Source organism: Gordonia sp. PDNC005 (genome assembly GCF_016919385.1).
In the GTDB taxonomy this organism is placed as follows: domain Bacteria; phylum Actinomycetota; class Actinomycetes; order Mycobacteriales; family Mycobacteriaceae; genus Gordonia.
On record NZ_CP070351.1, the window covers coordinates 1,715,263 to 1,827,667 of the forward strand.

The window sequence follows — 112,405 nt, forward strand, 5'->3', positions numbered from 1 at the left end:
CGCCGCGCGCTCGTCGTCGGACACACCGACGAAGAGCGAGTGGTGCAGCTGGCCGACACCCTGGTTCACCAGGGTGACGGCGGTGAGAACGAACGCAAACTGCGCCCCGGCGACTCGCTGCTCGTCGACGGCAAGGCGGGGTACGCGCTTGAACGAATCCCCAAGGCCGAGGTGGAAGACCTCGTTCTCGAAGAGGTCCCCGACGTCGACTACGAAGACATCGGCGGTCTCCGGCGTCAGATCGAGCAGATCCGTGATGCGGTGGAGCTCCCGTTCCTGCACAGTGATCTCTTCGCCGAGTACTCGCTGCGGCCGCCGAAGGGTGTGCTGCTCTACGGTCCGCCCGGCAACGGCAAGACTCTCATCGCCAAGGCCGTCGCCAATTCGCTCGCCCGTCAGATCGCTCAAGTCCGGGGCGACGACTCCAGCGAGGCGAAGAGCTACTTCCTCAACATCAAGGGCCCTGAGCTCCTCAACAAGTTCGTCGGCGAGACCGAGCGGCACATCCGCCTGATCTTCCAACGCGCCCGCGAGAAGGCGTCCGAGGGCACCCCGGTCATCGTCTTCTTCGATGAGATGGATTCGATCTTCCGCACCCGCGGCTCGGGTGTCTCATCCGACGTCGAGACGACCGTCGTGCCGCAGCTCCTGAGTGAGATCGACGGCGTCGAGGGCCTCGAGAACGTGATCGTGATCGGCGCGTCCAACCGCGAGGACATGATCGACCCCGCTATTCTCCGGCCCGGTCGCCTGGACGTGAAGATCAAGATCGAGCGCCCCGACGCCGAGTCTGCCGTGGACATCTTCACGAAGTACCTGACGACTGACGTGCCGCTGCATGCGGACGAGGTCGCCGAGTTCGGCGGAGATCCTCAGGCCTGCGTCGACGCGATGATCCAGCGGGTTGTCGAGCGGATGTACGCGGAGACCGACGACAACCGGTTCCTCGAGGTCACCTATGCCAACGGTGACAAGGAGATCATGTACTTCAAGGACTTCAATTCTGGCGCGATGATCCAGAACATCGTCGACCGTGCGAAGAAGTACGCGATCAAAGCGCACCTGGACAGTGGACAACGCGGTCTGCGGATCGGTCACCTTCTCGATTCGATCCTCGACGAGTTCGCCGAGAACGAGGATCTGCCGAACACCACCAACCCCGACGACTGGGCGCGGATCTCGGGCAAGAAGGGCGAGCGGATCGTGTACATCCGGACGCTCGTCACCGGCAAGGGGACAGGCGCGAGTCGCGCTATCGACACCGAGTCGAACACCGGCCAGTACCTCTGACTCGTTCCGGGCCGGGACACGCCGCGTCGTCATTCCGGTGAACGGGGCGCTCGCCATTGACCGGCTAGTCTGATTCGGTGACGAGCACTCCAGGTATCACTCCGCTGCAAGTTCGGGTCGGACAGGGCAAGGCCCAGGTCGTTCGGACGTCGCCTGCCTCGCTCGGTCGGACGCCCGACAACGAGATCGTGGTCAACCATCCGCTCGTGTCGCGCAGGCACCTGTCAGTCGAGTGGTCGGCGTCGGAGGGCTGGCAGGTCATCGACGCGGGCAGCACCAACGGCATGTACTCGAACGGTGTGCGACAGAACGTCGTGACCGTCGGAACCGGCACCCGTGTGCAGCTCGGTGACGGCCAGACCGGACCGACCCTTGAACTGACCCCGCAGGCGCCCGCGCCGAAGACGCTCGTTCCGGAGCAGCGGACCACACCGATCCAGTCCGGGCCACAACGGGCTCAGCAGCCCCCGCAGGCGTCGACCCCTCCGCCGAAGCCGCCGACCCGGCCTCTCGGCGGTCCGGCTTCTGCACCGTTCAGCGGCCAGCATCCCCAGGCATCCCAACATGCCCGGCCATCCCCGTATCCCCAGTCGGCTCCTTTCCAGGCCCAGCCGGGCGAGCGGGGTTGGCGTCCGGCACCGCGTTTCGGTGAGCTCCAGAACGCACCTCACCTTGCTGCGCTTCACCAGAACGCCTCTGCCGTGTTCCAGGTGCCGGGGGAGCTCCGCAACAACGGCCGGGAGACGATCTCGTTGTCCGGCGTCCAGTCGATCGGCCGCACCCCGGACAACGACATCGTGGTCAGCGACGTCCTCGCGTCGCGGCATCACGCGCGGCTCTCGTCCAGTCCGCAGGGGCTGCTCCTCGAAGATCTGGGAAGCGTCAACGGCACCTTCGTCAACGGTCACCGGGTCATGGCTCACCGGCTGAGCGAGAACGACGTCGTCACGATCGGCAACTCCGACTTCGTCATGTCCGGCGGGGCACTCGTCCGCGGTCGGCCGCAGGTCGAGGTCGCCGGCGGTGTCCAGGTCGACTCGGTGAGTCTCACCATCGACGGCAAGACCCTCCTCAACGACATCTCGTTCAACGCCGCGCCGGGCACGCTGACGGCCATCATCGGTCCGTCGGGTGCGGGCAAGTCGACGGTCTCGAAGATCGTCGCCGGACTCGGAAATCCAAGCGTAGGCCTTGTCACGTTCGAGGGGCGCGGCGTGCACACCGAGTACGAGGCGCTCCGCACCCGTATCGGCATGGTCCCGCAGGACGACGTCCTGCACCGCAAGCTCACCCTCCGCCAGGCCCTCCGGTACGCGGCTGAACTACGCCTGCCCGCCGACTTGAGCACGGCCGATCGCGACCAGGTGATCGACGGTGTGCTCAGCGAGCTCCAGCTCACCGAGCACGTGGACACCCGGGTCGACAAGCTCTCCGGCGGTCAGCGCAAGCGTGCGTCTGTCGCGATGGAACTCCTGACCGGCCCGTCACTGCTGATCCTCGACGAGCCGACGTCGGGACTCGACCCCGCGCTCGACCGTCAGGTGATGCAGACACTGCGCCGTCTCGCCGACGCAGGCCGTGTGGTCCTTGTTGTCACTCACTCGCTCACGTACTTGAATTTGTGCGACCAGGTGCTCCTTCTCGCACCGGGCGGCAAGACCGCCTACTGCGGGGCCCCGAAGGAGGTCGGAGCAGAACTCGGCACCACCGACTGGGCGGAGATCTTCGCGTTCACCGCCGATCAGCCCGACGCAGCGTGGGCGCGCTACCGGCAGCGACATCCGCATACGTCGAAGCCGCCTGCAGCGCCACCGAGCGGCCCGCCGATCACTGTGCCGCAGGCCTCCGGTGGACGTCAGGCGAGCACGGTGTTCCGCAGACAGCTCCGTTTGATCCTCGCCGACCGCGGCTATCTGGTGTTCTTGCTGCTGCTGCCGATCGTGCTCGGTCTGCTCACGAAGGTGATCCCGGGCGACCTCGGCTTCGGCAAAGCCGAGGTAGGGCTGCCCGGGCCCGGTGAACTGCCGAAGGTCTCGGTGGAAGCAGTTCAACTTCTTGTCGTCTTGGTGATCGGCGCCGCCTTCATGGGTGCCGCCCTGACTGTTCGCGATCTGGTCGGCGAACGTCCGATCTTCGAACGGGAGCGAGCGGTCGGCCTGCGTCCCGGCGCCTATCTCTTGGCCAAGGTCGTCGTGTTCTTCCTTCTCACCGCCGTGCAGAGTGCAATCATGCTGGGCATCTGCTTCGCCCTCAAAGGCGTTCCGGAGGAAGGCGGAGTGTTCCTCCCTCCGGCGGTGGCGCTGTTCGCGGCGATCACCGCACTCGCATGTGTCAGCACGCTCGTCGGCCTCGCGATCTCGTCGATGGTGAAGTCGAACGAACAGACGATGCCGCCGTTGGTCATCGTCGTGATGGTTCAACTCGTGTTCTGCGGCGGTCTGTTCCCGATCACTGCGGCCGGCGCAGCTCAGCTGGGGTGGGTCTTCCCGGCCTATTGGGGATACACGGCGGCGGCTCAGGCAGTTGACATCCCGGTGATCAATCCTGATGCGGCGCAGGTGAAGACGACCCAGACCGAGAGCATGAAGTACCCGTTGTGGGAGCCGACGGCCGCGCACATGTTGATCTCCTACGGTGTGCTCGCACTGATGGCTACGCTGCTCATCGGGCTGGTGTACTCGCGCCTGCGACTGCATCGACGCTGACCGTTACGCTGAACCCCATGGAGCGCATCATCGGCACGGAGGTCGAGTACGGCATCTCGGCTCCCGGAGATCCCTCGGCGAACCCGATCATGACCTCGACGCAGGCGGTTCTCGCGTATGCGGCGGCGGCGTCGGTCCCGCGACGTGACCGTCGCACGAGGTGGGACTACGAAGAGGAGTCGCCGATGCGCGACGCCCGCGGGTTCGACCTCGGCCGCCATTCGGGCCCCGCGCCGATAATCGACGCCGACGAGATCGGTGCGGCGAACATGATCCTCACCAACGGTGCGCGTCTCTACGTCGACCACGCGCACCCGGAGTACTCCGCGCCCGAGGTGACCGATCCGCTCGACGCTGTGATCTGGGACAAGGCGGGGGAGCGCGTCATGGAGGAGGCCGCGCGATTCGTCGCCAGCGTGCCAGGGGCTCCGCGCCTGCAGTTGTACAAGAACAACATCGACGGCAAGGGTGCCTCGTACGGCACTCACGAGAACTACCTCATGCGACGCGATACGCCGTTCGAAGCCGTCATCACCGGGCTGATGCCGTTCTTCGCGTCACGCCAGGTGATCACCGGCTCGGGCCGTGTCGGTATCGGGCAGCGCGGGGAGGAGCCCGGCTACCAGTTGTCGCAGCGGGCCGACTACATCGAGGTGGAAGTCGGGCTGGAGACGACACTCAAGCGCGGCATCATCAATACGCGGGACGAGCCGCACGCGGATCCGGAGAAGTATCGTCGTCTGCACGTCATCATCGGCGACGCGAACCTCGCCGAGACCGCGACGTACCTCAAGGTCGGCACCACCTCTCTGGTCCTCGACTTGATCGAGGCGGGCGTCGACCTGTCCGATTTGGCACTCGCCTGGCCGGTGGACGCCGTGCACCAGATCAGTCACGATCCGACGCTGCGAGCGACGGTGGCCCTCGCCGACGGTCGTGAACTGACCGGTCTGGCACTACAGCGCGAATACCTCGCGCGGGTGACGGCGTTCCACAACGACCGGAACTCCAGCGACGAACGTGCCGCGCACGTGATCGCGACCTGGGCTGACGTGCTCGACAAGCTCGAACGCGACCCGATGGAATGCGCCGACGTCCTCGACTGGCCTGCGAAGCTCCGCCTGCTGGAGGGATTCCGCCAGCGTGAAGGACTCTCCTGGTCGGCGTCGCGCCTACAGCTCATCGATCTGCAGTACTCGGACGTCCGGCTCGACAAGGGGCTCTACAACCGGCTGGTGGCGCGGGGCTCGATGAAGCGTCTCGTCACCGAAGAGCAGGTGCTGGCCGCGGTCGCGAACCCGCCCGAGTCGACCCGGGCGTACTTCCGCGGTGAGTCCGTCCGGCGATTCGGCGCCGATATCGCGGCCGCGAGCTGGGACTCGGTGATCTTCGACGTCGGGTCGGACAACCTGGTCCGTATCCCGATGCCGGAACCGTTGCGCGGCACCAGAAAGCACGTTGGTGAGCTCCTGGAGTCCGCGACGTCGGCAGCTGCTCTCGTCGAGGAGCTCACAGCGGGCTGAAACCGGCGGTTCGCGGCCTCCGGCCCGGTGCGGCACCGGTAGGGTTGATCACACGACGATCCTTTCCAGGAGGCGAAGATGGCGCAGGAGCAGACCAACCGCGGTGGCGGCGCAGGTGACGACGATGTGATCGGTGGCGGAGCCGCCGGTCAGGAACGCCGCGAGAAGCTCACCGAGGAGACCGACGATCTGCTGGACGAGATCGACGACGTCCTCGAAGAGAATGCCGAAGACTTCGTGAAGGCCTACGTCCAGAAGGGCGGGCAGTGATCGCCGGTCGCGGCGGCCGCCCAGCACACGACATCTCGTCGTTCACCGAGTACTTGCGGGTGACCGCCCCGGATCAGTTGCCGGGCGGCGCGTCCCTCACGGGTGCGCCGATCAATCTCGACCAAGTGCCCCACGGCACGACGATCGTGGCGATCGCCTATCGCGGCGGTGTGATCCTGGCGGGTGACCGCCGCGCGACGATGGGCAATCTGATCGCGACGCGCGACGTTGAGAAGGTGTACGTCACCGACGAGTACTCGGCGGCGGGCATCGCAGGCACTGCCGGTATCGCCATCGAGATGGTGCGTCTGTTCGCCGTTGAACTCGAACACTACGAGAAGATCGAAGGTGTTCCACTCACTCTCGACGGCAAGGCGTCTCGTCTGGCGTCGATGGTGCGAGGCAACCTCGGCGCCGCCCTTCAGGGCCTCGCGGCGATTCCGCTACTCGTCGGTTACGAGCCGTCCGGCGACGATCAACGACGCGGACGGATCTTCTCGTTCGACGTGGCCGGTTCTCGACATGAGGAGCGCGGCGGTTACGAGGCGATTGGCTCGGGAGCGGTGTTCGCCCGCTCGTCGCTGAAGAAGTTGTATCGGTCGGACCTCACGGCCGCCGAGGCGCTCTCCGCGGCAGTCGAGGCTCTCTACGACGCTGCGGACGACGATTCCGCCACGGGTGGACCCGACCTCGTGCGCCGCATCTTCCCGACCGCGGTTCGCATCGACGACGACGGTGCGCTCGCAGTGGACGAGGCGGAGATAGCGACTGCCGCCCAAGCCGTCGTCGACCGACGGTTCCAGCGCAGCCGAGAGGATGACGCATGACGTTTCCGTACTATGCGAGCGCCGAGCAGATCATGCGCGACCGTTCGGAGCTCGCGCGCAAGGGAATCGCACGCGGCCGGAGCGTGATCGCCGTGACGTATGCCGACGGCGTGCTGTTCGTCGCGCACAATCCGTCCAACACCCTGCGCAAGATCAGCGAGATCTACGACCGGATCGGGTTCGCGGCCGTCGGCAAGTACAACGAGTTCGAGAGTCTCCGCAAGGCCGGGATCCAGCTGGCGGATCTGCGTGGGTACTCGTACGACCGTGCCGACGTGACCGGACTATCGCTCGCGAGCGCGTATGCGAACACTCTCGGCACGGTCTTCACCGAACAGGCGAAGCCGTTCGAAGTCGAACTGTGCGTCGCTGAAGTCGCTCGTGCCGGGAGCGCAACTCCCTCGCAGCTGTACCGCATCGGTTACGACGGCTCGATCGTCGACGAACGGTCGTTCCTGGTGATGGGCGGATCCACCGAGCCCGTTGTCGCCGCGATGAAGGACGCCTACCGCACCGACATGCCCCTCGCCGAAGCGTTACGGGTCTCCGCTCTCGCGCTCGCACCCGTGAACGCCGACGGCGAGGGCGCGGCGGCGGCGCCATTGACCGCCGACGACATCGAGGCCGCCGTCCTCGACCGCACCCGACCGAGGAGAGCGTTCCGACGTCTCACCGACGACCGGGTGACTGCACTGCTTCGAGAGGACTGACGTGGAACGCCGCATCATGGGCATCGAGACCGAGTTCGGTGTCACCTGCACCTTTGAGGGGCAGCGTCGACTGAGCCCGGACGAAGTCGCTCGGTACCTGTTCCGTCGTGTCGTCGCGTGGGGCCGGTCGTCGAACGTCTTCTTGGAGAACGGCGCGCGACTCTACCTCGACGTCGGGTCGCATCCCGAGTACGCGACGGCCGAATGCGATTCGGTGGCGCAACTGATCGCTCACGACCGCTCCGGCGAACGGATCCTCGAGGAGTTGATCGTCGACGCCGAGCAGCGGTTGGCCGATGAAGGGATCGGCGGCGACATCTATCTCTTCAAGAACAACACCGACTCGGCGGGCAACTCGTACGGCTGCCACGAGAACTACCTGGTCAATCGGATGGGCGAGTTCGGTCGAGTGTCGGACGTGCTGCTGCCCTTCCTCGTGACGCGCCAGTTGATCTGCGGCGCAGGGAAGGTTCAGACGGTCGGTCAAGAGACCCGGCTGTGCCTCTCGCAGCGCGCGGACCACATCTGGGAGGGCGTGTCGTCGGCCACTACACGTTCGCGTCCCATCATCAACACGCGCGACGAACCGCACGCGGACGCGGAGAAGTACCGGCGGATGCACGTGATCGTCGGCGACTCGAACATGTCCGAGACCACAACGATGCTCAAGGTCGGCTCGGCCCTGCTCGTATTGGAGATGATCGAGTCGGGAATCTCGTTCCACGACTTCGCGCTCGACAACCCGATCCGGGCGATCCGCGACATCAGCCACGACACCACCGGCCGACGGGAGGTGCGCCTGGCAGGGGGACGCACGGCGACCGCCTTGTCGATCCAGCGTGAATACCACGCACGTGCTGTGATCCATCTGGAGAACCGCACCCCTGATCCGGTGATGGACCGGGTCGTCGACCTCTGGGGTCGCACGCTCGATGCCGTGGAGTCGGGAGATTTCAGCGGTGTCGACACCGAGATCGACTGGGTCATCAAGCAGAAGCTGTTCCGTCGCTACCAAGACCGGTACTCGATGGACCTCGGCGACCCGAAGATCGCCCAATTGGACCTCGCCTACCACGACATCCGTCGGGGTCGTGGCGTATTCGACCTTCTGCAGCGCAAAGGGCTCGCCGCACGGGTGGTCACCGACGAGGAGATCGACGCCGCCGTCACGACGCCACCGCAGACCACGCGCGCAAAACTGCGTGGCGACTTCATTGCGGCGGCGACCAAGGCGCAGCGTGACTTCACTGTCGACTGGGTTCACCTCAAACTGAACGATCAGGCACAGCGCACTGTTCTGTGCAAGGATCCGTTCCGAAATGTGGACGAGCGCGTCGATCGGCTCATCTCGTCGCTCTAGCCTCTACGATGGCCGCGTGGCCACCGGAAAGAACGAGCGCCTGCTCAACCTCGTCATCTGCTTGATGTCGGCACGTCAGTACGTGACCGCCGACTATCTGCGGAAGAACGTGATCGGGTACAAGGACGCACCCGACAAGACCGACGACACCTTCAAGCGGATGCTCGAACGGGACAAGAACGAGCTCCGTGAGATGGGGATTCCCGTCGAGACGGGACGCAATCCGTTGTCCGCGGACGACGGTTACCGCATCAAGCCAGCCGACTACGCGCTGCCCGCCGTGTCGTTGGAAGCAGACGAAGCCGCTGCCGTCGCGGCCGCCGCCGCTGTCTGGCGCGATCCGGACGTCAGCGTCGTGTCGCAGACCGCGGTACTGAAACTACGTGCCGCGGGCGTCGAAGTCGCGTCGCCGGACGAGTTGGCTGTCATGTCGGGTGGAGCTACGAAGTCGATGGGGTCGGAGGCGACCATCCGTGGTCTGCTGGGCGCGATCGAGGCGCGACAGTCGGTCACCTTCACACACCGGACCTCGAAGGGACGAGCTGAGCGCAGGCTGGAGCCGTGGGGTGTGGTCGGCAATCGTGGCCGCTGGTACGTCGTCGGGCACGACCTCGACCGCGACGCCACTCGAACCTTCCGGCTCTCCCGAGTGGAGAACGTCGCGTCCGCGTCCGATCGGGGTTCCGTGCACGTGCCGACGGACGTCGATTTGAACGCGCTCGTCGAGGCGGCCGTCTCGGGAGCGAACGGCGCGTCCGGTGCGACGGCGTCGATATGGTTGGCAGCCGACCGCGGCCACGCGCTCCGCCGACTCGCGACCACCACGACTCCTCGCTCGCTGTCCGGCGACGAAGGCGACGTCGTCGATATCGAGTTGCGTTCACCGTCCGCCGTGATCCGCGCTGTGCTCGACGCAGGCGCCGACGCCGTCGTCCTCGAACCCGCGGACCTGCGCGCCGAGGTGATCGCCGAACTCGATCGACTCGTCGCGATGGAGGTGGCCCGATGAACCCTGCAGCAGCACCCACCCGACTGTCCCGGCTCTTGGCAATGGTCCCGTACTTCCTGGCCAGGCCGGGCATCAAACTGTCGGTCGCGGCGGCCGATCTCGGTCTCACCGAACGCCAGCTCACGAAGGACCTCGAGCAGTTGTTCGTGTGCGGACTCCCCGGCTACATGCCCGACGACTTGATCGACATCGAGTTCTCGAGTGGCTGGGTGCATGTCGGTTTCACCGCAGGCATGGACCGTCCGTTGCGCCTGACCGGTGCCGAGGCCAACGTCCTGCTCATCGCCCTGCGCATGCTTCTCGACGCCGGTGCGGTCGACGCGGACGCGGTCCGCCGTGCGATGGCCAAGATCGAAGCCGCCGTCGGGGAGACGCTGCGTCCTTTCGCGGCAGCAGGCGATCCGGGTCCGGTCACCGATGATCCCGTCCACAGGACGATCCGGGCCGCGGTCGCCGCCGGTCGGGCGCTAGCGATCCGGTACTACACGCCGAGCCGCGATGAGGTGTCCGATCGAGTCGTGGATCCCATCATGATCCAGGCGATCGACGGGCAGAGCTACCTCGAGGCATGGTGCCGGACGTCCGGCGGCGTGCGCCTGTTCCGCTTCGATCGCGTGTACTCGGCAGAACAGCTCGACGAGCCGGCCGCACCTCCCGAACGTGCGGCCAATCTCGAACCGATCGGCGGAACGTCGTCGTTGACCGATGATCTGCCGACCGTGCGTGTCGAGATCGAACCGGATGCGCTCTGGCTGCTGGAGTACTACGCCGCAGAGGCCGAGACTGAGCTGAACGGTGAACCCGACGGCCCGATCGTCGCCGTCCTCCATTACGGCTCGGCCCAGTGGCTGGAACGCTTCCTCCGCAGTTTCGGCGGCCGAGTCCGGCTCCTCGCGGGCGAAGCCGATGACGTGGCTGCGGCGGTTCACAAGACGGCGGTCTCGGCTCGCGCCCGATACTGACCGAACAACCCGGTCGGTGCACGTCGGTCCGCGGGAGGTGGAGGACCTTCACGCGTCGACTCGTGACACACATCCGGCGAAATCTCGCGCGGCGGGTAGAGTCGGAGGGGACATCTGTTTATCGTGTGGAGGTTTTGGTCATGGGCGCCCTTTCCTGGTGGCACTGGGCAATCGTTCTGGTGGTTCTCGTTGTGCTCTTCGGCTCGAAGAAGCTGCCGGAGGCTGCACGTGGACTCGGTCGTTCGATGCGCATCTTCAAGTCCGAGATGGCCGAGATGGCCAATGACGGATCAGACAAGAAGCCTGCCGATGACGCTCCTCGTGAGCTGCCCGCGGTGGAGCCGACTGTCGAGGTGAACGTGGACGTCGAGAAGAAGAAGTCGGCCTAGCCGCCATCTGTCACTCGCGTGGGAATCAACCTCCGTCGACTCGATCCGCGCAAGCGGCGCAGTAAGACCAATCCGAACGGCTCGATGCCGCTGGCCGAGCATCTGTACGAGCTCAGGTACCGGCTGCTGCTGTCACTCGCTGCGATCGTGTTGACCACGATCTTCGGGTTCATCTGGTACACGCACGGCCCCGGTCCTATCTCTTCGCTCGGTGAGTTGCTGCGCGGCCCCTACTGCGAACTCGATCCGTCCGTCCGCGCAACGCTTACCCCGGACGGGTCGTGCCGCCTTCTCGCAACCGGTCCGTTCGACCAGTTCATGCTTCGGCTGCAGGTAGCACTGACCGCCGGCATTGTCATCGCCTGTCCGATCTGGTTCTACCAACTGTGGCGTTTCATCACACCCGGCCTGCATTCCAACGAACGCAAGTACGCGGTCAGCTTCGTCTCCGCTGCCGCGGTGCTGTTCGTCGCAGGCGCAGTGCTCGCCTACATCGTCGTCGCGAAGGCGTTCGAGTTCCTCCTGACCGTCGGGCAGGATGTCCAGGTGACGGCCCTGTCCGGCGACCAGTACTTCAGCTTCATGCTGCATCTGCTAATCATCTTCGGCATCAGTTTTGAGCTGCCTCTGCTGATCGTCGCGTTGAACATGGTGGGCATCGTCAGTTACAAGCGGCTCAAAGCGTGGCGGCGCGGCCTGATCTTCACGATGTTCGTCTTCGCCGCGATCGTGACCCCGGGCCAGGACCCGTTCACGATGCTCGCACTCGCGTGCGCGCTCACGGTGCTGCTCGAGTTCGCAATCCAGGTCGCGCGCATCCACGACAAGCGCAAAGCGAAACGGAATCCCGACTGGGCCGACCTCTCCGACGATGAGGCGTCTCCGCTCGACCGTGAGACCGCGTCCGCGGTCCCCGCTCCGACGCAGGTCGCATCATCCGGCCCGATCGGCGCCACGCGGAGTCGGAATTCCGTTCGCGCGGATTCGGCTTTCGATGAGATCCTGTAGGGGATGAGCACCGACGCACCGGCCTCCGGACCAGAACTGATCGCATTCACCTCCCGACTCGACTTCGGGATCGACGACTTCCAGCGTCGGGCGTGCCAGTCCCTCGAAGACGGCCGCGGCGTTCTCGTCTGTGCTCCCACCGGCGCGGGCAAGACGATCGTCGGAGAATTCGCCGTCCATCTGGCGCTCGCCGAGGGTGGCAAGTGTTTCTACACCACACCGATCAAAGCGCTGAGCAATCAGAAGTACCACGATCTCGTCGCGGTGCACGGCGATGAGAACGTCGGCCTGCTGACCGGCGACAACTCGATCAACTCGTCGGCGCCGGTGGTCGTGATGACGACCGAGGTGCTGCGCAACATGATCTATGCCGACTCCACGGCGCTGGGGGGCCTCTCCCACGTCGTGATGGACGAGGTGCACTTCCTGGCGGACCGCTTCCGCGGTGCGGTGTGGGAGGAGGTGATCCTGGGACTCGACCAGAACGTGAGGGTCGTCAGCCTGTCGGCGACGGTCAGCAACGCCGAGGAGTTCGGCGATTGGATCACCACGGTCCGCGGCGACACCGCCGTCATCGTTGATGAGCACCGCCCGGTGCCTCTGCATCAGCACATGCTTGTCGGGAACCGGATGTTCGAACTCTTCGACAGGCGCAGGCGTGGAGCCGACGACAAGGGGAAGAGGCAGGTCAACTCGGAACTGTCGCGATACATCAAACACCGCATGCTCAGTCCGGACGCGGTCGGCGGGTACGAGGATCGCCTGTCTCGGGAACGCAGGCGACGTGGCAACAGGACCGGGGGAGTCAACCGGCCCCGCATGATCGCGAACCTCGAAGCCGAAGGTCTGCTTCCGGCAATCGACTTCATCTTCTCCAGAGCCGGTTGTGAGGGCGCACTTGCGCAGTGTCTGCGCTCGGATCTGCACCTGCTCGAACCAGAAGAGGTAGCGAAAGTCGATGCGGTAGTCGATGCGCATCTGGCCGAACTGGCACCGGGTGACTCCGAGGTGCTCGGCGTAGACGACTGGCGATGGGCACTGAGGCGCGGCTTCGCAGCGCACCACGCGGGTATGCTCCCCACCTTCCGGCAAGCCGTCGAAGAGCTCTTCTCGCTCGGCTTGATCAAGGTGGTGTTCGCGACCGAGACGCTTGCTCTCGGCATCAACATGCCCGCACGCAGTGTGGTCCTCGAGCGCTTGGTGAAGTACAACGGCGAATCGCACGTCGACCTGACGCCAGGGGAGTACACCCAGCTGACCGGACGTGCCGGCCGACGCGGCATCGATGTCGAGGGGCACGCGGTCGTGGTCTGGACGCCCGAGGTGCAGCCCGAACGTGTCGCCGGGCTTGCGGGAGCCCGGACTTTCCCCCTGCGGAGCTCGTTCACTCCCGAATACAACATGGCGATGAATCTGATCGATCGCCTCGGTGTGGACGGCTCACGGGCCCTCCTGCGTCGCTCGTTCGCTCAGTTCCAGACGGACCGGTCGGTGGTGGGCCAGGCGCGTCAGCTCGACAACGCCGACCGGACACTCCGCAAGCTCGACAACGAGATCGATGCTGCGGCGGGACGCAACGGGATCGACCCGGAACGATTCACCGAGTACGTGGGTCTACGTGAAGAGATCCGCCGAAAAGAACGCGCCCAGAAGTTCGTGCGCCGCGTCGACGGTGCACACGCGATCTCCGAGGATCTCTCGGCGTTGACTCGCGGTCAGGTGATCTCGGTCGAGACCGGCCGCCACCGGGGTCTCGCGGTGGTCCTCGAAAGTGCGTGGAAGGGCGCCGACCCGAAGCCGCTCGTCCTGTCCGAAGACGGTTGGGTCGGACGTATCGGGACGTCGGACTTCGTCAACCCGCCGATTGTCCTCGGCGGCATCCGCATTCCGAAGAACGCCGACACCCGCTCACGGCACGCCAGACGCGAGATCGCGGCCACGCTGCAGAAGTCCGGGATCGAGCGGCCCCGCGGCAAGGTCAAGAAGAAGGCCGCCGAGCCCGACTACGAACTGGACGAACTCCGCCGCAGACTGCGAACACATCCCATGCACAAGGCATCCGGCCTCGACGCGCTGTACCGGATGTCCGAGCGACGAGCCCGAGTGCAACGTGAAGTCGCGGCACTTGAGAAAGCCGTCCACGAGCGGACGTCCCAACTGGAGACCGACTTCGACGCTGTTGTCGGTGTACTGGTTGAACTCGACTATCTCGAGGACGACGGCGCGGGTTCGTTGCGGGTGACGCCGACCGGCGCAGTGCTGCGGCGCATCTACAGCGAGAGCGATCTGCTTGTCGCCGAGTGCATCCGGGCCGGCGTGTGGAACGGTCTGTCGCCATCAGACCTCGCCGCCGTCGTGTCGTCGGTTCTGTTCGTCTCAAGACGCGAGTCGTACGGTGCGGGCGTCGATTCGATGCCGGGCAACCCCGCGATGCGGGACGCCCTCACCGGGACGATTCAGGTGTGGGAGGCCACCAATCGGGTCCAGGATCGACACGGAGTCGTTCAAACACGTGAACCGGATACCGGGTTCTGCGCCGCAGTGTCGGCGTGGGCGTCTGGCCGTTCGCTGCGCGAGGCTCTGGGCGCGGCCGGATCGCAAGGGAACCTGTTGTCACCCGGCGACTTCGTCCGGTGGAACCGCCAGGTCATCGACCTGTTAGAACAGATCCGGCTCGGCGTGGATCCCGCAGACCCGCTTGCGGCCACGGCGAAGCGAGCAGTTGCCGGAGTACGCCGCGGGGTGGTCGCGTCGGAGCTCAGCTGACCTGCGCGACACCGTCGTTCGTCCCCGGTGTGGAGTACGCGCTGGGGTAGCCTGACACCCGATAGAGAAACGGGCATTCCCCATCGATGAGGAGAGGTCTGCGATGACCACTGGTAACGAGCCGACCGACGCGGGCGCGAACGCGCCTGAGCCCGACGCGAACAACGACGCGACATCGATCGTCGAGCGCCCCGACACGTCGACGAACGATGAGCATGCAGACGCTACGACGATCTCGCAGCTTCCTGCGACGCCTGCGCCGGCTCAACCGACTGAGCTCAACAAGCCGCTGCCCGCGACCGAGATCAATCAGCCATTGCCGCAGCAGAGCGCACCGACGACCCAGTACACGGCTCCTGGCGCACCCCAGGCACCTGCTCCCGGCTACCAACAGCCGGCCGCGGGACAGGCCCAATACGGTCAGCCTCAATATGGTCAGGCCCAGTACGGTCAGCCGCCGGCGTACGGCCAGGCTCCCGGTTACGCCCAGGCTCCGCAGTACGGAAACCCGGCGCAGCCCCAGTATGGAGCGCCGACTGCTTCGCAGTACGGTGCGCCGGGGCAGACGCCGCAGCCGGCCGCACCCGGGCAGCCGGGATTCGGCCAGCCACAGTACGGAGCGTCCGGGCAGCCCCAGAACAGTGCGCCCCAATACGGTGCTCCGCAATATGGTGCTCCCGCGCACGGTGCACCAGGCCAGCCGCAGTACGGAGCGCCCGCCTACCCCGGTGGCGTCGATCTGAACGCGACTCTGGATCCGAATGCCTCGAACCTCGCCGCGCCCGGCGCACCGGGATCGAAGGGCGGCAAGGGCAAGCTCATCGCCATCATCGGCGGCGGCCTGGTCGTGGTGGCGGCGATCGTTCTGCTGACAGCATTCGTCTGGCCGAAGTGGGCGCAGGGTGGGCTGTCACAGAGTGCCGTCCAAGACGGTGTGCAGAAGATCCTCACGCAGCCCGAACCCGACGGCTACGGGATCTCCGATGTCAAGGACGTCAGCTGCCCGGATGGTCAGAAGGTGGAGTCGGGCACGACGTTCACCTGCTCAGTCAAGGTCAACGGCGAGAACAAGCATGTGACCGTCACGGTCAAGGACTCCGATGGAACATACGAGGTGTCCCGTCCCGTCAACTGACCGGTGACAGACGAATCGGCCCGAACCCGACGTGGGTTCGGGCCGATTCGCGTCTTCGGCACGGGCTGGGAGATCAGCCGAGCTGGACGAGTCCGTGTGGTCGCTTGTTGAGCGGTTCGCAGCCGTCGGCGGTGACGACCACGATGTCTTCGATACGGGCGCCCCAGTCACCGGTCACGTACACGCCGGGCTCCACACTGAACGCCATCCCTTCGCGGAGGACGTCGCTGTTGCCCTCGACGATGTACGGCTCCTCATGCACGGAGAGACCGATCCCATGTCCGGTCCGGTGGATGAAGTGGTCTCCGAGACCGGCGTCGACAAGAACCCGACGGGCGGCAGCGTCGATGGTCTCGGCGGTCACGCCGGGGCGGACCGCCGCGACGGCCGCCGCCTGCGCCCGTTCCAACGCGGCGTACGCGTCGGCGATGTCGGGTCGTGGGGGAGCGAAGCAGTAGGTGCGCGTCGAATCGGAGTTGTAACCCGGTGGCACGGGCCCACCGATGTCGATGACGACGATGTCGTCGACGCTGATCACGCGGTCGGACTGCTCGTGGTGCGGGTCGGCGCCGTTCGGTCCGGATCCGACGATGATGAACTCCGCCTCGGTGTGCCCCTCGGCTCGGATCGCCGCGTCGATGTCGGCGGCGACAGCGGCCTCGGTCCTACCGGGCCGAAGAAACTCGCCCATTCGAGCGTGGACTCGGTCGATCGCGGCACCTGCGCGACGAAGTGCGTCGAGTTCGGCGTCGTCCTTGATCATCCGCAGTTCGCGGAGGATTTCGGTTGCCAGCTCGGGCGGGGTCGACGTCCGCGCAGCTAGCGGGACCAGGTGGAGTGCGGGCAGCGAGTCGGAGACCGCGATTCGCGCGTCGCCCGGAAGGCCGGCCATCGCCAGCTGGTATGGATCCTGGCCGTCGACCCAGTCCACGACCGACAATTCGAGGTCGCCTATGGCGGACTCCCGGAGTGCGGCGAGTTCGAGCCTCGCGGTGACCACGCGCGGATCGCCACCCGCGGGGACGATGAGCGCGGTGAGTCGTTCGAACGTGTCGGCAGTCGATCCGGTGAGGTAGCGGAAGTCGGGTCCGGTGCCGACGATCAACGCGTCGACGTCGGCTTCCGCGGTGAGGTCGGTGGCGCGCCGCAGTCTCTGCCGGTACACGTCCGAGGGGAATCGGTCTGCGGTCTCTGCCATGCCGCCAGGCTACGCGGGTCGACCGAGGGACAGGTTCGGGCGGTCGGATGTCGGCGGAGTGTGGAACAGTTGTCTCCCATGACCGGATCAGTGATGCTGCTCGATGGTGCCAGCCTGTGGTTTCGTTCGTTCTTCGCTCTCCCGGAGAAGATGACGTCGCCGGATGGGAGACCCGTCAACGCCGTCCGCGGGTTCGTGGACACAATCGCCGCGCTGGTCACCGATCATCGTCCCGACAGGCTGGTCGTGTGCCTCGACCTCGACTGGCGCCCGTCGTTCCGTACCGAGTTGATCCCCTCGTACAAAGAACACCGAGTCGCGACCGCCGGCTCCGGGGGCGCGCCGGATGTCGAAGAAGTGCCCGACACGTTGACGCCGCAGGTCGACATGATCATGGACGTTCTCCGGTGTGCGGGCATCACGACGTCGGGAGCGGTCGGGTGTGAGGCCGACGATGTGATCGGAACTCTTGCGTTCGCCGAGGCCGACGACGCCGTGCTCGTCGTGAGCGGCGACCGTGACCTGCTGCAGGTGGTGGCCGACGACCCGGTTCCGGTGCGTGTCCTCTACGTTGGACGCGGATTGCGCAATGCCGAGCTGATGGGTCCGATGGAGGTGGCCGCCAAGTACGCAGTGCCCGCCGAACGCGCAGGTACGGCATACGCTGAGATGTCGATACTGCGTGGCGACCCGTCCGACGGGTTGCCTGGAGTCCCGGGAATCGGGGAGAAGACCGCAGCCAAGCTCATCACGGCGTTCGGCGACCTGGACACCCTTGAGGCGGCTGCATACCAGCCGGAGTCGACGATGGCGGCCCGAGCCCGCAATTCGATCCAGGACTCGAAGGACTATCTGCGAGCGGCGCGCACAGTGGTGGCGGTCCGAACCGATGCCGACACCGTGGAGAGCAGGCCCGACGATCGCCTGCCCACGCAGCCTGATGACGCGGACGGCTTGCGAGCCCTCGTCGAGGAGCTCGGGATCGACGCGAGCATCGGGCGTCTCGCCAAAGCGTTGGAGTGGGACTTCTAGCCGAGTACTACTCGCCGGCGAACATCGACGCCGCACCCATCACTCGTGTCACGGTCACCTCGATGACCACGCGGCGGGGATTGGGGCGTGGCTTGCGGTAGCGCGCCTCGTAGCTGGCCTCTGCGTCGCGCACAGACGTCGGGTCGCGGAGCACGCGGGCGGGTCCCTCGACAGTGAGCCACCGTGCACCGTCGACGTGTGTCAGGGCTGCGTACTCGCCGCGTTCTGCGTTCTTCACCTTCTGGTTGTCGTCGGACGTGATGACCCGGGCGACGCCTGCGTCGCGGTCGATGGTGAATCCGACCGGGCACACGTGCGGAGTGCCGTCCGCGCGGCTCGTCGCAAGGGTGGCGAGGTGATACGCGGCCAGCAACTCATCGGCGGCGGGACTCAGATCGGCGAGAGTACGAGGCATGGATCGAGACTAGTGGCTCTCTCCACCCCACCAGTCCTCGAGCAGGGGGAGGGTGCACTCAAGCGAAGTTCTCCGACCAGACGCCGCCCGATCGTCGAGCAGGGCAGAGACGCTGGAATACTGCAGGAGTGGGAACCATCGTGCTCTTCGGCGGACGCAGTGAGATCGGCGTCGCCACCGCTGCCAGGCTCGCCTCCGGCAAACGTGTGGTCCTCGCGGCCAGACGCCCCGACGACCTGACCGTCGAGAGTCGAATCTTGCTCGCGGCGGGTGCCGACGACGTGCACACGATCGACTTCGACGCCGACGACGTGGCCGGCCATTCCATGCTCGTCGACCGGATCGTTGCTGATCACGGTCCGATTGAAGCAGCGATCATCGCGTTCGGCATCCTCGGTGACGCGGCGCGCGCCGAGACGGACGTCGAACACGCACTGCAGATCGCCCACACCGACTACTACGCGCAGATCAGCGTCATCACACCGTTGGCGGTGGCGCTTCGCCGACAGAAGTCCGGGACGATCATCGTCTACTCGTCGATCGCCGGCGTGCGGGTCCGCAAGGGCAACTACGTCTACGGCTCCACCAAGGCGGGCCTCGACGGGTTCGCGAGTGGACTGTCCGACGCCCTGCACGGGAGTGGTGTGCGAGTGCTGCTCGCCCGTCCGGGGTTTGTGATCGGTGCGATGACAAAGGACCTGATGGAGTCCGGCGTGAAGCCGGCACCGATGTCATTGACGCCCGACGACGTCGCCGACGCGGTGGCAGTCGCATACCGCAGAGGGCGCCGCGAAGTGTGGATTCCACGTAGGCTCAGTCTTGTCGGCTTCGCCACTCGTTTTGTGCCACGCGCGATCTGGCGGCGGATGCCGCGGTGACCGGTCGGTTCGTCGTCGTCGGCATGGGCGCCGACGGCTGGGAGTCGTTGTCGCCGACCGCCCGGCACTCGTTGGAGGCGGCCACTGACGTGTACGGCTCGGCTCGGCAGCTCGACCTGCTGCCGGCCGACCTCCCCGCTGCGCGGACGCCCTGGCGCAGTCCGATGTCCGAGCATCTCGCCTCGCTGGCCGCGTCGATCGGCGGCGCCGACGTCGTCCACGTCCTGGCCAGCGGTGATCCGATGTTCCACGGCGTCGGGGCGTCGCTCGTACGGCTTGTCGGACCCGACCGGGTGACTGTGCATTCGTCGCCGTCGAGCGTGTCACTCGCTGCAGCCAGACTGAGTTGGGACCTCGCATCGACGGTTGTCGTCAGCCTGGTGACGGCGCCCGTCGAGACGCTTGCGCTCCACCTCGCCGACGGTGCCCGTCTGTTCGTCCTCTCACGCGACGGGTCCACGCCTGCGCAGGTCGCCGAACTGCTCCGGTCACTCGGTTTCGGCTCGTCCACGATCACCGTCCTCGGCGATCTCGGCGGGGTCGACGAACAAGTCGTCACCGGCCGCGCCGATGTCTGGAACGACGGGGCGCCTGCGCTCAACGTCGTCGCCGTCGATTGTATCGGTCCGGCGGTCTCCCGGGCACCGGGACTGCCCGACAGCCACTTCGTGAACGATGGACAACTCACGAAGCAACCTGTCCGAGCTCTCACGGTCAGTGCTCTCGCGCCGGCGGAGGGATGCCTCCTGTGGGATGTCGGCGCGGGATCGGGGAGTGTCGGCATCGAATGGCTGCGGCAACTACGCACGGGACGAGTCGTCGCCTTCGAATCGGATGCCGACCGCGCCGACGTCGCCACGTCCAATGCGCGCAGGCACGGGGTCGGTGACCGCTACGAGATTCGCGGCGGCGCCCCCGCCGCTCTCGCCGGCGCTCCAACCCCCGATGCCGTTTTCATCGGCGGGGGGATGACCGCGGAAGTCCTCGACACCGCCTGGTCGGCCCTGCGAACCGGCGGCCGCATCGTCGCCAACGCGGTCACCCTCGAGACCGAACGACTCCTCGTGGAGGCGGTCGGCAAACACGGTGGGGACCTGATCAGGGTCAGCGTCGAACGGGCCGCACCGCTGGGACGGTCGACGGCATGGCGTCCCGCACTCCCGATCGTCCAATGGTCGGCCGTCAAGGAATCAGGAGCCGAACCCTCGTGACCGTCTACTTCATCGGTGCCGGCCCCGGCGCGGCCGACCTGATCACGGTCCGCGGTGCGCAGCGCCTCGCCGAGTGCCAGACCTGCCTCTACGCTGGTTCCCTCGTGCCGAGAGAACTGTTGGATCGCCTGCCCGACGGTGCCGCCACGATCGACACGGCGACGATGCCGTTGGAGCGGATCGTCGCCGAGATCGCGAAGGCTCACGCCGCGGGACACGACGTCGCACGTCTCCATTCGGGCGACCTTTCGCTGTACTCGGCTTTGACTGAACAGCTCAGCCGTCTCCGCGCGCTCGACATCCCGTACGAACTCGTGCCGGGTGTGCCAGCGTTCGCAGCAGCAGCGGCCGCGATCGACGCCGAGTTGACTGTGCCCGGCGTCGGCCAGAGCCTTCTGATCACGCGAGTCTCGACCCTGTCGACCGACATGCCTCCGGGCGAGGACCTGGCGACCCTCGGACGCAGCGGCGTGACGCTCGCCCTCCACCTGGCGGCTCATCGCACCGAGCAGATCGTGGAGGACCTCACCGAGCCCTACGGGGCGGACTGTCCGACGGCGACCGTCGCGTTCGCATCGCGAAACGATCAGAGGGTGGTCCGCGCACCGCTCAACGAGCTCCCCACGGCGCTCGCAGCAGCCGGCATCACCAAGACGGCGGTGATCTTCATCGGACGTGCACTCGACGGCGCCGCACATCCAGACCTCGTGGACAGCTACCTGTACTCGCAGGCACGCATGACCAAGCTGCGCACCGATGGCTGATGTGCTGATCCTCGGCGGAACCGGTGAGGCTCGAGCTCTCGCGAAGGCTCTCGTCGACGACGGTGTCGACGTCCTGAGTTCACTCGCAGGACGCGTCGCATCGCCGCGGCTGCCCGTCGGCGCGGTACGCATCGGCGGCTTCGGTGGGCGGCGTGGCCTCGCGGAGTTCATGCGGGACAACGGCGTTCGTGCCGTGGTCGACGCGACGCACCCGTTCGCTGCGCGGATCACGCCTAACGCGCACGCGGCCGCGGCCGACGAGGGTGTACCCCACCTTCGACTCACCCGACCCGAATGGGTCGAACGGCCGGGCGACGACTGGACGAGGGTCCCGACAATCGACGCCGCCGCCGCTGTCGTGGGCGGGCGCCGCGTCTTCCTCACCACCGGCCGTCAGGACGTGTCGGCGTTCGCCGACGTCGCGGATTCGTGGTTTCTGATTCGGGTGGTCGATCCCCCCGAGCGCACACTGCCGCCACACCATGAGGTGCTGCGCTCGCGCGGGCCTTACTCGCTGGACGGCGAACTCGACCTGATGCGTCGGCATCGGATCGAGGTCGTGGTCACGAAGAACAGCGGCGGATCGTTGACCTCGGCGAAGCTGGCCGCCGCCCGCGAACTCGGATTGCCGGTGATCGTCGTCGATCGCCCCGGAGAATCTGACGGCATCCAGCGCGTCTGTACAGTCGACGAGGCTGTGGAATGGCTGCAGGCTCAGCTGTAGTGACGCGGTGTGAACACCAAGTCGCCGGCTGTTCGAGAGACCGCGGTGGTCGTTGACGAACCGATGATCAACAGAGTGCGCATGTCGACGGTTGACGGGTCGAAACCGGCGGCCGTGGTGACGGTGACCTTCTCGCCGGGTCCGCCGACGTCGCGCCCTTGGATGATCACCCGATCGGCCGGGACTGATTCCGTCAGAAGTTCCTTCAGGCGAAGGATCTGCTCGGTCCGCTTCGACGACGCCGGGTTGTAGATCGCGACCGCGAGATCCGCCGCAATCGCATGCCGCAGCCGGTCTTCGATGACGGCATCCGGTTTGAGTAGGTTCGACAACGAGATCACCGCGAAGTCGTGACCGAGTGGAGCACCGGCGGCGGCGGCGACTGCATGAGCTGCGCTCACTCCCGGCACGACCCGTACTGCGACGTTGTGCCACCGCGGTTCGGCCGCCACTTCGCTGACGGCCGAGGCCATCGCGAACACCCCGGGGTCACCGGACGACACGACGGCCACCCGTGCCCCTCGGGCGGCGAGGTCCAGAGCGAACTCGGCCCGCTCGGCCTCCACCCGGTTGTCGCTGGCGTGCACCCGCTGACCCGGCCGAGGTGCGATCCGACGAAGGTACGTCGTGTACCCCACGAGGTCGGTCGCCGCGGCGATCTCCGCGGCGACCTGCGGCGTCGTCTGCTCGACGGGGCCCGGCCCGAGTCCCACCACAACCACTTCACCGGCACGCGCACCCGACTGTCCCGCGTAGGGGTTGTTGCGTCCACCCGGAACAACGATCAGAGAGAAGTACGGGACGGATTCGGGATCGACGTCGACCGCACGCTCAACACGCTGCCGCTCGGTTGATGCGCGTTCGACATACCAGGCCTCGTCGAGCCTGCCCGCCGACGCGAGGGCGTCACGGACCTTCACGAACGTGCGTCCCAGTTTCATGATCGCCAGCGCCTTGCCCGAGCGCATGTGCGCGATCAATTCGCCGGGCTCGGCGGTGCCCGGGAGCACGGTGAGCGTCTCCTCGCCCTCAACGAGTGGGATACCGACCGCCGCCGACGCCGCGCTCACCGATGTGACACCCGGAATGATCTCCGCGTCGAAGCGCTCGACGAGACGTTTGTGCATGTGCATGTACGAGCTGTAGAAGAGTGGGTCGCCCTCGGCGAGGACAACAACAGTCCGCCCCGCATCCAGATGTTCGGCCAGACGCGCCGCGCTCTCGGTGTAGAAGTCGGCCATCGCGCCGGCGTATCCGCCGGGATGGTCGGTGGTCTCGACCGTGAGCGGGTACATGAGACGCTCGTGGATCTGGCCTTCACGCAAGTACGGCTGCGCGACCGACAGGGCGATCGAATTCCCGTGCCGCGCACAGTGGAACGCGATCACGTCCGCCTCACCGATGATGCGCGCGGCCTTGACCGTGACGAGTTCGGAGTCACCTGGGCCGAGTCCGACACCCCACAGTTTGCCGTTCATTCGACTGTCCTTCATTCGACGGGGCTCGCGAGTGCGTTGAGAGCGGCCGCGGTGATCGCAGATCCGCCGCGTCGGCCGGTCACGGTGATGAATTCGAGATCCGTGCGCGCGGCGAGTGCGGCGCACGATTCGGCGGCGCCGATGAATCCGACGGGTGCGCCGATGATCGCCGCGGGGCGAGGCCAACCGTCGTCGATCAGGTCGAGCAGCGCGAACAGGGCAGTGGGCGCGTTGCCGATCGCCACGACAGACCTCTCGAGGTCGTCGCGCCAGAACTCGAGCGCCGCCGCCGTGCGGGTGTTCCCGATCCGTTCGGCGATGTCAGAGATTCCAGGTTCGCGCAGGTGGCAACGCACATCGTTGTCGGCAGGCAGTCGGAGGCGGGTGACGCCGGACGCGACCATATTCGTATCGCACAGGATCGGTCCGCCTGCTTCGAGTGCGCCTCGTGCGGCGGCGACGACACCGGGGGAGAAGGCCACGTCAGCTGCGAGGTCCGTCTGACCCGACGCATGGATCATGCGCACGACCACCGGTTCGAGGTCGGCCGGGAAGCGGGCCAGATCCGACTCCGCGCGGATCGTTGCGAATGATTGGCGATAGATCTCCGCGCCGTCTCGGATGTAGTCCGTCATAGTGCGTTCGACACTACTGAGTGCCCGTGCACGGACACTGCCGTGGGTACGCGGGCTGCGTGTGGCGGAATCAGGTCGGGCCTGGCGCCGACGCGCGGGGCGCGGTGTCACCTGCATCCACAGCCGTGCCGACTTCGTCGATCGCCTGCCTGATCATTCGGCCGTACCCGTCTGATCCGAGTTCAGACGACGCTGTGCGCGCCGCCGCCAGGTGCTCGCGGGCGGCGTCGAACGCGCCCAGACGCCGGAAGTCGTCGGCCAGATTGAGGTGGAGCGAAGGGTAGAAGCCCGCGACCGTGACACCGTCCGGTCAACACCACCCGACGACACCATCCCCTATTCGGCGACGTCCGCCGCGGGAGCAGTGGCACAGCCAGTCGCAGATTCGGCCAGAAAGCTATTGACCACACCGAAATGTCGGATTAAGATCGAATGTACGTTCGAATCAAGGGGTTGATATGAACACCGCACTTGCCGATCAGGCCGGGGCCACGCTCACCGTCGAAGACGGGATGTTCGTCTTCCGGATGGTGCTGCCGGACCTCGCTGAAGGGTCGGATGCCACTGATGCGGCGTTGATGCTGTTCGCTGCACGGTCTGATCTGTTCCAGGGCATGGTCTTGTGGGATCAGTACGAGGCGATCTACCGCGTGTACCAGCGTCGCCTCGACCAGGTCTGCGGGGCGGCGGGCGCGTTCACCAATCTGTACGACCCGCTGTGTCAGGTCGCCGCGTCGTACGCGACCGTGCGTGGGGTTCGTCAGCGCACCGGGGAGAAGTTCGTCGACGAGGCTGTCTCGTGCATGGAACGTGTCCCGGCGATTGGCGTGCTGCTGCGTGGGGGTCTCCTCACGCCCAAGCAGTTCCGTCTCGCGCTCGATCAGACTGCTGCGGTCATCGACACCGATGTCCTCGCGATGATCGACGCAGAGGCCGCCGACCGACTCCGTGGCGCGGGTAACCTGACCGGGCCACGTGTGACCGAGATCGTTGCTGCTGTTGTCGCCGAACACGATGCCGATGCCGCCCAGGCAGCTCGTGAGGCTGCCAAGCCTCGGAAGAAGGTTGTGGTCGAGCCGGTTGATGGGACTCTGGCCGATCTGCGGGTGACGGGATCGGTTGAGGACGTCCGTCTGGCGCAGGACTCGATCGATGCAATCATCGCGGGCGTGTGCGCCGATGATCCGCGCGGCAAGGCTGTGCGCCGCTCGGACGCGGTGATCGCCCTGCTCACCGGAAAGGTGTTCGCCTGCCAGTGCGACCACGACGACTGCCCGTCGCGTGCGGGCGTCGATGTTGCGGCGCGTCTGGCGACTGTCGTGCTGCATGTGGTGGCTCGGCGGGAGTCTCTGACCGGGGAGTCCGATATCCCCGCCTACCTGGATGGGTTCGGGCCGATCACTGCCGAGCATGCTCGCGACATCGCCGCCGACACCGATACCGTAGTTCGCGATCTCGACGTCACCGATCTGCTCGGCGGAGCGTCGCAAGCGTCGAACGGGTACCGGCCGACCGCGGCGTGCGACGCCCTCGTGCGGGCGGTGCACGGCAGGTGCACCCACCCGGGGTGCGATATGCCCGCCTACCGGTGCGATCTGGATCATGTCGCGGAGTACAACCATGACGACCCGGCCGTGGGTGGTCCGACGTGTCCGTGCAACCTCAATCCGAAGTGCCGGTTCCACCACGGTTTGAAGACGTTTGTCGACGGCTGGCTCGACGATCAGATAGTCGACGCAAACGGAGTCATCTGGACCGAGACCACCACCCCCGAAGGGATCACCGTCCGGTCCCGGGCGTTGAACCACTGGCTGCTGCCCGAACTGGGGCTCCTCCCGTGCGTGCACGACGATGCCCCGACAACCTCGCGGCCGGCTGCCGAGTCGGATCCGGGGCGCCCGCGGACGCCCACCGACGCCAAACACCGGTACCGCATGCGGATGCGGGCCTACAACCGCCGCAAACGGGAACGACTGGCCAGCACGTCGAGCGCAGTCGAGACGCCCCCGTTCTGACCGGACGCGGTTGGGGTTCGGTTCGTCGACGCAGTCTCGACTGCGCTCGACAAACGAGAGCGCTCGGCAAACGACAGGGCGCGACAGGAGGAGCTAGTCGACACGTCGAAGGGTGCCGTCGGCGGTTGCGAGGACACGGACATGGGTCCGAGCCGGAGATCCGCAGCCACGATCACATCCAATCCAGTGTTCGTGCGGCGGTGCGTCGGCGTCCGGGTCGAGGTCCGCGACGTGCTCGCGTACTGCGGCACGGACATCGGCGGCCGACTTCGCACAGCCGGGTGATCCCGTGCATGCGGTGAGCGTGGTCCACGGCGATCGGGAGTCGAATATGAAACCTAGGGGAGCGAGCACTCGAACGACGGTCTCGGCGACGGCCTCGTCGAGGTCGCCGATCAGGATCTCGCGTTCGGTCGTGACCGACACCGGGACGCCGATCGCTGCCGCGTAGCGCGCCTGTTCGGCGGTGAGGCTGCCGAACGGCACAACCGCGCCGAGCATCACGCGGCCGTCGGCCTGGTCGAACCATCCGACACGCGGTTCGGGATGGCGTGGCGCCGGGAGAGACTCCTCGGCCGATGCTCCGAGGGTGGCGAACAACGTGGCGCGACCGTCCTCGTCGAGATCGGAGATCCGCCACGCGCCGTCGGCGACGTCGAGGAACGCCCGAGCCACAGCGACCATCCGATCGGGAAGGTCGTGCAGCGGTACCGGTCCGACGACGTGTGAGCCGCCGATCACGACAAGAGCGTGGTCCGAGTCGACCGCGACACCCGCGACGTCCGTCGTCCTGGCGAGGACGTCGCCGCGGCCGTCGTCTAAGCCGAACCAGAACCGCCCCGACAGCGACGACGACCAGTCGGCGGCCACCAAGGCGTCGACGAGTGCATCCGCGAGAGGCCTCAGGTCCGCGAGCCCGCCGACCCGGCCGCTGAACGGAGAGACGATCACGTTGCGGACTCTGTCGTGGTCGGAGTCCGACGCGAGACCTGCCGCGATCACGGCCTCTGCGAACGCCACGACATCCTTCTCGGCGATGCCCCTGACCTGGAGGTTTCCGCGAACTGTCAGTTCTATGCTGCCGTCTCCGAACTCGTCAGCCGCCAGCGCGACGGCGTCGAGAGCACCGGGAGTGATCACGCCGCCGGGCACCCGGATACGGGCCAGGGCGCCGTCAGCGGCCTGGTGGGTCCGGAAGACGCCGGGGCAGCGGTCTGCGGGAATGCTCACCCGTTCAGCCTAGTGCTCACTTCGGGTGACTACGATGAGCGTCGAACTCGATGTGGAAGCCGGTGCGAAACCGGCGCGGTCGCGCCACTGTGAGGAGCCGGTGTTCAAACGCCGTTCCGAGCCAGACCCACGTCGTCAGGCCGAGAAGCCTCGGCCGTCCCCACGATGCCGGGCGCGTATTCCCGGCGAGGAGTACGCCGTGATCACGCTGTTGTCCACGTCCGACACCGATCTGCGCACCGCCGCGACCTGCGGGGCGGACTACCGAGTCGCGAACCCGAGCCGCATCCTGCTCGACGAGATCCCCGCTCTCATCGACGGCGCCGATCTTGTCGTCGTCAGAATCCTGGGCGGACGCCGTGCATGGGAAGAGGGACTCGACGCGGTCCTCGCTCAGCAGGTGCCGGTGATCGTCCTCTCCGGTGAACTCAACCCCGACCCGGATCTGATGGCGATGTCGACCGTTCCGACAGGCGTCGCCGCCCAGGCCCACAGTTACTTCGTCGCGGGCGGTCACGCGAACCTCGCCGCCGTGCACAACTTCCTGTCCGACACCGTGCTGCTCACCGGCCTCGGATTCGCTCCGCCCGTCGAGACTCCCTCCTGGGGAATCCTGGAACGCACACCGTCCGGCTCATCGAGCGAGTCTTCCGGCTCATCGAGCGCAGTCGAGATGCGGGTCGGCGTCCTGTACTACCGGGCCCAGCATCTCGCTGGAAACACCGAGTACGTCGACACCCTGTGCACGGCGATCCAGAGTCACGGAGCGGACGCGCAAGCTGTCTTCTGCGCGTCCCTGCGGGCAGCCGACGACGATCTGATCGCCCATCTCGGCGCCTTCGACGCGTTGATCGTGACCGTGCTCGCTGCCGGCGGCACGACACCGGCCACCGCGGGCGCAGGCGGCGACGACGAAGCATGGAACGTCGAACGTCTCGCAGCCCTGGACATTCCGATCCTGCAAGGGCTGTGCCTCACGTCGTCCCGCGACGATTGGGCGTCGCAAGACGACGGGGTGTCGCCGCTCGACGTCGCGAGCCAGGTCGCAGTGCCCGAGTTCGACGGCCGCATCATCACAGTGCCGTTCTCGTTCAAAGAGTTCGACGACAATGGACTGCCGTTCTACGCGCCCGACCCCGAGCGCTGCGCACGTGTCGCAGGCATCGCCGTCCGGCACGCTCGGCTGCGTCACCTTCCCGCGTCTGAGCGCCGTATCGCGCTTCTGCTGTCGGCCTACCCGACGAAGCATGCACGAATCGGCAACGCTGTCGGCCTCGACACCCCCCGCAGCCTTGTTCACCTGCTGAGGGCGCTCGGCGACGCCGGTTACCTGGTCGCCGACGACGTGCCGGGTCTCGGTGCGACCCCGGATGCTGACGATCCGGATGCACTTATGCACGCGTTGATCGACGCCGGAGGCCAGGACGCCGACTGGCTGACGGAGGACGCGCTGGCTGCGAATCCGATCCGAGTCGGGGCGGCCGACTACACACGCTGGTTCCAGACCCTGCCAGAAGGTCTCCGCGGAGCGGTCATCGAACACTGGGGTCCGCCGCCCGGCGAGCTCTTCGTCGACAGGTCGGCGAATCCGGAGGGCGACATAGTGATCGCCGCGATGACGTTCGGGAACATCGTCCTGCTGGTGCAGCCGCCCCGCGGCTTCGGCGAGAATCCCGTCGCGATTTACCACGACCCGGACCTGCCGCCGAGTCACCACTACCTGGCGAGCTACCGTTGGCTCGCATCTCGGGCCGACACCGACGGGTGGGGTTTCGGCGCCGACGCCGTTGTCCACGTCGGCAAACACGGCAACCTGGAATGGCTGCCCGGCAAGACCCTCGGCATGTCGGCGGACTGCGGCACCGATGCCGCGCTGGGTGACCTCCCACTGATCTACCCTTTCCTGGTCAACGACCCCGGCGAGGGCACTCAGGCGAAGCGTCGGGCGCACGCCGTGCTCGTCGACCATCTGATTCCGCCGATGGCCCGCGCCGAGTCGTACGGCGACATCTCCCGACTCGAACAGCTCCTCGACGAACACGCGAACATCTCCGCACTCGATCCGGGCAAGCTGCCGGCGATTCGACAGCAGATCTGGACCCTCCTGACCGCCGCGAAGATGGACGCCGACCTCGGCCTCGCGGAGCGCCCGGAGGAAGACGTGTTCGACGACATGCTCCTGCACGTCGACGGATGGCTCTGCGAGATCAAGGACGCCGCGATCCGCGACGGTCTCCACGTGCTCGGTCAGGCGCCTGACGCCGAGACCGAAGTGGACCTCGTCCTCGCCATGCTCCGGGCCCGCCAGCTGTGGGGTGGTTCGCAGAGCCTCCCGGGTCTGCGCGAAGCACTCGGTCTGGTCGAGAACGACTCGTCACGAGGTGACGTCGATCGTGTGGAGCAGATCGCTCGCGACCTCGTGTCGGCATGTGCAGCGGGCGACTGGTCTGTTGAGACCGTCACCGCGGCATCAGTCGGTCATCCGGTCGAGGTTGAGAAGATTCTCACCTTCGCCGCCACCGAAGTGATTCCCCGGCTCCGACAGACGAGTCGCGAGATCGACCAGGTGCTCCATGCGCTCGACGGCGGTTTCATCGAGGCGGGGCCAAGCGGTTCACCGCTCCGCGGCCTGATAAACGTGCTCCCGACTGGCCGGAACTTCTATTCCGTCGACCCCAAGGCGGTTCCCTCCCAGTTGGCCTTCGAGACCGGTCGCGCGATGGCCGACTCCCTCGTGGAGCGTTATCTCGCCGACCACGGTGAGTATCCGGCGTCTGTCGGACTGTCGGTCTGGGGGACCAGCGCGATGCGGACCTCGGGCGACGACGTCGGCGAGATCCTCGCTCTCCTCGGTGTGGCCCCCGTGTGGGACGAGATGTCCCGCCGCATCACGGGCGTCGAACTGGTACCGCTCGCCGAACTCGGACGGCCTCGCATCGACGTCACGATCCGGATCTCGGGGTTCTTCCGCGACGCCTTCTCACATGTGGTCACCATGCTCGACGACGCAGTGCGCCTCGCCGCCGACGCAGACGAGCCCGACTCCGACAACTTCGTGGCAGCACATGCTCGGGCGGCTGTCGCCGAGCACGGCGATGCACGACGCGCGACGACCCGGGTGTTCGGCTCCCGTCCTGGGACGTACGGTGCCGGGCTACTCCAGTTGATCGACTCGAAGCAGTGGCGTACCGACGACGACCTCGCGGCTGTCTACACCGAATGGGGCGGATACGCGTACGGCCGCGACCTCGACGGTGTCGCCGCTGTCGACGACATGCGTGCGGCGTACCGCCGGATCGCCGTCGCCGCGAAGAACACCGACACCCGCGAACACGACATCGCCGACTCGGACGACTACTTCCAGTTCCACGGCGGGATGATCGCCACGGTCCGATCCCTCACCGGGTCGAACCCCGAGGCCTACATCGGCGACTCGACCCGCCCCGACTCCGTACGCACTCGCACACTTCACGAGGAGACCTCACGGGTGTTTCGCGCCCGCGTGGTGAACCCCCGTTGGCTGTCGGCAATGCGACGCCACGGGTACAAGGGCGCTTTCGAGATGGCGGCGACGGTCGACTACCTGTTCGGTTACGACGCCACAACCGACGTCGTCGCCGACTGGATGTACGAACAGCTCACCGAGCAGTACGTTCTGGACGAGACCAACCGCGAGTTCCTGCAGCAGTCCAACCCCTGGGCCCTGCACGGGATCTCCGAGCGGCTCCTCGAAGCCGTGGAGCGCGACATGTGGCATGAGCCTCCCGCCGAACTCCTCGACGAACTCCGCCGCGTGTATCTCGACGCCGAAGGCGACATCGAGGAGCGCACTGAGAGCTGACGTGCCAGAGACGCGGGCTCGCCCTGAGCGAGCGGAGCGAGTCGAAGGGAACTCTTTTGTGGACGCAGGCGTTGTACGTACAGACAAGCGCACGTGACACGACAGTGTCCCAACGACGCACGAGGGAGACACGGACATGATCAGGCTTCTACTCGCGGGCTACGTCGTGGTGGAAATCGCGGCATTCGCAGCGTTGACCTACTTCCTCGGCTTCGGGTGGGCCTTGCTGATCACCCTGGGCGCCGCAGCAGTCGGCTTCTCTGTGCTGGGCCGCCGCGCTCGTGGACTCACCGCTGACCTGCGGCGAGCGTCCCGACGCGAACCGACAGACGGGGAACCTGCGTCCGACACAGCGCTGTTCGCCGGTGCAGCGTTGTTCACGATCCTTCCAGGTGTGGTCTCGACCGTTGTCGGACTTGTTCTTATGACACCACCGGTCCGCCGCATGCTTGCGCCTGCCGTTGAGCGGAGCCTCCTCCGGCGCACCTCGTTCATGGTGGCCGGAGTTCCCGGCGGAATGGGCCGTCGCTATGTGGACGGATCCGTCGAGGGCGACGTCGTCGACCAGACGTCCGATGTGGTCGACGTCACGCCGCGCAATCCAGACGGCAGCGTCTACATCGACCTGCCCCGGCTGCCGAAGTCGCCGGTCACCCAACCCTGACGGCAGGCCCGCCGACCCTTTGACACAATCGAGGGCGTGACCACACAGCTTCTGGTCGGCGGAATGGTCTATTCCTCGCCGGCCGTCCCCGATGCCACTGCATTCGCGATCACCGACGGCGTTGTCGTCTGGGTCGGGACCGACGATGTGGGTAGGGCACTCCACCCTGACGCAGAGGTGATCGACCTCGAAGGTCACTTCGTCGCACCGGCGTTCGTCGACTCGCACGTTCATCTGACTGACATGGGGCTTCGGCTGACCGGTCTAGACCTGACGGACGCCACGAGCCGCACCGACTGTCTCGATCGGCTCGCCGCGCACGTGGCCGACTCTGATCAGGCGATCGTCTGGGGTCTCGGCTGGGACGCGTCCACGTGGTCCGGCGATCAGCCTGACGACGACATGCCGCCCACCACCGCCGACATCGATCGGGTCGCCGGTGGGCGCCCCGTCTACCTGGCGCGTGTCGACGAGCATTCGGCAGCGGCTTCAAGTGCGCTTCGGGAGCTTGTGCACGGTATCGAGGCCGTCACCGGTTTTGATGCGCAAGGACCGCTGGTCGCAGACGCCCACCATCGTGTCCGTGCGGCGGCGCGTGCACTGATCACTCCCGAAGCCCGCCACGACGCGCAGATCAAGGCGCTCGATCACGCCGCGGCGCGCGGCGTCGTCGCCGTTCACGAGAACGGCGGTCCCGACATCAGCGGGGTGGACGACTTCCGCTCGCTCGCCGACCTCGAGCACGGTGTGACAGTCCGCCGGTATTGGGGTCAGCCGGTCAGCACGCTGGAGGAGGCACGCGCCGTGGTCTCCGCGATGGGTGCCGACGGGATCGGCGGTGACCTGTTCGTGGACGGCGCGCTGGGGTCACGCACCGCGTGGCTGAGCACGGAGTACAGCGATGCACCGGGTGAGTTCGGCGTGAGCTACCTCGACGAAGAGTCCGTCGCCAACCATCTGCGCGCGACCACACTCGCAGGTGTGCAGGCCGGGTTCCACGTGATCGGCGACGGCGCCGTCGCGGCTGTCGCGGCCGCGATGACCCTCGTCGCCGACGAACTGGGCACGCCCGCGCTCGCACGATGCGCCCATCGTCTCGAACACGCCGAGATGGTCACTACGGAGCAGGCCGAGGTGTTCGCACGATGCGGAGTGGTCGCGAGCATGCAGCCGCTGTTCGACGACGAATGGGGCGGCGACGACGCCCTGTACGTCAAGCGGCTCGGTGACCGGGCTCCGACGCTCAACAACTTCGCGGGCCTGGCAAAAGCGGGAGTAGCCCTAGCGTTCTCGAGTGACGCACCGGTCTGCGACATCGACCCGTGGGCGACCATTCGTGCCGCGGCGCACCACCACACGCCCACCAACGCGATCTCGCCCCGCGCCGCGTTCGCCGCCTGCACTCGTGGCGGCTGGCGCGCCGGAGGGATCAACGACGGGCTCACCGGCACGCTCGTGCCGGGTGCGCCCGCCCACTACGCGGTATGGGACGTCGACGAACTCGTCGTCGCCGCCTCTCATGCGGGCGTGCAGCGTTGGTCCACCGATCCCAGATCGCGTGTCCCGGCGCTCCCTGACGTCGCTCCCGGCGCGCGGCTGCCCGAATGCGTCCGGACAGTCGCTGCCGGAGTCACCATTTACGAGCGGCCGACTGCGTGAGGCTCCCCGGCTGGGCGTGGCGACTTCTCGGGGCGGCCGCGTCCGGCGGGCTGATGTACGCCGCGTTCCCACCGCGCAACCTGTGGTTCCTAGCTCCGCTGTCGCTCGCAGGGCTGTACGCGGTCCTGCGCGTCGGACGACCGCGGATCCGAATCGGCGCCCTGTCGGGGTTCGTCTTCGGCGTCGCGTTCTTCGTGCCGCTCCTGCCGTGGATCGGGGAATACGTCGGACCGTTGCCATGGCTTGCGTTGGCGGTTGTCATGGCGTTGTATCTCGCCGCATTCGGCGCAGTCGCGACCCTCACGATGCGACTGAGATACGCGCCCGTCTGGTTCGCCGTCGCCTGGGTCGGAGTCGAAGCGATCCGATCCTCTTTTCCCTTCGGTGGGTTTCCGTGGGGCCGGGCTGCATTCAGCCAGACCTCCGGCCTCCTGCTTCCGTTGACGTCTCTCGTCGGGGCGCCGGGGCTCTCATTCCTGGTCGCGATCGTCGGAGCCGGCGCGGGTGCTTGTGTCCTTGCGGTGATCGAGGTGAGGCAGGGGAGCGGCGGACGTCTGCGCCCGGCCGCGGGTGCCGCGGTGGTTGTCGTCTCATTGCTCGCGGGTGCGGTGATGAGCGCGGTCGGCGCACCTGGAACACACGCCACGGGATCGATCGACGTCGCCGCCGTTCAGGGCAATGTTCCGCGGCTGGGCCTCGATTTCAACGAACAGCGCCGAGCTGTGCTCGACAATCACGTCAAACAGACGATGGAACTCGCCCGCCAGGTTCGGGACGGCGGCCGCATTCAACCCGATATCGTGCTGTGGCCGGAGAACGCATCAGACATCCCGCCGTCGCTGAATCCGGACGCCGCCGAGTTGATCCGCTCTGCGGCCACCTCGGTCGGTGTGCCGATCGTGCTCGGTACCCTCGTGCCGAACGATGACGGTCGGCCGTCCAACTCGGTCCTGCTGTGGGGCGTCACGGGCAAGGTCGCCGACTCCGAGCCGTCTGGCCGCTACGACAAGCACATCATCCAACCCTTCGGTGAGTACCTGCCGTGGAGGGGATTCTTCCGGCACTTCTCGTCGTACGCCGACCGCGCAGGCGACTTCCGTCCGGGCACCGGCCCCACGACCCTCACGGCCCGGACGCCCGAGGGCTCGGTGCGTCTCGGCGTCTCGACGTGCTGGGAAGTCGCGTTCGACCGCTCTCCACGTCAGGCGATAGACGACGGTGCGCAGCTCCTGTACGTGCCGACCAACAACGCGACGTTCGGTCTCACCGAGATGAGCAGTCAGCAGCTCGCGATGTCGCGCGTTCGGGCCGTTGAGACCGGCCGCGACGTCGCCGTCGTGTCGACCAGCGGGCTCAGCGCATTGATCCGGTCCGACGGCACGATCATCGACCAGAGTGCACTCTTCGAGCCGGCTCTGCTGCAGAGCCCGCTGGAACTGCGCGACGGACGCACCGTCGCGGTCCGGCTCGGGGCCTGGCCGGAACGCGCGATACTGCTGATCTTGGTGGTCGGGTTTTTGTACGCGCTGATGCGAGCGACTAACCTCGATGTGTTCGCCGGTCGACGCCGACCGGCCGGAGGGATGAAGGAGCACGATGAGCGGTAGCGATCAGGAAGTGATCGGACAGCGGGGCGCGGGGGCGCTCGTCGTCATTCCCACATTCAACGAACGTGAGAATCTGCCCCTGATCGTCGGACGTCTGCTCGAAGCGATGTCCGACGTGCACGTGCTGGTGGTCGACGACTCCAGTCCCGACGGGACCGGCGACGTCGCCGATCAGCTCGCAGTCGACGACACCGCGGGCCGCATCCACGTGATGCACCGCACGGCCAAGGACGGCCTCGGCAAGGCCTACCTCGCGGGTTTCGCGTGGGGCCTGGACCGCGACTACCGCGTGATCGTCGAAATGGACGCCGACGGCAGTCACGCTCCCGAGCAGCTGCACCGGCTGTTCGACGAGATCAACGCGGGCGCGGATCTTGTCATCGGATCGCGCTACGTCCCCGGGGGCGCGCTGGTCAACTGGCCGAAGCGGCGCGAGGTGCTCTCGAAGGGTGCGAACACCTACGCGCGTCTGGCTCTCGGTTCCAAGATCAAGGACATCACCGCCGGCTACCGGGCATTCCGTCGTGAGGTCCTTGAGAAGATCGGTCTCGACCAGGTCGACTCCGCGGGCTACTGCTTCCAGATCGACCTGGCCTGGCGAACGATGCAGGCAGGCTTCGTCATCCGCGAAGTCCCCATCACGTTCACCGAGCGTGCCATCGGCGAGTCGAAGATGGACGGCGGCGTGATCGCCGAGTCGTTCCTGAAGGTGGCCCGCTGGGGCATCGAAGGCCGCACCGCACGATTCCGCCGCTGACCGACCACACATACGAGTGAGGCCCCGTCTTTCGACGGGGCCTCACTCATTCTGTTTCGCGATGCTAGGCGGTACCGCCGCGTCGGCGCTGCTTGAGCAGGTCGAGACGCTCGGCGAGCAGAACTTCCAACTCCTCTTCCGAACGGCGCTCCAGCAGCATGTCCCAGTGGGTGCGTGGCGGCTTGCCCTTCTTCTCCTCCGGCTCCGCGCCTTCGAGGATCGTGCCCTCCATACCGTTTTTGCACGGCCACTTCGACGGGATCTCGGCGTCGTCAGCGAACGGGATGTCGAAGATCTCACCATTGTCGGTGCGGTACTGGACGATCCGCCGCGGTGCGAGGTCGTGGTCGCGGTCGGTCTCGTAGCTCACCGCTCCGAGCCGGCTACCGCGCAGTACTCGATCAGCCATTCATGGGTCCTCTCAAAAGACAGTGGTCCGACTATTCTACGCGTCCCACGCGAGTGGTGCGCGGACCGGTCCGTCTGGACCGGTAACGTAGGCAAGCGTGTCAGAGACGTCGACTCGCAAGCGACCGTACGCCTGCGCCTGGTGCGGCCGGCAAATGGTCGACTCCGAGACCGGTCGACGGCGAAAGTACTGCAAACGATCGTGCCGTCAACGCGCTTACGAACAGAGAACGCTTCTTGAGGGCACTGCTATTCCCGGCGACGCCCTCATCCTGTCGGCGGCCGAGGCCGAAGCCCTCGGCGATCGACTGTTCGAACTCCGATGCGCCGCAGAAGACATCCGTACCGCGCTCGCCGAGAACGCCGATCAGGCGTCGTTGAGCTCGATGGCCGACGAACTCGTGCGAATGGCCGACGAAGCAGAAAGGCTCCGATGACCACCTTCCGGATCTTCGGGGCGTCGATCGCCGTGACTGTTGTCGCGCTGATCGTCGCCTTCCTCTACGGAGGTTGGGCTGGTGTCGCCGTCGCCGGCATCCTCGGCATCCTCGAGATCTCACTGTCGTTCGACAACGCCGTCATCAACGCGACGGTCCTCGAACGGATGAGCCCGATCTGGCAGCGCATCTTTCTGACCATCGGCGTCCTCATCGCGGTGTTCGGCATGCGTCTGGTGTTCCCGCTCGCCATCGTGTGGGCGACGTCGGGGCTCAACCCGGTCGACGCGATGGACCTTGCGCTCAATCCGCCCGCCGACGGAGCATCACACTTCCCCGGCGGGTCGGCGAGCTACGAGACGCTCCTGACCGATGCTCACCCGCAGATCGCCGCGTTCGGCGGAATGTTCCTGCTCATGCTGTTCCTCGACTTCCTGTTCGACGACTCCGGGATCACCTGGCTCTCGCCGATCGAGGACCCGCTGACGAAGGTCGGAAGACTGCCGAACGCCTCGACGATCCTGGCCCTCGGTGCGCTGGTGATCGCGGCACAGTTCGCGGAGTCCGGTCATCTCGTCGGTGTGCTCACCGCAGGGGTGCTCGGCCTGTTCACGTACCTGCTCGTCAACGGACTCACGGGACTGATCGACCAGGGCGATCCGGACGACGGGAGCGTCGGAGCCACCGAAGTCGTCAAGGCGGTCGGCAAGGCAGGGTTCTTCCTCTTCCTCTACCTCGAGGTGCTTGACGCGTCGTTCTCGTTCGACGGGGTGATCGGCGCGTTCGCGATCACCTCCGACCCGATCCTCATCGCGCTTGGACTCGGCTTCATCGGCGCCATGTTCGTGAGGTCCATCACGGTGTACCTGGTGCGGGCTGGAACATTGTCGGAGTACAGGTACCTCGAGCACGGTGCGCACTGGGCGATCGGCGCCCTCGCGGTGATCATGCTGGTCAGCATTCACGTCGAGGTGCCCGAACTCGTCACCGGACTGATCGGAGTCGCCTTCATCGGCGCATCCGCGGTGTCGAGCATTGTCGCAAACCGCCGTGATGCGGCACGCACCGACGACACGGACGATCTGGCCACCGTAGAATCTCGTTCGTGACACCACCGCGCCCGGAGCCGAGTCCAGAGGACACCTCGTGGTCGTCGTTGAACCGGGCGAACAAGTTCCTGAGCCGCACCGATTCGAGCGAGGCGGCGCTGAAGGCCGCTCGTTTCGCACGCAGTCTCGCACCGGGCGAGACGATCGCACCGAAGACCGATCGGACGTCCGACCGAGTGGCCCGCATGATCGGCGACTCGAACGCCGACCGACCGAGCGCCGTCCGCGAGCTCGGACTGGCCTCGGTCGCCGTGTGGCAGAACATCGTTGAACGCCGCAGGCCTGCCCCCGACAGCGCACCGGTGCCCGCGACGATCCTCTTCACCGACATCGTCAGCTTCTCCACCTGGGCGCTGCGCGCGGGCGACGACCATGTGCTCGACCTGATCGGCCAGGTCAACGACGCGTGCGCACGCGTGATCCGACGGCGGGGAGGCCAGGTGGTCAAAACTCTGGGCGACGGAACGATGGCGGTGTTCGTCGACGCCGAACAGGCGATCTCCGCGGCCTACGAGTGCGGCGAAGCCGTCAACGCGATCACCGTCGCAGGGCATCGTCCGACGTTGCGAGCAGGCTTGCACACCGGCGCCCCGCGCGCGGTCGGCGACGATTTCCTCGGCGTCGACGTCAACATCGCGGCCCGCGTCTGCGATGCGGCAGGGGCGAGCGAGGTCTACATCAGTGACGCGACCCTCGCCGCCGTCGATGCCGACAACTATGTGGTCAAGCGGCGTCGATTCCGTGCGAAGGGTGTGCCGAAGGAGATGACGGTGTACCGCGTCCTTCCTCGGTACGACGAGGAGTGACCTGCGATGCCGCTCTTCGACGACGACGAGCTTCGTGAGTACTACCAGCGGATGGAGGACAGGACCGCGGCCGCGCACGCCCGCCCGCGTCGACGCCGCCGTGAAGTCCCGACCGTCACGTTCACCTGCCCGACACCCGAGAAGATCGCGTACGACGACTACCCGGCGGTGATGGGCGCGATTCTCGCCATCAGCCGTGCGTCGCGCGCGCGCCCGTCACTGCGGTGCTACGAATGCCGGTGCGGATTCTGGCACCTGACCAGTGGTATTCCGCGGCCTTCGTAACGCACCCGCCAATGACGAAGGGCCGCGACCTCTGGCGAGGTCGCGGCCCTTCGTGGGTTTTGAGGCGAGTCAGCGGCGGCGCTGCGTGGGTCCGAGCACCGACACCGGCGAGTTGGACAGCTGCAGGTTCGTGCGATCAGCGTGGCTCATGTTCATCGCCCGGTTGATGCGGCGTCCGTAAACGCGAATCGTCGAGCCGATAGTGGGACTGGTGCGGTTGTTGCGCATTGTGGAGTCCTCCTCCGTCGTCTTCAGTCCACACAAATGTAACCAAGAAGCAAGCAGTCGTCAACTTTCATTACCGGTGTGTTCATGTTTCGTTCACTTTCGGTGGCACCCGCCGCACACCCCGATCTCGGCCGTCACTCGGTGACGAGGGCCGCCAGACGCTCGACTTCGGCAGGCGATCCGGGGGAGACGAGCATCGTCGTCACGCCCGCGGCCTCCCAGCGCTTGATCTCCTTCCGGACATGCGCCTCGTCGCCGATGATGGCCGAATCGTCGACCGCTTCGTTCGGGATGACCTCGGCGGCCTCTGCTTTGCGGCCGGAGCGGAACAGCTCGGTCACCTCGTCGACGACGTCGCCGTAACCCATGCGGCGATACACCTCGGCGTGGAAGTTCGTGTCCTCGCTGCCCATACCGCCCATGTAGAGAGCCAAGAAGGGTTTGATGCCGGCGTATGCGGCGGCCGGGTCGTCGGTCACCACGATCTGGGCCGTCGCACAGATCTCGAACGTCTCACGGGTGTTGCGTGCTCCGGGACGGTTGAACCCCTCGTCGAGCCACTCGTTGTACTGGTCGGCCAGGCGGGGCGTGTAGAACAGCGGGAGCCATCCGTCGGCGATCTCCGCGGTCAGCGCGATGTTCTTGGGCCCTTCTGCGCCGAGGAAGATCGGGATGTCCTTGCGCAGCGGATGCACGATGGACTTGAGCGGCTTGCCGAGTCCGGTGGTTCCCTCGCCTGCCAACGGAAGCCGATAGTGCGGCCCGGCGCTGGTCACCGGCGCTTCACGGGCCCAGACCTGACGCATGATGTCGATGTACTCGCGGGTGCGGGCCAGCGGTTTTGGGAATTTTTGTCCGTACCACCCTTCGACCACCTGGGGGCCGGACACGCCGAGCCCGACGATGTGCCGCCCGCCGGAAAGGTGGTCGAGTGTCTGGGCGGCCATCGCGCATGCGGTGGGCGTGCGGGCCGACAACTGGATCACCGACGTGCCGAGGCGCACCCGCTCAGTGGAACTGCCCCACCAGGACAGGGGAGTGTAGGCGTCCGAGCCCCACGCCTCGGCGGTGAACACCGCGTCGAAATCGTGCTCTTCGGCGGCCGCCACGAGTTCGGCGTGATTGTGCGGGGGCTGCGCGCCCCAGTATCCGAGCTGCAATCCGAGTTTCATTCCGCCAATGTAGCGTGCGCCACAACGGCAGACGGGCCGGGCCCTGAAGGACCCGGCCCGTCAAGTGACGAGACTCGTCGGTGTCAGCGCAGGTCGAAACGGTCTGCGTTGATCACGTGATTCCACGCGGCGACGAAGTCGTCTACAAGCTTGCGGCCCGCGTCGTCGGCGCCGTAGACCTCGGCGACGCCACGAAGCTGCGAATTGGCGCCGAACACGAGGTCGGCGCGACTGCCGGTCCACTTCTGTTCACCCGACGCATCAGTGCCGACGAACGTGCCGTCACCCTGATCCGACCACGAGACGTCCATGTCGAGGATGTTGACGAAGAAGTCGTTCGTCAGGACTCCCGGACGGTCGGTGAAGACACCGAGCGACGAGTCGCCGTGGTTCGCGCCGAGCACCCGGAGGCCGCCGACCAGGACGGCCAGCTGCGGCGGCGTCAGCTGCAGCAGGTACGCGCGGTCGAGCAGCAAGTACTCCGCGGGCGTGTCGACGCCGTCGGCGACGTAGTTGCGGAAACCGTCCCAGCGGGGCTCCATCTCGGTGAACGACGCGATGTCGGTCTGCTCCTGCGTGGCGTCACCGCGACCCCCGGCGAACGGCACTGTCACGTCGTGACCGGCGGCCGCCGCTGCCTTCTCGATGGCAGCGGCTCCGCCGAGCACGATCACGTCGGCGACGGAGACCGTCGTCGACGACGATGCGTTGAACTCCTCGGCGACCGTCTCGAGGACCGGCAGCACCTCCGACAGTGCCTGCGGATCGTTCACCGCCCAACTGCGCTGCGGTTCCAGTCGGACCCGGGCGCCGTTCGCGCCGCCGCGGTAGTCGCTGCCGCGGAACGATGCGGCGGACGCCCATGCGGTGGAGACGAGCTGCGAGACCGACAGTCCGGTGGCGAGAATCCGTGCCTTCAGATCGGCGACGTCCGCGTCGGTGATCGGCGCACCGGCCGGAGCGTCGACGACGTCCTGCCAGATCAGCTTCTCAGAGGGCACCTCGGGGCCGCGGTAACGGGCGAGGGGGCCCATGTCGCGGTGTGTCAGCTTGAACCACGCACGAGCGAACGCGTCGGCGAACTCGCGGGGGTTGTCGAGGAAGCGACGCGAGATCGGACCGTAGATCGGGTCCTCACGCAGGGCGAGGTCGGTGGTCAGCATGACCGGCTGGTGACGCTTCTCGGGGTCGTGCGCGTCGGGAACACTGTTTGCGCTCGCGCCGCCTGCCGGCACCCACTGCTGCGCGCCGGCAGGGCTCTTGGTGAGCTCCCAGTCGTACGCGAACAGGGTCCAGAAGAAGTTGTTGTCCCAGGTGATCGGGGTGCTGTTCCATGCGCCCTCCAGCCCGGAGGTGATGGCGTCGCCGCCTGCCCCGGAACCGTACGAGCTCTTCCAGCCGAGGCCCATCTGCTCGAGCGGAGCGGCTTCGGGCTCGGGGCCGACGTTGTCTGCGGGGCCGGCACCGTGCGTCTTGCCGAACGTGTGACCACCGGCGATGAGGGCGACGGTCTCCTCGTCGTTCATGGCCATGCGGGCGAATGTCTCGCGGATGTCCTTGGCCGCGAGCAGCGGATCCGGGTTGCCGTTGGGGCCTTCGGGATTGACGTAGATCAGGCCCATCTGGACGGCAGCGAGCGGGTTCTCCAGGTCACGTTCGCCGGTGTAGCGCTCATCGTCGAGCCACCCGCGTTCAGGGCCCCAGTACACCTCTTCCGGTTCCCACTTGTCGGGGCGTCCACCCGCGAAGCCGAAGGTGTCGAAGCCCATGTCCTCAAGTGCCACGTTGCCTGCGAGCACGATCAGGTCGGCCCAGGAGAGAGCTGCACCGTGCTTCTTCTTGACCGGCCACAGCAGACGACGCGCCTTGTCGAGGCTCGCGTTGTCCGGCCAGCTGTTCAACGGGGCGAAGCGCTGCATGCCGTGACCGGCGCCGCCGCGGCCGTCCGAGACTCGGTACGTGCCCGCGGCGTGCCATGCCATTCGAATGAAGAACGGTCCGTAATGGCCGTAGTCGGCGGGCCACCACGACTTCGAGTCGCGCAGAGTGGCGGCGATGTCGGCCTTCACCTCGGCCAGGTTCAGGGTGTCGAACGCCGCGGCGTAGTCGAATCCCGCGCCGTTCGGATCGCCTTCTACGGGGTTCTCGGACAGGACCTTGAGGTTGAGCTCATTGGGCCACCAGTCACGGTTGCCGCCGCCTGCGGTCGGCGGCTGCATGCGTCCTTCGTGCATCGGGCAACCGGTGACGACGGGGGCTTCTTGCTCGGGTGCTGCTTGTTCGGACACGGTGTGATCGGACACTGGGATTCCTTTCGGTGGAACGGGCTGAGATCGGGAGAGCGTGTAACTGGACGCGGCTACTCGAGTGCGTCCGAGACGGCAGCGCAGTCCGCGCAGACGCCCCAGTAGATGACCTCCGCCTCGTCGATGTGGAACCCGTGGTCCTGCGACGCGGTGAGGCACGGGGCCTCCCCGACGGCGCAGTCGACGTCGTGCACAGTGCCGCAGACGCGGCAGACGAGGTGATGGTGGTTGTCGGCGATCCGCGTCTCGTACAGGGAGACGTGGCCGGAGGGTTGGATGCGGCGGACGAGGCCCGCGTCGGTCAGGGCTCGTAGGACGTCGTACACCGCCTGCCGAGAGACGCCGTCGAGCGTGTCTCGGACCGCGGTCAGGATCGTCTCGGTGTCGGCGTGGGGATGAGCGTCGACCGCTTCCATCACGGCCAGACGTGGACGGGTCACACGGAGTCCGGCAGCCCGGATGGCTGCTGTGTGCTCGTCGGTGACCATGAGTCGATCATGCCCTGTTTTTTGGACTGAGTCCAGTCTTTTCGGGGTGAAGATCAACAAGATCCGCGTGAACGCCCGGCGACAGCAAGCGCGCGGGCACATCGACGAGCATCGAGTCGATAGTGCTGTCGGAGACTCCGCTCGCCCGCAGATCCGGAAGCACACGACCCGTGACCTGGAAGAAGTCCCAATCGCCGACGTGTGTCATCGCCGTGGCGTCGAACCAGTCGCTGACACAGAACGCGTCCTGCGACAGGACCATCCGGTCGGCGTACCCGTGCTCGAGCATCGTCAGCAAGGTCGCCAGACGGTCGGCGTAGGGGAGCAGCAGATCGAGCCCGAACCGATCCATGCCGATGATCGAGCCGGCGTCGGCGATCCGCATCAGGTAGTCGACGTCGGTGGAGTCGCCGCTGTGCGCCAGCATCACTCGTGTCAGGTCGACGCCTTCCTCAGCGAGCACTCGCTGAGCGACCAGACCCGACTGGGTGTGCGGATTCGTGTGCACCACGACTCCGATGCCGGTGGCGGCCGCGACCCGGCCGACCGACCGCATCACTCGCTCCACACCAGGCGTGAGCCCTTCGGACTCCAGCACGCAGACGAGGAACCCTGCTTTGATCGACGTCGTCCCGATGCCGACCGTGATGTCTCTGGTGAACATCTCGTCCAGTGGATCGTCGACGTCGAACCCCAGTCCGGGACCGGTGTAATGCAATTGGAACGGCAGATCGTTGAAGGTGAACACGCCGGTCGCCGCGACGATGTTCAGGTCGACACGCTCGGCCACCTTCGCGACTCGTTCGATGTCTCGGCCGATGCCGAGAACCGACACGTCCATGATCGTGTCGATTCCGGACTGTTTCACGCGCGTCAACGTCTCGACCGCTCGCTCGACCTCTGCGGCCTCGTCCCAGTCGCGGAGATAGTTCAGCCGGAAGTCCTCCTGTACGGCGAAGACGTGCTCATGAGCGAGCACGCGACCCAGCTGATCGACGCCGACAGCTCCGGCGACCGTGTTGATCCGCTCCATGTGACCTCTCGTCGAGACAGGCGCCCGACGGCCTGTAGTAGTGACGACCACGCTAACTGTTCGGGACCGATCGCGAGGGGTGTTCGAGCGAGCCGACGGACGGCCACAGCAGTCTCTCAGGACGAGTGGTCGATGCTGGAGGAATGCACTCGACCGACACCCCGACGCCGCGGCCGCTCCGGTGGGTGACCGCCGCGGGAGGCGCACTGCTCGTACTCGTCGCCGCGGTCGCGGTCCTCGGCGGTCCACTCCGCAACGATCGACTCGTCACCAGGTTCGTCGTGGGACACCGGACCGACTGGGTCACCGATGTCGCGAAGGTGATCTCGACAGTGTTCAGTCCGGTGACAACGGTCGTCTTCGCCGTAGTCATCGCCGTCGTCTTCATGTACCGGGACCGATCTGTTCGACGAGCCGTCGCACTCCTGGCGGGAGTCTGCGGCGCCGCAGCGGTCGCCGAGCTTCTGAAACTGCTGGTTGAACGTCGTCGACCGCCATTCGCGGTGCAGATGGAGACGCATGAAGCCGCGCAGTCGTTCCCGTCCGGGCATGTCACCGGCACCACGGCATTGGTCGTCGGCGTCGCGCTCCTCGCCGTGCCTTCCGCAACCCGGGGCCTTCGGGCGGCGATGCTGTCCGCGGCCGCAGCGGTCGCACTCGCATCGGCGGTCTCTCGGGTGTACCTGGGCATGCACTGGACATCAGATGTCATCGCGGGAATGCTGCTCGGTGCGGCTGCCGCGCTGGCCGCACCGGTGATCGTGGACCGTCTCGACCGCGTGGTCGATCCGATCGACACCCGGCTGTTCAGACGCGGCACGGCGTCGGCATAGAACCACCGCCCGGTGGCACTAGGCTGTCCTCATGTTGAGTCCAGGTCAGCTGTTCGCCGGTTACCGCATCGTGCGCTCGCTCGGAGCGGGGGGAATGGGTGAGGTGTACCTCGCTCAGCACCCGAGGTTGCCGCGCCAAGACGCGTTGAAGCTCCTGCCGAGCGAGTTGACCGCGGATCCGACCTACCGCGCCAGGTTCATCCGGGAGGCCGACCTCGCGTCGGCCCTCGACCATCCGAGCATCGTGAGCGTCTACGACCGTGGTGAGGATCGCGGTCAGCTGTGGATCACGATGAAGTACATCCCCGGTGCGGACGCCAACGAGTTGATGAAGGAGAGCGGCCCGTTCGCACCTTCTGACGCTGCCGAGGTGATCACCGCCGTCGCCGATGCTCTGGACTACGCGCACGGCAAGGGCTTGCTGCACCGTGATGTGAAGCCCGCGAACATCCTGATCGACAGCACTCAGGCGACGCACCGCAAGGTGTATCTCACCGACTTCGGAATCGCCCGCACGGTCGGCAACGAGACTGCGCTCACCGCGGCCGATCTGACCGTCGGATCTATTCAGTACACGTCTCCGGAGCAACTCCGAGGCGGTGATCTCAATGGGCGCGCCGACCAGTACTCGCTGGCCTGTACCGCGTTCCGCCTGCTGACCGGGCGGGCACCATATCCGGAGCGCAAGCCCACCGAGATCATCAACGCGCACCTGCACAACCCGATCCCGCGCGCCAGGTCGATCCGCGCCGACCTGCCGCCGAGCGTCGACGCGGTGCTCGCGCGGGGAATGGACAAGCAGGCCGTCAACCGATACCCGACCTGCATGGACTTCGCCCGCGACCTGCGAGCCGCTCTCAACTCCGGTGCAGCGCCCTCTCGCGGATACCAGCCGACGATGATCAACCCCGGATCAGTCGGCGTCCGCGCACAACCGTCGCCGCCGCCGAACCTCGCAAAACCGGTTCCGACGCCGGCGCAACACCCGAATGCGCCACAGCCGACGCCCCAGCAGCCGTACACGCAGCCTTACACCCAGCAGGGCGTCCCCTCGCAAGGACCGACGTATCCGCCCTCGCCCGGACCGTCCGCCTACACGCCCTCGCAGCCGTACGGTCAGCCCCAATACGCCGCGTCGCAGTACCCGGCAGCACCGTACACACCTGGGCCGCAGTACCCGGCGCTCGGTGGGCAGCAGCCGAACGCCGGCAAACGGACGATTCTCATCGTCGTCGCGGTGCTCGTGGTGACACTTCTCGTTGCAGGTCTTGTCGTCTGGCTCATGAATCGCGACGACTCCTCGACCGGAGCATCGCCGAGCACGAGCACGTCGACCAGTGAGTCGTCTAGCCCCACCACAACGTCGACGGCGACAGACCCGGCCGTGGTCGGTGGCGTGCCGACCACCTGCGTGAACGGTCGACCGCTGGGCAATTCGAGCACCACTGTCCTGCGATCTGGGAAGATTCAGATCCCGGCCGCCGCGATGCCCAGTTCGGGTTGGACCAGCGACGCGGGGTCGATTCTGCCGTTCGCGATCGACTCCGACGGGGTCGGCCGGACGATCGTCACGGGATGGCAGGCGACGATCTCGGTCGGGACCCTGCCGAGCGACTTCACGGACACTGACGCTGTGGCGCGCAAGATGGTGGAGTGCCTGGCGGAAGGGCCCGGCTTCGACTCGGTGACCCCTGGCAGTCCGGTCGGAACCACCGTCGAGGAGAAGAAGCTTGAGGGCAGCAACGTGCGTGTCAGCGTGCTGACCAGCTCGATACCCATCACGGGAGGGCCGAGCGGCATCCAGGGCGACGAGGTGATCCTGGCGGTCGTCGGGAGTTCGCCGATGACGTTTGCACTCGGAATGAGCCCGATCGGCGACTCGGCCGAACGGGGAGTGGTCCGCAACGCAGTACTGGGGCTGCGCGCCGCGAGCTGAGTCGCACGGCGGCCGCACGAGCGGTCGTCACATCCGTCACAATGGTCGGCATGGCGCAGACCCCTTTCCCAGCAGACTCTCACGACCAGATCCGGGTGCAGGGCTCCCGAGTGAACAACCTCAAAGAGGTCTCGGTGGTGCTGCCGAAGCGTCGTCTCACGGTGTTCACCGGTGTGTCGGGCTCCGGCAAGAGCTCACTCGTGTTCGGCACGGTGGCCGCGGAGTCACAGCGACTGATTAACGAGACGTACAGCTCGTTCGTGCAGGGCTTCATGCCTAGCCTCGCTCGTCCCGACGTCGACCTCCTGGACGGGATCACAACGGCGATCATCGTCGATCAGGAGCGCATCGGCGGCAACCCTCGATCGACGGTCGGCACGATCACCGATGCGAATGCGATGCTCCGCATCCTGTTCAGTCGCCTCGGCGAGCCGCGCGTGGCATCGGCTAACGCCTTCTCGTTCAACGTCCCGACCGTCAGCGGCAGCGGCGCTATCAAGGTGGGCGACAAGAAGGCGTCCAAGGCGACGTTCGAACGACTCGGCGGCATGTGCCCACGATGTGAGGGCATGGGCACGGTCTCCGACATCGACCTCACGCAGATCTATGACGCGGAGAAGTCGCTCAACGAAGGCGCCATCACCATTCCCGGGTTCAGTTCGGACGGGTGGTACGGGCGCGTCTACGGCGGCTCCGGCTTCTTCGACGCGGACAAGCCGATCAAATCGTTCACCAAACGCGAGCTCGACGATCTCCTGTACAAGGAGGCCGTCAAGATCAAGGTCGACGGCATCAACATCACCTACGAGGGACTGATCCCGCGGATCACGAAGTCGATGCTGTCCAAAGACATCGACTCGGTGCAGCCCCATGTACGGGCCTTCATCGAGCGGGCGGTCACCGCAGACACCTGCCCCGAATGCGACGGCACCCGTCTCGCCGAGCACGCCCGCAACTCGCGCATCGCAGGGATCAGCATCGCCGACGCGTGCCGCATGCAGATCTCCGATCTGGCGACATGGGTGGCCGACCTCGACGATCCGACGGTGGCGCCGCTGCTAGACAAACTCGGTGCGACCCTCGAGTCATTCGTCGAGATCGGGCTCGGGTATCTCGCGCTGGAGCGCCCGACGGGTACCCTGTCCGGCGGTGAAGCGCAGCGCACCAAGATGATTCGCCACCTCGGGTCGGCCCTGACGGACGTCACCTACATCTTCGACGAGCCAACCATCGGGCTGCACCCGCACGACATCGCCAGGATGAACACTCTCCTGCTGCGCCTGCGCGACAAGGGAAACACCGTCTTGGTCGTGGAGCACAAGCCCGAGTCGATCATGATCGCCGATCACGTCGTCGACATCGGCCCCCGAGCGGGCTCGAACGGTGGTGAGATCTGCTACGAAGGCAGCGTCGATGGTCTCACCTCGAGCGATACCCTGACCGGCAGACATCTCGGGTATCGCAGTTCTCTCAAGTCCGAGTTCCGTGCGCCGACCGGACAGATCCAGATCCGGGGAGCGTCGACGAACAATCTGAGGGAGATCGACGTCGACGTGCCGCTCGGTGTCCTGGTCGTCGTCACCGGAGTCGCAGGTTCGGGGAAGAGCTCATTGATCCACGGGTCGATGCCGTCGGACGCCGATGTCGTGACGATCGACCAGACCGCCATCCGCGGTTCACGCCGAAGCAACCCGGCGACGTACACGGGCCTGCTCGAACCCGTCCGCAAGGCGTTCGCCAAGGCCAACGGGGTGAAACCAGCCCTGTTCAGTGCAAACTCGGAGGGCGCCTGCCCGACCTGCAAGGGCGCCGGCGTCATCTACACCGACCTGGCCACCATGGCCGGCGTGGCCACACCCTGCGACGACTGCGAGGGCAGACGTTTCAACTCCGACGTCCTGGAGTACCGTCTGGGCGGCCGCGACATCAGCGAAGTGCTCGCCATGTCGGTCGACGAGGCGCTCGAGTACTTCGCGGAGGGAGAGGCCCGTACGCCGGCCGCGCACAAGATCCTCGTGCGGTTGGCCGACGTCGGCCTCGGGTACCTGACGCTCGGCCAGCCGTTGACCACCCTGTCCGGCGGTGAGCGCCAACGCATCAAACTCGCGACCGCGATGGCCGAGAAGGCGTCGACCTACGTGCTGGACGAGCCGACAACCGGTCTCCACCTGGCCGACGTGGCGCAGCTGTTAGGCCTGCTCGATCGACTCGTCGACGCGGGCAAGTCGGTGATCGTGATCGAGCATCACCAGGCGGTCATGGCGCACGCCGACTGGATCATCGACATCGGCCCCGGCGCCGGCCAGGACGGTGGCACCGTCGTCTTCGAGGGCACTCCGGCCGATCTGGTCGCCGACGCGACGACGCTCACCGGGCAGCACCTCGCCCAGTACGTGACCACCACCGACTGACGCGCGCCGCCCGCGTCAGTCGACCAGTTCGGACGGGGTCTCGCCGCTCGCGACACTCGCGGTCGCGGCGAGTTCCTCGCCGACGGACTCGTGGTGACGCTCAGCAAGCGGAACGTCGTCCGGAGCTGAGGGCTTCGAATCAGTGAACAGGGAGAACACCGCTCCGAGCACACAGCAGACGAGGGCGAAGGTGAACGCCGCGCTCAGACCGTCCGAGAACGGGTCGGAGATGAGATGCGGGAAGAAGTCCAACCCGGTCAGGTGGCCGACGTCGACACCCGGCACATCGCCGCCGGTGGTTCCGAGCAGTTCCTTGATCGGGTTGTAGCCGAGGAACGCCGCGAACAGCACGCCGACTGTCGGCAGATTCGCGATGTCCGTCGCCTGGCTCGCCGGAAGTCCGTTCTCGGTGAGACCGGAGTACATCGCGTCCGGGAGATGCTCGCTCAGTCCGGCGATCATCAGGGAGAAGAACACACCGATCGACAGGACCATGGCCGCGTTCTGGAATGTGGTCATCATGCCTGCACCCGATCCGCGTGCGTGAGCGGGCAGCGAGTTCATCACCTCGGCGCGGTTGGGGGATGCGAACAAGCCCATGCCGACGCCGTTGATCAGCAGGATGATCGCGAACCAGGCGTACGAGAAGTCCACCGGCAACGCGATGAGCGCGACGAAGGTTCCGGCGGTGATCAGCATGCCGAGAGTGGTGAACCACTTCGTCCCGAGTCGGTCCGACAGCGCACCGGACACGGGAGCGACGAGCAGGAAGCCGATCGTCATCGGAACCATGTAGATGCCGGCCCACAGCGGGGTCTGCGAATAGTCGTAGCCGTGCTGGGGAAGCCAGATTCCCTGGAGCCAGATGATCAGGATGAACTGCAGTCCACCGCGTCCGATCGAGGCCATCAGATTGGCTGCGTTGCCTGCACTGAACGACCGGCTCTTGAACAGACTGAGGTCGAAGAGGGGACTGTCGACGCGGGTCTCGATCCACAGGAAGAGCGCGAGTACCAGCAGGCCGCCGATGAGACCGGTGAGCACCCAGGGGTTGGTCCAGCCCATGTCGGAATCGCCGTATGGCTGGATGCCGTAGGTGATCGCGATGAGGATCGCGATGAGGCCGACGGCGAAGGTCAAATTGCCCCACCAGTCCATGCGTGCGGTCGTCCGGACGCCTGTGTCACGGAGTTTGAGGTACGCCCACACTGTGCCGACAACACCGAACGGAACGGAGACGAGGAAGATGTAGTGCCATTGGATCGGCGCCAGCACACCGCCGATCAGCAGGCCGAGGAACGAACCCGCGATGGCCGCCACGCCGTTGATGCCCATCGCCAGACCGCGCTGACGTGCAGGGAAGGCGTCGGTCAGAATCGCCGACGAGTTGGCCATCAAGAACGCGCCGCCGATGCCTTGGATCACGCGCCAGGCGATCAGCCAGATGGCCGCGGCCGGCCCGTCGAACCACGTGATGGCGAGGAAGATCGACGAGACGGTGAACACGGCGAAGCCCATGTTGTACATGCGGGCGCGCCCGTACATGTCGCCGAGCCTGCCGAAGCTGACGACGAGGACGGCGGTGACGACGAGGAAGCCCATCATCATCCACAGCAGGTAACTGGTGTTGGCGGGCTCGAGCGGGTTCAGCTTGATGCCCTTGAAGATGTCGGGGAGTGCGATCAGGACGATCGAGCTGTTGATCGTGGCGATCAGCATCCCGAGGGTGGTGTTCGAGAGGGCGATCCACTTGTAGTGCGGATCGGGTTCGTCAGTGGTGACGGCGGATGCGGGTGACGTCATGCGCGGTTCTCCTCGGAGTCGGCGGCGAACGCGTCGGCGAGCAGACGCAGGCCGTCGTCGACGGTGGCTCGTTCGGTGGGGGACAGGCGCGTGAGAGCGTCGGCGAGCGCACGAGTGCGGACGAACCGCATCTCGGTGATCACCTCGCGGCCCGCGTCGGTGGGTTCCAACAGGATCACGCGAGCATCGTCTGGGTCTTTGACCTTCGCGACGTAGCCGCGGTCGACGAGGGACGTGACGATCTTCGACATCGTCGGTACGGCGACGGACTCACGTTCGGCGAGCGTGGTGACGCGGATCGGCGCGTTGCCGAGGATCGTCCAGAGGCTGCTCGCCGTGCCTGCCGAGAGACCGGCGCTGGCACCGTGAGCGCGCAAGGTGCGGTTCACCCGGGTGAGGTGTTGGTACATGGTCGCGACGTCGTGACTTGTGATGTCGGTCAATGCAGACTCCTGGATCTGTCGGAACACCCGCCGACTCTATTAGTTTCCAACAGCTAACTAAAAATCAGACATGCCTCGAACTCTGCCGAGGAGGTGCGTCAGCGCAGGTCAGGCTGCATGGGAGGCGAGATGCGTCGTCGCCCCGATCGTGACCGGTGTCGCCTCCATAACCGACAGGAACCGCTGTTGTGCGCGCACGCCCCGGACGGCTGAGCGCTCTCGTCCGCCCGGCAGAAGTCGAACGGCGGACTCGATGAGATTCACCGGGATCTTCACGAGCGGGTACCACGGCAGGGTGTTCGTGGGTAGGCCCAGAGTGTGCATCGCGCCGCGTCCGAGGAAGAACGTGCTGATCGACAGGTGCTGGGATCGAGCGACCCGCCTCCGGACGGCCTGCATGGTCGGATAGTTCCAGGTCAGCGGATCGTCGGCCATCGGCCGGGCGAGTTGCTTCGACGTGTCGTCCGGAACCGCCAATGCTGCAGACGTGTGATGCAGGAGGCGCACGGCGCCGGAGAAGTCGGTCGGCAGGAACTCGTCGGAGATGCCCATCAGCCATCCGACATACCTGGTCAGGTGCGCGATCGCCGCGTACTCGGCGGGTGTGTGGAAGAGCCCGATCCCCAGGCCGCCGAGAGCCGGCGCGACGAGAGATCCGACGATGGTGGCGGCCATGTCTGTCTGATTGATCGGAAGGCCGTACAGGTCGGAGTCCCAGTCGTCCATCGCGACGACGTGGCGTCGAACGAGAGAGTGGATCAGACGGACCCGCAGCGTCGACCGGTAACCTGCACCGAAACGGTCGAGGCCACCAGTGCTGATCACGTCGATCGCCCACTGCGAAGTCTCGGCGAACCGGGTGTTCGAACCCTTCTCGAGAGCACCCGTTCGAAGCAGGGTCTGGTTGAATCCGGAGAACGTGTAGCCGCCGACGAGGGAGACGTCCCGCGCGATGTACAGACCGTCGACGCCACTCGAGTTCATTGCCAGCCCGGCCCGCCGGAGTGCGTCGTGGTCAACCCACGACGGCGTGTCCTCGACGACCGCGAAGAAGTCGCGCAGTTCGTCTGGCGCGTCGTCGACCTGATCGATTCCGCGCTCGAGTGCGAGCTCGAACATCGGGCGGATCTCCTTGACGCCGACGGTGACCATCCAGTCGACGAGGTCGTCCATGAGGGGATCACCCTCGGTGAGAGCCTCGCCGTAGCGACGGAATTGAGCCTCGTCGGGCGGCGTGATCCGCAAGAGACGAGCGAACGCGGCGACTCCGGGCGGGACCGGTGCCGGCGTGGAGGGGTGCCGCCGTGGGATCTGACTGGTCAACGTCGTGCCTTCCATTTCGCCGAGGCATTGGACAACACCTGTGTGCCGAATCTAAAGCGGCTAGAGTCTGATGTCAATGACTCGACCAGCTGCCGTGCGCGACTACGCGGGCGTGACCGCCGACGACCGGCGGCACGAACGCCGAACGCGGCTGCTCGCAGTCGGGCGGACCACGTGGGGCCGAGCCGGGATCGGCGACATCAGCATCCGTGGTGTGTGCCGAGACGCCGAACTGGCCGCGCGCTATTTCTACGAGAACTTCGCCAACCGTGACGCGTACCTCGTGGCGATCGCCGACGGAGTACGCGAACAGATGGTCGCCACCATGGTGCAGTCGAGTTCCGCCGCGGGCGGATCGATCGGCAGACGACTACATGCGGCGCTCACCGCGTTCCTGCGCGCCGTCGCAGACGACCCCGAGGCGTTCCGGATCATGACGACGGACGTCTCGAGCGTCCCCGGTCTCGAGCATCGACGGAACGAGACGCTCGATCTGGTCGCCGACATCGTGCTCGCACACTTCGTCGAGATCGCGGGCGGACCCGATGGACAGACTGTGGACGAGACGGAGCTCCGACCCGCGGCACGATTTGTGGTCGGGGGAGTGAACCGGCTCATCGAGGCCTGGATCGTCGAACGCGACGTGTCGATAGACGACCTCGCGGCGACGTGCACTCGGCTCGCGCTCAGCCTCGCCGGCCCCGCGTCCTAGCGGCGAACCACCATCGGAGTGCCGGTCACCGGATCGTCGACGATGACCGCTTCGATGCCGAACACGTCGTGGACTCGCTCAGCGGTCAGCAGTTCCGACGGCGAACCGGTAGCCACGACCTCGCCGTCCTTCATCAGAATCAGTTGATCGGCGTACCGGGCGGCCTGATTCAGGTCGTGCAGGACTGCGACGACCGTCTTCCCTCCCCGGTTCAGGTCGCGAAGCAGGTCGAGCAGCTCGAACTGGTACGCGATGTCGAGAAATGTCGTCGGCTCGTCGAGGAGCATCACGTCGGTCTGCTGTGCCAGAAGCAACGCGACCCAGACCCGTTGCCGTTGTCCGCCGGACAGCTGGTCCACGAATCGTTGTGCGAGCTCCGTCGTCCCGGTCGCGGCCATCGCGGCCCTCGTGGCGTCGTCGTCCTCGGCGGTCCACCGTTGGAAGGCCGAGTGGTGGGGATGCCTGCCTCGGGAGATCAGATCGGCGACACGCATGCCCTCGGGCGACACCGCGTCCTGCGGGAGCAGGCCCAGTCGCCGAGCCAGTTCCTTCGAGCCGTACGCGTCGAGGCTCTTGCCGTCGAAGACGATGTCGCCGTTGTCGCGCTTGTGCACCCGGGCGAGTGAACGCAACACCGTGGACTTCCCGGATGCGTTCGGTCCGAGGATCACCGTGAAGGCGCCCTCGGTGAGCGCGACGTCGACGCTGTGGACCACCTCGCGACCGTCGTATGAGATGGAGAGGCCGGTGGCGGTCAACACAGCGTCGTCGTGCTTCATGAAGCTGCTCAGGCCAGCAGCTTCTCGACCTGGTCGGTGACCAGACCCGCGCCGATGACGCCGATGCCGACCATCCAGGTGTCGTCGTCGACGCTGAACGCCTTGTTCGCCTTGACCGCAGGCAGGCCGGACCACAGCTTGGTCACCGAAGCCTGAGTCGTCGCCGCGGGATCGCCGCCGGGGCTCGTGTAGAACACGACGTCGCCGTTGATCTGTTCGTACAGCTCAGGACTCAGTTCGGCCATCGAGTACTCGTTCCACTGGCGGTCGCCGAAGGTGAAACCCATCTTGGACAGGACTGATCCGGAGAATGTTCCGGGTCCATAGAGGCGGAAGTTGTCGGTGCGGAAGCGCACGATCGACACGCTCTTGCCCTTGGCGCCGACCTTCGTTCCGACTTCAGCCGCGCGCTCGTCGACACCTGCGAGGAGTTCGGTCATCTTGGCCGACTGGTTGACCGCTGCGGCGGTCAGTTCGGCCTGCTCGTGCCAGTTGGTGCCGGTGTCAGCGGAGAAGACCGTCGGCGCGATGGCCGAGAGCTCCTTGTACAGCGCTTCATGCCGCACCTTGGATCCGATGATCAGATCGGGAGCGAGGTTTGCGATCGCGTCGACGTTCGGTTCCGCGATGTAGCCGACGGGAGCGACATCGGTCAGCTTGTCGGCGAGGTAGCCGGGAAAGCCGCGGCCCGCACCGATCTCGGGGGCCCCGACCGGCGTGATACCGAGTGCGATGAGGGCGTCGAGGTGCGGCGAGTCGAGGACCACGATGCGCTGGGGGACGCCCTCGAGCGTCGTCTCACCCATGGCGTGCTTGACGGTGTACGGGTCGCCGCCGGATGCGCCGTCATCGGACGAGCCGCAGCCGGAGACGACGAGGGCGATCGCTGCGAAGGCGCCGACGACTGCGGCTACGAGTCCGCGCCGACTGCGTGGGGAGGGACGCTGAGATAGTTGCATGTTCAAGGACAATAGTAGGGTTGGCTACACTTCCCAAACATGCCCTCTTCAACGGCCGTGAAACGACCGGACGACGATCTGTCTGCCGGCCCTCGCCGGCGAAACTGGATCGCGGTCCCCGTGTGCGTGGCCCTGCTCGCGATCGCCGTCGTGTTGAGTCTCTCCGTCGGCGCACGCTTCACACCCATCGGGGACGTCGTCCAGGCCCTGCTCGGCACCGGCGACCAGAACGTCGTGAACATCGTGGGCACACTCCGCGTCAACCGAACCGTCAACGCCCTGATCTGCGGAGTCGCACTCGGCCTGGCGGGCGTCCTGATGCAGGCTGTCACGCGCAACCCGCTCGCCGACCCCGGTGTCCTCGGGGTTAACGCAGGCGCGTCGTTCGGCGTGGTCGCCGGTCTCACGGTGTTCGGTTCGCTCGGCGCCGTCGGATCGGTCTGGCTGGCGCTCGCCGGGGCGGCGGCCGCCTCCATCGTGATCCTTGCGTTCTCGTCGAGCCGAGTCGTCGCAGGTTCACCCGTGCGCCTGACACTCGCGGGCGTCGCATTCGCCGCAGTGTTGTCCGGGGTCACCCAGACCCTCGTCTTGACCGACGAGTCGGTTCTCGACGTGTACCGATTCTGGCGCGTCGGATCGTTGACGGCCCGCCCGGTCGACGAGGCGTTGCCGCTGCTCGGTTTTGTGGTCGCCGGGGCAGTTCTCGCTCTCGCGTTGGCGTCGTCGTTGAACGCGTTGGCCCTCGGTGACGACACCGCGCGGTCCCTCGGCGCCAGGCCCGCGCGAGTCAGGGTCCTCGCACTCGTGGCGGTGACGCTGCTGGCAGGCACGGCCACGGCGCTCGCCGGCCCGATCGCGTTCGTCGGACTGGTGGTGCCACATCTGTTGCGTCCGGTGATCGGCCCCGATCACCGGCTCCTGCTGCCGCTGTCGATGCTCGCCGCGCCGACGCTGCTGCTGGTGGCAGACGTGGTCGGACGGGTCATCGGCCGAGGCGGCGAAGTGCAGGTGGGTGTGGTGATGGCGCTCATCGGCGGCCCGATGCTCATCTTCTTCGTCAACGGTCGACGGAAGGCGGGGCTCTCGTGATGTCCTCGCGCGCCGTCGCCGACCACGCACTCACGTCCGACGACCGGGTCGTCCGATCGCGGCACGGCAGATGGTCCCTTCGGTTCAGCAGACGCACGACGATCACGACAGCCGCTCTCGCAGCGGTGCTCGTGCTCGTCCTGGTGGCGTCGCTGTTGTTGGGCGAGTACCGGGTCAGTCCGGCCGCGCTGATCGACACCCTGCTCGGTGATCCGCCGAACCGACTCACCGACTTCTTCGTCCTGACCCGACGACTGCCGCGCGCCCTCGTGGCGATCACTGTCGGCGCGGCCCTCGCCGTCTCGGGTTCGCTGTTTCAATCGACGACGCGCAATCCGCTCGCCGGCCCCGACATGCTCGGCGTGAGCCACGGCGCCTCGGTGGGCGCCGTCGTGGTGATCCTGGTGCTCGGCGGTTCACTGACTCAGGCGGCCGTCGGAGCGGCGATCGGCGCAATCGTCGCCGCCGCACTGATTCTGCTGATCAGCGCGCGATCGGGACTTCAGGGCGTCCAGTTGATCCTGTCCGGAATCGCGATCGCCGCAATGGCGACAGCGATCGTCGACTACATCCTCACTCAGGTGTTCGTGGCGAGCGCGACCACCGCGCAGGCCTGGCTCATCGGATCGCTGCAAGGTCGCGGTTGGGACCATCTGTGGCCGATGCTGATCGCGCTCGTCATCGCGGCTCCCGTCCTCGCCGTCACATCGCCTGCGTCGCGGCTCTCGGCGCTGGGGGAGAGCGTCTCGGTCACGCTGGGCGTCCGGACCGTCGGCCTCCGGTGGGTGCTGATCGGTGTGGCCACGCTGCTGGTCGCGGTCGCGGTGGCCGTGGCGGGTCCGATCGCCTTCGTCGCACTGGTGTCCCCGCACATCGCGTATGCGCTGGCCCGGACGCGAAGCCTTGTCGTCTCGGCTCTGACGGGCGCGACGATTCTCGCCGTGTCCGACCTCATCGCGCAGTACTCGCTGTCCGGGCCGATTCCGGTCGGCGCGGTGACCGTGGTCATCGGCGGCGTGTTCTTCCTATGGCTTCTGCTGGCGGGAGGACGGCGCCGTGGCTGACGGACGCGTGTATGCGACAACCGTATGCGAGGTTGTGGACCTGACTCCGCGGATGCGCCGCCTGACGTTGACGGCCCCCGAACTCGCGGGTCTGGCATTGACCGGTCCGGACGAGTACGTCGGCCTTCTCATGCCGAACTCGGCGGAACATGCGCTTGTCCTGCCGTCCCTCGGGGACGGCCCGAACATCCGTGCCGCGGTGAGCGCGATGGACGACGATGTTCGGCCCGACCTCCGGTGGTACACGGTGCGTGCGCATCGCCCGGACGTGTGCGAGATCGACGTAGACATCGTGATCCACGGTGATCAAGGACCAGGGACACGGTTCGCTCGTCGAGCTCGGGCCGGGACCGAGGTCGGGATTCGGGAGAGCACCGCGATGTACTCATCCGATGCTTCGCCCGCATCGCGTCTGCTCGTCGGCGACGAGACGGCACTGCCTGCGATCTCCCGCATCCTCGAGACGACACCGGATGCACCGACGCGGGTTCTGATCGAGGTCGGCTCGACTTCGGACCGGGTGGACGTTGATTCGGCCACGCCGATCGAGTGGATCACCCGCGGCACACAGATCCCGGGCACGGCGCTCGACGAAGCGCTCCGCGCCGCTTCCGTCGCCTCGGATGTGGGCTTGGTCTGGATGTGCGGCGAACGATCCGCCGTCCGTGGAATGCGCCGACACCTGGTGGACGATCGGGGTGTCGGGCGGGACCGGATCCTGTTCTCCGGATACTGGCGACTCGGCGAAGCACGAGGATGATTTCGGTGGCGAGAATGTGCAGGCCACCGCATAGAAACCGAGTGCTTGGGCCACGTCGACTCCTCTGATCGGACGATCGGCTCGGCGATTTGAGCTACGGTCGATACCGATTAGAGGAGAAATCCACTGAACGATATCTGGAATTTCATCAGCCATAGACGGTCGCAGCTCGCGGTCGATTCCTATCTGCATGTCAGTGCCGTCATTCAATGCCTTCTGCTGGCGACGGTCATCGGCGTCCTGGTGGGGATCGCTGTTTATCGCAGTCCGGCCGGCTCCGCGATCGCCACCGCTTTGTCGAGCACAATTCTCACGATTCCGTCGTTTGCGCTGCTGGGTCTGCTGATTCCGATTCTCGGTCTGGGCGTTCCGCCGACAGTCATCGCACTGACCATGTACTCACTGTTGCCGATCGTGCGGAACACGATCGTCGGACTCGGCGCCGTCGATCCCGCGGTGACAGATGCGGCACGCGGCATCGGCATGAGTCGGCTGCGTGTCCTCACGCGAGTCGAACTGGTCCTCGCGTGGCCGTCGATCCTGACGGGCATGCGCGTCAGCACGCAGATGGCGATGGGAATCCTCGCGATCGCGGCGTACGCGAAGGGCCCCGGTCTCGGAAATCTGATCTTCTCCGGCCTGTCTCGTGTCGGCAGCCCGACAGCGATCCCACAAGCACTCACCGGCACGGTCCTGATCGTGATCCTCGCGTTGATCCTCGACGGGATCTACGTTCTGATCGGCCGACTCACCACCTCGAAAGGAATCCGATGACCGAGAGTCCAGAATCGAGATCCGGTGACGTCTCCGGCGTGGAGATCGTTCTCGATCATGTCTCGAAGACGTATTCCGGCCAGAAGACGGCGGCCGTCGCCGACGTATCGATGACGATTCCCGCTGGCGAGATCGTGGTGTTCGTCGGACCGTCCGGCAGCGGAAAGACCACCACGATGAGAATGATCAACCGGCTGATAGAACCGACATCGGGCCGAATCACCATCGGTGGGCGCGACGCGTTGTCGCTCGACGCGAACAAGCTCAGGCAGAGCATCGGATACGCCATCCAGCAGGGCGGACTCTTCCCGCACATGACCGTCGCCCAGAACATCGCGGTGGTCCCGAAACTGCTGAAGTGGGACAAGCAGCGGATCGCCGATCGAGTCGCCGAACTCCTCGACATGGTCGGCCTCGACGCCGACCAGTTCGCACATCGCTACCCCCGCCAGTTGTCCGGCGGCCAGCAGCAGCGAGTCGGGGTGGCACGCGCGCTGGCGGCCGACCCGCCGGTCCTCCTGATGGACGAGCCGTTCGGCGCAGTCGATCCGATCACGCGTGGCCTGCTCCAGGACGAGCTCATGCAGCTTCAAGAAGAGCTGCGCAAAACGATCGTCTTCGTGACACACGACTTCAGTGAAGCGGTGAAGCTCGGCGACCGGATCGCAGTATTGGGCGAGCAGTCTCGAATCCTGCAGTACGACACCCCGGAGGCGATCCTCGCCAATCCCGCCAACGACACGGTCGCGGGCTTCGTCGGGCAGGGCGCGTCACTGCAGCAGTTGAACCTCAAACGGGTCCGCGACGTCGACATCGAAGACCGCCCGACCGCCCGCGAAGACGACTCGGTGTCCGACTTCGCCGAGCGCATCGACGACTGGGGCGTCATCCTCGACAACCGGGATCGTCCTGTCAGGTGGACCGATCGGGCGCACCTCACGGGTGCGACGTCACTCCGCACCGTCGGGCTCCCGCTCGGGGAGATGGTCACCACGTCGTCGACGCTCCAGGACGCGCTGGAGGCGATCCTCGCCGAACGCAACGCATCGACGGTGGTGACCGGCACACGGGGTCGGTACGCCGGCGTGGTCACCATCGAGACGTTGATCGACGCCATCCGATCCATGCGTGACGAGCACCGCGGCGATCCGCCGATCGCCGAGGCCGGGCTGGTCGCGAATCCCGTCGAGACACCTGCGGCGACCGACGGCCCGGGCCGATGACAACCGACACCAGGGCCGCACGGTCGACGACGATTCAGCTGTGGGCGCAGCCGCTCGTCGTCGCGGTCCTCGCGGGCGGTGTGCTCGCGTGGGCGCTGAGCCGGGACTTGACCGACACTCAGAAGGCGACGATCAACAGTTCGTACATCGCTCAATTGATCGGCGAGCATCTGGCACTGACCGTGGCGATCACTGCGATCGTGCTCGCCGTGTCGGTGCCGCTGGCGGTCCTCGTCACCCGGAACCGCTTCCGATGGTTGGCGCCGTTGTTCGTCGGCATCGCGAATATCGGACAAGCGGCTCCCGCCATCGGTCTGCTGGTGCTGTTCTTTCTGTGGACGGCGACCACCGGCTTCTGGATCGGCGTGCTGCCGGTCGCGTTCTATTCGCTCCTGCCGGTGCTGCGGAACAGCATTCTCGGCCTGAACGAAGTCGATCGAGCGTTGATCGACGCCGCTCGCGGCCAAGGCATGTCGGAGGTGCGGATCCTGCTCACGGTGGAATTACCGCTGGCAGTTCCCTTCATCCTCGCGGGTCTGAGGACGTCTCTCGTGCTCGCGGTGGGAACGGCGACGCTGTGCTTCCTCGTCGACGCGGGCGGTCTCGGAATCTTGATCGACACCGGCTACAAACTCCGCGACAACGTCACACTCGTCACCGGCGCCGTGCTCGCGGTGAGCCTCGCACTGATCGTCGACTGGTGCGGCGCACTCGCCGAACGGTACCTGGGACCGAAGGGACTCCGATGAGAAGACGTTCACTGCGCATCGCGATCGCCTCGGTCGTCGCGACAGTCGTCGTCGCGGCCGGAACCGCGTGCGGCCTCGAATCCGGTGGCGCGCTCCCATTGCCGGTGAAGCCGGGGTCGATCACCGAACAACCGGACCTGGTCGGCGCCAAGATCACCGTGGGTTCGAAGGACTTCACCGAACAGGTGACACTCGGCTACATCTTGGAGTTCGCGGTGGCCGCAGCAGGCGCCGATGTCCGGGACCTGACGAACATTCAGGGATCGAACTCGTCTCGCGACGCGATGGTCGCCGGACAGGTCGACCTGGCGATCGAGTACACGGGCACCGGGTGGATCAACTACCTCGGGAACGAGAAGCCGATCGCCGATCCGGCCGCCCAGTTCGACGCGGTCCGTGACGCCGATCTCAAGGAGAACGACGTCGTCTGGGTGAATCCGGCGCCGTTGGACAACACATACGCGCTCGCCGTCAATCAGAAGAATCTCGCGTCGTTGGGGGTCCGGACGCTGTCGCAGTACGCGGACCTGGTCAAGCGCGACCCGGCATCGGCCAGTACCTGTCTGGAGACCGAGTTCCGGAGCCGTCAGGACGGCTTCCCAGGAATGGCGAAGGCATACGAGTTTCCCGCGTCGGCGGCACAGACGCAGATCCTGCAGACGGGGATCATCTATCAGGCCACTGCGAACGGCAATTGTGCGTTCGGCGAGGTGTTCACGACCGATGGTCGAATCAAGGCTCTGAATCTCGCTCTTCTCGACGACGACCGCCACTTCTTCCCGCACTACAACGCGGCGGTGACAATGCGGTCGGAGACTGCGGAGGCCCACCCGTCGATCGCGAAGGTCACCAAGCCGGTGATGGACGCATTGACGTCCGAGGAGATGAGCGAACTCAACCGCCAGGTGGACGTCGACGGACGGGAACCCGCCGACGTCGCACGCGACTGGATGGTCAAGAAGGGATTCGTCACGATCTGAGGTCAGCGACCTCAGCGGCCGCACGCCGACCCGCGCAGATCGCCCCTTCCAGATACCCGGGGTGATCGTCGGAGGTCTCGGTTCCAGCCCAATGTACTCGGCCGCTCGGAGTCGAGTAGGCGGGGAGGTCTCCACCGACAGTGCCGGGCAGCGGCATGGCGACGTATCCGCCCTCGACGAAGGTGTCCACGTGCCACACCTTGTCGTGCCAGTCAGCGGGAGCCCGGGCGTCGTCGCCGAACAGGTCGCCGAGCACGTCGAGGACGCGTGCACGGCGCTCCCGCGGGCCGAGATCGTCGAACGTCCGAGCGTCAGACCCGCCGACGAGCACGGTGAGATGACCTGCGCCGCCAGGCGCGGACGAATCGAAGACGCCGATTCCGATGTCGCCCGTCACCAGGGTCTCCGCAGGTGCGTCCACTCGCCAGAACGGTGTCGGGTAGACGGCGACGGCTTTGTACACCGACCCCATGCGCATCGACTGCTCTGCGTCGGTTCGCGAGTACGGCAGGGCCGGGTCATGCGCGATGCGCTTCGCCACCGGTGGCGACACCGCGATCACCACATGGTCGGCCGCTATTCGGCCCACCGAGGTCGAGACCACGACCTCATCGTCATCTCTTCGCACCGCGGTGGCGTCCACGCCGAGCATCAGCCGGGCACCGAGGTCGTCGGCCATCCGGTCGATCAGGTGGCCGACGCCTTCGACGATCAAGGACTCCTGTGCTCCGCCCCGAGAGGTGAGCATCCCGATTGCGCCGCCCATCACGCCCACCGTGGTCGCGAGCGCACCCAACGTCACTTGGTCGAGTTCGGCCGTCGACGAGACCCCCGCCAACAACGACAGGAGCCTGCGGGTGCGTGCTCCCGGCACGCGCGAGATCACTCGGTCGAGCGTCATCTCTCGCCATCTCTCGGGCACACGGGTGCGCGACATCAGTTCGAGCGCGGCGAGACTCGCCGCCGCGGTCAGCACGGAGGGGGAGTACGGTCGGACTCTCCGACCGCAGTCGACGATGCGCGGAACCCTCGGCGTCTCCATCGGATACAAGGTTCCACCGAGTTCGTCGGTCAACGCGATCAGCCTCTCATGCCCTGCCCCGACCCACTGTCCGCCGAGGTCGAGCCGCGTGCCGAGTCTCGAGGTGACACCGTAGGCACGTCCCCCTGGCCGGTCTGCCGCCTCGACTACGCGGACGTCGAAACCGGCGCGCATCAGATCACGCGCGGCGACCAGACCCGACATTCCCGCGCCGACGATCACGACATCGACGCGATCAAGGACGGCGGTCATGCTTCCGCGCGTGCTGCGTCGCGGATCTCTGCGGCAGCACGACGACCCGACCGGATCGCGCCGTCCATATAGCCGTTCCACACATCAGACGTCTCGGCGCCCGCCCAGTGGATGCGACCGACCGGCGCCGCCAGCGCCCGGCCGTACTGCGTCCACACGCCGGCGCCCAGCCGACCGCCGTAACACCCGCGGGTGAACTCCTCAGCCATCCAATCCTGTTCGATCAACTCGATCGGCTCGGCGGCCTGCGGTCCGAAGTACTCGACCAATTGCGCGATCACAGCGGTTCGACGCTCGTCGGCGCTCAGCTCGGCGGCCGTTCGGGCATGCGCGCCCTCGATGAAACCGACGAGGACACCGCACGACGCATCGTTCGGCGAGTTGTCCAGGACCACTCCGAACGCGCTGTCCAACCCGAGGACGAACCCGCTCAGACCGTCTTCACGCCAGAACGGGGTGTTGTATGCGACGTGGTACTTGATCACCGATCCCGCAGGCATCTGCTGTGTGAAGGCGTCGCGCGCGGACGGCAGCGGCGGCGAGTACCGGAAGCGCGAGGCCAGTGTGGTCGGCACTGCGACGACGACGTGCGACCCGGACACCTGTCCGCCCTCGAACGTGGCGACCACGCCGTTGTCGTCCTGCGCGATGTCACGCACCACGGTGTTCAAGCGAACGCGCTCGCCCAGTTCGGCGGCCATGCGCTCGGAGATGAGATGAGTGCCGCCGACCACGCGGCGCTCCTGCGCGCCGCCCGTGGTGGCGGCGAGGATCTCGAGGCTGGTGCCCGACTTCACGTAGAACAGGAAGTGGAGAAGCGACAGCTCGGGAGTCTCGGCGGAGAAGATGGCCGGCACCAGGGTGCGGAACATCCGGATCGCGAGGGAGTCGCCGGAGATCCCGGTGAGCCACTGTTCAAGCGTCTGCCGGTCGAGGGTCTCGGCGTCGGGGGAGGACCAGGGCTGTGCGAGGTCGACGGTCGACGCCAGGATCTCGATCTGCTCCCAGATCCGGCCGACTTCGGCGGCGACCTCGTCGGGCAGGCCGAACGTCCCGTCCGAATAGAGGAGGCACCGACCGTCGACATAGGTCATCGCTTCGCCGTCGTCGTATGTCGGGAAGGTCTCAAGACCGAGTTCGTCGATGAGCCCGAGGACCACATCCTGTGTCGCACCCACCCATTGACCGCCGAGTTCGACGGGCACGCCGTTCGCGAGGAAGCCCCCGTGGTTTCGGCCGGCCACGCGGTCGCGCGCCTCCAGCACCACGACGCTGTTGCCGTCCGACACAAGGGAGCGCGCAGCGCTCAGCCCTGCCAGTCCGGCCCCGACCACGATCACATCGACGTTCTCCATGCCGCTCTCCTCTGGGTGAATCACCAACTCAGTCAGTCGTATGACTGTGTGCAGAGCGTAAGGCGGATCACACCGAAGATCAAGAGCCTCCGGTCAGACGGAGATGCCCGCGACGGCGACGACCATGTCGACGACGCGATCGAGGTCTCGTTCGGAGCGGGCGTTGTCCGGGTTCACGACACTCTGCAGGAGAAGTCCGTCTATGCCTCCGATGAGCAGGCGTGCGAGTTGGTCGAACTCGAGTTCCGTGGACTCGCCGGAACGGTCCGCGGCGGCGGTGAACCACGACGCGACGGCGTCCACGTACGAGTCGTACTGGCGGCGTGGAAGTTCCTGCAGGCCAGGCGTTCTCAACGCATGTGTGACCAGTTCGTACTGAAGGAGCTGGAGGTCGGCGTGTTCGACGACGAGTGTCGACCAGAATGTCCTGACACCGACGCGAATCGAGTTCTCCAAGCCTGAGTCGACCGATCCCGATTTCCGAAGAACGCCTGCGATCTCGTCGACGACATCATCGATGACGGCTTCGAGGAGACTCAGCTTCGTCGGAAAGACGTATTGGAGGGTGCCGAGCGGGATTCCCGCTTCAGCGGCCACAACCCGCATCGACACGCGGCCGACTCCATCGCGCATCAAAGCGACGCGGGCGGCGTCGATGACCTGCCGGCGACGTTCGCCCGACTCCACGTAAACCATTTGACATCCCTCCGAAGGCGAACAGCGCACCGAGATCGGCGGGCACGCAGATCGAGTATCGCAGTCACCTGCCGTCAGACCGCGCAGCCCGCCACTCACGTGGGGTGCAGTCGAACCGTCCGCGGAACCATCGTGAGAAGTTCGATGGACTGGAGAACCCCAGAATCGAAGCGATCTCGGTCAACGAATAGCGGCGTCCGGCCACCAGATGCCCGGCGAGCGCCGCCCTGGTGTCATCGACCACGGCGGTGAACGTGGTCCCTTCGGCATCCAATCGTCGATGCACGGTCCGACGGTCGACGCCGAGGCTGCGCGCGACCTGATCAACTGAGCACCGTCCGGTCGGCAACAACATCTCGACCAGCTGTTTGGTGCGTTTGGCGACCGTCGGCGCATTCTCTGCGCTGGTGTCGGCGAGCATCCGCCGCGTGTACTCGAGCAGCTGTGGATCCGACGCGCCGATCCTCGTGTCCAGGTCGGAGGCATGAAACGTGACGCCGTCGAAGTCGCGGTCGTACCGCGCGAGCCCGGCGAACATGCGAGTGGCCATCGCCTGGTCGGCCGGAGGGGAGTGAGTGAACGACACCGACAGGGGACGCCACGTGGGAGGCGACAACTCCCTCATCAGCGAGTAGAGGACGCCGACGCCGAGGTCGATGGACTGCCGGTCCGAAGCGGGGAAACCCAGATCGATCTCGATCTGCACAGTGGCGACGTCGTCGGCGACCGACAAGCTGGTGTGCAGAGCCTCGTTGTACATCCGTTCGTGACGGATCAGCATCGACAAGGCGTTCCGCATGCTCGACTCCTCACGGAGCACGAGACTGAGCGGGCCGAGATGAGACAGCCGACGAAGCTCAGCTAACCGGAGCCCGATGTCGTCGCGGCCCGCCTGCGCCGCTGTCGCCTCAAGCAACGCGACGACCGCTTCCGCGGGTATCCACCTGTCCTGCAGACCGATTCCACCCGGATCGAGCCCGACTGATCGCAGCATCCCGAATGCGTCGACACCGAGTGATCTCGCGAGATCAACGTAGTTCGCCAACGAGGCGTACCGCGCAAGTGGTTTCACATCACTCCTCGTCGCATTCGTGACGACCATCACGACCCTGTCCCGATGTGAACAGTTATCCGTCCCGTCATGAACAGTTTAGCCACGTTCCGGCCCATAGTGTCGTTCGCATCACATCACGGCGAGGCCCGCGGGCCACTGAGAGGATCACGATTCACATGGCACAGGCGATTCGCTTCCACAAGGTCGGCGGACCCGACGTCCTCCAGCTCGAAGACGTCGTCGTCGGCGACCCGGCCGCCGGGGAAGTACGCGTGCGCCACCACGCGATCGGGCTCAACTTCGCCGACACGTACTACCGCACCGGCCTCTACCCGGTACCCCTGCCCAACGGCATGGGCGTCGAAGCGTCGGGCGTTGTCGAAGCAGTCGGCGCAGGCGTCACCGACTACAACGTCGGCGACCGCGTGACCTACACCTACACGGGCTCACCGCTCGGGGCGTACAGCACACACTTCGTTCTGCCGGCTCGTCACCTCATCGCACTGCCGGACGACATCTCGTTCGAGACCGCGGCGGCGTGCACCATGCGCGGCCTCACCGCCGCATATCTGATGCGGCGGATCACCGACTACCGCGAGGGCGACACGATTCTCCTGCACGCGGCTGCAGGAGGCGTCGGGCTGATCGTCGCGCAGTGGGCCAAGCTCCTCGGTCTCAACGTGATCGGGACGGTGTCGACTCCTGAGAAGGCGGCCGTGGCCCAGGCCGCCGGCGTCGACCACATCGTGTACTACCGCGACGAGGACACCGCAGAACGGGTCCGTGAGATCACCGACGGTGCGGGAGTGCCCGTGGTCCTCGACAGCATCGGCAAGACCACCTACGCGACATCGCTCGACTGCCTCGCCAAGCGCGGTTTGCTCGTCTGCTTCGGCACCTCCTCTGGCCCGATTCCGCCGATCGATCCGATGCAGCTCGCGATCAAGGGTTCGCTGTTCGTCACGCGTCCGGGCCTCGCCGACTACATCGCCGATCCGGCCGAACGTGCCGAACTCGCCGGTGAACTGTTCGGCCACATCGCCGCGGGCCGCATCACGGTCCAGGTCAATCAGACCTACCCGCTTGCCGAAGCATCCCGTGCTCACACCGAACTCGAGTCGGGTGCTCTCACCGGCTCGTCGATCCTCACCGTCTGAACGTCGCCCTCGAAGAGGAGAACTGCCATGACACTCACCCACGACGCGCCTCGCACATCGATCCGCGCCGAACGCCTCACCGCCCACCTCGGCGCCGAGTTGTTCGACGTCGATCTCGCCGCAGTCGCCCATGACGACGACCTGTTCGCCGATCTTCGTGGTCTGCTCGTGGAGCACAAGGTGCTCTTCGTCCGCGACCAAGCGATCAGTCGAGCCGACCACGTGGCACTCGCCCGCAGATTCGGCGACCTCGAGGATCATCCGGTCGCGTCGTCGGATCCCGACCACCCCGGCCTCGTCCGGATCTACAAGGACCTCGACAGCCCCGCCGAGCACTACGAGAACGCCTTCCACTGCGATGCGACCTGGCGGGAGTGCCCACCCTTCGGTTCCGTCCTCCGTTGTGTGGAAGGCCCCGCCGTCGGCGGCGACACCATCTGGGTGGACATGGTCGCGGCGTACAACGCGTTGCCCGACGATGTGAAGCGCCGCATCAACGGTCTCACTGCTCGTCACTCGATCGAGGCGAGCTTCGGCGCAGCGATGACGCCTGAGAAGCGCGCGGGGCTGCACGCCATGTTCCCGGACGCCGAGCACCCGGTGGTTCGAACACATCCGGACACCGGCGAGAAGATCCTGTTCGTGAACGCGTTCGCCACGCACCTCACCAACTTTCACACACCCGACAACGTCCGGTTCGGATACGACTACGCGCCAGGTGCGTCGGAGTTGCTGAACTACCTCATCCGCCAGGCATCAGTGCCCGAGTTCCAGGTCCGCTGGCGGTGGACACCCGACAGTTTCGCCATCTGGGACAACCGCTGCACGCAGCACTACGCCGTTCAGGACTACTGGCCGGCCGTCCGCCGCATGGAACGCGCAGGCATCGTCGGCGACCGCCCGTACTGATCCCGCAGTCCCGCAAATCGACCACACAGACCCCGAGAAACCCACCACACTAGGAGAAACCCATGCATTTCCACGACGACTCTTTCTTCCCCGAGGTCCAGGAGAAGCAGGTCATCACCGTCGCCCCGTACGGTCCCGAGTGGGAGGTCGACGACTTCCCCGAGGACCTGCCACTGAGCATCGAGCAGCACGTTCAGCAGGCCGTCGACTGCTACGAGGCGGGCGCGACTGTTCTGCACATCCACGTCCGTGAACTCGACGGCAAGGGCAGCAAGCGCCTCTCGAAGTTCAACGAGCTCCTCGCCGGACTCCGCGAAGCGGTGCCGGACATGATCCTGCAGGTAGGGGGCTCGATCTCGTTCGCACCCGAGGGGGACGGCGCCGACGCGAAGTGGCTCTCGGACGACACCCGTCACATGCTCGCCGAACTCGACCCGAAGCCCGACCAGGTCACCATCGCGATCAACTCCAGCCAGATGAACATCATGGAGCTGATGACCGACGACGACATCGCCGGCACGTCCATGCAGCGTCCCGAGCTGTACGACACCTACCGCGAGATGACCGTCCCCGCGGGTCCCGGCTGGGTTGAAGAGCACCTCCGCCGCCTCACCGCCAACGGCATCCAGCCGCACTTCCAGCTGTCGTCGATCCCACAGCTCGAGACCGTCGAACGTCTGATCCGTCGCGGTAAGTACATGGGACCGCTCAACCTCACCTGGGTGGGCATCGGCGGTGGTTTCGACGGTCCTAATCCGTACAACATCGCGAACTTCATGCAGCGTGTTCCCGACGGCGCGATGCTCACCCTCGAGACCCTCATGCGGTCTGTCCTGCCGGTGAACACGTTGGCGATCGCGATGGGCCTGCACACCCGCTGCGGCAACGAGGACACCATCTGGCGCCACAAGGGCGAGAAGATCACCTCTGTCGAGCAGGTACGACAGCTCGTGCGCATCAGCAACGAGCTCGGCCGCGAAGTCGCCACCGGCAAGGAGGCACGGGACATCTACCGCATCGGCGAGCAGTACTCGTCGATCGACGAGACCCTCGCAAAGCTCGGCTACGCGCCGAACCGTCAGCCCGGTCAGCTCGGATTCACCCAGCACGCGTAAGGACTGAGACGACAATGGCCCTCATGACGCCTCGAACGGCTGTCGATGCACCGGCCACGGTTGATCTGCCTGTGGGACGCACCTCGTCCCGCAGGCGGGTCTACCCGTGGATCGTCTTCGGACTCGCGTTCGCCCTGTTGCTGTCGGACTACATGTCCCGACAGGTTCTCGCTGCGGTCTTCGTGCCGCTCGGGGAGGAGCTCGCCCTCGACAAAGGACAGCTCGGATCGCTGATCTCGGTCGTCGCCCTGATGGTCGGTCTGCTCACGCTGCCGATCTCGATCCTCGCCGACAGGTGGGGCAGGGTCCGCAGCCTGGTGGTGATGGCGATCCTGTGGTCGATCGCCACGCTCGCGTGTGCCTTCGCGCAGAGCTATGAGCAACTGCTGATCGCTCGCTTCTTCGTCGGAGTCGGCGAGGCCGCGTACGGCAGCGTCGGCATCGCATTGGTCCTCAGCCTCTTCGCTCCGCGTGTTCACGCAGCCTTGTCCGCCGCGTTCATGGCGGGCGGATCGTTCGGGACCATGATCGGCACCGCGGTCGGCGGCGTCGTCGCCGTTCACTTCGGATGGCGCTGGTCGATCGGCGCGATGGCCGTGCTCGGACTGCTGCTTGTCGCAGCGTTCAAGGTGATCGTCACCGAGACGAGGGTCCGCCGACACCAGGCCGTTGACGACGCTCCCGCCGCGCCCGCCAAGGCCGACGCGCCCAAGGGCGCCAGGGCTCCGCTGTCGAGCCTGTTCACCAACCCCGCCGTCATCTGCGCTTACATCGGCAGCGGCCTGCAGATGTTCATGGCAGCCGTGATGCTCACATGGCTCCCGACGTTCTTCAAAGAGGAGTACACGATGACCGTCGACAAGGCGGGCGGCGCAGCAGCGTTGTTCGTGCTCCTCGTCGGCACCGGCATGATCGTGTGCGGCGTGATCGCGGACCGCGTCAGTCGCCAGGACCCCACCCGCAAATGGACCGCAGGCATCGGGTTCTGCTCGTTCGCGTTCATCTCGTTGGGGATCGCGTTCCAGCTTCCGACAGGTGGACTTCAACTGGCACTGATGGCGGTCGGCGCGTTCTTCTCGGCGGGTTGCTCCGGCACCACGGCCGCGATGGTGGCGTCTCTCACTCACAAGTCGGTGCAGGCCTCAGCCATGGGAACCCTGACCTTGGCGAACAATCTTCTCGGCCTCGCCGCGGCGCCATTCGTCATCGGCGTGCTCGCGGACCACATGTCTCTGGCCGACGCCCTCGCCATCGCACCGCTGGTCTACATCCCGGCGGCCGCCGCGATGTACATCGGACGACGGCTGCACCCGCGCGGCCTTGCGAAACTCCAGGCCCTGTCGACCCGAGTCGAGCGATGAGCGCGCCGACCGTGGTGGTCGTCCCCGGGCTCCGCGGCGCTGCACCGGCGCACTGGCAGGAGCTGTACGCCGCACGCACACCCGGTACGGTCACCGTCGGGTTCCCGCCGAAGGATCGGTGGCACGACCTGCACGCTCGTACCGCGCTCATCGAGGACGCGGTCGCCGCGGTGGACGGTTCGGTCATCCTGCTCGCCCACAGCGCAGGTGTGCTCGCCACGGTTCACTGGGCACGGACTGCCGGGATGTCGACCGACTCGGTGATCGGTGCCGTGCTTGCGACGCCGCCCGACTTCGACGTCGATTGGCCCGAACCGCATCCGCGGCCCACAGAGTTGGCGGCCGAGGGGTGGACGCCCATTCCGCGGGCGAGGTTGCCGTTTCCGTCGATCCTGGCTGCGAGCCGCAACGACCCGCTGGCCCGTATGCGTTCCAGCGCTGGGCTCGCCGAGGTGTGGGGGAGCAGACTGGTCGACCTCGGAGACGCGGGACATCTCAATCCGGCCTCCGGGTTCGGCGAGTGGCCGCTCGTCGATGACCTGATCACCGAGATCGCGCTTCAGCGCACCTCGTAGCGGACTTCCGGCGACGTGCGAGCCTGCCACCCGAGCCGTTCGAGCTCCGGTGTCTGCTCCAGCGTCTCCGGGTAGCCCACACACAGATATCCGACAAGAATCCAGTCGCCCGGGACGTCCAACGCCCGGGCGACTGCGTCAGGTTCCAGAATCGACACCCAGCCGACGCCCACACCGCGAGCGCGGGCGGCCAACCACAGCGTTGAGATCGCCGTCACCACCGAGTACTCGAGGGTTTGCGGCATCGTGCGTCGTCCGAGGCCTGCGCCCTGGTGGGGTTCCGGGACGCAGAACACCGCGAGATGAACGGGTGCGTCGTCGAGACCGGCGAGCTTGAGACCGGTGTACACCTTCGCCTTCTCGCCCCGGTAGCCGTCCAGCGCCTCGGCATTGCACCGCTCGAAGCTTGCCTTGACCGCTGCTCGGGGAACGTCGGACACCACTTGGACCCACCTCCACGGCTGGCTGTTGCCGACCGATGGAGACAGTTCGGCGGAGGCGAGGATCTCGTCGAGCACACCGTCGGCGAGCGGATCGGTCCGGAAGCGACGAACGTCGCGGCGCCAGCGGAGCAGTTCGTCCAGTTCGTCGACGAACTCAGCGCTGAACGTACCGTCCTTGTTCGTACCCATCGGGCGACCGTACCCCGTGATGGCGGCTCAGTTGACCGCCGGTCCCGGTGTGATGTGCCAACCCCCGGCGGACAGGATGCCGACGGCCTCATACGTCCGGTCGTAGCCTGTCGAGGAGATCTTCCAGCCGTCATCGGTCCGCCGGTACTCGTCTCGGTAGAACGCCGCTCCGACGATCATCCGGTCGTAGTCGGGGACGATCACTCGGTCCTGGAGGTACCACGATCCGGTTGCGGTGTCGCCGTCCACGCGGATCACCGGATGATCCACCCGGTGTTCGGTGATCAACGTGCCCTTCATCGCTCCGCGGAAGTAGTCGAGAACCGCGTCGCGACTGGTGAATGCGAGCTTCTTTCCGCCCATCTGCGTTCCGTAGTCGGTCACCACATCGTCCGTGAGTGTGTCGGCGAGCGCGTCCCAGTCACGGGTGTCGACAGCGCGCAGGTAGCGGTACTTGAGTTCTTCGATCTCGCGGATCGTGTCGGCGGTGGTCATCGGAACCTTTCGTCAGGACAGTGGTGGCGGTTGGCGGCGAGTGTCACAGGTCGGGGATCGGCAATGCGAAGTTCGGGGCGCCGAGGCCCCCGTCCACTTCGACGATCTTGCCTGTCATGTACCGGCCGGCGTCGCTGGCGAGGTACACCGCCGTTGCAGCGATCTCGTCGGGTTCACCGATCCGGCGCAGTGGTGTCTTCTGTTCGATGGCAGTCCGCATCTCATCGTTCTGTGCGACGTAGCCGAGCGCAGGCGTGAGAATCGACCCCGGTGCGATCGCGTTCACCCGGATGCGCGGTGCGAGGTCTTCCGCCGCGAGGCGGGTGTAATGGGCGACAGCGGCCTTGGCAGTTCCGTACGCCAAGTAGCCGCGTCCGGCGAAACGTCCGATCGACGATGACACGTTGATGATGGAACCGCCGTCGTCGTTCTTCAGCAGTTCGGGTACGGCCGCCAGAGAAAGCGCGTGCGCGGTGCCCACATTGAAGGAGAACGCCCCGACGAGGTCGCCGACCGAAGTGTTCATGAACGGCTTGGGCATCGCGCCGCCGACGTTGTTGACGACCACATCCAGTCGGCCGAAGTTCTCCACTGCTGCAGCGACCAGCACAGCCGGGTCTCCGGACGCCATATCGAGCGGGACGGTCACGGCCCGACGCCCATTGGCGGTGATCTTCGACGCCACGTCCTCGAGGTCGGAGTCGGTGCGCGCGGAGATGACGACATCGGCACCGGCCTCGGCGAATCCGAGCGCGATCGCCGCACCGATTCCACGTCCGGCACCGGTCACGATCGCCACGCGACCTTTCATCTGAAACTTCTCGAGCATGTCTCTGCGGCCCCTTGCTAATCGAATATTCGATCAATACAGTGTGAATATCCGGCACACCGTAGCCGCAGCTGCCGTTCTAAACAAGGGGGACGTCCCGCACATGGCCGGTTCACCACCCACCCGTCGCGTGATCGAAACACTCCAACTCCTCAGCGAGACAGACGAGCCGCGGACGATCGCGCAGATCGCCGACACCTTGGGCATCTCCCGACCCACCATGTCTGCGATCCTCGCCGAGCTCGACAGCGCCGGATGGGCCGTCCGCGACGCGTCGCGCGGCTATCGCATCGGTGCCGCGATCGCCGGACTGTCACACAGCGGGTCGGGGGAGTCGTCGATCGTCACGCCCGACATCATCGCCGTCATGGAGGAACTCGCAGCCGAGACCGGATGCGGCACCACTCTCAGCAGATTCACCGCTGACCGGATGACTGTTGTCGGCAAAGTCCACTCGCAGACTCGCCCGGTCCCCGGACTGGGCCTCGGGCAGTCGCTGACGGTCGGTTATCCCGCGGGCGCAGCGGTCATGGCGATGCGTGGCGAGGACGAACAGGTGGCGTGGGCGGGAGCGCATGGCGCCGATCCTGATCGCCGACACAGTGTGCTCGACGTCGTGCTGACGCTCGGTCATGCGGCCTATCGCCCCGCGTCAAGCGACGCGTCCCTCGTCGAATCTCTCGCGGATCTCCTGGGTGCGGTCGGGCCGATGTTGATCGACCCGGCCGTCCGCCGATCGGCGACGCGCCAACTCTCCGAGTTGAGTTCGCGCGCGTACCGCTTGGGCGATCTCGACACCAGCAGCCCGCTGCCGCTCAGTTACCTCGCCGCTCCGGTTGTTCGGCGGGGATCGACCGATTACGAGCTGCAGCTCGGCGTGCTGAGATCGGCGGTTTCTGCAGACGAACGCACCGACCTCGGGCGTGCGCTGGTGGAGGCCGCCTCACGGGTGACCGCCCTCTGGTGAACCGCTGCCTCCTCACGTGCGCAACCAGCAGCTAGACCCGAAATCCCGCACCACGAACAGACATGAGGTAGAACCTGTTACAGAACCGGGCGGTGGGAGAGGAATGAGAATGGCAGGCAACAGGGTCTTCGTCATCGGTGTCGGAATGACCAAGTTCGAGAAGCCCGGACGACGCCGGAACGACGACGGCTCGGTGTGGGACTACCCGGACATGGCTCGAGAAGCAGGAACGGCAGCGCTGTCGGACGCCGGCGTCGACCACACCGACATCGAGCAGGCCTACGTCGGCTACGTCTTCGGCGAGTCGACAGCGGGCCAGCGTGCCGCGTACGAACTCGGCCTGACCGGCATCCCCATAGTCAACGTCAACAACAACTGTTCGACAGGGTCGACGGCGCTGTTCATGGCGGCGCAAGTGATCCGTGGCGGACTCGCGGACTGCACACTGGCTTTGGGGTTTGAGAAGATGCAGCCGGGCTCCCTCGGAGCGACATTCGACGACCGGGAGAATCCGCTCGCACAGCACATGACCGCCCTCGGGAAGATCGCCGACTTCGCGATGCCGCCGGCACCGTGGATGTTCGGCGTCGCGGGCCGGGAGCACATGCAACAGCACGGCAGCACCCCCGAACACTTCGCGAAGATCGGAGTAAAGAACCACAGGCATTCGGTGAACAATCCGTACTCGCAGTTCCAGGACGAGTACACGCTCGACGAAGTCCTCGCGTCGCGCTCGATCTACGAACCCCTGACGAAATTGCAGTGTTCACCGACGTCGGACGGTTCCGGTGCCGTTGTGCTGGCGTCCGAGGCGTTCGTCGACAAGCACGCCCTCGCCGGGCGTGCCGTCGAGATCGTCGGGCAGTCGATGACGACAGACTTCGCGAGCACCTTCGACGGATCGGCGAAGAATCTCATCGGGTACGACATGAACGTGCAGGCCGCACGGCGTGTGTACGACCAGTCGGGCCTCGGCCCGGACGACTTCCACGTGATCGAACTGCACGACTGCTTCTCGGCGAACGAACTGCTGCTGTACGAAGCTCTCGGACTGTGCGCCGAGGGCGACGCGCCGCGGCTGATCGACAACGGTGCTACCACCTACGGCGGCAAGTGGGTCGTGAATCCGTCCGGCGGTCTCATCTCGAAGGGCCACCCTCTCGGCGCAACAGGGCTCGCCCAATGCTCCGAACTCACGTGGCAACTGCGCGGTGACGCCGACAAACGGCAGGTGGACGGCGTCACCGCGGCGCTCCAGCACAACATCGGGCTGGGTGGGGCCGCCGTGGTCACGGCCTATCAGCGCGCGGATCGATGACGATCCGACTCGCGCGGTCATCAGAGCTGTCGACGATCGGAGAGATAGAACGGGCAGCAGGTGCGCTCTTCGCGGAGATCAACATGGAACCGGTCGCGTTCGACGAACCGATGACGATTCAGGAACTCGGACCGTTTTTGGCGAACGGTCGCCTCTGGGTGGCGGTCGACCAGGACGATCAGCCGATCGGCTACGCCTGCGCCGCCGAGATCGACGGTGCGTCTCACCTCGAGCAGGTGTCGGTACACCCCGACCACGGGCGCTCCGGGATCGGAGCGGCGCTGATCAACACGGTGATCAACGATGCCCGAACGAGCGGCTCCTCCGCGGTCACCTTGACGACATTCATCGACGTCCCCTGGAACGGGCCGTACTACCGACGCCTCGGCTTCGAGTACCTGCCGACGGTCCGCGAAACTCCGGGGCTGCGCGCGATTCGCGCGGCCGAGGCCGACCACGGCCTCGACCGGTGGCCACGCGCCTGCATGCGCCTGGAACTGGACTGACCGCGGATGTCCTTCTTCACAGTCCAGGACGACATGTCCTTGCACGCAGAGACGCTGGCGATCAGTCCGTGGTCGGCCACCCAAGTCGGCGGATACGCGGTCTGCGGCGCGCTGGCACGAGCCGTCGAAACCGAGATGACCGACTCCGGACTGTCGCCACTCCGATTCACCGTCGATCTTGTGAAACCCGTCCGGTCCGACGGATTCACTACGCGGACCACGGTGGTCAGGCGGGGCGCCCGAATGTCTGTAGTCGACGCCTCAGTAGTGCAGGACGGCGAAGTGCGGGCACGCGCGACTTCGGTGTTCGTCGTGCAGAGTGACGAACCACCGGGAGAGTTGTGGCATTCCGCCGATCCACTCCCGACTCCGCCCGACGGGGCCGACGCCGTCGGTCCGCCGCTGATCAGAAGCGGACAGAACGGTTGGTCACGCGACTACCGAACGCACCAGAACGCCGGCCGGAAATCCGCGTGGCAGACGTTCCCGCCGCTCGTCGCGGGAGAAGACATGACGCCGTTTCAACGTGCGGTGACCATGTCGGAAACCACCAGTCTGGTCTGCCACTGGGGTACGGCCGGAGCAGGTTTCATCAACACGGATGCCACGTTGGCCCTGGTCAGGCTTCCGATCGGCCGCAGCGTCGGCCTACGCGCCGACAGTCAGATCAGTGAGTCCGGTCTATCTGTGGGAACCGCGACGATGTTCGACAGGCACGGCCTCGTCGGACATTGCACCGTCACCGCGATCGCCAATGCACGCCGCCAAGTGGACCTCGGCGAATTCATCTGAGCTCGGCGAGCCGTGCCTGGCAGAACCTGTCGACGGCGTCGACCATCTGATCCAGGCCCGGCTGCTCCAGCGGGTAGTGTCCGGCGTTCTCCAGCATCACAACGTCCACCTGCACACGTGAGACACGGTTCAAGAACGGTGTCGACAGCGCCAGCGGCGTCCACTTGTCGGCAGCCGGTTGAGTCAGGAGAATCGGGCAGACGTCGAACTGCTCGGGCGATTCCGGCGCGCGGTAGTTGAGGTACGAGTCGAGGAACGCCACAGATACCGAGTTGCCCGCCGATGTGCGGTCCCGGTAGCAGTCCTTCTTCGCCGCAGGTGAATTGACCAGCGCGCGCATCTTGCTCACCCACCGCATGGGGACTCGTGCCCGCCGGGCGGGGGTACGGGCCAAGAACTTCATGACCGGTCCGCCCACGGCGCCTGTCACCGGGTCGAACGCGGTATCACGGCGCACTTTCGCCGACGACTGGTCGAGGAACGTCATGCCGACGATTCCTGCGACGTGCCGGTTCGTCGACGCCACATGGAATGCCTCCATGCCACCCGCGGACAGGCCGTACAGCACGATGGGCCGACCGTCTCGTTCCTTCTCGACCAGCGCCGATCCGATCCGGACCCAGTCGTCATACCTGACGAGCGAGTTGTCGGCCACGTCGGTGACTCCGTAACCCGGCATGTCTACCGCCACTGTCTCGTAGCCCCGGGACGCGAGCGGCCGCCCGAGGATCAGTGACATCTGGCGGCCGTTCGTCCCGACGCCGTGTAGCAGGATCACCTTCACCGGGGCTTGCGGATTTCGGTAGGTGTCGAGGTGGATGTGGTGGCCGTCGTGCTCCCACCACTCCTCGGTCGGCTCCGTCTCCGCCGTGAGTCGATAGCTCTCGGGAAGGTGTCGCTGAACTGTTCTCCAGGCGCCCTGAGTTCGGTAGTCCATCCGACCAGTGTGACCAATCCCAACGAGCCTGACCAGACCAGGCAGGTCACGCCCTAGGTGATCGTGACGCCGCCGTCGACGGTGATCGTCTGTCCGGTGACGTAGCCACCGGCAGGGGAGGCCAGCCAGACCATGGTCGCCGCGATCTCCGCTGGATCGCCCATGCGTCCCAGGATCACGCGGGGAAGCAGGGACTGGATGTAGGCCGGGTCGTACTCGTCGGTCATCTCGGTGGCGAAGAAGCCGGGTGCGATGCCGTTGACGCGGATGCCTTTCCGCGCACCCCACTGCTGCGCGAGGTCACGGGTCAACCCGATGACGCCAGCCTTGCTCGCGCTGTACGCGGCTTGGGGGAGACCGGCCGTGGTGATGCCGAGAATGCTCGCGATGTTGATGACCGAGCTTCCCGGACCCATGACCCGGCCGCATGCCTGAGCAGCCCAGTACGACCCGTTCAGGTTCACATCGATCACTGAACGGAACTGTTCGGGAGTCTCGCGGGTGGCCGGGTACGCGCTTCCGACTCCGGCGTTGTTCACCAGCACGTCGACCTTGCCGAACTCCGCCACCGCGGCCTCGACCATCGTGGTGCATGCTTCCGGATCGGAGACGTCGGTCTGCACAGCGAGCGCCCTGCGACCGGCCTTCTCGACCAGCTCTGCGGTGGCGGCCAGCTTCTCGACTCGGCGGGCGGCGAGCACAACGTCGGCACCTGCTTCGGCGGCTGCCTGCGCAAACGCGACGCCTAGACCGGACGACGCGCCGGTGACGATGACCACTCGATCGTCGAGGCGGAAGGAATCAAGAACACTCATTTGAACAGCTCCTCAGGGGAAGTCGGGCGGGGGGTCAGAACCACGCGGGGTTCATGTCGGTGGTGGTGGTGTCGCGCGAGGCGAGCAGGTCGACCCATGGGTCGGTCTGCGGCAGTTCGTGGGCGAAGAAGTAGCGCGTCGCCATGCGCTTACCGTCATAGAAGTCGCCGACCCGTCCCTCGGCAGCGAGGAACTGCTCGAGCCACAGCCAGGCGACGACGCCGTGCCCGAAAGCCTCCAAATAGACGCTTGCATTGGCCAGCGCGGCGACCGGATCGGCGTCGGCCCACAGTGCACCGGTGACACCGACGATGCGAGTCCAGGCGGCGTCCAGCTGGCCCGCGTACGTGCTCGCGTCGCCGCCTGCGTCACGTCCTGCAGCGACGGTGGCTGCGATCCGCTCGGTGAGAAGCGCGAGGCCACGACCGCCGCGCATGATCACCTTGCGGCCGAGCAGGTCGAGCGCCTGCACGCCGTGGGTTCCCTCGTGAATCGGGTTGAGCCGATTGTCCCGGTAGTGCTGTTCGACGTCGTAGTCACGGGTGTACCCGTATCCGCCGTGCACCTGGATCGCCAGGTCGTTGGCTTTGAGGCACCACTGCGACGGCCAACTCTTCGCGATCGGCGTCAGAACGTCGAGCAGCAGACCGAGGTCGGCGGCCCTCTCCGGATCGGTCTCGACTGCGAGGTCGTCGACGATTCTGGAGCTGTAGAGGCCGAGGGCGAGTCCACCTTCGACGTACGCCTTCTGGGCGAGCAGCATCCGCCGGACGTCCGGATGCTCGATGATCGCGACCGGCGGCGCCGACGGGTCCTTCGCGCCGAGGGGCCGACCCTGCGTGCGGCCCGCGGCGTACTCGACGGCCTTCAGATAGCCGACGTAACCGAGGGCGGTAGCGAGGAATCCGACGCCGATGCGGGCCTCGTTCATCATGTGGAACATGTACGAGAGGCCCTTGTGCTCCTCTCCGACGAGGTAACCGACCGCCCCCGCACGACCACCCGGCAGATGTGTGCCGTCACCGATCGCGAGGGCTGCGTTTGTGGTGCCGCGGTTGCCCATCTTGTGATTGAGGCCGGTCAGCGTGATGTCGTTGCGTTCGCCGAGCCCGTCGCCGTGGGGGAGGAACTTCGGGACGATGAACAGTGAGATGCTCTTGACGCCGGGCTCCCCGCCGGGCGTCTTCGCGAGCACGAGGTGGACGATGTTCTCGGAGAGGTTCTGGTCTCCTCCGGAGATCCACATCTTCGATCCGGTGATGCGGTATGTGCCGTCGTCCTGCTTCTCCGCACGCGTCGAGACGTCAGCGAGCGATGATCCGGCCTGCGGCTCAGACAGGCACATGGTCCCGAACCAGCGACCTTCGAGCATGGGCTTCACAAATGTCGCGATCTGCTCGTCGGTCCCGTACTCGGCGAGCAGTGCGGCGTTCGCGGTGGTCAGAAGAGCATAGGACGACGTTCCGGCATTGGAGGCCTGCAACCAGGCCATGGATGCGCGGGCGACCGTTGTGGGCAGTTGCATGCCACCGATCGACTCATCGAAGGTTCCGGTGATGAGGCCCGACTCGCCGTAGGCGTCGAGGGCGGTCTTGACCGCCGGGATCGTCTCGACGGTGCCGTCGGCCAGCATGTGCGGTTCATTGGCGTCGGCGTCCCGGTTATGTGGGATGAAGTGCTTCTCGGCGAGATCGGCGGTCAGATCGAGGACCGCGTCGAACGTCTCCCGGGAGTGCTCGGCGAATCGGTCGTATGCCGTCAACGACTCGACGTCGAGCCACTCGTAGAGAAGGAAGTCCAGATCACGTCGAGACAGTGCGTGCGCCATGAGAGTTCCGATCGGAGATGTCGCGTACAGGAGGCACGAAACTATGCGTTCGTATAGTTTCTATACATACGCATACTTCAGCACAGTTGCCTGAGTGTCAAGGACCAGGGAAGGATATCCACGTGTCGAACATGACGGAGGCCGAACTGGCCGAGCATCTCGGAACATCGAAGGCTGCAGCCCGCATTCGCGCCGCGGCCGGAGACGTGTTCGCCGCACGGGGCTACGGGGTCGCAACCACACGCGAGATCGCCGCCAGCCTCGATCTGAGCCCCGGCGCCGTGTACCCGCATTACAAGACCAAGGAGTCGCTGCTCTTCGCCATTGCCCTCGAAGGGCACTGGGGAGTCCTGCAGGCAGCCCTGGACGCCGACGACCGGACGCTGCCGCCGGCGGAACGTCTGTCCGCAGTGATGCAAGCATTTGTCCTCTGGCACGCGCAACGCACGGCGATCTCGAGCGTGATCCAACACGAACTGCGGTCGCTCGAGCCCGATCATCTCGCCGTGATCGCCGACATCAGGCGCTCCACGACGGCCCTGTTCGACTCGATTCTTCAAGCCGGAGTCGACGCGCGAGTGTTCCACGTCGACGACGTGTCGACGGCGACTCTCGCGATCACCTCGCTCGCCATCGACGTCAGCCGATGGTTCCCGACCAAGCGAGTCTCCGACGCCGAGGAACTGTCGCGACGCTACAGCGACATCGCCCTTCGGATTGCGGGCGCCTAGACAGTTTCGACGATGAGCTTGGCGGTCGCCTTGGCCGATCCGGGGTTCTGTCCGGTGACGAGCTTTCCGTCAGCGATCGCATACGACATGAACGGGATCCGCCCCTTCTCGTACAGCGCACCGCGAGCCTTCATCTCATCTTCGGCGTTGTAAGGCACGAGCTTGTCGACTCGAGCGAGCTTCTCCTCCTGCCAGGCGAACCCGGTGACGCGCTTGCCGTCGACGAGCCTCTTGCCGTCCGACAGGGTGATGTCGAGCAGTCCACAGTAGCCGTGGCACACCGAGGCGACGACACCTCCGTTCTCGTAGATCTCCCGACTGATCCGTTGCAGGCCCTCGCTGCCCGGGAAGTCGTACATCACCGCATGACCACCGGTGTAGAAGATGGCGTCGAAGTCGGCCGGATCGATCTGATCGGGGCTGCGCGTGTTGTCCAACAGTGCCATCCGGGCCGGGGCACGGTGCCACGCCTTGGCACTCTTGTCGTAGTTCGGAAACTTGAGTGAGCGGGGCTCGAGTGGCGAATGGCCACCGGCCGGACTGACGATCGTCTGGTCGAAACCAGCGTCCTCGAACACGTCCCACGCGTGCGTGAGCTCAGAAAGCCAGAGGCCGGTCGGATGCGACGGATCGTCGTAGTGGGCCACGTTGGTGACAACGTTGAGAATGCGCATGGCGCCGAACTCCTTAGTTTCAGTGAACTGCGAGGACTGCGGAGAACGCGGCGTGAACCCGCTCCGCGATCTCGTCGTTGGACTCGGCGGGCAGTTTGCCGTCGAGGAACAGGTATGCGAGGCCGTGGGCGAGTGCCCAGCCGCCGGTCGCGAGGTTCTCGGCATCGGATCCCGGGTAGACGGTCTCCATGCCGATGCGCAGGAGCTCTCGGATGTCGTGGGCGGCCTGCACCCGGTCGGCATTGCCCTCGTCGCACGCGTTGTTGAACATCAACCGGAACAGCTCCGGTCGGCGGAGACCGAACTCGACGTACGCTACCGCGAAGTCTGCGAGATCCGAGGGTGTCGCCGGCATCGAGCGCCCGTTGAGCAGGTCGGCTTTCAAGTCGCGTAGCCCCTGAGCAGCGAGCGCGGACTCGAGGGCGTCGCGATCTGTGAAGTGGCGGTATGGCGCAGTGGGGGACACACCCGCTTCGCGAGCGATCGCTCGCAACGAGAACGGTTCACCTGCTTCGAGCAGACCCATCGCCGCCGCCAGCAGAGACGCACGGAGATCGCCGTGATGGTATGCACTCTTCGTCGATGTTGACACCGCTAACTTTCCTCTCTAGCGTGATGTGTACACCGTCAACATACCGCAGAAGGAAGCACGATGCCAGCGACAGCCGATTCCCCCGTCTTCACACCCTTCCAGTTGCCGAGCGGTGCGGTGATTCCGAACCGCCTAGCCAAGGCGGCGATGGAGGAGAACATGGCCGCCTACGGACAGCTTCCCGGCGAGTCGTTGCTCCGCCTGTACCGCCGGTGGAGCGAAGGAGGCGCCGGACTGCTCATCACCGGCAATGTGATGGTGCACGCCGAGGCGCTCACCGGCCCCGCGGGTGTCGTCCTGAACTCCGATTCGCCGATCGAGCCCTTCCGCGAGTGGGCCAGTGCCGCCAAGTCCGGCGGCGCGCAGGTGTGGATGCAGATCAATCACCCAGGACGCCAGATCCGCGCCGACATGCCGGGCGTCGCGTGGGGCCCGTCGGCCGTCCGCGTCGAGCTGGGGAAGAACTCGAAACGCTTCGCCGAGCCCGTGGCCATGACTGCGCAACAGATCCACGAGACCGTGGCTCGCTTCGCCGACACCGCCGCACGCGCCGAGGAGGCCGGCTTCGACGGAGTCGAGGTCCACGCCGCACACGGCTATCTGTTGTCGCAGTTCCTTTCGCCGCTGTCGAACCGGCGCGATGACGACTGGGGCGGCCCTCTGGAGAACAGGGCCCGCCTGCTTCTCGACATCGTTCGGGAGGTGCGAGCCCGCGTGTCGCCGACTTTTGCGGTGGCAGTCAAACTGAACTCGGCCGATTTCCAACGTGGCGGATTCGACGCCAACGACGCCGCAACCGTGATCAGGATGCTCGCACCGCTGGGCGTGGACGTCGTCGAGCTCTCCGGCGGCAGTTACGAAGCACCGGCGATGACCGGGCAGGCAGGTGACGAGCGCAGCCGATCACGCGAGGCCTACTTCCTCAGCCTCGCCGAGGAACTCGCCGCAGACAGTCCGCTGCCTCTCATGCTGACCGGCGGAGTGGTCCGACGGTCGGTCGCCGAAGAGGTCCTGGCCGGGGGAGTCGACATCGTCGGCATGGGCACGGCGATCGCCATGAACCCTGACCTGCCGAACCAGTGGCGACACGACGCCGACGAAGCCGTGACAGTGATCCCGGTGCGCATCAGCGACAAGGCCGTGGCCTCGGCCGCAAGCATGGCCCGTGTCCGTCGCCAGTTGCGACGTCTCGGGGACGGCCGCACACCGAGGCCTGCCGCCGACCCGAAGATCGCGCTCGTCGTCGAAACGATTCTTCAGTCATTCGCGCTTCGCCGTTACCGCCGATGGCTTGCGAAAAGTGCACATGAGGGAGTCCTCAGCCCGCGATAGGGACTCGAGTGACCGCCGACGTCCACATCTGGCGGCGCCGACGCGCTCCGGCGAGGTCAGTCGAGGGAGGGAACGGCCGAAAGGTGCAGAGCGACGAGTTCCCGTAGCCTGATTGCAACCTCGGTCAGCGGGCGGGTCGAGTGTTGCGCCTGCGAGGCGATCACCGCGCCTTCGATGGCGGAGACGATGGTGATCGCCAAGGACTTCGCAATGTCCGCGTCGATCCCGTCGTCGACCATTCGATCCCGCACGAGGTCGTGCCACTGACCGAAGATGCCACCGGCGAGATCGGCGGCGGACGGTGCGTCGGCACGACCCAACGCTGCGGCGACCACCGGACATCCCGCGTCGAAGTCGGTGGAGGTGAGGACTTCCACCCACATCTCGCTGAACGCGCTGATGGGATCGGGGGAGTCGAGAATCCCTTCGATCGCCTGAGTGATGATCGCACCGGACGCGCGCGTCGCTTCGGTGACGAGTTCGGACTTCCCGCCTGGAAAGTTGAGGTAGATCGACCGGCGAGCAACGCCGCTCGTCGACAGAATGTCCGACAGGGACGTGCCGGACACACCGTGACAGCGCATCAGCGATGCCGTCGCCTCGAGCAGCCGATCTTTCACACTCATCTGCATCCCTCTCATCTCGCTCTTGAAATATACCAATCGGTCTCCTAGTGTGGGCGCAGTAGACCGATCGATATATTTCGCTCGGCACTCTGACTCAGTGAGGATTCCTCAGATGACTGACCTCGACATCTCCGCCGTGGCCACGCCGCTCACCTTGCCCTCCGGGCAGACTCTCACAAACAGGTTGATGAAAGCCGCACTCAGTGAAGGGCTCGCCGACAGTGGCGGCGCGCCGGACGCGCAGCTGACCCGGTTGTATTCGCGCTGGGCCGACGGGGGCTTCGGCCTCGTGGTGACCGGCAACGTCATGGTCGACCGGCGCCAACTCGGCGAGCCGGGAAACGTCGTCATCGAAGACGAGAGCCATCTCGCCGAGTTCACGCAATGGGCCGATGCGGCGAAGCGTGGAGGTTCACGTGTGTGGATGCAGGTGAATCATCCCGGCCGGCAGGCGAATCCGCTCCTTGGAGCGTCGTACACAGTGGCGCCGTCAGCGATCGGCTTGAATCTGCCCGGCATTCCCGCGCCACGCGCTTTGACGGGGGACGAGATCGTGGACCTGATCGCACGATTTGCGACGGCCGCGCGGGTCGCTGAAACAGCCGGATTCGACGGCGTGCAGATTCACGGCGCACACGGATACCTGGTGTCGCAGTTCCTGTCGCCACTGAGCAATCAGCGCACAGACGAGTGGGGCGGCAGCGTCGAGAACCGGGCGCGGTTCCTCCTCGAGGTCATTCGCGCCATTCGCTCCACCGTCCGTCCCGACTTCGGCGTCGGCGTCAAACTGAACTCGGCGGATTTCCAGCGCGGCGGATTCACCGAGGACGACTCGAGGGCCGTCATCTCACTGATCGCGAACGAACAGATCGACCTGATCGAGATCAGCGGCGGCAGCTACGAGTCTCCCGCGATGATGGGACGACCCGTCCGATCGGACCGCACCCGAGCCCGCGAAGCCTACTTTCTCGAGTACGCCGACACGGTTCGTGAACTGGCGGGAGACGTTCCATTGGCGGTGACCGGCGGATTCCGTTCGCGCCAGGCGATGGGCGACGCTGTCGACGGCGGTCACTGCGACGTCGTTGGTCTCGGCCGCCCAGCGGCGATCACACCGGACGCGGCCCGCAGAATCACTGACGCGGACGTCGAGGTGCTGCCGTCGCTAACGCTGAAACTGCCCGTCCCGCAACGGGTGAGAGCATCGGCGAGTCAGCTGAAGACCGTCGAGGGAGCCCTTGACCTGCAGTGGCATGCAGACCAACTGCGTCGGATGGGTGACGGGAACGAACCCGACCCCCAGCGCCCGCTCTGGCGGACCGTGATCGCGGCAGCCCGACACAACGGCCTCGACGCCTTCCGTAGCCGTCGTGGGGGAGCGGCGTCGGCGGAGGCCAAGGCCCTTCGGAAGTTCCGATTCGAGCGCGCCGTCGGTCGGCGACTGATGAATCCGACGGTGGCTTTCGCTCAGCGGCTCGGTCTCGGTGGCCGCTTGGCAACCCACTTGGAGACCACCGGCCGCAAGAGCGGAGTGACCCGCGTGGTGCCGGTGTCCGCGGTGTTCGACAACGAGGGCGCGTGGGTCATCAGCCAGCACGGCACCCGATCGGGTTGGGCGCTCAATGTTCTCGCCAATCCGAGTGTCCGTATTCGACACGGCGACGAGTGGCGTACCGGTACCGCCACGGTCATGCACGACGACGACGTCCGCGCTCGCGCACGGTCCTTCGCGCCGCACCCGGCACTGGCCGGCGTCACCGCCGCCACGTTCCAGGCGATGGAGAGCGATCCCGTGTCGGTGCGGATCGCTTTTGATCGCGGTGCCGACTGACACACTGGACCCCGTGACGCGCGATTGGTTTCGGAACGAGACGTGGACGGCCGCTGTGCGAGAAGAGTTCGAACGTCGTCTCGCACGCGCACGTCCGTCCAATCGCCCGCAATACCTCCGCATTCAAGGAGTTCACCTGGAACGGGCCGGTGATGTCGAGTCTGCTCGCGAGCTCTGGGTGCGCACGGTGCAGTCGGATCCGTCGCACGACCTCGGTCGCGACCGCTTCGCCGCGATGGAACACCTGGCCGATTCGTTCAAGCGCAGCGACTCGGAACAGGCCGCGCGATGGTACCGGCTGGTGTTGGCCGAGAACTCGTCACTGAGCGGCACCTCGTGGCAGGCAGAGCTGTCGCTCGCCGAAACCCTTGTCGCAGCAGGCGACGTCCTCGGCGCCCGGCAGTCATTGGCCGACTGGCGTGCACGCGGTGAGTCGAAGACCCCGGCCGATCTCGTCCGAGAGCAGCTTGTCCTTCTCGAACTCGCTGAGGTCGCGGCCGACCGCGACGCTGCACGAATCGCGGCGCGGCGAGCGCTCGAGGCGGCAGCCATGCCCTCACCGTTTGCGAACCATCCCGACGTCGGCATCGCCAAGCTCGACGCTGCCACGCGCAAGCGCCTGAACCGCCTGGCGCGCGGTCGTCGATTTCGGCGGTGACCGACGAATGCGACCTGCGACTTACAACGGCGGGACGAACTCCGGCTGTTCCCAGCCGCGGAGGATCCGGTTGATCCCGGCGCCAGACACCGTGTCGCGAAAATCCGGGGTGCGCTTCTCCAGGAACGCCGCAATGCCCTCCTGAGCGTCTTCACTCACCCCCCGGAGGTTGAAAGCGAGCGTCTCCAGCTGGTGGGCCTGCATCGGATGAGGCGCGGTCATCATCCGCCACAGCATCGCGCGACTCAAGCTGACCGACACCGCCGAGGTGTTGTCGGCGATCTCTCGTGCGAGACTCATCGCCACGCCGAGGACGTCGTCTGCGGGGTGGATGCTGCGGACGAGGCCACCGGCCAGCGCCTCCGCGGCACCGAACGTGCGTCCAGTGAGCATCCACTCGAGCGCCTGTTGCGGACCGACCACACGAGGAAGGAACCACGACGAACAGGATTCGGGCACGAACGCACGTCTGGTGAATGGGAACGCAAACTTCGCCGAGTCCGACGCGATTCGTATGTCCGTCGGAAGCGTCATCGTCGACCCGACACCGACCGCGTGGCCGTTGATCGCCGAGATGATCGGTTTGATCGATTCGAAGATCCGCATCACCACGCGACCGCCGCCGTCGCGGCGGAGCGGCAGTCCGTCGCCTGGCGAGTCGAAGAGCAGCCCGTCGGGGATGTCGGTGGCCGAGCGCCAGTCGCGGAACGAGTCGCGCGGATCGTCGGCGGCGACGAGATCGGCGCCTGCGCAGAATGCGCGTCCCGCACCGGTGAGGATCACAACCTTCACGTCATCGTCGTTATCCGACCGATCGAAGACCTCAACGAGCTCCTGTTCCATCTGGTCGTCGAATGCGTTGAGGCGATCGGGCCGGTTCAGAGTGACGAGCGCGACGCCGTCCTCCACCCGATAGTCGACATGAGAGCGGTCGGTCACTAGTGAGTCCCTTTCGTTCGACGCGGTCACATCAGCTTTACACGAGTGTCAATACTTGGTGGATGGAACGTGCGATCAGCATCGCCCGCACGGAATTTCGGCCGTGCGTCAGTTTGAAAAGTCAGCGCTCGGTAGACACAGTGAAGTACATGCTTGACGAAGAGAACGACAAATCGAACTCAGATCCAGCTCCATCGCAGTCCGCCGACGACGCCCCTCCCGTACTGGAGATGCTGATCGATCCGCTGACTCAACAGCGCACCGAGATCAGCGCGAACATTGCCGCAGTACCGGGTCGCATGCACATAGCCGAAGACGACTCGGACGATGAGATCACCGCCAAGCTGAAGCATCAAGGCGTGCGCATCGGCAAGGGCGGCATCGCGCCGGCGGTGTTCTGGCCTGCACTGATCACGATTGTGACTGTCGCAGTAGTCGCGGTAATCATCCCAGACGCTACGGCCGACTTCTTCAGTGCCGTCCAGAACTGGATTGTGGCCAACCTCGGTTGGTACTACATGCTCATCATCGGCGGATTCGTGGTGTTCGTCCTCGGCGTCGGCATCTCACGCCTGGGCCGAGTGCGCCTCGGGCGCGACGACGAGGAACCAGAGTTCAGTCGGTTGTCCTGGTTCTGCATGCTGTTCGCGGCCGGAATGGGAATCGGTCTGGTCTTCTACGGCGTGGGTGAGCCGTTGACATATGCCACCGTTCAACCGAAACCAGGCTGGAGTGGGTCCGAAGCCGACATCAGCGGTCTGGCGATGGCCCAGACCTTTGTGCACTGGGGCCTCCATCCGTGGGCGATCTACGCCGTCATCGGCCTGGCTCTCGCGTATGCGATCCACCGGAGAGGTCGACCGGTGTCGATCCGCTGGGCCCTCGAGCCGCTGCTGGGGGAGCGAGTCAAGGGCTGGGCCGGCGACCTCATCGACGTCCTTGCAATCTTCGGAACCGTCTTCGGAGTCGCGACGTCCCTCGGACTGGGCGTCCAGCAGATCTCGGCGGGAATGCAATCCATCGGAATCGTCGACACCGTCGACAACACACTGTTGGTCGTGCTCATCGTGGTGATCACGTTCCTCGCAACCCTCTCAGTGGTCAGCGGCTTGGGTGCCGGGATCAAGTGGTTGTCGAACATCAACCTCTCCCTGGCTGGCCTTCTGCTCATCAGCATGCTGATCCTCGGCCCGACACTCTTCCTTCTCCGGACGTTTGTGCAATCCCTCGGGGTGTACCTGGCGAACGTGCTCAATCTGACCTTCGATGTCGGCGCATTCCAGGGAGATGCCGCCGAATCGTGGCTCAGCGACTGGACGATCTTCTACTGGGGCTGGTGGATCGCCTGGGCACCGTTCGTCGGCGTCTTCATCGCGCGGATCTCGCGTGGACGAACAGTTCGCGAGTTCATCGCGGGCTGCCTGATCGTCCCGACGCTTGTCGGCATGATCTGGTTCTCGGTCATGGGAGGCTCCGGCCTCTACCGGCAGCTCTTCGGCGAAGGCGACCTGGTCGAAGACGGCGCGGTGTCCGCGGAGCGGTCGCTGTTCCACGTCCTCGACGGGCTTCCGCTCGGAAACATCTTCTCCATCCTGGCGATCATCCTGGTTGCGATCTTCTTCATCACTTCGTCCGACTCGGGATCCTTAGTGGTCGACATGCTGGCGTCCGGCGGACACCCGAATCCGCCGGTCTGGTCACGGGTTCTGTGGGCGTCGCTCGAGGGCGCCCTCGCGATCGCACTGCTGCTCGCGGGCGGTCTCAGTTCTCTTCAGTCGGCGTCGCTGGCCACTGCACTGCCGTTTAGCGTGATCCTGGCGATGATGTGTGTGGCTACAGTGAAGGGCCTGCGTCATGAGAACTGGCTTCTGAACTACGCGGAGCACACGCAACGCATCGAGGCGGCCACCGCTCACATCACGGGCGAGGTCTTCGACAGCATTCCAACCGACCCTGCGTTGCGCGACTACGTCGACGATCGAATCGACTACCGCCTCACGAGAACACGCGGCCTGCAGACGCACAACAAACGCCACTAGGAGTCGTCGGTCTCAACCTCGGCGTGCACAAACGATGTCTGGAGTTCGCGCAGGTCGCGCCCGAATCCACCTACCTTTTTCAGCTGTCACCCAGGAACGTGATTCCACGCGGGAACCGGGTTGGTCCGCCGCTGGTCGACACTCGGCCGGGCTCCAGAAAATCGCCCCAGAAACTCTTGGCACTCTCCGTGCTCGAGTGCTAATCTCGGCGTTGCACAGTGATGGAGATCATCGGCCACCAGGGCTGATGCCGTGAGATTGGAGGTGTATTACTGTGCTTGGATTCGACCCTTTCAATGACCTTGACGCTCTCGCTCGAGGCCTTCTTACAGGTCAGCAGAGCGGAACCGTCCGGACGCCGCGATTCATGCCGATGGACTTGTGCAAAGTCGAGGATCACTACCTTCTGACGGCGGATCTTCCCGGTGTCGATCCCGGATCCATTGATGTCAGCGTCGACAACGGCGTCCTCTCCCTTTCCGCTCAACGCTCTCTGGCGTCCGACGATGGCGTGAAATGGCTCGCAAGCGAGCGGTTCGCCGGAACGTACCGTCGCCAGGTCACGCTGGGTGAGGGTATCGACACCTCGGCGATCAGCGCGCAATACAACAACGGTGTCTTGACCGTTTCGATCCCGATTGCGGAGAAGGCAAAGCCACGCAGGATCGCGGTCGAGCATTCCAGCGAACAGCAGGCCATCGCTGCTTCGACGGGATGACATAGGCGCCCCGACAACTCGTTCGACGCAGGAGGTTCATGATGCTTGCAACGCTCGAATCCGACCCGATTGACTGGTCTGACCAGCAAACCGAGGTCCGCCGCGACGACGGATTGGAAGAGTTCCCGGTGACTTGGCGCGAGGACGAGCGCCGGGGGATCGGTATCGAACTCCACAGCTGAGTCGCATTCTCGCGCCTGTCGCGGAAGAACCCCTCGCCGGTTCATCAATACATGTTGGAGGTGCCAATACCCCCAGAATGTTCTGTGCCCACGGGACGCCTGGCGACCGCATTGCTCATTGGCGGCCTGCCAGGCGTCTCGCCTGCTTTAGCGTCCAGCTCGATCGACCAGCGCAAGCTGAAAGACGAGTAGGTCGGAACCCAAAGAAATGTCACTGTGACAATTTGTTGCGTACAGAGAAAGCCAGGAGTGCACAGAGTTGAACGCGAAACCCGAATCCGACTTATGGAGCAGGCTGCAAAATGGTGCCTAGATGCGCGCATCGTTGATTTGACCCGACGACCGACGGCATCCAGGCGCAGCAGACCCGAACTTTCAGTGGCTGCCATCCCATTGAAGAGCGGCACGCCCGCGGATGGCAACTCGCCAAATGAGATGACGGTTCACACAGCGGCGAGCCCTCTCATTCATTTGACTTCGCCAATGCATCACGCCGATAAGATACATTATGTCAACTTAGTAGCCGCACGCTGTAGCGGATAGGTTGTTTCGAATCCCCCGCACTTGGGTCCAGACGCTTCAAGCAATCCTCGGACTGGACTTGGTGGCGGATGCCGTATGTACCTGTCGCTACTGGTGTTGCACTCCGGCATTGAGATCCGCGCAGCGTGCTGGCACCGAACAACTAAGTGATACGCAGGGTATCCAGTAGCCGCGGGTAGCGCCTACGCTCGTTTCATGGCACCCACCTGCTCCGACTGCGGGTACGACTACCGGGCACTGAGCATCGACGACGCGTCATCCACACTCGTGCGCGAAGTCGCCGACACCGTCCACACGCTCCGGCATCGACGCCAGACAGCACCTGCTCCCGATGCTTCCTGGTCTTCCCTCGAATACGCAGGCCATCTCCGTGACGTCCTCATCGTCACTCGGGAGCGCACGCTACACGCGCTTCGAGACGATTCGCCGACAGTCGTCTCCATGGGCGCAGACGACCGCGTTCAACTCGGCGAGTACTCAGACCTCTCGTACTACCAGGCTGCGGCCGAGATCTCAGAGGCCTCCCGCCGGCTCGCGGCCACCTGGAACCGTCTGAGCACCCAGGACTGGGCGCGGACGCTGCGGTACAACTACCCCACTCCCACTGTTCGCGAGCTGTCGTGGCTCGCCGCGCACATCGTCCATGAAGTGGTCCACCACCGAATGGACATCAAACGGCTGACCACCGCCAGGAAGGCAGTCTCACTGAGCCCCGATTACGGTGCGCCGTGGGGCCTGTGGTCGAGCAATCCTCCGTGCCCCTCCCCACCCGCGAGTACCGAACTGCTGACACCGGCGAATTTCGGGCTTCCCGACTCCGTCGTCGTCCGCCTGCGCACATGGCTCGACGTGTGGACGGCGAACTTCGCCGACGCACCGAGCGACGACCAGCACTCCTGGCGCCGCGGATTCGACGTCTCCGGCTGGATTCGAGAAGGCGATGCGATCGCCGACCTCATCGCCGAGGCGCTCCCCAACTACACCGTCGAACGCCAGTATCGGACTTACGCGGCCAACGCCGTCCGGCGCAATACCGATCAGGCCCGCTAGCAGCAGGTGTCGAGCACTCCTCTAAGTGCTTCCAGCGCGTCCGGTTCGGCGCGATGTAGGACGTTCACACCTCGACGCTCGGAGGTGACAAGACCGGCTTTCTTGAGCTGACCGAGGTGGTGGCTCACCGTACCCGCCGAGAGCGCGAGCGCTTCCGCGAGATCACTGGTACTAATCGCACCTGGTCGGGCGCCCATGAGGATGGAGACAAGCTGAATACGCGCCGGGTCGGCCAGAGCCTTGAGCCGGAGAGCCAGCCCGAGAGCCGCATCGGCCTCCATAGGCCCCGCGGCGATCGATGCACAGCAGATCGGGGCACTGATGTCGACCACAGGGAGCGTCTTGGGCATGACCCCAACCTACCCATCCGTTGACATATATCAAACTCTGGCCTAGAACTTGAGTCGCAATAATTTGATGTATGTCAAATCCTTGGAGGATGTCATGTCACGAGTCCAACTCGCCCTCAACGTCGACGATCTCGACCAGTCGATTGCCTTCTACACCAAGCTGTTCGGCGTCAGCCCTGCGAAGATCAAGCCGGGCTACGCCAACTTCACCGTTGCTGAGCCCGCGCTGAAGCTGGTGCTGCTGGAGAACCCCGGCCAGGGCGGCAGCATCAATCACCTCGGCGTGGAGGTCGATTCCAGCGAGAAGGTGCACGCCGAGATCGCCCGATTCACCGAAGAAAAACTGTTCACCGAAGAGGAGATCGGAGCAACCTGCTGCTTCGCCACCCAGGACAAAGTGTGGGTCTCTGCTCCCGACGCTGAGCGTTGGGAGGTCTACACCGTGTTGGCCGACGCTGAGACTTTCAATGGCGAGCCGGTCGCCGCCGCGGTCCCTGTCGGCGAATCTACGCCAGCAGCATGCTGCACTCCCGCAGCGAACTGCTGCTGAACGCGACCTCCTGCGAGGCCGCTGGACTGGTCGCCACCCGACGCAACGCCTGGGTGGCGACCAATCCCGTTTCTGGACATGTCCTGACCAAAGTCCTCTACCACCGTCTCGACACCGTCACATTTCGCGCGGCAACGCATCCGCCGCCTCCGCCCATCGCCGTGTGCGGCGAAGCTATTCGACGCTGTGCACGAGCTTTCGGGCAGCCCTCTTTTTCAGTCGACGGTCGATGACGAGGCCCATGACGATCCATCCCCCGAGTGCGGTGATGATCCACACCAGAAGCGGCGCCAGGATCCAGGACGGGATTCCTACGATTCGGAGCCCGCCGTCGAACAAGGTCGCTATCCAGAGGGCGAGAAGCGTTGCGACGAGCCCGACGCCGCCCGAAAGTGGAGCGGCGTAGTTCTGCGCCACAGACAGCACGAACGGACCCAGGATTACGTGCGCGAGCGTGAATACGCCGACCGCGACGAAGAAGCCAGAAACACTCAGCTCAACCCCCGGCAGAACGACATGGATTACGAGGAGTGCAACAGCACCGAGGATGAGTTGGGCGAGTACCTGGAGGACGAATCGAATCATGTTGCCTTCTTCGAAGAGGACGCGAATGCGCTAATTGTCGGAGGTTGCGTGGACGGCGTCTCGACGTGACGCGACACCGAGCTTGCGGTAGATCGAACGGATATGGGTTTTCACAGTCGGGTAGGCGATGCCCAAGTGGTTTGCTATCTCGGCTGCCGTCATCGTGGTCCGCAAACACGCGAGTACATCCTTCTCACGTTCGGTGAAGACCCCGTCGAGGACTGTGGCGTGCAAGCCGCGGTTGGTCAGGACCGCATGAAGGAATTCTTGGTGATTGGACCCCCAGTGTGCGTGCGCGCTGAGAAGGTCGGCTATGACGGGGTCGTCGACGAGGAACGGCGCAAACACGGATTCGGTGACTGCCGCCTCGAGAGCGTGCTCGAGTTGTGCGTGCGCGTGTTCGCCTCGTCCGGCTGCTGAATGGAGTCCGGCCGATGTGACGAACGTGCTAACCCGCGCATATCGCGGCATTCCCGCCGCTGCGGCGAGACGAAATGCCTGTCCAGACAATGCGGGTTCATCGATTGCCCGGTACAGCTCGGCGAGTACCGCATGTGCAACGGCTGCGCCGGTCCGGGTCAGCGCCGGAGCCGCTATCGCCCTTGCCCGTTCGTTATCGCCCTGAGCGTGCGCCAGGCGGGCCGACACGACCCGACGAAGTATGTCCCAAGGGATTCCATGCCTGTCGGTCTGACCGATCCCCTGCAGAAGGCGGGCAGCTAGGTAGTATCGGTCGTCTCGCTCGAGCGCGATCACGCTCATGACGTAGTAGAGGCGTGCGAGAGCTTCGAAGTTGTTTCCGGGGTTGTCCTCCCTGATCACCGGTTCAAGGAGCGCAAGCGCTTTGTCGAAGTCTCCGCGCCAGTAGGCGATGCATCCCCGGTTCGCCTCTGGTAGGCCTCCTTCGTATCGGTCCCAGTCCGACGGAACCGGCGTCGAGGGCAGGTCACTGAGGACCCGCTCAGCCTCGGTGAAGAGTCCAGCGTGGGTGAGTGCGAATGCGAGGTTCGATTGCGCGAGACGGCGAGTTTCGGGCCGTTCTCGCAGGTGTGCTTCAGCAACCGCGGAGCGCAGCAGAGCAATCGCGCGGGCGAAGTCTCTGCGGAGCCTGACCTCGGCCCATCCGAGAAGGAACAGCGCTGACGAGTAATCGTCGTCGACGGCGCACTGGGATAGCGCGTGGTGGGCACGGTCGGCGACAGCCGCTTTCGTCTCAGCATCAGGAGCCAAGAGCAGATCAGTGAAACACGCAACGAAGTCGTCTGCCGCAACGCGCAGGCCCTGACCGCGGAGATACTCCGCGCCGTAAGAGTCTCCTGCGAGATCTCGGCAACATGCACGGATGAGAAGAACGTGCGGGTCGTGCGGATCGGGGGCGGTCACGCACAGTCGCTCGAGCTCATACGTGTGAGACTCGATGATCAGCCGCAACCAGTTTCTGCGCAGCAGGATACGGGCCTTCTCGGGCTCGGATGAGGCCCATTCCCGGCGAATCGAGTCGATCATCGCTTCACCGTAGCGGGGCGGGAGTGAAGAGAAGGCATTTCGATATGCCGGCTCATCCTCCGAGGATGACGTCCGGATTCGGCGGGTTCGCCGTGGGCGACACTGATGCCGATGAACCGCCTACTTCCCGGCCTGAGCCGACAGAACATGGCCCGCGAACTCCTCGCCGGAGTGACGTTGATCGCGATCGCGATCCCCCTCAACATCGGCTACGCGCAGATCGCGGGGCTGCCACCGACAGCAGGCCTGTATGCACTCGTGGTGCCGACGTTGGTGTGGGCCCTGCTCACTTCGTCACGGCAACTCGTGGCCTCCCCCGACGCGTCGGCGGCCGCACTGGTCGCCTCGTCCGTCGGAGGACTCGCCGCCGCAGGATCCGAAGGGTACGCGGCGATGGCGATGGCTCAGGCGATCATCTGCGGAGTGCTGTTTCTCGCCATGGCGGTTCTCAAGCTGGGGTTCTTGGCGAGCTTTCTGTCACGCCCCATCTTGATCGGGTTCGTTGCAGGTCTGGCCCTCGACGTGTTCGTGTCGCAGTTGGCGAAGATGCTCGGCGTGCACGTCGACTCGGGAGGTGAGCTAACCGAGAAGCTCGTTGAGCTGATCACCGAACTCGCGACCGCGAACTCGTGGTCGATCCTGATCTCTCTGATCGCGGTCGCAGTCCTGCTCGTCGGTCGACACCTCGTACCGTCCGTGCCTTGGGCGCTGGTGGTCCTGGTGGCCGCTACCGTCGTGGTCGTCCTAACCCACGCCGAAGTTGCCGGAGTGAAGGTGCTCGGCGACGTTCCGGCCGGCCCTCCGGAACTGACGTGGCCGACGCTCGCGTGGAATCAGTGGTTGGCACTGGTCCCCTCGGCTGTCGCGCTGACCGTTGTCGCCACCACCGAGGGTCTACTCGTCTCACGCTCGTACGGCGAGAAGCACCGGTACCCCACTCGCGCCGATCGTGATCTCGTCGCGTTCGGAGCCGCGAACCTCGCCGCCGGTACGTCCGGTTCATTCGCCGTCGGTGCATCCACCAGTCGGACGGCCGCGATGGACCAAGCCGGCTCGCGAACACAGGTGCCCTCACTCGTTCTCGCCGGCGGAACGATCCTGCTACTGCTGTTCGGCACAGCCCTCCTTGCTGAGATCCCAGCGCCGGCAATCGGGGTCATTGTCGGTATCGCCGTTCTCCCGCTCTTCAGCATCGGTGAGTTTCGGCGACTGTGGAGCCTGTCTCGATTCGAGTTCTCGATCGCGCTCGCCTGCCTCGCCGCCACAGTGTTCGTCGGCGCGATCGCCGGCATCCTCGTGGCCTTCGTCCTGTCTCTGGTCAACCTCGCTCGTCGCGCCGCCCAGCCGGCAATTGACGTCCTCGCCGAGAACGACGACCCGGCAGCGTCACTTCTGGACGACGCACCGATCGGCGCTGTGACAGCACCAGGCGTAATCGTCGTACGGATGGCCGCTCCCCTCTTCTTCGCCAATGGCGCCGTGTTCGCCCAAGCCGTGAAACACGCGGTCGAGGGCGCTGGGTCCGAAAGCGTTCAGCACCTCGTGATCGACATGGAAGCAGTCACCGATATCGACGTCACTGCCGCAACAGCCTTCGACGGCCTTCGAACATGGCTTCAGGACAGACAGATCAGTCTGGCGTTCAGTCGTGCGCGAACCGGTGCGCTCCCACGACTGCGGAGGTTCGGCATCGTCCTCAGCCACGACCCGATCTACACGACCAATCGCGCGGCTGTGGCAGATCTGTCCGCTCGATCCCCGGAAATTCCCACCACAGGAGACGACGCATGACCCTCGCGCCAGTGATCGGAGAAGTCCTTCCACTCACGCTCCCGATCTCGATCAGCCCGCTGACCATCGTGGCGGTGATACTCATGCTGCTCTCACCGATCGCACGGCGGACAGGCCCCGGGTTTCTCCTCGGCTGGACTGTCGGCATCGCAGGTCCAGCCATCGTATTCACCGTCATCGCCAGTGCTCTCCCGCCGCGGCCGGAAGGCGCAGACGGGCCTGATCTAGTGCGAGGACTCATCCAATCAGTCCTCGCCGTGCTGCTCTTGGTTCTCGCCGTGAAGCAGTGGAGGACCCGCCCAGTTCAGGGCCAGGACCCGACCCTCCCCCGGTGGATGGCCACGATCGACTCCTTCACCTTCGTTCGCGCAGTCGGTCTCGGGCTCCTGCTGTCAGCACCGAGACCGAAGAATCTGGTGATGGCCGCCAACGCGGGAATGATCATCGGCAGTGCCGGACTATCGACTGCGTCCACGGTCGTTGCGACCGGGGCGTTCATTGTGTGCGCCGCGTCCACAGTGTTCATTCCCGTCGTCGCATACCTGCTCGCCGCCGATCGACTGCGCGGACCTTTGGAGACCGTCCGCGCCTGGCTCGTCCGCGAGAACGCGGTGATCACGTCAGTCCTGCTGTTCGTCATCGGCGTCCTCATGATCGGCAAAGCGCTCGGCTCCTTCTAACCCCTCCCATCAGGCGCGCCCACGTGCGTCTGCACCTCTAAAGAAAACGGAGACAAACATCATGTACTTCTGGGAAATCCTCGGCTGGACGTTCTGGGCAGTCTTGTTCATCGGCTATCTCTTCGCGCTGTTCGCGATCATCGGCGACCTGCTTCGAGATCGTGAACTCAGCGGATGGTGGAAAGCTGCCTGGGTTCTGCTCTTGGTGTTCCTGCCATTCCTCACCGCACTGATCTATCTCATCGCCCGCGGCCAAGGCATGGCCGAACGCAGCGAGCGAGCTGCAAGCCGCGCCGAGACTGCCGCACAGACCTACATCCGTGAGGTCGCGGGCACCAGCCCCAGCGAAGAAATCGTCGCCGCGGCGAACCTCCTCGAATCCGGCGTCATCAGCGACGCCGAATTCGACCGGATCAAAGCGAAGGCACTGGCATGACGGGCCTCATGACCACCGGCTATCAGTTCGGTCCGGTCGATCTCTACTTGATCGGGCTGGCCGGGCACCGACCGGATCCAGGGGCTCTCGCAGCCCTGACCGACCTCGCCGACACCGGCCTGATGACGGTCCTCGACCTGATCCTCATCTCCCGCAACGAAGACGGGGACACCACCGTCTTCGAGGCCACCGACATCATGAACGGAGTGGAGCTCGAGATCGCGGCTCTCGGCGCGATCGGACTCATCGGTCACGAGGACGTCGATGCCTTCGCCACATTGATTCCCGAGGGCGCCACCGCTCTACTCGTCGCAGTCGAGCTGTCGTATCAGCGTGATCTCGCCCAGAAGACGGCAGCATCGGGAGGAGAGCTCCTCGCATTCGAGCGGATCCCAGCACCGGTCGTCAATGCGTTGGTCGACTCGCTCGCCGCAGAGGGAAGACACTGACATGCCGTACATCCCCAGGGGCGGACGCCCCGGCCTGCTCGGGCTCGCCGCACGAACGGCGGTCGTCGCCGGAACTGCGAATGCGGTTAACGCACGAATGGCTGCCCATCAGCAGGCTGAGACGCAACAACAGTTCGATGCCGCCCAGTACGCGGCACAGCAGGGCGCCGCATCGGCTCCACCGCCGACTGATCTCGTCGCTGAACTCCAGAGCCTGAGTCGACTGAGAACTCAGGGGCTGCTGAGCGACGCCGAATTCGATGCCGCAAAAGCACAACTGCTGCGCTAGACGCTCCCCACGTCCACAAAGGAATCACACCATGACACCAATCTCCGTCAACGTCCAGAATTTCAATCGAGCCGAAACTGATCTCATGTTCTCGCGGCTCGCCGCGCCGCATGGCATCGGCGAATGGAATCACACCTATGAGGTGACACCCCTCGACAATCAACCTGTCATCCGACAGAATCGCGACACCCTTTACAGCATGGCGATCATTGACGTCAGCGATGACGTGCTTCTCACGATTCCGGACACCGGAAAGAAGTACGTCTCGGCATTCATCGTCAACCAGGACCACTTCGGACAGGCGATCTTCAGTGCCCCCGGGGAGCACCGCGTCACCCGCGATCTTGTCGGGACGGACTACGCAGGCGTGCTGGTGCGCATCCTGGTCGATCCCGCGGACCCTGACGACGTCTCCGAGGTCAACCGGCTGCAAGACGCGCTCCAGCTGGTCGGTGGGGGCTCGGGGAACTATCCGATGCCCGACTACGACAAATCGTCACACACGGAGACACGCAACGCGATCCTCGACCTCGCTCGCGGCGTGAGCAAGTACGACAATTCATTCGGGACAAGAACCGAGGTCGACCCGATCCTCCACCTTCTGGGTACGGCATCGGGCTGGGGAGGACTGCCGGAGTACGAAGCGACGTACATCAGCGTGAATGAGAACCTCCCCGTCGACGAGTACCGGCTGCACCTCAAAGACGTTCCGGTTCACGCGTTCTGGTCGGTGTCGGTCTACAACGCTGCCGGGTATTTCGAAGAGAACACCCTGGGCGTCAACAGCATCAACAGTCTCACTGCGATTCCCGATGACGATGGTGGCGTGACCATCCGTTTCGGCGTGCAGGTTGATCGCGTACCGAATGCACTCCCGATCATGCCGGGCTGGAACTACGTCCTACGGTTGTACCGCCCACACCAGTCGGTACTCGATGGCACCTGGAGCGCGCCTCGACCTGAGGTCGTGTAGGGAAGGCCTGAACGTCGGCAGGTCGACAACCCGGCGAGCATCGCGGAGGTTCCTCTTCCACACGAGCGACCGACTTTGCCCCGACTTCGACATGTGTCAATATTGACTCATGTCGAAGTCACAGGGCGCACGCGGATCGACGATGCGATGTTCGCCCTTGGTTCGTGAGCCACTCTCGGAGTCTCTGTCATTCGACCTCGCCGGAGTGTTCAAGGCCCTCGCCGACCCAGTTCGGCTGCGATTGTTCAGTTTGATCGCCAGCCACGCGAACGGCGAGGCGTGCGTATGTGACATCTCCCCTGCCGTCGACGTCTCGCAACCGACGATCTCCCACCACCTCAAGGTGCTCAGGGCTGCGGGACTGGTGGAGTCCGAACGCCGCGCGTCCTGGGTGTACTACCGCGTCGTTCCAGAAGTTCTGTCGACACTCGCCGAGGTCTTACGAGCAGGCGAGCTCGCTCCCACCATCGAGACGAAGACTCGACTGTGAGCACCTCAGAGCATCAGCCAGTCGTCGGCAGACTCTCGACTCTGGACCGGTTTCTGCCGGTGTGGATCGGCGTAGCCATGGTCGTGGGCCTGTTGCTTGGCCGGATGGTTCCCGGACTGAACACCGCGTTGGAGAAGATCCAGGTCGACGGCGTCTCCCTTCCTATTGCCTTGGGCTTGCTGATCATGATGTACCCGGTCCTGGCCAAGGTCCGCTACGACCGCCTGGACACCGTCACCGGCGACCGAAAACTACTCCTCGGGTCGCTGCTGCTGAACTGGGTGCTGGGTCCTGCACTGATGTTCGCCCTCGCCTGGTTGATGCTCCCCGATCTGCCCGAGTACCGAACCGGACTGATCATCGTCGGACTCGCCCGATGCATCGCCATGGTGATCATCTGGAATGACCTCGCCGGCGGCGATCGCGAGGCCGCCGCCGTCCTCGTCGCTCTGAACTCGGTGTTCCAAGTGATCATGTTTGCCGCCCTGGGCTGGTTCTACCTTTCAGTTCTGCCGGGCTGGCTCGGTCTCGAGCAGACCACAATCGACACCTCGCCGTGGCAGATCGCGAAGTCGGTGCTTGTCTTCCTCGGCATCCCATTGCTCGCCGGTTTCCTCTCACGTCGTATCGGCGAAAAGGCCAAAGGCCGAGCTTGGTACGACGAACGTTTCCTCCCGGCGATCGGGCCGTGGGCCCTCTACGGCCTCCTATTCACCATCGTCATCCTGTTTGCGCTGCAGGGCGAACAGATCACCAACCGCCCGTGGGACGTCATTCGCATCGCACTCCCCTTGCTCGCCTACTTCGCGGTCATGTGGGGAGGTGGATATCTACTCGGCACAGTCATGGGCTTGGGATATGAACGGACGACAACGCTCGCGTTCACCGCGGCGGGCAACAACTTCGAGCTCGCCATCGCCGTCGCGATCGCAACCTACGGCGCGACCTCAGGGCAGGCTCTCGCGGGAGTGGTCGGCCCGTTGATCGAGGTCCCTGTGCTCGTCGGCCTCGTCTACGTCTCGCTCGCTCTGCGCAAACGCTTTCCCCTCACCGCGTCCTCCACCTCCGCTGCCGCGGACTCTTCTGAGAGCGTGAACTGATGCCCGACTCCCCCACCATCGCCGACATCGCGGCGACGCCGAGTGTGTTGTTCGTGTGCGTGAAGAACGGCGGTAAGTCCCAAATGGCCGCAGGCCTGATGCGCAAGGCCGTCGGTGACGGCGTCGAAGTGCACTCGGCCGGAACCAATCCGGGCACCGCAGTCAACGGCTTGTCCGCCGAGAGTCTAGCCGAGGTCGGCATCGACATCAGCGGTGAGATTCCCCAGCCCATCGACCCCGAGTTGCTCGCCCGCGTCGACCTGGTGGTCACCCTCGGCCGCGAAGCTGTCGTCGACGCCCCCGCCGGGGTCAGGTTGATCAACTGGGACACCGACGAACCGTCAGAGCGCGGAATCGACGGGATCGAACGGATGCGCCTGGTCCGCGACGACATCGCCGCCCGTGTGCTTGCACTTGCCGCCGATCTGACTGCGCCGTAACGGATCGCTCAGGCCGTGACCTCGATCGCCGCGTGCACCTTGTCGATGCCACCTCGAAGGATCGCCTGCGGCACGAAGTAGATCGCGTGATGCCAGTACCGCTTGACGATCATGTCGAAAACCTGTCGGGTATCCGAATCCGGGAGTATTCGTGCATGCGCCTCCACAGGTTCACCCTTCACCTTGCCGAAGATTCCGCATTTCTGAATCGTGACGCGCGGTGTGTTGTTGATGCGTTTGGTCTTCCACGACCCTCGATCGGTGATGATCAGGAGCCTGTCCCCGTCCGGCACGCCCCAGACCGGTGTCGGCTTAGGCCGACCGTCCTTAGTGAACGTCGTCAGAAGGAGGTACTTCTGGCGGTACACGTCGTCGAAGGTCGGATGCATGGTGTCATTCCTACCGTATATCGGACGCGTATGACCGCAATGCACGAACTCGATAGTCGGTTCGATTCGATTGTGGGGCAGTTATGAGGTCAGACGGACAGCTCCGATATTGCTTGAGCATTCGAGGTACGGCACGGCATTGCCACTCTCGCCGCACATCCACTCCTGCCCCGCCGCCGACACGCTGATGACGCCGCGGTCCCCTGCTGTGCGGCGGGCGCCGAACGCAGCCGAAACCGCCATCGCCGTGGCGCAGTCCGGGCCGAATGACCACACTGCCAGCTGGTTGTAGCCGTCCCCGCAGTACGTCCCGGCTGCGGACGGTTCATTCGGGTCGACCGGACTGGCCTCAACTGGATCCGATGGTGACGTGATGACCGCGGTGCCGACAGGCTCCGTCGTGCGATCCGGCACGACCGCTGACGGCCGATCGGATGAGGAATGCAGTTGCGGCGGATGCGTGCTCGGTGATGATTCGGTGGTCGATGCCGCCGTCGGTTCAACGTTCGAGCTGCATCCGACGAATAGCAACGCCGTTGCAACCAGAGTCAAAACGCCTGCGGGTACACGACTTCTTGCGAAGGTGATCATTCTTCCCGGCTCCTGGTACTCAAGGAACGATTAGTGCATTGAGGCCGGGAATGATGCTGCTGGGCGCCGTTCCCTTGTACTGCTCCCGCACGACTGTCACTGTCGCCACGACAACACCGGCACCCGTACGGGCTGTCGCCACGGTTGGGAGTGTCGCCGGCCGACCGGACACCGGGAACTTCGGACGCTGCCAGTGTCTCAATGCGACTGTGCCCGCGGCGCCGGTGGAGACGTTGTGCCATGCGACCGACACGTACCGGTAGGCGTACTGGTAGAACCACGGTGCGAGACCAGTCGCGGCGAACGCGACGGAAGCTCTTCCCGCTGGTCGAGCGATCACTCGAGTCTGCTGGAACGACCCGCCGGGGACTCCACCGGGCCCGATCTCCACTCCGCCGATCGCTGGAATGGCGAAGGTCAATTGCCTGGCGGCGGCTTGATTCGCACTGGGTGCGGCGGAGGCGACTCCACCTGTCAGGGACGACGCGAGGATCGCGCCGCCGACTGATACCGCTGCGAACGAGAGTCTTCCGGTTGATTTCGACATGTCTTCCATCTCCTGTTCAGTGGGTTACATCGACGTCGATCCGGCGCCGACGCAGATCTACTCGATGCCCGACCCTGCGTCAGACCTCGACGCCTCCGGCCGTTCATGCTCCTCAGCAGGCGCCGGAGAATCGATGATGCCTTTGAGTGCCCGGACATGATCGCGGTACGCCCGGAGCCCTTCGTCGGTCAGGGCCAGCCGTAGCCGAGAACGTCCCGCTCGTGTCACGTACTCCTCGCTGAGATACCCGGCCTCTGTCAGCTGGGAGACCTGCTTGCTGAGGGCCGATTTCGACAGCTCCAACCGCTTCTGAAGTTCCCCGAACTCGACATAGGACGAGGACGCGGCGATCGCGCAGATCCGGAGGCGGGCCGGAGCGTGGATGACGGGATCGAACCTCGGCTCATGCATGACCGAACCTCGCGCGGTATCGCCGACCCATGTCGAGAGTCGTCAGAGCGGCGAGACCCCCAGCGACGAACCACAGCCATGGCTGCTCCAGTCCGACTGCAAGGACCGCAGGGGTTCCGGCCAGAACACACATAGCAAGGACGTACGGGCCGGACTGTCGCGCATCGGGTCGCACGAAACCGTAACCGGACCTCGCGTACACCCAGCGGATACCGACACCGACGACGCCGATCAGGCATACGGCCGTCGCCGCCCTTCCGATGTCACGAGGGAGAACCTGAGCCCAGCACGCCGCAGCGAGAAGTGTCGCTTGAAGGACGAAGAATGCCCACGGCAGCGGCGGATTACGAGTCGACCTCTCCGACTCGGCCGCCCACTGCATCATTCTTCGCGCGTCGTCGCGGTCTGGCACTCCCCCTACTGTTTCCATGTAGGAAACAGTAGCACCGCGGCGCCGTTGACGCACGGATCGAGTCTGCCCGTCACTGCCCGTAGGTGTACCGAAGGTTCGCGTTGATGAGCGTTCCGATGCGTTGACACACATGCCGGAGTTGAGAGCCGGTCAAGGGACTATCCGCGAGCAATGTCCACCGCAGGTCGGTTGCTCCGTCGACGTCGGTCAAGTCGAACGTGACCCGAAGGTCAGGCCGTTTGGTCCACAGCGACGACCAGACCACTCGCCCCGGTCGTTCGGAATCGATCACGCTGGGCTCAACCTCGTCGTCGAGCAGGGCAAGCCACAGCCTGGCGGGCTGCCGGTTCGGCAAGGTCAGGTCGTCGAACAACACCTGCGGCGGTGCCGGTTGCCTGCGGCGCTTGGTCGCTACCGCTTCCATGTCCAGGCGTCGCTCATCGCTTCGGTGTGAGGGTGAACGATCCGATGACCGTGCCGCCGAAGTATGCCGGTCCACGGTAGCCTCCGTGCCCGTCCGGATTCATGATGACGCGGTGCCCGGGAAAGAAGTCGACGTAGTAGCTGCCATGCCCCATCGGATGGATCCGGTAGCGGCCGATCAGGACGAGGTCGTGTCCTTGCACGCGGCCGTCACGCTTGAGCAGAACGGCGCCGCCGGACAGGGTCGTCGACGTGTACGTTCCCTGTTTGACGTCGGCCGCCGCATTGCCTGCGACCCCGCCGACCACAACGGTGGCACTGACCGCCGCCGCGACTGCAGCACTACGGAAAACAGCTGAACGCGACGGTGTGGTCATCGTCTTCTCCTGACGTCTCGGGGGTTATCACTCTACTCCGAACTCGCACCGTCAGCGCCGAATACCTGCTGGCCACACAGCGTTTCACGCGTTTGCCCGCTTCGCCGCACACCCCCTATCCGTACGATCAGGCAATGATCGCATCTGAGCGCACACCGCGACCTTGGACCGGCGACGATCTGCTCACCATCGCGCCTGACGCGTCATGGATCACCGCCGACGCGCACAAGCATCAGTCCGGCACGGTGGGTAGCCTCCTGGCGCCCCGGTTCGAGCGGTATGTGCGAGTCTTCCATCCGGCCGTCCGCGAACTCGACGGTCGCGACGCCGATTCGCTATCGTGGGCCGCCGTCGCGAGGATGTGCGGGGCGTCGCTCACGCGGAGATGCAGTGGAATCCACTGACCGCCGGAGCCCGTACATCGGAGCGAGCGCAGTCGTTATCGAAAAACTACTCCTGGCATCCGGCATCGAGGCGTGGCCGACCGATCAGAACGACCGAATCACGTGGGATTCGGACAGGCTCAACCGGACCTGATTCTCTCGCATCGCCGCATCAACCGAATCGATCGGTTCGTGTTCGTGAACGCGCTGACGACTCCCTCACGGACACGAGCAGTGAGGGAGTCGTGGACGGCGACGCAACACGCCCTAGGCCGACAGCTTCCGTTCAGTGATGTCGGCGACTCCGTGAAATCCGTGATCCCACCGTAGGAGGGGCGCACGGCCGTCGCCGAGGGCGCCACCGACCACACTGCCGACGACAAGGACCTGATCGTTCACCGGCGTCATCGACGCCGTCACGCATGAGAACGTCGCGAGCGCGTCCGGCAGACGCAGTGTCCTGTCCGGCGACCGCTCGACTCCAGCAGCGCGCAACGCTGCCAGCCGTTCTTCGTGCGTGGTCTTCGTCGTGAGCCGCCGAACCAAGTCGAGATGATCTGCAGCGAGAACCGAAACCGTCCACGGTCGACCCTCGCTGATCGCGGCCAGCGCGGGCCGCCTCACCCCGACCGACACCGCGAGTGCGAACGGGTCGACCGACGCGGTCAGAACCGAGGCGGCGACGAAGAACGAGTCGTCATCGCCGTTTCGAACGGTCACCAGGCATACGCCGCTGCCGTACGCGGCGAACGCGTCGTACAGGTTCGCTTCTGGGTCCATCGACTCAGAAGACCAGACGACCGGGCGTGATCGCCGCATCGAACCGCTCTTGCGCGTCGGCCCAGTTCGCGATGTTCCAGAACGCCTTGACGTAGTCCCCCTTCACATTGAGGTAGTCGAGGTAGAAGGCGTGCTCCCACATGTCGAGCTGAAGGATCGGGACGAGAGCGGCCGGAATGTTGCTCTGCTGGTCGTAGAGCTGAACGATGTGCAGCTTGCCGCCGAGCGAGTCCCACGCGAGAATCGCCCAACCCGACCCCTGAATGGTCAGAGCCGTCTGCTCGAAATGCGCCCGGAACTTGTCGAACGATCCGAAATGCTCGTCGATGGCGGCCGCGAGTTCACCAGTCGGCTTGTCACCGCCGTTCGGAGTCAGGTTCTTCCAGAAGATCGAGTGGTTGATGTGGCCACCGAGGTTGAACGCGAGCGTCTTCTCCAGACCGACGATCGCGCCGAAATTCCCCGTGTCACGGGCCTCGGCCAGCTTTTCGAGAGTGGCGTTCAGCCCGGCGACATAGTTCGCGTGATGCTTCGAATGGTGCAACTCCATGATCTTGCCTGAGATGTGCGGCGCGAGTGCGTCGTAGTCGTACGGCAGTTCGGGCAGCGTGTAGTCGGTCATGTCGACGTCCTTTCAATGAGGTACTTCCGTCACGCTATGACCTCAAGTCCACTTGAGGTCAACCGCTACAGTGGAGACATGGACCACACGAGCGCCACACACCACGAGCCGGACGAACTCCTGACCGTCGGCGAGATGAGCCGACGTACCGGCGTCGCCGTCTCCGCGCTGCACTACTACGAGACGCTCGGTCTGATCGCATCACAGCGGACATCGGGCAACCAGCGCCGCTATCCTCGCCACATGCTTCGGCGAGTAGCACTTGTGTCCGTGGCCAAGCGCCTCGGCATCCCACTGTCCGACGTTCAGGACGCGTTCGCCGAGGTTCCACTTGACACCAGACCGAGCCATGAGGACTGGCAACGAGCCTCACGCCGATGGAAGACGACGCTCGAACAGCGCAGGCTCGGCATCGAGAAGCTCGAGAAGGAACTCACCGGGTGCATCGGCTGCGGCTGCCTGTCGATGAAAGCGTGCGGCCTCCTGAATCCGGACGACGAACTCGCACAGACCGGATCCGGCGCCCGGCGCGTCCCGTTGTGAGCCCACTCCGCGCCCGGACCGCGAAGAGGGCGCAACCGAGCACGGCGGTGCCGCCCACCACGGTCTCCCAGCCGATGTGTTCACCAAGAAGCAGTCCAGCCCACACGATCGACATGATCGGCTGAACGAGTTGCACTTGGCTCACCTGCGCCATCGGGCCGATCGCGAGACCGCGGTACCAAGCCACGAAGCCGAGGAACATGCTGACTGCGCCGAGATAGGCGAATGCCGACCATTCGACGACTCCGCCCGAAGGCGCCTGCACCGTGATCGCCGCCACAGTCAACGCCACCATCAGCGGTGACACAAGGACCAGCGCCCACGAGATCGTCTGCCACGAGCCCAGTTCGCGAGAGAGCAGGCCACCTTCGGCATACCCGATCGCGCAGACCACAACGGCGACGAACAACAACAGGTCAGCCCACTGCAACGACAGTGAACCGCCGCCGAGCCCGGCGAACACTACGGCGGCGACCGCACCCGCCGCGGAGGCGACCCAGAACGTCCGGGTGGGACGCTCGCCGGTTCGCACCACCGCCATCACCGCGGTCACCGCAGGCAGAATGGCGATCACCACCGCACCGTGGCTCGCCGGCACAGTCGTGAGAGCGTACGACGTGAGCAGCGGAAAGCCGACGACAACACCACCGGCGACCACCGCGATCCGCACCCATTGTCGGCCGACCGGCAGTCGCTGCCGTGTTATCCGCAGCACGAGTCCGGCCAAACAGGCCGCGATCACCGCCCGACCCGAACCGACGAATAGCGGCGTCATCGCGCCGTCGGAGACCACGATTCGCGTGAATGGCACGGTGAACGAGAACGCCGTCACGCCGAGCAGACCCATCCAAAGGCCGGCCGAACGGGCGGGTATCACTGGCCGCGCAAGCAGAGTAGCGGTATCCTGATGGCTCATGTCCAAGAGTAGCAGTGAACGTCTGGTTGACGCACTCGAGAAGTGGGTCGCGGCCGCGGACGCGGGGGCGCAACTCCCTTCCACACGTCGGCTTGTGACCGACCACGAAGTCAGTCCCGTCACGGTTCAGAAGGCACTGCGGACCCTTTCCGATCGCGGCCTGGTCGAGACGCGTACCGGGGTGGGAACCTTCGTGCGGCCACCTCGCACCGCGAAGCCCCACGATTACGGGTGGCAGACGGCGGCGCTCGGATCGAACCGACGACAGCTTCCCGAACCGACCGCTGCGCCGCTACGCACGATCCCGAACGACGTGATCTCGTTGCACTCCGGCTACCCGGACCGCGAACTGCTGCCGGAACGCCTGGTCACGACCGCACTCTCCCGAGCGGCACGCAGCGATCACGCATTCACTCGCCCGCCCACGGCAGGTCTGCCGGAGCTCCAGGCCTGGTTCGCAGCCGACCTCGGACGGCGAACCCCATCCGGCTGCACTCCCCCGACGCCGAGCGATGTGATCGTGCTGCCGGGCAGCCAGGCCGGCCTCGCGGCCTTGTTCCGGACCCTTGTGGGACCGGGCGGCCCGCTGATCATTGAATCGCCGACCTATTGGGGCGCGATACTCGCCGCCGCACAAGCAGGTGTCGACCTCGTCCCGGTGCCGAGCGGGCCGAATGGACCCGACCCTGACGAGTTGGATCGAGCCTTCGTCGAGAGCGGCGCTCGAGTGTTCTACGCACAACCGACCTACTCCAACCCCACTGGAGCACAATGGGATCGAGACCTAGCCGACACGGTGCTCGGCATTGTCGCATCACACGGCGCGTACGTGATCGAAGACGACTGGGCTCACGACTTCGGTATCAGCTCCGATCCGACGCCGCTCGCACTGCACGACGACGGCGGCCACGTCGTCTACCTCCGATCGTTGACCAAGAGTGTGTCCCCGTCTGTCCGCGTGGCGGGACTCGTCGCACGAGGCCCCGTCCGAAACCGTGTGCTCGCCGATGTCGCAGCCCAATCGATGTACGTGAGCGCCGCACTTCAGACTGCGGCAGTTGACGTCGTCACGGCTCCGGGCTGGCAGAGCCACCTCAGGTCGGTCCGGAACCAACTGGGTGCCCGACGCGATCTCCTCGTCGAATCACTCCGACGACATGCACCGTCCGCGCATCTCGACGCCGTCCCTGACGGAGGCCTGAACCTCTGGCTTCGACTTCCCGATCCGATCGACGTTCGGGCCCTGGTCCGCGACTGCGAATCGGACGGGCTCGTCGTCGCCGCGGGCGACGAGTGGTTCCCAACCGAGCCGACCGGCCCCTTCCTGCGGCTCAACTACTCGGGCCCGAATCCCGGAGCGTTCGAGGACGCCGCCCAGATCCTGGGTCGCCGACTCGGTGACTGACCACTCCAGTCGAGCGTCGGTTGAGTCGTGGTGAAATCCGCACTCCGGGACCGCTCGCCGACATACCGTTTCAATGGTGGACAACGATCACGACGACGTCGACACTCGAGCACTCGCCGAAGCGGTCGAGTCGATCCTGCTCGGCGGCGACCGCACACTCAGTCCGAATGATCTCGCCGACCGAACAGGCATCGACGCCGACTACAGTCGCCGACTCTGGCGGTCGATGGGATTCCCCATCACCGACGATGACGCGATCACCTTGACCGACCGAGATCTGGCGGCGATGCAACGTGTGAAGCACGCACTCGACCTCGACGTCGTCAGCCCCGCAACCATGACCGCTCTCGCGCGCCAGACCGGACAGGTGTTCTCTCAGCTCGCCGAAAGCGAGGGGGACGAACTGTTCCGAGTGGCGCTGGCTGCGGTTGACGACGGTCCCGGAGGGAAGGACGCTCTCGTCCAGCTCCTCGCCGACGATCTCCTCCCGTTGATCGAGAGCATTCACGCGTACGTATGGCGCCGACAGTTGGCCGCCTACGTCGCTCGGACAGTCGCCCGCTACGAGCGTTCAGGCACCGCCGACGTGGACGTGACAGTCGGATTCGCAGACATCTCCGGCTTCACGTCACTGTCGCGGCACGCCACCGCGTCGGACCTCGCCGGACTGCTCGAGCTGTTCGAATCCGTGGCCACCGACGCCGTCGGCGCTCACGATGGGCGCGTCGTGAAGTTGATCGGCGACGCCGTGCTCTTCACAACAGCGGAACCGGCCGAGGGGATTGCGATCGCGGCGGACCTGCTCGGCCAATGGCCCTCCGACTGGCCGCCGGTCCGCGCGGGCCTGGCCACCGGGACCGTGTTGAGGAGAGTCGGTGACGTATTCGGTCCGACGGTCAACATAGCCAGCCGACTCACCTCGCTGAGCCGTCCGAACGAGATCCGAGTTGATGAGAGGACTGCGACCGCCCTCGCCGGTCGGCACCGGTTCGTCGAACAGGACCCCCAAGACGTCCGTGGATATGACAGCCTCCGGTCGTGGACGCTGAGCGGCGCGCCGGAGTACTAGTCTCGGGACAGTGATCACTGCAGAGGATGTCCGCGACGCTCGCCGTCGAACCGCCGACTATGTGCGACGCACGCCTGTTCTGCACGCCGACCCGCACGAGTCCGGTGCCGACATCTGGTTCAAAGCTGAATTTCTGCAGCGCTGTGGCGTGTTCAAGACGAGGGGCGCACTCAATCGTCAACTCCGGGCCCGGGAGCACGGACTCCTCGACTCGCGAATCGGTGTCGTCGCGGCGTCGGGTGGAAACGCGGGACTCGCCAACGCGTACGCGGCATCAGTGCTCGGAGTACCTGCCACCGTGTTCGTCCCCGAGACCGCACCCCAGGTGAAGGTGGACCGCCTACGGGCGTTCGGCGCGGACGTCCGACAGGTCGGCACCGAGTACGCCGAGGCCTACGCCGCGTCGCAGAGTCACGTCGCCGAGACCGGCGCACTGTTCTGCCACGCGTACGACCAGCCTGACATCGCGGCAGGGGCAGGCGTGATCGGTCTCGAGATCGTCGACGACGTGCCGAATGTCGACACGATCGTCGTCGCAGTGGGTGGCGGCGGCCTGTTCGCGGGCGTCGCGGCTGCCGCTCACGATCACGGCGTCCGAGTCGTCGCCGTCGAACCGGAACTGATTCCGACCCTTCACACTGCCCTTCGCTCAGAGCGCCCCGTGGACGTCTCCGTGTCGGGCGTGGCCGCCGACTCCCTCGGCGCCCGCCGGATCGGCGACGTCGGGTTCCAAGTGGCTCAAACGGTCGATCCGGTCAGCGTCCTGGTAACCGACGACGACATCGTGGATGCTCGTCGCGCGCTGTGGGACGAGTATCGGATCCCAGCCGAGTACGGAGCTGCAGCCGCACTCGCCGCACTCCGCAGCGGTGCATACGCTCCCGCGTCGTCCGAAACCGTCGCAGTGATCGTGTGCGGCGCGAACACAGATCCGGCGACCCTTCTGTGACGGCGCCGAGCTCGAGCAATCGCTCGAGCTCGGCGTCCGACTGTTGCATTCGATTCAGTCTGCAACGTCCAGTGAGTCCTACTTCGCGGGAACGACGGTGCCCTTGACCGTGACCTCAACCTTGTTGGTCTTGGAGTCCCACGTGATGGTCCCGTTCTCGAAGGTCGACTTCTTGACGGTGCCCTCCTCGGTCTCGTCGCTCGTCGCGGCGCCGAGAGGCCCGTCGG

115 protein-coding genes, 1 pseudogene and 1 riboswitch (2 of these 117 running past the window's edge) are annotated in these 112,405 nt (G+C 65.5%); of the genes and pseudogenes, 71 read left to right on the forward strand and 45 right to left on the reverse strand.

Features of this window, described 5'->3' with window-relative positions:
- From arc to JVX90_RS08210, 13 genes are all read left to right on the forward strand, one after another.
- Positions 1 to 1,290 carry the 3' portion of a proteasome ATPase gene (gene arc, locus JVX90_RS08150; RefSeq protein ID WP_205331856.1) on the forward strand. The gene continues 390 nt to the left of window position 1, outside the view, so 1,290 of the gene's 1,680 nt are visible here — the last part of the coding sequence; the start codon falls outside the window, past its left edge; its stop codon occupies positions 1,288 to 1,290.
- A 104-nt stretch (positions 1,291 to 1,394) separates the two neighbouring features.
- Positions 1,395 to 3,995, forward strand: coding sequence for an FHA domain-containing protein (locus JVX90_RS08155; protein WP_240194158.1), 2,601 nt, complete (start codon positions 1,395 to 1,397; stop codon positions 3,993 to 3,995).
- Between the two features lie 17 nt (positions 3,996 to 4,012).
- Positions 4,013 to 5,518 (forward strand): depupylase/deamidase Dop, encoded by a 1,506-nt coding sequence (gene dop, locus JVX90_RS08160; RefSeq protein ID WP_205331858.1) that lies wholly within the window; start codon positions 4,013 to 4,015, stop codon positions 5,516 to 5,518.
- A gap of 78 nt (positions 5,519 to 5,596) precedes the next feature.
- Positions 5,597 to 5,788 carry a ubiquitin-like protein Pup gene (locus tag JVX90_RS08165; protein WP_008376216.1) on the forward strand — a complete coding sequence of 64 codons (192 nt, stop codon included), beginning with the start codon at positions 5,597 to 5,599 and terminating at the stop codon, positions 5,786 to 5,788.
- Positions 5,785 to 6,615 (forward strand): proteasome subunit beta, encoded by an 831-nt coding sequence (gene prcB, locus JVX90_RS08170; RefSeq protein WP_205331859.1) that lies wholly within the window; start codon positions 5,785 to 5,787, stop codon positions 6,613 to 6,615. The genes JVX90_RS08165 and prcB overlap by 4 nt, the downstream gene beginning before the upstream one ends.
- Positions 6,612 to 7,325: a proteasome subunit alpha gene (gene prcA, locus JVX90_RS08175; RefSeq protein WP_205331860.1), complete on the forward strand. Its 714-nt coding sequence runs from the start codon at positions 6,612 to 6,614 to the stop codon at positions 7,323 to 7,325. The genes prcB and prcA overlap by 4 nt, the downstream gene beginning before the upstream one ends.
- Before the next feature lies 1 nt (position 7,326).
- Positions 7,327 to 8,685 carry a Pup--protein ligase gene (gene pafA, locus JVX90_RS08180; RefSeq protein ID WP_205331861.1) on the forward strand — a complete coding sequence of 453 codons (1,359 nt, stop codon included), beginning with the start codon at positions 7,327 to 7,329 and terminating at the stop codon, positions 8,683 to 8,685.
- Positions 8,686 to 8,701: 16 nt separating this feature from the next.
- Positions 8,702 to 9,694, forward strand: a complete 993-nt coding sequence (locus tag JVX90_RS08185) for a WYL domain-containing protein (protein ID WP_205331862.1) — start codon at positions 8,702 to 8,704, stop codon at positions 9,692 to 9,694.
- Positions 9,691 to 10,656, forward strand: coding sequence for a WYL domain-containing protein (locus tag JVX90_RS08190; protein WP_205331863.1), 966 nt, complete (start codon positions 9,691 to 9,693; stop codon positions 10,654 to 10,656). The genes JVX90_RS08185 and JVX90_RS08190 overlap by 4 nt, the downstream gene beginning before the upstream one ends.
- 140 nt (positions 10,657 to 10,796) lie before the next feature.
- Positions 10,797 to 11,045, forward strand: coding sequence for a Sec-independent protein translocase subunit TatA (tatA, locus tag JVX90_RS08195; protein WP_205331864.1), 249 nt, complete (start codon positions 10,797 to 10,799; stop codon positions 11,043 to 11,045).
- A gap of 84 nt (positions 11,046 to 11,129) precedes the next feature.
- The gene (gene tatC / locus JVX90_RS08200; RefSeq protein WP_205332334.1) at positions 11,130 to 12,053 is read left to right on the forward strand and encodes a twin-arginine translocase subunit TatC; all 924 of its coding nucleotides are present in this window, start codon (positions 11,130 to 11,132) and stop codon (positions 12,051 to 12,053) included.
- Between the two features lie 3 nt (positions 12,054 to 12,056).
- Entirely contained in the window at positions 12,057 to 14,819 is a 2,763-nt protein-coding gene (locus tag JVX90_RS08205) for a DEAD/DEAH box helicase (protein WP_205331865.1), read from the forward strand.
- Positions 14,820 to 14,922: 103 nt separating this feature from the next.
- Complete coding sequence (locus tag JVX90_RS08210) at positions 14,923 to 15,954, forward strand: DUF4333 domain-containing protein (protein WP_205331866.1); 1,032 nt, start codon at positions 14,923 to 14,925, stop codon at positions 15,952 to 15,954.
- 73 nt (positions 15,955 to 16,027) lie between these two features.
- Here JVX90_RS08210 and JVX90_RS08215 read toward each other — a convergent pair whose 3' ends face one another.
- On the reverse strand, positions 16,028 to 17,152 hold the full coding sequence (locus JVX90_RS08215; RefSeq protein ID WP_205331867.1) for a Xaa-Pro peptidase family protein: 1,125 nt from the start codon (positions 17,150 to 17,152) through the stop codon (positions 16,028 to 16,030).
- A gap of 93 nt (positions 17,153 to 17,245) precedes the next feature.
- Between JVX90_RS08215 and JVX90_RS08220 the strand changes: the two genes are divergently transcribed.
- Positions 17,246 to 18,184 carry a 5'-3' exonuclease gene (locus tag JVX90_RS08220; RefSeq protein ID WP_205332335.1) on the forward strand — a complete coding sequence of 313 codons (939 nt, stop codon included), beginning with the start codon at positions 17,246 to 17,248 and terminating at the stop codon, positions 18,182 to 18,184.
- Between the two features lie 7 nt (positions 18,185 to 18,191).
- On the opposite strand, the gene JVX90_RS08225 is transcribed toward JVX90_RS08220, so the two are convergent.
- Positions 18,192 to 18,599: a TIGR03618 family F420-dependent PPOX class oxidoreductase gene (locus JVX90_RS08225; RefSeq protein WP_205331868.1), complete on the reverse strand. Its 408-nt coding sequence runs from the start codon at positions 18,597 to 18,599 to the stop codon at positions 18,192 to 18,194.
- 128 nt (positions 18,600 to 18,727) lie between these two features.
- On the opposite strand from JVX90_RS08225, the gene JVX90_RS08230 reads away from it, so the two are divergent.
- The 4 genes from JVX90_RS08230 to JVX90_RS08245 are packed head-to-tail and all read left to right on the forward strand — an operon-like array spanning position 18,728 to position 22,176.
- Positions 18,728 to 19,477, forward strand: a complete 750-nt coding sequence (locus JVX90_RS08230) for an SDR family NAD(P)-dependent oxidoreductase (protein ID WP_205331869.1) — start codon at positions 18,728 to 18,730, stop codon at positions 19,475 to 19,477.
- The gene (gene cbiE / locus JVX90_RS08235; RefSeq protein WP_205331870.1) at positions 19,474 to 20,688 is read left to right on the forward strand and encodes a precorrin-6y C5,15-methyltransferase (decarboxylating) subunit CbiE; all 1,215 of its coding nucleotides are present in this window, start codon (positions 19,474 to 19,476) and stop codon (positions 20,686 to 20,688) included. The genes JVX90_RS08230 and cbiE overlap by 4 nt, the downstream gene beginning before the upstream one ends.
- Positions 20,685 to 21,452, forward strand: coding sequence for an SAM-dependent methyltransferase (locus JVX90_RS08240; RefSeq protein WP_205331871.1), 768 nt, complete (start codon positions 20,685 to 20,687; stop codon positions 21,450 to 21,452). The genes cbiE and JVX90_RS08240 overlap by 4 nt, the downstream gene beginning before the upstream one ends.
- Positions 21,445 to 22,176 (forward strand): cobalt-precorrin-6A reductase, encoded by a 732-nt coding sequence (locus tag JVX90_RS08245; protein WP_205331872.1) that lies wholly within the window; start codon positions 21,445 to 21,447, stop codon positions 22,174 to 22,176. Before JVX90_RS08240 ends, JVX90_RS08245 begins: the two co-directional genes overlap by 8 nt.
- On the opposite strand, the gene JVX90_RS08250 is transcribed toward JVX90_RS08245, so the two are convergent.
- The 3 genes and pseudogenes from JVX90_RS08250 to JVX90_RS20550 all read right to left on the reverse strand — a co-directional run.
- Positions 22,167 to 23,654, reverse strand: a complete 1,488-nt coding sequence (locus JVX90_RS08250; protein WP_205331873.1) for a precorrin-2 C(20)-methyltransferase — start codon at positions 23,652 to 23,654, stop codon at positions 22,167 to 22,169. The two genes, JVX90_RS08245 and JVX90_RS08250, sit on opposite strands and share 10 nt — an antisense overlap.
- An 11-nt stretch (positions 23,655 to 23,665) precedes the next feature.
- Positions 23,666 to 24,289 carry a precorrin-8X methylmutase gene (locus JVX90_RS08255; protein WP_205331874.1) on the reverse strand — a complete coding sequence of 208 codons (624 nt, stop codon included), beginning with the start codon at positions 24,287 to 24,289 and terminating at the stop codon, positions 23,666 to 23,668.
- A 70-nt stretch (positions 24,290 to 24,359) separates the two neighbouring features.
- A pseudogene (locus JVX90_RS20550) lies at positions 24,360 to 24,593 on the reverse strand (hypothetical protein); the annotation flags it as partial.
- Positions 24,594 to 24,747: 154 nt separating this feature from the next.
- On the opposite strand from JVX90_RS20550, the gene JVX90_RS08260 reads away from it, so the two are divergent.
- Positions 24,748 to 26,304 carry an HNH endonuclease signature motif containing protein gene (locus JVX90_RS08260; protein WP_205331875.1) on the forward strand — a complete coding sequence of 519 codons (1,557 nt, stop codon included), beginning with the start codon at positions 24,748 to 24,750 and terminating at the stop codon, positions 26,302 to 26,304.
- Positions 26,305 to 26,397: 93 nt separating this feature from the next.
- Here JVX90_RS08260 and cobG read toward each other — a convergent pair whose 3' ends face one another.
- Complete coding sequence (cobG, locus tag JVX90_RS08265) at positions 26,398 to 27,534, reverse strand: precorrin-3B synthase (protein ID WP_205331876.1); 1,137 nt, start codon at positions 27,532 to 27,534, stop codon at positions 26,398 to 26,400.
- Between the two features lie 15 nt (positions 27,535 to 27,549).
- A riboswitch (cobalamin riboswitch) is annotated at positions 27,550 to 27,686 on the forward strand.
- Between the two features lie 47 nt (positions 27,687 to 27,733).
- On the opposite strand from cobG, the gene cobN reads away from it, so the two are divergent.
- From cobN to JVX90_RS08290, 5 genes are all read left to right on the forward strand, one after another.
- Positions 27,734 to 31,375 carry a cobaltochelatase subunit CobN gene (gene cobN / locus JVX90_RS08270; RefSeq protein ID WP_205331877.1) on the forward strand — a complete coding sequence of 1,214 codons (3,642 nt, stop codon included), beginning with the start codon at positions 27,734 to 27,736 and terminating at the stop codon, positions 31,373 to 31,375.
- A 136-nt stretch (positions 31,376 to 31,511) separates the two neighbouring features.
- Positions 31,512 to 32,039: an FxsA family protein gene (locus tag JVX90_RS08275; protein ID WP_205331878.1), complete on the forward strand. Its 528-nt coding sequence runs from the start codon at positions 31,512 to 31,514 to the stop codon at positions 32,037 to 32,039.
- A 36-nt stretch (positions 32,040 to 32,075) separates the two neighbouring features.
- Entirely contained in the window at positions 32,076 to 33,698 is a 1,623-nt protein-coding gene (locus tag JVX90_RS08280; RefSeq protein WP_205331879.1) for an amidohydrolase, read from the forward strand.
- A 53-nt stretch (positions 33,699 to 33,751) separates the two neighbouring features.
- Positions 33,752 to 35,305: an apolipoprotein N-acyltransferase gene (gene lnt, locus JVX90_RS08285; RefSeq protein ID WP_205332336.1), complete on the forward strand. Its 1,554-nt coding sequence runs from the start codon at positions 33,752 to 33,754 to the stop codon at positions 35,303 to 35,305.
- The gene (locus JVX90_RS08290) at positions 35,295 to 36,062 is read left to right on the forward strand and encodes a polyprenol monophosphomannose synthase (RefSeq protein ID WP_205331880.1); all 768 of its coding nucleotides are present in this window, start codon (positions 35,295 to 35,297) and stop codon (positions 36,060 to 36,062) included. The genes lnt and JVX90_RS08290 overlap by 11 nt, the downstream gene beginning before the upstream one ends.
- Positions 36,063 to 36,126: 64 nt before the next feature.
- Here JVX90_RS08290 and JVX90_RS08295 read toward each other — a convergent pair whose 3' ends face one another.
- On the reverse strand, positions 36,127 to 36,471 hold the full coding sequence (locus tag JVX90_RS08295) for an RNA polymerase-binding protein RbpA (protein WP_008376263.1): 345 nt from the start codon (positions 36,469 to 36,471) through the stop codon (positions 36,127 to 36,129).
- 154 nt (positions 36,472 to 36,625) lie between these two features.
- Between JVX90_RS08295 and JVX90_RS08300 the strand changes: the two genes are divergently transcribed.
- Genes JVX90_RS08300 through JVX90_RS08315 form a run of 4 tightly spaced genes read left to right on the forward strand, consistent with a single transcriptional unit; the run spans position 36,626 to position 39,107 of the window.
- Positions 36,626 to 36,907 (forward strand): hypothetical protein, encoded by a 282-nt coding sequence (locus JVX90_RS08300; RefSeq protein ID WP_240194159.1) that lies wholly within the window; start codon positions 36,626 to 36,628, stop codon positions 36,905 to 36,907.
- Entirely contained in the window at positions 36,904 to 38,016 is a 1,113-nt protein-coding gene (locus JVX90_RS08305) for a DUF475 domain-containing protein (protein ID WP_205331882.1), read from the forward strand. The genes JVX90_RS08300 and JVX90_RS08305 overlap by 4 nt, the downstream gene beginning before the upstream one ends.
- Entirely contained in the window at positions 38,013 to 38,822 is an 810-nt protein-coding gene (locus JVX90_RS08310; protein ID WP_205331883.1) for an adenylate/guanylate cyclase domain-containing protein, read from the forward strand. The genes JVX90_RS08305 and JVX90_RS08310 overlap by 4 nt, the downstream gene beginning before the upstream one ends.
- 6 nt (positions 38,823 to 38,828) lie before the next feature.
- Positions 38,829 to 39,107: a hypothetical protein gene (locus JVX90_RS08315; RefSeq protein ID WP_040519329.1), complete on the forward strand. Its 279-nt coding sequence runs from the start codon at positions 38,829 to 38,831 to the stop codon at positions 39,105 to 39,107.
- Positions 39,108 to 39,176: 69 nt separating this feature from the next.
- Here JVX90_RS08315 and JVX90_RS08320 read toward each other — a convergent pair whose 3' ends face one another.
- From JVX90_RS08320 to JVX90_RS08340, 5 genes are all read right to left on the reverse strand, one after another.
- Positions 39,177 to 39,335 carry a hypothetical protein gene (locus JVX90_RS08320; protein WP_008376272.1) on the reverse strand — a complete coding sequence of 53 codons (159 nt, stop codon included), beginning with the start codon at positions 39,333 to 39,335 and terminating at the stop codon, positions 39,177 to 39,179.
- Positions 39,336 to 39,469: 134 nt separating this feature from the next.
- Positions 39,470 to 40,507, reverse strand: coding sequence for an LLM class F420-dependent oxidoreductase (locus JVX90_RS08325; RefSeq protein WP_205331884.1), 1,038 nt, complete (start codon positions 40,505 to 40,507; stop codon positions 39,470 to 39,472).
- Positions 40,508 to 40,590: 83 nt separating this feature from the next.
- Complete coding sequence (gene katG / locus JVX90_RS08330; protein WP_240194160.1) at positions 40,591 to 42,741, reverse strand: catalase/peroxidase HPI; 2,151 nt, start codon at positions 42,739 to 42,741, stop codon at positions 40,591 to 40,593.
- A gap of 125 nt (positions 42,742 to 42,866) precedes the next feature.
- Positions 42,867 to 43,301 (reverse strand): Fur family transcriptional regulator, encoded by a 435-nt coding sequence (locus JVX90_RS08335; RefSeq protein ID WP_205331885.1) that lies wholly within the window; start codon positions 43,299 to 43,301, stop codon positions 42,867 to 42,869.
- 7 nt (positions 43,302 to 43,308) lie between these two features.
- On the reverse strand, positions 43,309 to 44,334 hold the full coding sequence (locus JVX90_RS08340) for a phosphotriesterase-related protein (RefSeq protein WP_205331886.1): 1,026 nt from the start codon (positions 44,332 to 44,334) through the stop codon (positions 43,309 to 43,311).
- Between the two features lie 143 nt (positions 44,335 to 44,477).
- Here JVX90_RS08340 and JVX90_RS08345 point away from each other — a divergent pair, with 143 nt between their 5' ends.
- The 3 genes from JVX90_RS08345 to JVX90_RS08355 are packed head-to-tail and all read left to right on the forward strand — an operon-like array spanning position 44,478 to position 49,514.
- Positions 44,478 to 45,167 (forward strand): phosphatase PAP2 family protein, encoded by a 690-nt coding sequence (locus JVX90_RS08345; protein WP_205331887.1) that lies wholly within the window; start codon positions 44,478 to 44,480, stop codon positions 45,165 to 45,167.
- A gap of 31 nt (positions 45,168 to 45,198) precedes the next feature.
- A complete protein-coding gene (locus JVX90_RS08350) occupies positions 45,199 to 47,103 on the forward strand; it encodes a serine/threonine-protein kinase (protein WP_205331888.1) in 1,905 nt (634 codons plus the stop codon).
- A gap of 50 nt (positions 47,104 to 47,153) precedes the next feature.
- Positions 47,154 to 49,514: an excinuclease ABC subunit UvrA gene (locus JVX90_RS08355; RefSeq protein ID WP_205331889.1), complete on the forward strand. Its 2,361-nt coding sequence runs from the start codon at positions 47,154 to 47,156 to the stop codon at positions 49,512 to 49,514.
- Between the two features lie 15 nt (positions 49,515 to 49,529).
- Here the strand turns inward: JVX90_RS08355 and JVX90_RS08360 are convergent, their stop codons facing one another.
- The 3 genes from JVX90_RS08360 to JVX90_RS08370 form a co-directional block, all read right to left on the reverse strand.
- The gene (locus tag JVX90_RS08360) at positions 49,530 to 51,317 is read right to left on the reverse strand and encodes an MFS transporter (RefSeq protein ID WP_205331890.1); all 1,788 of its coding nucleotides are present in this window, start codon (positions 51,315 to 51,317) and stop codon (positions 49,530 to 49,532) included.
- Complete coding sequence (locus JVX90_RS08365) at positions 51,314 to 51,787, reverse strand: MarR family transcriptional regulator (protein WP_205331891.1); 474 nt, start codon at positions 51,785 to 51,787, stop codon at positions 51,314 to 51,316. The genes JVX90_RS08360 and JVX90_RS08365 overlap by 4 nt, the downstream gene beginning before the upstream one ends.
- 81 nt (positions 51,788 to 51,868) lie before the next feature.
- Positions 51,869 to 53,083 carry an oxygenase MpaB family protein gene (locus JVX90_RS08370; RefSeq protein ID WP_205331892.1) on the reverse strand — a complete coding sequence of 405 codons (1,215 nt, stop codon included), beginning with the start codon at positions 53,081 to 53,083 and terminating at the stop codon, positions 51,869 to 51,871.
- Between the two features lie 76 nt (positions 53,084 to 53,159).
- On the opposite strand from JVX90_RS08370, the gene JVX90_RS08375 reads away from it, so the two are divergent.
- On the forward strand, positions 53,160 to 53,795 hold the full coding sequence (locus JVX90_RS08375; protein ID WP_240194099.1) for a TetR/AcrR family transcriptional regulator: 636 nt from the start codon (positions 53,160 to 53,162) through the stop codon (positions 53,793 to 53,795).
- Here JVX90_RS08375 and JVX90_RS08380 read toward each other — a convergent pair.
- Together JVX90_RS08380 and JVX90_RS08385 are read right to left on the reverse strand one after the other, a co-directional pair.
- Entirely contained in the window at positions 53,792 to 54,574 is a 783-nt protein-coding gene (locus JVX90_RS08380; protein WP_205331893.1) for an ABC transporter ATP-binding protein, read from the reverse strand. The genes JVX90_RS08375 and JVX90_RS08380 overlap by 4 nt on opposite strands.
- Before the next feature lie 8 nt (positions 54,575 to 54,582).
- Complete coding sequence (locus JVX90_RS08385; protein WP_205331894.1) at positions 54,583 to 55,533, reverse strand: iron-siderophore ABC transporter substrate-binding protein; 951 nt, start codon at positions 55,531 to 55,533, stop codon at positions 54,583 to 54,585.
- A gap of 39 nt (positions 55,534 to 55,572) precedes the next feature.
- Between JVX90_RS08385 and JVX90_RS08390 the strand changes: the two genes are divergently transcribed.
- The 7 genes from JVX90_RS08390 to JVX90_RS08420 all read left to right on the forward strand — a co-directional run bounded on the left by JVX90_RS08390 (position 55,573) and on the right by JVX90_RS08420 (position 62,172).
- On the forward strand, positions 55,573 to 56,622 hold the full coding sequence (locus tag JVX90_RS08390; protein ID WP_240194100.1) for an iron chelate uptake ABC transporter family permease subunit: 1,050 nt from the start codon (positions 55,573 to 55,575) through the stop codon (positions 56,620 to 56,622).
- Positions 56,622 to 57,686 carry an iron chelate uptake ABC transporter family permease subunit gene (locus tag JVX90_RS08395; protein ID WP_240194161.1) on the forward strand — a complete coding sequence of 355 codons (1,065 nt, stop codon included), beginning with the start codon at positions 56,622 to 56,624 and terminating at the stop codon, positions 57,684 to 57,686. The genes JVX90_RS08390 and JVX90_RS08395 overlap by 1 nt, the downstream gene beginning before the upstream one ends.
- Positions 57,679 to 58,446 carry a siderophore-interacting protein gene (locus JVX90_RS08400; protein ID WP_205331896.1) on the forward strand — a complete coding sequence of 256 codons (768 nt, stop codon included), beginning with the start codon at positions 57,679 to 57,681 and terminating at the stop codon, positions 58,444 to 58,446. The genes JVX90_RS08395 and JVX90_RS08400 overlap by 8 nt, the downstream gene beginning before the upstream one ends.
- 126 nt (positions 58,447 to 58,572) lie before the next feature.
- A complete protein-coding gene (locus JVX90_RS08405; protein WP_174316856.1) occupies positions 58,573 to 59,220 on the forward strand; it encodes an ABC transporter permease in 648 nt (215 codons plus the stop codon).
- Positions 59,217 to 60,443 (forward strand): ABC transporter ATP-binding protein, encoded by a 1,227-nt coding sequence (locus JVX90_RS08410; protein WP_205331897.1) that lies wholly within the window; start codon positions 59,217 to 59,219, stop codon positions 60,441 to 60,443. The genes JVX90_RS08405 and JVX90_RS08410 overlap by 4 nt, the downstream gene beginning before the upstream one ends.
- Positions 60,440 to 61,192: an ABC transporter permease gene (locus tag JVX90_RS08415; protein ID WP_205331898.1), complete on the forward strand. Its 753-nt coding sequence runs from the start codon at positions 60,440 to 60,442 to the stop codon at positions 61,190 to 61,192. Before JVX90_RS08410 ends, JVX90_RS08415 begins: the two co-directional genes overlap by 4 nt.
- On the forward strand, positions 61,189 to 62,172 hold the full coding sequence (locus JVX90_RS08420; RefSeq protein ID WP_205331899.1) for a glycine betaine ABC transporter substrate-binding protein: 984 nt from the start codon (positions 61,189 to 61,191) through the stop codon (positions 62,170 to 62,172). Before JVX90_RS08415 ends, JVX90_RS08420 begins: the two co-directional genes overlap by 4 nt.
- On the opposite strand, the gene JVX90_RS08425 is transcribed toward JVX90_RS08420, so the two are convergent.
- The 4 genes from JVX90_RS08425 to JVX90_RS08440 form a co-directional block, all read right to left on the reverse strand.
- Complete coding sequence (locus JVX90_RS08425) at positions 62,162 to 63,466, reverse strand: FAD-dependent oxidoreductase (protein WP_205331900.1); 1,305 nt, start codon at positions 63,464 to 63,466, stop codon at positions 62,162 to 62,164. The genes JVX90_RS08420 and JVX90_RS08425 overlap by 11 nt on opposite strands.
- On the reverse strand, positions 63,463 to 64,821 hold the full coding sequence (locus JVX90_RS08430) for a flavin monoamine oxidase family protein (protein WP_205331901.1): 1,359 nt from the start codon (positions 64,819 to 64,821) through the stop codon (positions 63,463 to 63,465). The genes JVX90_RS08425 and JVX90_RS08430 overlap by 4 nt, the downstream gene beginning before the upstream one ends.
- 93 nt (positions 64,822 to 64,914) lie before the next feature.
- Positions 64,915 to 65,517, reverse strand: a complete 603-nt coding sequence (locus JVX90_RS08435) for a TetR/AcrR family transcriptional regulator (protein ID WP_205331902.1) — start codon at positions 65,515 to 65,517, stop codon at positions 64,915 to 64,917.
- A 64-nt stretch (positions 65,518 to 65,581) separates the two neighbouring features.
- Positions 65,582 to 66,589, reverse strand: coding sequence for an AraC family transcriptional regulator (locus JVX90_RS08440; protein ID WP_205331903.1), 1,008 nt, complete (start codon positions 66,587 to 66,589; stop codon positions 65,582 to 65,584).
- 158 nt (positions 66,590 to 66,747) lie between these two features.
- Between JVX90_RS08440 and JVX90_RS08445 the strand changes: the two genes are divergently transcribed.
- From JVX90_RS08445 to JVX90_RS08465, 5 genes are all read left to right on the forward strand, one after another.
- Positions 66,748 to 67,728, forward strand: a complete 981-nt coding sequence (locus JVX90_RS08445; protein ID WP_205331904.1) for a quinone oxidoreductase — start codon at positions 66,748 to 66,750, stop codon at positions 67,726 to 67,728.
- 27 nt (positions 67,729 to 67,755) lie between these two features.
- Positions 67,756 to 68,637, forward strand: a complete 882-nt coding sequence (locus JVX90_RS08450) for a TauD/TfdA family dioxygenase (protein WP_205331905.1) — start codon at positions 67,756 to 67,758, stop codon at positions 68,635 to 68,637.
- Between the two features lie 62 nt (positions 68,638 to 68,699).
- Positions 68,700 to 69,752 (forward strand): 3-keto-5-aminohexanoate cleavage protein, encoded by a 1,053-nt coding sequence (locus JVX90_RS08455; RefSeq protein WP_205331906.1) that lies wholly within the window; start codon positions 68,700 to 68,702, stop codon positions 69,750 to 69,752.
- A 23-nt stretch (positions 69,753 to 69,775) separates the two neighbouring features.
- The gene (locus tag JVX90_RS08460) at positions 69,776 to 71,113 is read left to right on the forward strand and encodes an MFS transporter (protein ID WP_240194101.1); all 1,338 of its coding nucleotides are present in this window, start codon (positions 69,776 to 69,778) and stop codon (positions 71,111 to 71,113) included.
- Positions 71,110 to 71,688 carry an alpha/beta hydrolase gene (locus JVX90_RS08465; protein ID WP_205331908.1) on the forward strand — a complete coding sequence of 193 codons (579 nt, stop codon included), beginning with the start codon at positions 71,110 to 71,112 and terminating at the stop codon, positions 71,686 to 71,688. The genes JVX90_RS08460 and JVX90_RS08465 overlap by 4 nt, the downstream gene beginning before the upstream one ends.
- Here JVX90_RS08465 and bluB read toward each other — a convergent pair.
- From bluB to JVX90_RS08480, 3 genes are read right to left on the reverse strand one after another with little or no spacing between them, the layout of a single operon-like run.
- Positions 71,673 to 72,320, reverse strand: coding sequence for a 5,6-dimethylbenzimidazole synthase (gene bluB, locus JVX90_RS08470; RefSeq protein ID WP_205331909.1), 648 nt, complete (start codon positions 72,318 to 72,320; stop codon positions 71,673 to 71,675). The two genes, JVX90_RS08465 and bluB, sit on opposite strands and share 16 nt — an antisense overlap.
- A 27-nt stretch (positions 72,321 to 72,347) precedes the next feature.
- Positions 72,348 to 72,815: a nuclear transport factor 2 family protein gene (locus JVX90_RS08475; protein ID WP_205331910.1), complete on the reverse strand. Its 468-nt coding sequence runs from the start codon at positions 72,813 to 72,815 to the stop codon at positions 72,348 to 72,350.
- 43 nt (positions 72,816 to 72,858) lie between these two features.
- On the reverse strand, positions 72,859 to 73,644 hold the full coding sequence (locus tag JVX90_RS08480) for an SDR family oxidoreductase (protein WP_205331911.1): 786 nt from the start codon (positions 73,642 to 73,644) through the stop codon (positions 72,859 to 72,861).
- 130 nt (positions 73,645 to 73,774) lie between these two features.
- On the opposite strand from JVX90_RS08480, the gene JVX90_RS08485 reads away from it, so the two are divergent.
- The 4 genes from JVX90_RS08485 (at position 73,775) to JVX90_RS08500 (ending at position 77,227) form a co-directional block, all read left to right on the forward strand.
- The gene (locus tag JVX90_RS08485; RefSeq protein ID WP_240194102.1) at positions 73,775 to 74,611 is read left to right on the forward strand and encodes a helix-turn-helix domain-containing protein; all 837 of its coding nucleotides are present in this window, start codon (positions 73,775 to 73,777) and stop codon (positions 74,609 to 74,611) included.
- Between the two features lie 109 nt (positions 74,612 to 74,720).
- A complete protein-coding gene (locus tag JVX90_RS08490; RefSeq protein ID WP_205331913.1) occupies positions 74,721 to 75,929 on the forward strand; it encodes a lipid-transfer protein in 1,209 nt (402 codons plus the stop codon).
- Positions 75,926 to 76,435: a GNAT family N-acetyltransferase gene (locus JVX90_RS08495; protein ID WP_205331914.1), complete on the forward strand. Its 510-nt coding sequence runs from the start codon at positions 75,926 to 75,928 to the stop codon at positions 76,433 to 76,435. Before JVX90_RS08490 ends, JVX90_RS08495 begins: the two co-directional genes overlap by 4 nt.
- A 33-nt stretch (positions 76,436 to 76,468) precedes the next feature.
- A complete protein-coding gene (locus JVX90_RS08500) occupies positions 76,469 to 77,227 on the forward strand; it encodes an acyl-CoA thioesterase domain-containing protein (RefSeq protein ID WP_240194103.1) in 759 nt (252 codons plus the stop codon).
- Here JVX90_RS08500 and JVX90_RS08505 read toward each other — a convergent pair.
- From JVX90_RS08505 to JVX90_RS08515, 3 genes are read right to left on the reverse strand one after another with little or no spacing between them, the layout of a single operon-like run.
- Positions 77,220 to 78,164: an alpha/beta fold hydrolase gene (locus JVX90_RS08505; protein WP_205331916.1), complete on the reverse strand. Its 945-nt coding sequence runs from the start codon at positions 78,162 to 78,164 to the stop codon at positions 77,220 to 77,222. The two genes, JVX90_RS08500 and JVX90_RS08505, sit on opposite strands and share 8 nt — an antisense overlap.
- Before the next feature lie 53 nt (positions 78,165 to 78,217).
- Positions 78,218 to 78,979 (reverse strand): SDR family oxidoreductase, encoded by a 762-nt coding sequence (locus tag JVX90_RS08510; RefSeq protein WP_205331917.1) that lies wholly within the window; start codon positions 78,977 to 78,979, stop codon positions 78,218 to 78,220.
- Between the two features lie 34 nt (positions 78,980 to 79,013).
- Entirely contained in the window at positions 79,014 to 80,807 is a 1,794-nt protein-coding gene (locus JVX90_RS08515) for an acyl-CoA dehydrogenase (RefSeq protein WP_205331918.1), read from the reverse strand.
- Positions 80,808 to 80,938: 131 nt separating this feature from the next.
- On the opposite strand from JVX90_RS08515, the gene JVX90_RS08520 reads away from it, so the two are divergent.
- The gene (locus JVX90_RS08520; protein WP_205332340.1) at positions 80,939 to 81,538 is read left to right on the forward strand and encodes a TetR/AcrR family transcriptional regulator; all 600 of its coding nucleotides are present in this window, start codon (positions 80,939 to 80,941) and stop codon (positions 81,536 to 81,538) included.
- Here JVX90_RS08520 and JVX90_RS08525 read toward each other — a convergent pair.
- Both JVX90_RS08525 and JVX90_RS08530 read right to left on the reverse strand, forming a co-directional pair.
- Positions 81,535 to 82,212 (reverse strand): type 1 glutamine amidotransferase domain-containing protein, encoded by a 678-nt coding sequence (locus JVX90_RS08525; protein WP_205331919.1) that lies wholly within the window; start codon positions 82,210 to 82,212, stop codon positions 81,535 to 81,537. The two genes, JVX90_RS08520 and JVX90_RS08525, sit on opposite strands and share 4 nt — an antisense overlap.
- A 19-nt stretch (positions 82,213 to 82,231) precedes the next feature.
- A complete protein-coding gene (locus JVX90_RS08530; RefSeq protein WP_205331920.1) occupies positions 82,232 to 82,804 on the reverse strand; it encodes a TetR/AcrR family transcriptional regulator in 573 nt (190 codons plus the stop codon).
- Positions 82,805 to 82,864: 60 nt separating this feature from the next.
- Between JVX90_RS08530 and JVX90_RS08535 the strand changes: the two genes are divergently transcribed.
- Entirely contained in the window at positions 82,865 to 84,136 is a 1,272-nt protein-coding gene (locus JVX90_RS08535; RefSeq protein ID WP_205331921.1) for an NADH:flavin oxidoreductase/NADH oxidase family protein, read from the forward strand.
- 56 nt (positions 84,137 to 84,192) lie between these two features.
- Here JVX90_RS08535 and JVX90_RS08540 read toward each other — a convergent pair whose 3' ends face one another.
- A complete protein-coding gene (locus JVX90_RS08540) occupies positions 84,193 to 84,762 on the reverse strand; it encodes a TetR family transcriptional regulator (protein WP_205331922.1) in 570 nt (189 codons plus the stop codon).
- A gap of 112 nt (positions 84,763 to 84,874) precedes the next feature.
- Between JVX90_RS08540 and JVX90_RS08545 the strand changes: the two genes are divergently transcribed.
- Both JVX90_RS08545 and JVX90_RS08550 read left to right on the forward strand, forming a co-directional pair.
- Positions 84,875 to 86,593 carry a nitroreductase family deazaflavin-dependent oxidoreductase gene (locus JVX90_RS08545; protein ID WP_205331923.1) on the forward strand — a complete coding sequence of 573 codons (1,719 nt, stop codon included), beginning with the start codon at positions 84,875 to 84,877 and terminating at the stop codon, positions 86,591 to 86,593.
- A gap of 13 nt (positions 86,594 to 86,606) precedes the next feature.
- Positions 86,607 to 87,251 carry a hypothetical protein gene (locus JVX90_RS08550; protein WP_205331924.1) on the forward strand — a complete coding sequence of 215 codons (645 nt, stop codon included), beginning with the start codon at positions 86,607 to 86,609 and terminating at the stop codon, positions 87,249 to 87,251.
- Positions 87,252 to 87,272: 21 nt separating this feature from the next.
- Here the strand turns inward: JVX90_RS08550 and JVX90_RS08555 are convergent, their stop codons facing one another.
- Positions 87,273 to 88,190: an enoyl-CoA hydratase-related protein gene (locus JVX90_RS08555; protein ID WP_205331925.1), complete on the reverse strand. Its 918-nt coding sequence runs from the start codon at positions 88,188 to 88,190 to the stop codon at positions 87,273 to 87,275.
- A gap of 149 nt (positions 88,191 to 88,339) precedes the next feature.
- On the opposite strand from JVX90_RS08555, the gene JVX90_RS08560 reads away from it, so the two are divergent.
- The 4 genes from JVX90_RS08560 (at position 88,340) to JVX90_RS08575 (ending at position 92,722) form a co-directional block, all read left to right on the forward strand.
- Positions 88,340 to 90,229 carry a BCCT family transporter gene (locus JVX90_RS08560; RefSeq protein WP_240194104.1) on the forward strand — a complete coding sequence of 630 codons (1,890 nt, stop codon included), beginning with the start codon at positions 88,340 to 88,342 and terminating at the stop codon, positions 90,227 to 90,229.
- 274 nt (positions 90,230 to 90,503) lie between these two features.
- Positions 90,504 to 90,947, forward strand: coding sequence for an Hsp20/alpha crystallin family protein (locus JVX90_RS08565; protein ID WP_205331926.1), 444 nt, complete (start codon positions 90,504 to 90,506; stop codon positions 90,945 to 90,947).
- Positions 90,948 to 90,985: 38 nt separating this feature from the next.
- On the forward strand, positions 90,986 to 91,129 hold the full coding sequence (locus JVX90_RS08570; RefSeq protein WP_205331927.1) for a hypothetical protein: 144 nt from the start codon (positions 90,986 to 90,988) through the stop codon (positions 91,127 to 91,129).
- Positions 91,130 to 91,867: 738 nt separating this feature from the next.
- Complete coding sequence (locus JVX90_RS08575; RefSeq protein WP_205331928.1) at positions 91,868 to 92,722, forward strand: DinB family protein; 855 nt, start codon at positions 91,868 to 91,870, stop codon at positions 92,720 to 92,722.
- On the opposite strand, the gene JVX90_RS08580 is transcribed toward JVX90_RS08575, so the two are convergent.
- Positions 92,719 to 93,072, reverse strand: a complete 354-nt coding sequence (locus tag JVX90_RS08580; protein ID WP_205331929.1) for an Rv2640c family ArsR-like transcriptional regulator — start codon at positions 93,070 to 93,072, stop codon at positions 92,719 to 92,721. The two genes, JVX90_RS08575 and JVX90_RS08580, sit on opposite strands and share 4 nt — an antisense overlap.
- Before the next feature lie 94 nt (positions 93,073 to 93,166).
- Here JVX90_RS08580 and JVX90_RS08585 point away from each other — a divergent pair, with 94 nt between their 5' ends.
- Positions 93,167 to 93,622, forward strand: coding sequence for an ArsI/CadI family heavy metal resistance metalloenzyme (locus JVX90_RS08585; RefSeq protein WP_205332342.1), 456 nt, complete (start codon positions 93,167 to 93,169; stop codon positions 93,620 to 93,622).
- 174 nt (positions 93,623 to 93,796) lie between these two features.
- Here JVX90_RS08585 and JVX90_RS08590 read toward each other — a convergent pair whose 3' ends face one another.
- Positions 93,797 to 94,207, reverse strand: a complete 411-nt coding sequence (locus JVX90_RS08590) for a phage holin family protein (RefSeq protein ID WP_240194105.1) — start codon at positions 94,205 to 94,207, stop codon at positions 93,797 to 93,799.
- A 30-nt stretch (positions 94,208 to 94,237) separates the two neighbouring features.
- Positions 94,238 to 95,713 (reverse strand): LuxR family transcriptional regulator, encoded by a 1,476-nt coding sequence (locus tag JVX90_RS08595; protein WP_205331930.1) that lies wholly within the window; start codon positions 95,711 to 95,713, stop codon positions 94,238 to 94,240.
- 111 nt (positions 95,714 to 95,824) lie between these two features.
- On the opposite strand from JVX90_RS08595, the gene JVX90_RS08600 reads away from it, so the two are divergent.
- From JVX90_RS08600 to JVX90_RS08640, 9 genes are all read left to right on the forward strand, one after another.
- Positions 95,825 to 97,504, forward strand: a complete 1,680-nt coding sequence (locus JVX90_RS08600) for a SulP family inorganic anion transporter (protein ID WP_240194106.1) — start codon at positions 95,825 to 95,827, stop codon at positions 97,502 to 97,504.
- Positions 97,501 to 98,184, forward strand: coding sequence for a GAP family protein (locus JVX90_RS08605; RefSeq protein WP_205331932.1), 684 nt, complete (start codon positions 97,501 to 97,503; stop codon positions 98,182 to 98,184). The genes JVX90_RS08600 and JVX90_RS08605 overlap by 4 nt, the downstream gene beginning before the upstream one ends.
- Positions 98,185 to 98,245: 61 nt before the next feature.
- Positions 98,246 to 98,620 (forward strand): PLDc N-terminal domain-containing protein, encoded by a 375-nt coding sequence (locus JVX90_RS08610; RefSeq protein WP_205331933.1) that lies wholly within the window; start codon positions 98,246 to 98,248, stop codon positions 98,618 to 98,620.
- A complete protein-coding gene (locus tag JVX90_RS08615; protein WP_240194107.1) occupies positions 98,617 to 99,069 on the forward strand; it encodes a DUF6325 family protein in 453 nt (150 codons plus the stop codon). The genes JVX90_RS08610 and JVX90_RS08615 overlap by 4 nt, the downstream gene beginning before the upstream one ends.
- 1 nt (position 99,070) lies before the next feature.
- A complete protein-coding gene (locus JVX90_RS08620) occupies positions 99,071 to 99,358 on the forward strand; it encodes an SHOCT domain-containing protein (protein ID WP_205331934.1) in 288 nt (95 codons plus the stop codon).
- Positions 99,359 to 99,443: 85 nt separating this feature from the next.
- Entirely contained in the window at positions 99,444 to 100,331 is an 888-nt protein-coding gene (locus tag JVX90_RS08625; protein ID WP_345891090.1) for a DUF1214 domain-containing protein, read from the forward strand.
- 109 nt (positions 100,332 to 100,440) lie between these two features.
- The gene (locus tag JVX90_RS08630) at positions 100,441 to 100,821 is read left to right on the forward strand and encodes a metalloregulator ArsR/SmtB family transcription factor (protein WP_240194108.1); all 381 of its coding nucleotides are present in this window, start codon (positions 100,441 to 100,443) and stop codon (positions 100,819 to 100,821) included.
- Positions 100,818 to 101,921, forward strand: a complete 1,104-nt coding sequence (gene arsB, locus JVX90_RS08635; RefSeq protein WP_205331936.1) for an ACR3 family arsenite efflux transporter — start codon at positions 100,818 to 100,820, stop codon at positions 101,919 to 101,921. The genes JVX90_RS08630 and arsB overlap by 4 nt, the downstream gene beginning before the upstream one ends.
- Positions 101,921 to 102,361: a low molecular weight phosphatase family protein gene (locus JVX90_RS08640; protein WP_205331937.1), complete on the forward strand. Its 441-nt coding sequence runs from the start codon at positions 101,921 to 101,923 to the stop codon at positions 102,359 to 102,361. Before arsB ends, JVX90_RS08640 begins: the two co-directional genes overlap by 1 nt.
- 8 nt (positions 102,362 to 102,369) lie before the next feature.
- Here the strand turns inward: JVX90_RS08640 and JVX90_RS08645 are convergent, their stop codons facing one another.
- The 7 genes from JVX90_RS08645 to JVX90_RS08675 form a co-directional block, all read right to left on the reverse strand.
- Positions 102,370 to 102,750 (reverse strand): PPOX class F420-dependent oxidoreductase, encoded by a 381-nt coding sequence (locus JVX90_RS08645; RefSeq protein WP_205331938.1) that lies wholly within the window; start codon positions 102,748 to 102,750, stop codon positions 102,370 to 102,372.
- 81 nt (positions 102,751 to 102,831) lie between these two features.
- On the reverse strand, positions 102,832 to 103,164 hold the full coding sequence (locus JVX90_RS08650; protein WP_205331939.1) for a hypothetical protein: 333 nt from the start codon (positions 103,162 to 103,164) through the stop codon (positions 102,832 to 102,834).
- Positions 103,165 to 103,360: 196 nt separating this feature from the next.
- Positions 103,361 to 103,888, reverse strand: a complete 528-nt coding sequence (locus JVX90_RS08655; RefSeq protein WP_205331940.1) for a hypothetical protein — start codon at positions 103,886 to 103,888, stop codon at positions 103,361 to 103,363.
- Positions 103,889 to 103,945: 57 nt separating this feature from the next.
- Positions 103,946 to 104,299, reverse strand: a complete 354-nt coding sequence (locus tag JVX90_RS08660; protein WP_205331941.1) for a transcriptional regulator — start codon at positions 104,297 to 104,299, stop codon at positions 103,946 to 103,948.
- Entirely contained in the window at positions 104,292 to 104,729 is a 438-nt protein-coding gene (locus JVX90_RS08665) for a hypothetical protein (protein ID WP_205331942.1), read from the reverse strand. The genes JVX90_RS08660 and JVX90_RS08665 overlap by 8 nt, the downstream gene beginning before the upstream one ends.
- Before the next feature lie 52 nt (positions 104,730 to 104,781).
- A complete protein-coding gene (locus JVX90_RS08670) occupies positions 104,782 to 105,135 on the reverse strand; it encodes a hypothetical protein (RefSeq protein WP_205331943.1) in 354 nt (117 codons plus the stop codon).
- Positions 105,136 to 105,148: 13 nt separating this feature from the next.
- A complete protein-coding gene (locus JVX90_RS08675; RefSeq protein ID WP_205331944.1) occupies positions 105,149 to 105,511 on the reverse strand; it encodes a hypothetical protein in 363 nt (120 codons plus the stop codon).
- A 134-nt stretch (positions 105,512 to 105,645) separates the two neighbouring features.
- On the opposite strand from JVX90_RS08675, the gene JVX90_RS08680 reads away from it, so the two are divergent.
- Complete coding sequence (locus tag JVX90_RS08680) at positions 105,646 to 105,915, forward strand: hypothetical protein (RefSeq protein ID WP_205331945.1); 270 nt, start codon at positions 105,646 to 105,648, stop codon at positions 105,913 to 105,915.
- A gap of 246 nt (positions 105,916 to 106,161) precedes the next feature.
- Here the strand turns inward: JVX90_RS08680 and JVX90_RS08685 are convergent, their stop codons facing one another.
- Both JVX90_RS08685 and JVX90_RS08690 read right to left on the reverse strand, forming a co-directional pair.
- Positions 106,162 to 106,674 (reverse strand): flavin reductase, encoded by a 513-nt coding sequence (locus JVX90_RS08685; protein WP_205331946.1) that lies wholly within the window; start codon positions 106,672 to 106,674, stop codon positions 106,162 to 106,164.
- 4 nt (positions 106,675 to 106,678) lie between these two features.
- Positions 106,679 to 107,296 carry a superoxide dismutase gene (locus tag JVX90_RS08690; RefSeq protein WP_205331947.1) on the reverse strand — a complete coding sequence of 206 codons (618 nt, stop codon included), beginning with the start codon at positions 107,294 to 107,296 and terminating at the stop codon, positions 106,679 to 106,681.
- 78 nt (positions 107,297 to 107,374) lie between these two features.
- Between JVX90_RS08690 and soxR the strand changes: the two genes are divergently transcribed.
- On the forward strand, positions 107,375 to 107,839 hold the full coding sequence (gene soxR / locus JVX90_RS08695; protein WP_205331948.1) for a redox-sensitive transcriptional activator SoxR: 465 nt from the start codon (positions 107,375 to 107,377) through the stop codon (positions 107,837 to 107,839).
- Here soxR and JVX90_RS08700 read toward each other — a convergent pair.
- A complete protein-coding gene (locus tag JVX90_RS08700) occupies positions 107,730 to 108,755 on the reverse strand; it encodes a DMT family transporter (protein WP_205331949.1) in 1,026 nt (341 codons plus the stop codon). The genes soxR and JVX90_RS08700 overlap by 110 nt on opposite strands.
- On the opposite strand from JVX90_RS08700, the gene JVX90_RS08705 reads away from it, so the two are divergent.
- From JVX90_RS08705 to JVX90_RS08715, 3 genes are all read left to right on the forward strand, one after another.
- The gene (locus tag JVX90_RS08705) at positions 108,754 to 110,160 is read left to right on the forward strand and encodes a PLP-dependent aminotransferase family protein (RefSeq protein ID WP_205331950.1); all 1,407 of its coding nucleotides are present in this window, start codon (positions 108,754 to 108,756) and stop codon (positions 110,158 to 110,160) included. The genes JVX90_RS08700 and JVX90_RS08705 overlap by 2 nt on opposite strands.
- Positions 110,161 to 110,233: 73 nt before the next feature.
- Complete coding sequence (locus JVX90_RS08710) at positions 110,234 to 111,229, forward strand: adenylate/guanylate cyclase domain-containing protein (RefSeq protein ID WP_205331951.1); 996 nt, start codon at positions 110,234 to 110,236, stop codon at positions 111,227 to 111,229.
- A 10-nt stretch (positions 111,230 to 111,239) separates the two neighbouring features.
- Positions 111,240 to 112,178 (forward strand): threonine/serine dehydratase, encoded by a 939-nt coding sequence (locus JVX90_RS08715; RefSeq protein ID WP_205331952.1) that lies wholly within the window; start codon positions 111,240 to 111,242, stop codon positions 112,176 to 112,178.
- A 78-nt stretch (positions 112,179 to 112,256) separates the two neighbouring features.
- Here JVX90_RS08715 and JVX90_RS08720 read toward each other — a convergent pair whose 3' ends face one another.
- Positions 112,257 to 112,405 carry the final stretch of a hypothetical protein gene (locus JVX90_RS08720; RefSeq protein ID WP_205331953.1) on the reverse strand. It continues 484 nt past the right edge of the window, so only the last 149 of its 633 coding nucleotides appear in the window; its start codon lies off the right edge, out of view — the gene reads right to left on this strand; the stop codon is at positions 112,257 to 112,259.

Bases quoted from the DNA above. Each gene is read 5' to 3' on its own strand.
- JVX90_RS08325 (WP_205331884.1), bottom strand. From the start codon at position 40,507: ATGAAACTCGGATTGCAGCTCGGATACTGGGGCGCGCAGCCCCCGCAC.
- JVX90_RS08395 (WP_240194161.1), top strand. From the start codon at position 56,622: ATGTCCTCGCGCGCCGTCGCCGACCACGCACTCACGTCCGACGACCGG.
- JVX90_RS08665 (WP_205331942.1), bottom strand. From the start codon at position 104,729: ATGGAAACAGTAGGGGGAGTGCCAGACCGCGACGACGCGCGAAGAATG.
- JVX90_RS08290 (WP_205331880.1), top strand. From the start codon at position 35,295: ATGAGCGGTAGCGATCAGGAAGTGATCGGACAGCGGGGCGCGGGGGCG.
- JVX90_RS08375 (WP_240194099.1), top strand. From the start codon at position 53,160: ATGACTCGACCAGCTGCCGTGCGCGACTACGCGGGCGTGACCGCCGAC.
- JVX90_RS08340 (WP_205331886.1), bottom strand. From the start codon at position 44,334: ATGGAGCGGATCAACACGGTCGCCGGAGCTGTCGGCGTCGATCAGCTG.
- JVX90_RS08455 (WP_205331906.1), top strand. From the start codon at position 68,700: ATGCATTTCCACGACGACTCTTTCTTCCCCGAGGTCCAGGAGAAGCAG.
- JVX90_RS08500 (WP_240194103.1), top strand. From the start codon at position 76,469: ATGTCCTTGCACGCAGAGACGCTGGCGATCAGTCCGTGGTCGGCCACC.
- JVX90_RS08615 (WP_240194107.1), top strand. From the start codon at position 98,617: ATGACGGGCCTCATGACCACCGGCTATCAGTTCGGTCCGGTCGATCTC.
- JVX90_RS08220 (WP_205332335.1), top strand. From the start codon at position 17,246: ATGCTGCTCGATGGTGCCAGCCTGTGGTTTCGTTCGTTCTTCGCTCTC.
- JVX90_RS08620 (WP_205331934.1), top strand. From the start codon at position 99,071: ATGCCGTACATCCCCAGGGGCGGACGCCCCGGCCTGCTCGGGCTCGCC.
- JVX90_RS08410 (WP_205331897.1), top strand. From the start codon at position 59,217: ATGACCGAGAGTCCAGAATCGAGATCCGGTGACGTCTCCGGCGTGGAG.
- JVX90_RS08225 (WP_205331868.1), bottom strand. From the start codon at position 18,599: ATGCCTCGTACTCTCGCCGATCTGAGTCCCGCCGCCGATGAGTTGCTG.
- JVX90_RS08275 (WP_205331878.1), top strand. From the start codon at position 31,512: ATGATCAGGCTTCTACTCGCGGGCTACGTCGTGGTGGAAATCGCGGCA.
- JVX90_RS08495 (WP_205331914.1), top strand. From the start codon at position 75,926: ATGACGATCCGACTCGCGCGGTCATCAGAGCTGTCGACGATCGGAGAG.
- JVX90_RS08535 (WP_205331921.1), top strand. From the start codon at position 82,865: ATGCCAGCGACAGCCGATTCCCCCGTCTTCACACCCTTCCAGTTGCCG.
- katG (WP_240194160.1), bottom strand. From the start codon at position 42,741: ATGCACGAAGGACGCATGCAGCCGCCGACCGCAGGCGGCGGCAACCGT.
- JVX90_RS08435 (WP_205331902.1), bottom strand. From the start codon at position 65,517: ATGGTTTACGTGGAGTCGGGCGAACGTCGCCGGCAGGTCATCGACGCC.
- JVX90_RS08450 (WP_205331905.1), top strand. From the start codon at position 67,756: ATGACACTCACCCACGACGCGCCTCGCACATCGATCCGCGCCGAACGC.
- JVX90_RS08320 (WP_008376272.1), bottom strand. From the start codon at position 39,335: ATGCGCAACAACCGCACCAGTCCCACTATCGGCTCGACGATTCGCGTT.
- JVX90_RS08655 (WP_205331940.1), bottom strand. From the start codon at position 103,888: ATGTCGAAATCAACCGGAAGACTCTCGTTCGCAGCGGTATCAGTCGGC.
- JVX90_RS08420 (WP_205331899.1), top strand. From the start codon at position 61,189: ATGAGAAGACGTTCACTGCGCATCGCGATCGCCTCGGTCGTCGCGACA.
- JVX90_RS08575 (WP_205331928.1), top strand. From the start codon at position 91,868: ATGGCACCCACCTGCTCCGACTGCGGGTACGACTACCGGGCACTGAGC.
- JVX90_RS08670 (WP_205331943.1), bottom strand. From the start codon at position 105,135: ATGGAAGCGGTAGCGACCAAGCGCCGCAGGCAACCGGCACCGCCGCAG.
- JVX90_RS08515 (WP_205331918.1), bottom strand. From the start codon at position 80,807: ATGGCGCACGCACTGTCTCGACGTGATCTGGACTTCCTTCTCTACGAG.
- JVX90_RS08480 (WP_205331911.1), bottom strand. From the start codon at position 73,644: ATGCTCGAGAAGTTTCAGATGAAAGGTCGCGTGGCGATCGTGACCGGT.
- JVX90_RS08605 (WP_205331932.1), top strand. From the start codon at position 97,501: ATGACCCTCGCGCCAGTGATCGGAGAAGTCCTTCCACTCACGCTCCCG.
- JVX90_RS08520 (WP_205332340.1), top strand. From the start codon at position 80,939: ATGACGGAGGCCGAACTGGCCGAGCATCTCGGAACATCGAAGGCTGCA.
- JVX90_RS08625 (WP_345891090.1), top strand. From the start codon at position 99,444: ATGTTCTCGCGGCTCGCCGCGCCGCATGGCATCGGCGAATGGAATCAC.
- JVX90_RS08165 (WP_008376216.1), top strand. From the start codon at position 5,597: ATGGCGCAGGAGCAGACCAACCGCGGTGGCGGCGCAGGTGACGACGAT.
- JVX90_RS08245 (WP_205331872.1), top strand. From the start codon at position 21,445: ATGGCTGATGTGCTGATCCTCGGCGGAACCGGTGAGGCTCGAGCTCTC.
- JVX90_RS08690 (WP_205331947.1), bottom strand. From the start codon at position 107,296: ATGACCGACTACACGCTGCCCGAACTGCCGTACGACTACGACGCACTC.
- soxR (WP_205331948.1), top strand. From the start codon at position 107,375: ATGGACCACACGAGCGCCACACACCACGAGCCGGACGAACTCCTGACC.
- JVX90_RS08345 (WP_205331887.1), top strand. From the start codon at position 44,478: ATGCACTCGACCGACACCCCGACGCCGCGGCCGCTCCGGTGGGTGACC.
- JVX90_RS08205 (WP_205331865.1), top strand. From the start codon at position 12,057: ATGAGCACCGACGCACCGGCCTCCGGACCAGAACTGATCGCATTCACC.
- JVX90_RS08545 (WP_205331923.1), top strand. From the start codon at position 84,875: ATGACTGACCTCGACATCTCCGCCGTGGCCACGCCGCTCACCTTGCCC.
- JVX90_RS08705 (WP_205331950.1), top strand. From the start codon at position 108,754: ATGTCCAAGAGTAGCAGTGAACGTCTGGTTGACGCACTCGAGAAGTGG.
- JVX90_RS08335 (WP_205331885.1), bottom strand. From the start codon at position 43,301: ATGGTCACCGACGAGCACACAGCAGCCATCCGGGCTGCCGGACTCCGT.
- JVX90_RS08585 (WP_205332342.1), top strand. From the start codon at position 93,167: ATGTCACGAGTCCAACTCGCCCTCAACGTCGACGATCTCGACCAGTCG.
- JVX90_RS08505 (WP_205331916.1), bottom strand. From the start codon at position 78,164: ATGGACTACCGAACTCAGGGCGCCTGGAGAACAGTTCAGCGACACCTT.
- JVX90_RS08250 (WP_205331873.1), bottom strand. From the start codon at position 23,654: ATGAACGGCAAACTGTGGGGTGTCGGACTCGGCCCAGGTGACTCCGAA.
- JVX90_RS08540 (WP_205331922.1), bottom strand. From the start codon at position 84,762: ATGAGTGTGAAAGATCGGCTGCTCGAGGCGACGGCATCGCTGATGCGC.
- JVX90_RS08660 (WP_205331941.1), bottom strand. From the start codon at position 104,299: ATGCATGAGCCGAGGTTCGATCCCGTCATCCACGCTCCGGCCCGCCTC.
- JVX90_RS08490 (WP_205331913.1), top strand. From the start codon at position 74,721: ATGGCAGGCAACAGGGTCTTCGTCATCGGTGTCGGAATGACCAAGTTC.
- JVX90_RS08360 (WP_205331890.1), bottom strand. From the start codon at position 51,317: ATGACGTCACCCGCATCCGCCGTCACCACTGACGAACCCGATCCGCAC.
- JVX90_RS08295 (WP_008376263.1), bottom strand. From the start codon at position 36,471: ATGGCTGATCGAGTACTGCGCGGTAGCCGGCTCGGAGCGGTGAGCTAC.
- JVX90_RS08390 (WP_240194100.1), top strand. From the start codon at position 55,573: ATGCCCTCTTCAACGGCCGTGAAACGACCGGACGACGATCTGTCTGCC.
- JVX90_RS08560 (WP_240194104.1), top strand. From the start codon at position 88,340: ATGCTTGACGAAGAGAACGACAAATCGAACTCAGATCCAGCTCCATCG.
- tatA (WP_205331864.1), top strand. From the start codon at position 10,797: ATGGGCGCCCTTTCCTGGTGGCACTGGGCAATCGTTCTGGTGGTTCTC.
- JVX90_RS08380 (WP_205331893.1), bottom strand. From the start codon at position 54,574: ATGAAGCACGACGACGCTGTGTTGACCGCCACCGGCCTCTCCATCTCA.
- prcA (WP_205331860.1), top strand. From the start codon at position 6,612: ATGACGTTTCCGTACTATGCGAGCGCCGAGCAGATCATGCGCGACCGT.
- JVX90_RS08445 (WP_205331904.1), top strand. From the start codon at position 66,748: ATGGCACAGGCGATTCGCTTCCACAAGGTCGGCGGACCCGACGTCCTC.
- JVX90_RS08595 (WP_205331930.1), bottom strand. From the start codon at position 95,713: ATGATCGACTCGATTCGCCGGGAATGGGCCTCATCCGAGCCCGAGAAG.
- JVX90_RS08465 (WP_205331908.1), top strand. From the start codon at position 71,110: ATGAGCGCGCCGACCGTGGTGGTCGTCCCCGGGCTCCGCGGCGCTGCA.
- JVX90_RS08680 (WP_205331945.1), top strand. From the start codon at position 105,646: ATGATCGCATCTGAGCGCACACCGCGACCTTGGACCGGCGACGATCTG.
- tatC (WP_205332334.1), top strand. From the start codon at position 11,130: ATGCCGCTGGCCGAGCATCTGTACGAGCTCAGGTACCGGCTGCTGCTG.
- JVX90_RS08610 (WP_205331933.1), top strand. From the start codon at position 98,246: ATGTACTTCTGGGAAATCCTCGGCTGGACGTTCTGGGCAGTCTTGTTC.
- JVX90_RS08475 (WP_205331910.1), bottom strand. From the start codon at position 72,815: ATGACCACCGCCGACACGATCCGCGAGATCGAAGAACTCAAGTACCGC.
- JVX90_RS08570 (WP_205331927.1), top strand. From the start codon at position 90,986: ATGATGCTTGCAACGCTCGAATCCGACCCGATTGACTGGTCTGACCAG.
- JVX90_RS08460 (WP_240194101.1), top strand. From the start codon at position 69,776: ATGACGCCTCGAACGGCTGTCGATGCACCGGCCACGGTTGATCTGCCT.
- JVX90_RS08685 (WP_205331946.1), bottom strand. From the start codon at position 106,674: ATGGACCCAGAAGCGAACCTGTACGACGCGTTCGCCGCGTACGGCAGC.
- JVX90_RS08600 (WP_240194106.1), top strand. From the start codon at position 95,825: ATGAACCGCCTACTTCCCGGCCTGAGCCGACAGAACATGGCCCGCGAA.
- JVX90_RS08645 (WP_205331938.1), bottom strand. From the start codon at position 102,750: ATGCATCCGACCTTCGACGACGTGTACCGCCAGAAGTACCTCCTTCTG.
- JVX90_RS08630 (WP_240194108.1), top strand. From the start codon at position 100,441: ATGTCGAAGTCACAGGGCGCACGCGGATCGACGATGCGATGTTCGCCC.
- JVX90_RS08190 (WP_205331863.1), top strand. From the start codon at position 9,691: ATGAACCCTGCAGCAGCACCCACCCGACTGTCCCGGCTCTTGGCAATG.
- lnt (WP_205332336.1), top strand. From the start codon at position 33,752: ATGTACGCCGCGTTCCCACCGCGCAACCTGTGGTTCCTAGCTCCGCTG.
- JVX90_RS08350 (WP_205331888.1), top strand. From the start codon at position 45,199: ATGTTGAGTCCAGGTCAGCTGTTCGCCGGTTACCGCATCGTGCGCTCG.
- bluB (WP_205331909.1), bottom strand. From the start codon at position 72,320: ATGGGTACGAACAAGGACGGTACGTTCAGCGCTGAGTTCGTCGACGAA.
- JVX90_RS08415 (WP_205331898.1), top strand. From the start codon at position 60,440: ATGACAACCGACACCAGGGCCGCACGGTCGACGACGATTCAGCTGTGG.
- JVX90_RS08355 (WP_205331889.1), top strand. From the start codon at position 47,154: ATGGCGCAGACCCCTTTCCCAGCAGACTCTCACGACCAGATCCGGGTG.
- JVX90_RS08215 (WP_205331867.1), bottom strand. From the start codon at position 17,152: ATGGCAGAGACCGCAGACCGATTCCCCTCGGACGTGTACCGGCAGAGA.
- JVX90_RS08710 (WP_205331951.1), top strand. From the start codon at position 110,234: ATGGTGGACAACGATCACGACGACGTCGACACTCGAGCACTCGCCGAA.
- JVX90_RS08580 (WP_205331929.1), bottom strand. From the start codon at position 93,072: ATGCCCAAGACGCTCCCTGTGGTCGACATCAGTGCCCCGATCTGCTGT.
- JVX90_RS08385 (WP_205331894.1), bottom strand. From the start codon at position 55,533: ATGCAACTATCTCAGCGTCCCTCCCCACGCAGTCGGCGCGGACTCGTA.
- JVX90_RS08425 (WP_205331900.1), bottom strand. From the start codon at position 63,466: ATGACCGCCGTCCTTGATCGCGTCGATGTCGTGATCGTCGGCGCGGGA.
- JVX90_RS08510 (WP_205331917.1), bottom strand. From the start codon at position 78,979: ATGAGTGTTCTTGATTCCTTCCGCCTCGACGATCGAGTGGTCATCGTC.
- JVX90_RS08315 (WP_040519329.1), top strand. From the start codon at position 38,829: ATGCCGCTCTTCGACGACGACGAGCTTCGTGAGTACTACCAGCGGATG.
- JVX90_RS08430 (WP_205331901.1), bottom strand. From the start codon at position 64,821: ATGGAGAACGTCGATGTGATCGTGGTCGGGGCCGGACTGGCAGGGCTG.
- JVX90_RS08590 (WP_240194105.1), bottom strand. From the start codon at position 94,207: ATGATTCGATTCGTCCTCCAGGTACTCGCCCAACTCATCCTCGGTGCT.
- JVX90_RS08255 (WP_205331874.1), bottom strand. From the start codon at position 24,289: ATGACGGACTACATCCGAGACGGCGCGGAGATCTATCGCCAATCATTC.
- JVX90_RS08675 (WP_205331944.1), bottom strand. From the start codon at position 105,511: ATGACCACACCGTCGCGTTCAGCTGTTTTCCGTAGTGCTGCAGTCGCG.
- dop (WP_205331858.1), top strand. From the start codon at position 4,013: ATGGAGCGCATCATCGGCACGGAGGTCGAGTACGGCATCTCGGCTCCC.
- JVX90_RS08525 (WP_205331919.1), bottom strand. From the start codon at position 82,212: ATGCGCATTCTCAACGTTGTCACCAACGTGGCCCACTACGACGATCCG.
- JVX90_RS08305 (WP_205331882.1), top strand. From the start codon at position 36,904: ATGACCACCTTCCGGATCTTCGGGGCGTCGATCGCCGTGACTGTTGTC.
- JVX90_RS08210 (WP_205331866.1), top strand. From the start codon at position 14,923: ATGACCACTGGTAACGAGCCGACCGACGCGGGCGCGAACGCGCCTGAG.
- JVX90_RS08700 (WP_205331949.1), bottom strand. From the start codon at position 108,755: ATGAGCCATCAGGATACCGCTACTCTGCTTGCGCGGCCAGTGATACCC.
- JVX90_RS08300 (WP_240194159.1), top strand. From the start codon at position 36,626: ATGGTCGACTCCGAGACCGGTCGACGGCGAAAGTACTGCAAACGATCG.
- JVX90_RS08640 (WP_205331937.1), top strand. From the start codon at position 101,921: ATGCCCGACTCCCCCACCATCGCCGACATCGCGGCGACGCCGAGTGTG.
- JVX90_RS08260 (WP_205331875.1), top strand. From the start codon at position 24,748: ATGAACACCGCACTTGCCGATCAGGCCGGGGCCACGCTCACCGTCGAA.